Raw genomic sequence first — 114,279 nt, 5'->3', positions numbered from 1 at the left:
GCAGACCAACGTCACGAACTCGACCGACACGAGCGAAGAGATCGAGCAGACGTTCACTGTGAACTCGTACGATCCAACGACGGATATGCTTTCTGTGACGGTCGACTTGGAGAGCGCGTCGCCGGGATTCGGGCCGGCGCAAGTCACGAACTTCTTGGTTCAAGCAGGTACGAACGTGCTCATCGATCCCGCGTTCGGACCGATCCCCGGGCCATATACGCAGACGGACGAAAACGGACAAGAAGTCCTGCAGTTTGCCTTCAACAATCTGAGCGCCGCCGACGTGGGTCAGAGTGCGACCGTCGTCAGCCTCGCGCCGCAAACGAAAGCGCCCGGCAGCAACCTCTACGTCAACGACGGCTCCGCCGAAGGATCGACCATCGCCGTCGACATCCCGGCGGTCACCGCGAACAACCTCGGCGTCGGCAACATCGTGGTGGGTTCGGACACGATGAATACCGCGGCGGAATATCGCATCGACTACGGCATTCAATATCTCGGCAACATTCGGGCGCGCGTCGGTGCGCAGAACGTCTCGTTGCAAGAAGCGGCGGTCAACGCCAACACGGCGTCCGTCAACTATCAGGCCTCGGAGAGTGCGATCCGAGACCTCAACGTCGCGCAAGCGACGACGGCGTTCACCAAGGATCAAATCCAGGTTCAAATCCAGCAGCGGATCATCGCCGGTGTGGAAACGATGGCGCAGAGCTTCGCCACCCTCGTCTCCGACGCAATCGTCGTCTAGCGTACGGATTTTACCGAAACTTTACGGCGCCCAGCCGGTGTGTCGGGCGTCACCCGGCAATCTTCCTCCAGCCGCCTTGGAGGGAGACGATAGCTCATGGATGCTAGGAAGTTCGCGTTGCCGCTCGCGCTGCTGCTGCTCGCCGGTTGTGCCGGCGGAGGCGGGATCGCCCCCTCGCCGGGAACGGCGAACCAAACGGGGCCGAGCAGTCCCGGCGAGTCGTCGGCCGCGCGCCACATCCTGGCGAAGCTGAACACGTCGACCCGGCACACGCAGAGCAGCGGGACCAGTTCGTCCTATGACGACGGCGGCTGGAGCGAGCTGCAGTTGCCGCCGATCCAGTCGTGCGGGAACGGCGCCGTCTCGAACGACTGCGCCAACTGGCAGTTCACCGGCGTCCAGCGCCGCGGCTCGAGCCCGGTCACCGCGTCGGTGCCCGAGCTGAACTTCTGCAGCGACCCGACCGACTATCCGCAGGCCACCTTCGGCGATCCGGCCGGCGCGATCGAGCCGCTCGGCTCGTCGACGTTCACGCTGGCCTACGTCGGCACGCAGGCGGCCCCCATCCTCACCGCCGTCACCCGGCCGTCCGTGGCCGGCGTGAGCGGCTCGTTCTCGGGGACGGCGACCAGCGCGTCGATCACGGTCACCTCCGAGCTCACGACCACCGCGGGCCGCGGCTGGATCGTCTTCTTCACCTGGAACTGGCCGGCCGACGTGCTGGCGATCCCGTACCAGGTCAACGAGATCCAGCTGGCCGCGGCCTCCTCGCCGATCGGCCTGTCCGCCGGTGGAAGCGCCCCGCTCGACGCCTACGACTGCTTGGGCCGCCCGCTGACCGCGCTCATGCTCGGCGCCGGGGTGACGTTCGGTACCCCGCCGGCGCACGGCTTCGGCCTCCCCGACTTGCTGGCCAGCTCGAAGACCGGCTCCCTGACGGCCACGGTCTCGGCCACGGACAAGAGCCCGTCCGCGGTGATCCTGGTCGTCGACGACCGCTTCGGCACCGCGCTGACCACCGTCGGGCCGCCGACGGGCAGCCCGACACCGGCACCCAGTCCGACCCCGGTCGCGACGCCGACCCCGTCACCGACGCCGACCGCGCGCTGAGCGCCGGGGGGCCGTCGAGAACCAGAAAGGCCACCCGTCGGGGTGGCCTTTCTCGTTCAGACGTTGTTGGCGGTGATGTGCCGCTCGGGCGGGGCCGCGATCGGCGCGATCAGCTCGTCACCCTCGGGATCGTAGTGCGAGCCGTCGTCGGTGTTGAGCACCTTGAAGACGACGAACCCGTGAACCCCGGCCCGCTTGCCGTCGGCGCTCAGCCCGCCCCCGTCGTAGACGACCAGGTGCCGGCGGTTGTCGTCCCCGAGCGCCAGCGCGTAGCGCAGCCGCGGCCGCAGGGCCGGGTGGGCCGCCAGGAACTTGTCGAGGTCGGCCTGCTGGGTGGCGTCGAGCGGGATCGCCCCCTTCTTGCCGGGGATCGGGACGGGCGCGTTCGGCGGTCCGACCGCCGGTTGGGGCGTGCCCGCCGGCGGCACGCCGACGGGGGTCGCCGCCGCGCCGGGCGTCGCGCCCGCGGCTGCCGTCGAGCCGCCGGCCGGGGTCGGGGTGCTGGTCGCGGACGGCTTGGGGGTCGAGCAGGCGCACAGGAGCGCGGCCAGGGACAGTCCCGTCACGAGCCGGATCGAAGGGGTCATCTTCCTAGGGTTTCGGCCGCTGCGGTCCGCGGCTTCACGCCCCTCGCTTCGGCTTGACGGCGGGGTTACGATGGACACGGTAGAGGCGGCGGCCGACGGGAGCGAGACCCGGCGGCTTTTTTGATGGTAAGGGGGAGACGACGTGGCATCGACGACGCAGACGCGCTTCCAGGAAGGCTTCGTCTCCGAACTGGTCGGTCGCCCCGCGGTCGTCGAGCGCCCGGACGGTACCCGCCAGCAGGTCGGCCGGGTCGCGGATTTCGTCGTCCAGCACCCCGACGACACGTTCCCCAAGGTCGACGCCATCGCGATCAAGACCCGGGCCGGGATGCGCCTGGCGCCGGTGGGCTCGGTCGCCGCGATCGAGCCCGACCGCACCGTCGTCCTCACCGCGGCGCCCACCGAGCCCGCACCGCCCGACGACCAGGCCCTCTACCTGGTCGAGGACCTGTTCGACAAGCAGATCGTCGACGTCGACGGCCGCAAGGTCGTGCGCATCAACGACCTCGAGCTGGCGCGCACCGCCGACGCGATCCGCGTCGTCGCCGCCGACATCGGCGTGGCCGGCCTGCTGCGGCGTTTGGGCGGCCAGCGCATCGCCGCGCGCCTGATGGACCGCATCCCGCGTTCGCTGATCGCGTGGGACAACGTGGCGCCGCTGCACGACCTCAACCCCGAGCAGGTGCGGCTCTCGGTCAGCCAGAGCCGGCTGGGCCGCATCCAGCCCGCCGACCTGGCCGAGATCATCAGCGAGCTCTCCGCCCGCGACGCCGCGCGCGTCGTCGGCTCGCTCGACGACGAGCACGCGGCCGACGCGCTCGAGCACCTCGACCCCGACGTGCAGCGCGCGGTCATCGACGACTTGGGGACCGAGCGCGCCGCCGACATCATCGAGGAGATGGACTCCGACGACGCCGCCGACTTGCTCGGCGAGCTCCCGGAGGACAAGCAGAACGCGCTGCTCGCCGAGATGGAGCCGGAGACGGCCGAGGAGCTGCGCGAGCTGGCCAAGTTCGCCGAAGACACCGCCGGCGGGCTGATGACGACCGACTACGTGTGGATCTATCCGCACCGCACGGTCGACGCGACGATCGCGAAGATCCGCGAGATCGGTCCCGAGACCGAGTTCGTCTACTACCTGTACGTGACCGATCAGGCGCGCACGCTGCTGGGCGCGCTCAGCTTGCGCACGCTGCTGCTCTCCAAGCCCGACGATCCGATCCACGCCGTCATGGAAGCCGACCTGGTGAGCGTCTCGACCGACACGCCGGCCGAGGACGTCGCCAGCACCATCGCGCGCTACGACCTCCTGGCGGTGCCGGTCGTTTCCACCGATGGCAAGCTGCTGGGGATCGTCACCGTCGACGACGCGATCGACGCGATCATCCCCGAACGCCTCAAACGCAAGCTGCCACGGTTCACCCGTCATCACCGTCCCGCGCAAAAGGCCGGCTGAGTAGTGAAGCGCCCGTCCCTGTGGCGCTCGCTGCTGATGTTCTTCTCGATCATCGGCCCGGGCATCATCACGGCCAACGCCGACAACGACGTCGGCGGCATCCAGACCTACTCGATCGCCGGCGCGCAGTTCGGTTACTCGATGCTGTGGCTGCTGATCCCGGTCACCATCGCACTGATCGTGACGCAGGAGATGTGCGCGCGGATGGGCGCCGTGACCGGCAAAGGGCTGGCCGATCTGATCCGCGAGAACTTCGGCGTGAAGGTGACGGCGATCGTGCTGCTGCTGTTCGTCTTCGGCGACCTGGGCAACACCGCCGCCGAGTTCGCCGGCATCGCCTACGCCTCGCCGGTCTTCCAGCAGTACCTGCCGTTCTTGACCAAGTTCGTGCTGGTTCCGCTGGCGGCGATCTTGGTCTTCACGCTCGTCACCCGCGGCAACTACCGGGTGGTCGAGAAGATCTTCTTCGCCTTCTGTTTCGTCTACCTGGCCTACGTCGTCAGCGGTTTCCTCGTCCATCCGCCGTGGGGCGAGATCTTGCACCAGACCTTCGTCCCGCACTTCAAGCCCACGCAAGCCTACGTGCTGACCGCGATCGGCGTGATCGGCACGACCATCTCGCCCTGGATGCAGTTCTACATCCAGTCGGCGGTGGTCGAGAAGGGCGTGCGGATCAAGGAGTACCCGTACTCGCGGGTCGACGTCATCACCGGCGCGATCGTGACCGACGTCATCGCCTACTTCATCATCGTCGCGACCGGAGCGACGATCTTCGTCCACAACCTGCATCTGGGACCGCATCAGGCCGCGCTCTCGGTCAACACGGCCGGCGACGTCGCGACCGCGCTGCAGCCGCTGGCCGGCAAGTACGCCTCGCTGCTGTTCGCGTTGGGGCTGCTCAACGCGGCGATCTTCACCGCTTCGATCTTGCCGCTCTCGACGGCGTACTACGTCTGCGAAGCGTTCGGCTTCGAGTCGGGGGTCGAGAACTCGTTCAGCCAGGCGCCGATCTTCTACTCGCTCTACGCCAGCCTGATCGTCATCGGCGCCGCCATCGTGCTGGTCGCGCCCGACGTGCTGCAGAACGCGATCATCTTCTACTCACAGGTGCTCAACGGCGCGTTGCTGCCGATCGTGCTGGTGCTGATGCTGCTGTTGATCAACCGGCCCCGGCTGATGGGGACCTACGTCAACAACTGGGCCTTCAACGCGATCGCGTGGGCGACGGTCGCCGTCGTCGGCGCGCTGACCGTCGTCTCCACCGTCCAGACCATCCTCAGCCCGTCGAGCCCGTCCGGCTAACGGCGGACCGCAGCGAAGCGAGGACCGCGACGGGTTCGCGTCAGCGAACCCACGCGTGCTGCACGGCGCTGTGGCCGACCGCGAACGCGACCAGCAGCAGCACCGACGAGAGGATCGCGGTCGCGAGGACGATGGGGCGGCCGGCGGCGCGGCGGGCCATCGCGTTGGCGACCATGTAGCCGATGAAGCCGAGGATCGCCAGCGCGTAGTGCAGCGAGGGAGCGCGCAGCCCTTGCACGACCAGCACGATCCCGATCAGGACCTGCAGCGTGACGATGTAGAGCGCGATGCGCCGGTCGGAGGTGCGCCAGATCCCGGCGATCGCGGCCAGGGCCACCACCGCGCCGACCCACAAGTGGAACGTCAACAAGCTCACGCGAACGTCTCCATGGGACGCACTTCGTGCCGGCGTCACAAAGCGCCCTGCGTGTCTCCTCTCGACACACGTCCAAAGGAGCGCAAGCGGTTTGCTCTAAGAGCCCACGACTCGTGGACGACAAGGCCATCGCCCCGCGGTCCCCGCGTCGGGACCGCACCGAACCGCTCTTGGCCTACGCCGAGTCGCTCGCCCGGATCGCAGCCGGCGGCGGCGGAGCGCAGGCGCTCGCGGCGCACCTCGCGACGACGGTCGAGGCCGCCGTGCTGGTCGAGGATGCCCAATGGCGCCATCTCGCCGTAGCCGGGACCGCCAATCGGGCCATCCCGACCTCCGTGCGCGACCTGGTTCCCAAAGACGTCGACGGCACCGAGCCGGTCGCTCTGACGGCGCCGGCCGACGCCCGCGCCCGCGCCTATCCGATCCGCGCCGGCGAAGCGCGGCTCGGCTGGCTGAGCGTCTTCCCGGCCGGCCCGCGCGAAACCGAGGACGCGCCGGGGATGATCCGCCTGACCGCCGCCCAGATCGCCGTCGAGCTGGCGCGCGAGTCGGCCGGCGGACGGGGGCGGCGCCGCGGCTTCTGGGATCGGCTCTTGGCGCGGGCCTACGAGGACCCGCTCGAAGCGCGCGAGGACGCGCAGGCGCGCGGCATCGCGCTGGCGCCCGGCTACGTCGCCGTGGCGGTCGAAGGCGAGGGGCTCGACGAGTCGGTCGCGGCGCAGAAGAACGCCGAGCTGCGGCGGGTGTGCCTGGACGTCCTGGGCACCCGGACCGGCGAAGTGGTCGTCATCGAGCGCGGCCCCGGCTTCTTCTTCCTCGTCCCGGCGCCGCTCGAGATCGACGCCTCCAACGCGCGCACGGCGGCGACGCTGATCCCGCGCGGCATCGCGCGCGCCGGCATCGAGGTCAAGATCGTCGGCGGCGTCGGCCGCCACGCCGAGATGGTACAGGTCGCACGCAGCGTCGACGAGGCGCGCGAAGCGATGACGATCGCGCGGCGGATGTTCGGCGGCGGCCGGGTCATGCCGTACGACGACCTGGGCGTGTACCCGCTCCTGCATCGCAACGGCGCGACTCGCGAAGACTGGCGCGCGTTCTCGACGCGCATCCTCGAGCCGCTGCGCGCCTACGACGACAAGCACCAGACCGAGCTCGTGAAGACGCTCAAGCTCTTCTTCGACGTCGGCCAAAACATCAAGGAGGCCGCCGCGCGACTCAACGTGCACCGACACACCGTCTTCTATCGCCTGCGCCAGATCGGTGAGATCGGCCGACTCGACCTCGACTCGCCGCACGACCAGCTCACGGTGCGCGCGGCGCTCGCCGTCGACGCGCTGGACGGCTGATGCTCACGACCGTGAAAGACGCGAACGCCGCTCGCCGCTCCGTCCTCGCGACCGCCAAGGAACGCGGCGTGCGTTGGGTGCGCCTGGCCTTCGTCGACATCCTCGGCATCCAGAAGAGCGTTTCGATCCCGGTCTCCGAGCTGGAGCACGCCTTCGACGGCAAGGTCACCTTCGACGGCGGCTCGATCGACGGGTTCGTACGCGGCGAAGAGATCGACATGGTCTTGCGGCCCGATGCCGCGACCTTCACGATCCTGCCGTGGAGCGAGGACGGCCAAGCCGAAGCGCGCATCCTGTGCGACATCCAGATGCCGGACGGCACGCCCTTCGAGGGCTGCCCGCGCACGACGCTCAAGCGCGTGCTCGAAGACGCGGGCGACGTCGTTCAGAAGCTGCAGACCGCGCTCGAGGTCGAGTTCTACCTGTTCCAGCAAGAACCGGACGGGACGCCGACGACGCGCACGACCGACGTCGGTTCGTACTTCGACTTCTCCGCCAGCGACCGCGGCCAAGAAGCGCGTTTGGCGATGAGCGTCGCGCTCGAAGCGATGGGCATCCCGATCTCGAGCGCGCATCACGAGCACGGCGCGGGTCAGCACGAGCTCGACCTCGCCGCCGCCGGCGTCCTGTCGATCGCCGACCGCCTCGTCACGGTGCGCAACGTCGCGCGGCGCATCGCGCAGCAGTTCGGGCTGCACGCCACCTTCATGCCCAAGCCGCTCGAGAGCTCGGCCGGCAGCGGGCTGCACGTCTATTTCGCGACGGGCGACGTCGACGACGTCGCCCGTCTGCACGCCATCGCGGGCCTGCTCGAGCACGCGCCGGGCTTCACCGCGATCTGCAATCCGACCGTCAACTCGTACAAGCGGCTCGTCGCGGCCTGGGACGCGCCCGTCTATACGGTCTGGTCGCAGCGCAGCGCGAACGCGCTCGTGCGCGTGCCGCCGGCCTTCGGTGACGAACCGCCGCTGATCGAAGTACGCAGCCCCGACGCGTCCTGCAATCCGTATCTCGCGCTGGCCGTGTTGGTCGAATCGCTGGCCGACGGCATCCGCTCGCGCAGCCTGCCCGGCGACCCGTTCACCGGCTCGACCTACGATCTGTCGGACCGCTTTCGCGCCGATCACGGGATCACGCAGCTGCCGAAGTCGCTGCGCCAGGCCATCGCCGCGCTCGACGCCGACCTGGTCGTACGGGGCGCGCTCGGCGATCACATCTACCATGCCTTCCGCGACGCGAAGCTGGCCGAGTACGAGCGGTACCGCCGTGCGGTGCACCCGTGGGAGCGCGAAGAATACTTGCGCACGTTCTGAAAAGGTAAAGCGCGGGTCAAAAAGCGGCCGTTCGCTGACGAAACGGCATCCGAACGGCTGCCTGACCCGTTAGGGTCGATGTAGTCCAGCGCACGGGGTGGTGGCGCGGAATTCGCTCGCCCTGCCTCGTGAGGAACGGATGTCTCCGACTGAACCCCAGGCCTTGATGGCCCTGCGCCGCCGTGCGTCGCAGGTTTTCGTCGTGTTGCTGTGGCTGCACGTCCCGGTCGTCGCGGCGATCGCGGCCTTCAACGCGCACCCGGTCGCGCCGCCGACCGCGCTCGCCGCCGCGCTGGCGCTGATCGGAACGCTCGGCGTTCGCCTTTCTCCGAACGGCCTAGCCGGGCGGTTGACCGTCGCCTGGGCGCTGGTCGGGATGCCCATGCTGTTCGTCCACGCCGGCGCGGGGGATCTGCAAATCGACTTCCACATGTACTTCTTCGCGGTCTTCGCGATGCTGGTCGCGTACGTCGATTGGCGCCCGATCGCGCTCGCGGCGACGTTGACCGCGCTGCATCACCTGATCCTCGACTTCGTCGCACCCCTTTCCGTGTTCCCCGATCAGAGCGGCTTCGGGGGTTTGCCGCGCGTGCTGCTCCACGCCGTCATCGTGGTCGTCGAGTGCGGTATCCTCATCTGGATGACGGTGCGCATCCGCGCGCTGTTCATCGCCGCCGATCAGGAGAACGCGCGCGCGAACGCGGCGCTGGCCGAGAGTCGGCGTCTGCGCGACGCGCTCGCGGGCGAGGCCGACCTGAAGACGCTCGCGCTGACCGACGCCCAGCGCGCGCTCGACGACGCGCAGCTCGCCGCCGAAGCGACCTCGCGCGAGGAAGCGCGCCGCCTCGCGGCCGAGCGCACCGCCGCCGGGACCCGCACGAAAATCGTGCGCGACGTGGTCGACCGCATCGAGCGCAGCGTGCGCACCGTCGTCGAGGACGTCACGCGCGCCTCGCAGGCGATGCTGGCCTCGGCGCGCGATGCCGAACGGCTCGCCGAGCAGACGCGCGACGAGGTCGCGCAGGTGGCCACGATCACCGAGCGCTCGGGGCTCATGATCGGCGAGGTCGCCGGTGCCACCGACCAGCTCTCGCACGCCAGCAGCGAGATTCGCGACCGCATGCAGCGGGCGCTGACCGTCGCCCAGCGTGCCAGTCGCGAGAGCCAGCGCGGCGGCGAGGTCGCGCGCTCGCTGCGCGACGCGACCGAACAGATCGACGCCGTGACGACCTTGATCGAGAACGTCGCCGATCAGACGCGCCTGTTGGCGCTCAACGCCGCGATCGAAGCGGCTCGTGCCGGCGAGAGCGGGCGCGGCTTCGCCGTCGTCGCCGAGGAGGTCCGCAAGCTCGCCGAGGCGACCTCGAGCGCGACCTCCGAGATCGCCGACGTGGTCGGCTCGATGCGGCGCGCGTCGGGCGACGTCGCGTCCTCGCTCGAGGAGATCCGGGGTTCGGTGGGCGACCTGACCTCGGCCGCCTCCGATGTCGCCGCCGCCGTCGATCAGCAGTCCGCCGCGACTCGCACGATCGCCGAGACCGTGCGCGGCGTCGCCGAAGGGACGGAGGTCGTCCGCGGTGCGATCGCTCGCGTCCGCGAGGCGAGCGCGCGGGTCGGCGAGACGGCGGCGGCGGTGCTCAGCGGCGCCGACGAGGTCGTCGAGCGCAACGCCGAGCTGCGCGAGAACGTCGGCGACGTGACGCGCGAGCTGCTCGCCTCGCACGACGTGCAGCTGGCGCTCGCGTCCTGATGCCGCCCGGCGTGCGGGTCGCGACCGCGCTGCTGGTCGCGGGCGTGCTCTACCTCACCGTGCGCCACGGCCTGGGGCCGGCCCTCGAGACCGGGGCACACTGGTGCGGTCTCGCGGCCCGCGAGACCGCCGGCGCGGCGCGTGCGCACGCGCTGCACGTGGCGCTGTTCGGTCTGCCGCTGCTGCCGCTGGCGGCGCTGTTCTGGTACGAGCGGCGCCTCGCGCCGCGAGGCGTCTAGCCGGCCGAGGCCGCCGCGTCGCGCAGCAACTGCCATGCCAGCGCGACGTCCTCGCGGGTGGTGCGCTCGTTGCCGATCGCGACCCGCAGCACGAGCCCGCCGCGCAGCCGGGTCGAGCTCAAGAACGCCTCGCCGGTCGCGTTGACCGCATCGAGAATCGCTTGATTGTGGGCGTCGAGCGGCTCGCCGTCGGCGATCCCGGCCGGCGCGTGGCGGAAGCACACGACCGAGAGCGGGTGCGGCGCGACGACCTCCCAATCCGGCTCCGCGTCGACCCAGCCGGCCAGCTCCTGCGCCAGCGCGATGTGACCGCGCAGCTTGGCCTGCATCCCGTGCACGCCGTAGCCACGCAGCGCGAACCACAGCTTGAGGGCACGAAAGCGCCGCCCCAGCTGCAGTCCGTAGTCCATGTAGTTGTGGACGTCCGATTCGAACGTCACCAGCACGTCGGAGGCCAAGCTGAACGTACGGCGCAGCAGCTCGGGGTCGCGCACGTAGAGCACGCTCAGGTCGACCGGGACGAACAGCCACTTGTGGGGGTTGACGACGATCGAGTCGGCCTCGTGCGCCGGATCGAGCAGCCAGCGAAACTCGGGCAGGATCGCGGCCGGACCGCCGTAGGCCGCGTCGACGTGCAGCCAGACACCGCGCTCGCGCGTCACCGCGCGGATCGCGGCGATCGGATCGGTCGAGGTGGTCGAGGTGGTGCCGACCGTCGCGGCGACGCACATCGGCCGCAGCCCGCGCGCGAGGTCGTCGTCGAGCGCCTGCGCGAGCGATTCGGGCCGCATCGCGAAGCGCTCGTCGACCGGGATCTTCACCACGTTCTCGCGCCCGACGCCCAGCGCGATCGCGCCCTTCTCGACGTGCGAGTGCGTGTGCTCGGTGAGGTAGACGCGCAGCGGCGGGAGGTCGTCGCGCCCGGCCATCCCCCGCGTACGGATGTCGAGGTCGAGCGACTCGCGCGCCGCGGCCAGCGCGGTGAACCCGCCGATCGAGGCCGTGTCGTAGATGATGCCGTGAAAGCCGTCCGGCAGGCCCAGCATCCGGCGCAGCCATGCCAGCGTGACGTCTTCCAGCTCGGTCGCGGCCGGCGAGGTGCGCCATAGCATCGCGTTGACGTCGAGCGCCGCCGCCAGCGCCTCGGCCAGCACCGTGATCGGCGCCGCGCTGATGGCGAAGTAGGCGAAGAACCGGGGATGGTTCCAGTGCGTGATGCCGGGGACGATCAGCCGCTCGAAGTCGGCGAAGATCGCCTCGAACGACTCGCCCTCCGCGGGCGCGTGGTCGGGCAGCGCGCGCACCAGATCGCCGGGCTGCGCCCGCGAGAGCACCGGATAGCGGCGCGTCTCGCGCAGGTAGGCGTCGATCCAATCCGCCACGCGATCGAAGGACGCGCGGAAGTCATCTCTTGACACGATCGGAACCCTCTGCTACGGTTTCCGGCACAGCATACTGGGTGGGACGTCTTTCGAGTGAAGGTGTCTCGATGCAACATTCTCGGATATCGCGCCGTGGCTTTGTCGGTGTCGCAGTCCCCTTTGCCTTGGCCGGATGCGCCGGGGCGGCCGGGGTGACGACCCTCTCGCATTTGGCCGGGGCGAAGCGCCAGCCGGCCGTCCTCTGCGAGTCGTGTACGACCAACGGCGGAGGATATAAGTACAACTACACGCTCGCGCCGTCGACCGGCGGCACGAGCCAGGTGGCGTACAACGACATCTCACAGATGCTGGGGAGCGCGACGTCGGGCGGTTCCCCGGTCTTCAACAACACGACCGACATCGCGGTCTCGAGCGCGAACGCGGCGACGTACAGCTACGCCCTCACGTCCATGGCGACGGGTCGAACCTACTCGACCGGTTTCACGCGACCCGGCACGCTGCCCTCGAACGGCACGGTTCAGTTCACCGACACCAACGGGTTCGTCCACACGCTCACGATCGCCGCGAGCTCGTCGACCAGCGTGACGAACGCGTTCATCGACGTCAACGGGACGGCGTGGACGGTGAACGTCGACACCGCCGACGGGGTGAACTTCTCGTGCACGGCGACGGCCGCCGGGAGCGCGCCCGCCACCACGACGTTTGCGCTTCCCGCGACGCTGACGGCCGCGCGGGGGATTCACCGGCACCCCGGCCTGTTGGCCTACGCCCCGACGGTCGGGAGCGACGTCGAAAACCCGATCTGGAACGGCGAGCGCGTCGCGATCAAAGTGTGCTGCTACTGCATGCAGGTCGCGGCCGACATGGCCGCGCTGATCTCGGCGATGATCGCCACCGCCGGGGGTATCGCCGCGATCTTCGGCGCGGTGCCGGTGGCAGCCGTTCTCGGGCTCATCGCGTGCGTCTTCGCGATCATCGCAGCGGCGCTCGCTCTGGTGAAGGACTTACTCTGTTCATGAGGCGAGGCCTCATCGTGCGCGTCATTCCGATCGGCTTCCTGTGCGCGGGCGTGCTCATGACCGTCGCGGCGGTGCGGGAGCACTCGCCGACGTGGGGCGGTTTCGCGGCGACGGACTTCGGCTTTGCCGCGCTCTACTTCGGCCTCTCCCGCCACCTGTCGAACGGCGCGCGCTGAGGCCCCTCGGCGGGCGAGGCGCGCCGCTCCGGGGCGCCGAAGCGGTCCCGCCGAGGAGAGTCGATGAAGTACCGTACGCTGCCCCAATCCGACGTGACCGTGAGTGAGGTCGGCTTCGGCCTGTGGACCACCTCGACCGGCTGGTGGGGCGAGAAGTCGGACGTCGAGGCGGTCGCGCTGATGCGCGAAGCATACGAGCTCGGCGTCACGACGTTCGACGCCGCCGATACCTACGGCAACGGCCGCAGCGAGGAGCAGCTGGCCGCCGCCTTCTCGGACCGGCGCGACAAGGTGGTGTACGCGACGAAGTTCGGGTACGACTGGGAGCATCACGCCGGCGAGCGCAAGGGCCAGAACGAGATCGAGCAAGACTTCTCGCCCGCCTTCGTGCGCAAGGCGCTCGAAGGTTCGCTGCGGCGCCTGCAGACCGACTACATCGACGTCTGGCAGATGCACAACGCGCGCCTGGAGCAGGTGCGCGACGGTGAGCTGCAAGCGCTGCTCGAAGACTTCCGCCGCGAGGGGAAGATTCGCAGCTGGGGCGTCGCGCTCGGTCCCGCCATCGGCTGGCTGTGGGAAGGCATCGAAGCGGCGCAGCGCAACGTGCCGATGGTCCAGATGATCTGGAACCTGCTCGAGCCGTACCCCGGCAACGAGATGGTCGCGGCGGCCGACGAGCTCCACGCCGACACGACCTACTTCATCCGCGTGCCGCACTCGTCGGGGATGCTCGAAGGCAAGTACACCAAGGACACCGTCTTCCCGCCGACCGATCATCGCAGCCATCGTCCGCGCTCGTGGCTGATCAACGGTATCCAGAAAGTCGAGACGCTGCGCTTCCTCGAGGAGCCCGGCCGCACGCTCGGTCAAGCCGCGATCCAGTGGCTGTTGGCCGAACCGCGCGTGATGACCGTGCTGCCGAACATCTACGATAGCGAGCAGCTGCGCGAGTTCGCAGCGGCGCCCGACACGCCGCGCCTGAGCGCCGCCGAGCTGGCGCGTATCGCCGAGCTCGCGAAGAGCAACTTCGGCGTCGGCCCGGAACAGAACCGCTACAAAGGCACGATGTCGCCGCCGCCCGACGCGGCGCTCCCGGCGCACGCGTGAGCGAGCGCGAGACGATCCGCACACCCGACGCACCGGCCGCGATCGGGCCCTACGCGCAAGCCGTCGCGGCCGGGCCGTACGTCTTCTGCTCTGGCCAGATCGCGCTCGACCCGGCGACCGGTTCGCTCGTCGAGGGCAACGCGGCGACGCAGACGCACCAGATCAACCGCAACATCGACGCCGTGCTGCGAGCGGCTGGACTCGGCTTCGCCGACGTCGTCAAGACGACGATCTTCCTGGTCGCGATGGACGACTTCGCGGCCGTCAACGCGGTCTACGCGCAGCCGTACGGCGAGGGTCCGTATCCGGCCCGCTCGACGGTCGCCGTCGCCGCCCTTCCGCGCGGCGCCAAAGTCGAGATCGAAGTCGTCGCGCTGCGCCGCTCGTCCTAGCGGCCCCAACCCAAGATGCGGTCGACCACGGTCGTCACGGTGGTGTAGAAGCCGCGGTGCTGCGGCGTCGTCGCCAGCGACGGGTCGGCAGTCGCGCTGAAGTTGTAGCCGACGCCGAAGCGCGTTTGGTTGCCGAGCCGCAGGCCGGCCTCGAGCGCGAACGCGTTCGAGGTCGCGCCGTCGATGCCGAGCACGTTCGCGCGGCGGATCTCGGCGCCGACGTCGTAACGATCGCCGAGCGTCTGATCGACGCGCAGGCCGAGCAGCGAGCTGTGCGCTTCGTAGAACTGGTCGCCGTCGAGCTTGTAGGCGTAGCGCGCGGTGACCTCGGTGCGCCGGCGCAGGCGGACGACCTGCTCGAGCGAGAGCACCGCACCTTCGTCGTTGCCGTCGTAGGTGCCGGTACCGGTCTGGCGCTCGTACTGGAAGAGCGTCACGCCGTCGTCGCTCTGCGCGGGGCGCCAGGCCAAGCCGACCTTGTCGTCGGACTCGCCGTTGCCGTCCGAGCGCGCGTCGGTCAGCGCGGCGAACACGGAAAGGTCCTGCGTCAGCGCGCCGGCCGCGCCGAGCGTATCGGAGAAGCCGGCGCCGTTGCCGGTGCGCAGCTGCGAGGAACCGCTCACGCGCAGGCGGTTGCTGGGATCGGCGTAGCTGAGCGAGAGGCCGTACACGTCGAACCCGCCGCTCGACGAGTCGTAGCCGCTGGCGGTGCCGTCCTGGATGAAGGCGTTGCCCTTGACGCGGCCCAGGTTGAGCTTCTCCTGCACACCCAGCGCGGTGTAGATGCTGCTGCCGTTGGCGGTGTGATCGACACCCCACGAGTCGTCGACGGTCGTCATCGGCCCCAAGCGGTTCTCGACGCCGACTTCGAACGAGCGCGTCCCGCCGGTGCCGGAGGTGAGCGCCTGCGTCGCGTCGGCGAAGCTTTCGACCGGCGCGGCGCTCCAGCGCTCGCGCGCGTAGACGCGGCCGATCTTGCCGATGTCGTAGGTCAGCTGCGCGTCGGTCTGCGTCGGCTGCACGGAGTTCTCGCCGCCGATCGTCTGCAGACGGTCGACGCTCAGCGTCGCCGCGTTGGTCACCCGCCAGTCGACGCCGGCCTGCACCTGCGTCGACTCCTGCGCCGGCAGATTGGTCACGTCGTACGGGCTGGGCGTTCCGCTCGGCGCGGGGGTCGGCACCGCCAGCTGCGTGCCGACCGCGGAGCTGGTCGAGACGCGGCGGTCGACCGAGGCGGTCACCGTGACCCGCTTGCCGAGCTGGCGGCGCGCGCGCAGCTGCGCTTCGGTCTGCGTCGTCGAGGCCGCCCCGTTGATGCCGACGTTGGCCTGATGGTCGAGGTCGAGGTCGATCTCGCCCTGGCCGCCGGCGAACTTGTGGCCGTAGCTGACCGCTTCGTTGATGAGGCCGGGCGTGGAGAGCCCGCCGAACGGATCGTCGTAGCCCGCCCCGGTCTGATCGAACAGCAACGAGAGGTGGTCGTTGCCGACGCTGCGCGTGAGCGCGGCATGCAGCGCGCCGCCGCCGTCGCCGGCTTGCGTCTGATCGGCGGAGGTCGCCAGCAGCGAGCCGGCGCTGGTGGCGTGCACGATCGACCACGAGCCGCCCGGGATCGTCCCGCTGAGCGACTGCGAGGCCAGCGTGACGTTGCCGGCACCGGTCGTGTCGTTGACGTAGCCCAAGCCGAGCTTGACGGCCTTGCCGAGCGCGACTTCGGCGTGGCCGCCGACCGTCTTGGCCGCACCGCTGGGGTCGTCGTACTCGTACGTCAGCACGACTTCTTGCGGGTTGAAGTTCTGGTCGAACGGGAGCGGGATGTTGATGAAGCGCAGCTGCCCGGTCGAGTACTCGATCGTGTAGTCGACGCCGTTGGTGAGCGGCGTCTGCGTCAGCACGGCGCCGGTGCGGCGATCGATCGCCGCCAAGTAGGCGACGTCCGAGCCGACGACGATCTGCGGGTAGAGCATCACGCCGCTGGCGAGGCCCGTCGGCGCGAACACGCGCCGGTCGTAGCCGACGTCGTTGCGCGCCGCGAACACGGTCGCACGCGCGTTCGCGCCGGCGACGTCGAGCTTGGCGCCGTCGACCAGCTGGTTGAACGCACCCAGGTTGGTCGGGTCGGTCGTCGTCGAGGCCTGGAACTCGCCCCACTCGGCGCTGGTGCGGCCGCTGTCGTAGCGGAAAAAGAGATGGTCGCGCGAGAGCGCGTCGTCGCGCAGGGAGCTGGTGTCGCCGGTGATCGCGTACGGACGATCGCTCGGATCGACGCTCGCCGCACCACTGTAGTCCGTCGTGCGCTGCAGCACGTTGGCGGTGTCGTAGGCGAAGGTCAACACGCCGCTGCCGACCGAGCCGGTGCCGAAGACCGCGATGCGGCCGCGGCGGGAGTTGGTGCCGTCGGCGACGTCGTCGGGGCTGTCCGGGATGCCCGGCACCGCGCCGGCGCCGGCGGTGACCAGGCCGTTGACGAACGGCTTGCGCGGATTGGGCGCGAGGAAGACGCGCGTCTCGCAGGTCGCATCGCCGCTCGACGCCTGCAGCACGATGTCGCCCGGGATCATCCCCGGCAGCAGGTGCACGATCGCCGAACCGTCGGGGCCGAGCGCGACGCCGATCGTCTGCCGCGTGTTCGCCGCGCCGGCGCCCGGCGAGGGCGATGGCTGCGGCGTGGGCGTCACGGCGGGAGCGGCGGGATCGTCGGTCGCGACCGCGACCCGCGAGAGGCGCGCGTCACCGGAGACGAGCGTGAGCTGCACGAGCTCGCCCGACGCCGCATGGTGCCCCCAGGCGTCACGCGCTTGGATGCGCAGGTCGTCGACGCTGCTCCCGTCGGCGCGCAGCGGACCGCTGGCCGCGATCGCGATCGCGACCGGGCGTCCGGGACCGTAGATGCGGTGCGTGCTCGTCGTCCCGCGCAGACCGTTCGCGCCCAGCGGCGTGAGCTGCACGTCGTTCGCGCCGGCGCGCAGCACGACGCCGTAGTAGGTGTAGATCGTCTGGCCGGTCTTGGTGTCGACGGTGCGTTTGCCGATGCGCGAGAACGGGATGACCTCGCCGCCGACCTTCAGCTCGACGCCGGCCCCGCGCACGGTCTGCACCGCGATCGCGGCGGCGGTGCTGCCGGCGACGCCGTCGTCGACCGGATCGTTCAGCGCCGCGGTCAGACCGTCGGTCGCGGTGAAGGTCAGATGGGTGAGGTCGCCGCCGCGCGGACCCTTGGTCGGATCGTCAGGCGCGTCGGACGGATCGGGCGAGGGGCTCGCGGCGGGCGCCCCCGGCGGCACCGGCGAGGCGAGCGCGGGGATCGTCGTCGTGTCCGCCAGCGCAGCCGGAATGCGCGCACCATCGTCGACCTGAATCGTCGAGAGGACGAATCCGGTGGCGAGAAACGCGATCGCGGTGCGGCGGAAGCGACGACGCAGGTTCATGCGGCCGGTTCCAGAGCGAACTCGACGTCCTGCATCAAGCCGGCGTCGTAGAGGCCGTGCAGCAGGCGCTGCAGGCTGCGGGTGCTGTCGTAGCGACGGTCGCCGTAGGGCTTCACGCTCGCCGGCAGCGTCGTCTCGTCGACGCGCAGCACGTGCTGTCCCGGACGGACCGCCGGGAACGTGAAGCGGCCGTACGGATCGGTGGTGACCGATTCGCCGTCCTCGAGGTAGACGCGCACGCCGGCGACGCCCTTGTCGCCGGTGCGGAAGCGGCCGGTTTTCGCGACGTCGGCGAAGACGCGGCCGGTGATGACGATGCGGTTGCCCAGCGCGCCGGCGACGATGCGGGTGTCGGCGCTCGCGCTGCCCGTCACGTGCGCGCCGCTCGCGGCCAGCGCGTCGACGTCGACCAGGTTCACCAGCGTCGTGCCCTCGGAGGCGTACGGGAGCACGACGCACGCGTAGGTGATCGTGTGCGTGCCGCTCACGCCGGCCAGCGTCCAGGTCAGGATGCGGCCGTCGCGGAGCGGTTCGATCGGTTGACCGTCGACGCGCGCGGTCCCGGGCGCGTAGACGATGCCGGCCGGCAAGGTGTCGACGACGCGCGTCGTGCCGAAGCTGGCGCCCGAGTTGCCGACTTGCACGGTGTAGAGCAGACGATCGCCGCCCGAGGCGACGTCACGGTCGACGGTCTTGCTGACCGTCAACGGGTGCGGAGCGAACATGGGGAGGTTTCCTAGGAGGCCGAACACGTCGGAGAGTGAGACGGAGTTGGCGACCAGCGTGAAGCCGCCGGGCGAGGCCAACTGCATGCCGTCGAGATCGCGCAGCGTCGCGTCGTAGAGCAGCCCGGTGGCGTCCGGGCTGATCGTGACCGCGATGCGGCGCGCGGTGTAGTTGGGAGCCGCGATGTCGAGCTCGTACTGCGCGGGCTGGCCCGGCACGCCGAGCTGGCTGGTGTTGAAGACGAAGCTGTACGTGCCGTCGGCGCCGGTGGTGAACGGGTTCGCGTTGCTGTAGTTGGGCGCGAGCCCCCCGGCCGGCACGCCGACCAGCGCGTCTTGCGGTGCGCGCGTGAGCGCCGAAGAACCGGCGGTGCCGCCGGGGTTCTGCGGGAGCGCGATGACGGCGTGCGTGCTCGCGTCGCGCAGCGTGATGGTCGCGCCGGCGATCGCCGACCCGCCGCCCGCGTATCCGTCGTAGACTTTGTTGGCCAGCCCGACCAGCACGCTGGCCGGCGAGGTCGAGACCGGGCTGATGCCGTCGGCCGCCAGCGAGGCGACGTTGACGAAGCTCGATCCCGCGCTCTCGGCGTTCATGACCGTCGCTTGAAACGTCAGCGTGTCCATCGCGCCGGCGGCCAACGTCCCGACCTTGACGGTCAGCACTTGTCCGCTCAGCGACGCCGCCGCGGCGACGTTGGTGCCGTTGAGCGTCGCGGTCTGCGGCAGCGCGGTGATGCCGGCCGGAACGTCGTCGGTGAGGGCGACGTTCGTCGCCGCCGAGCCGCCGTAGTTCTTGAACGCGATCGAGTAGGTGATGGTGGCTCCCGGATTCGCCGTGGTCGAGCGGACCGAGTCGACGAGCTTGGTGACGAGCGTGTTGGGACCGGTGACGCCGCCCAGCGACGCGGCCGCTTGCGCGAGCGCCCACACCTGGCCGCTGTCGGAGACGAGTCCGTTGGCGGCGCCGGTGCTGGTCGACCGCGCGGTCAGGGCGATCGGAAAGCTCGTGCCGACCGCGACGCCCTTGGTGGTGAGACCGACTTGCACCGAGATCGACCCACCCGGCTGCAGCGTCGGCGTGGTCGTCGCGTTGAGCGTCACCGGAACGGTGCCGTTCGACTCGAGGTACGCGATCGAGGAGATCGCGCCGCCGCCCGTCGTCACCGCGGTGACCGTATAGGCGTCGGCGGCGTTCCCCGCGTTGGTGATGGTGAACGTGCGCGTGATCGGCGAACCGGCCGAGTAGCCCTCGGTGGCGGGGTTGACCGCCTTTTCCTTGGGCCCGACGACGATCGCGGAGACCGCCGCGATCGCGACTTGCACCACGTTCGATTGCACGCTGTAGGTCACGCCGGCGGGTCCGGCGGCATACTGCGCGGTCGCGGTGTTGGTGATCAGCGTGCCCGCCGGCGACGCCGCCTCGCCCGCGCGGACCGCCAGAGCGGTGCACGCGAGGGCGAGGACGATCGCGCGCACGATGCGCCCGATGACGTCGGCGGACACGATCAGATTACTTGACCTGGACCAGGAAGGTCACCGAACCGGTGGTGCCTGCGCCGAGCGAGGCGACGGTGTCGGTGAATTTGGTGGAACCGGCCGGCGTTCCGGCGGTCGGGCTGTAGACGAACGAGCCGCTGTTGGTGTCGACCGGCGCGTTGTAGAGGCCGTTGGTGTAGGTGGCCCAGTTGTTGGTGTACGCGACCTGCGTCCCGCCGGCGGCCGTTCCGTCCTCGGTGATGACCAGGCTCGACGCGCTCAACGTTTGATTGTTGGCGCCGCTGCCTTGGCCCGGGGCCACGTTGGCGTACGTCACGACGTACTTCACGCAGTCGCCGGGGCTGACGTTGGCGGCACCGGTGGTGAAGGTCGAGGCCGTCGCGCACGGCTGCGACGCCGCGTCGGCGACCGTCTTGGTCAGCTTGACGAACCCGCCCACGAAGATCTCGTCGGTGGTCAGGTTGGTGATCGAGCTGTTGTTGGTCGACGTGGCGGTGATCGCGTCACCGTAGCCGGTGAACGAGGTGAACGTCGTCGCGCTGGCCGGCGGGGTGAACACGACCTTGTAGGTCTGGGTCGCGCCGGAGGCGACGCAGACGGAGGTGATCGTGGTGCCGGCCGTCACCGCGGCGCAGCTGCCGCTGGCCGTTTGGCCGGTGCTCTGGAACGTCACGGTCCAGCCGGTCGGCAGCGCGGTCAGGCCGGTGCCCGTCGCGGCCGTCAGGTTGAACGTGTCGTCCTTGTTGCCGTTGTTCTGCAGCGAGTTGGTGAACGTCGCCGCGGCCGCGCTGGCCGGGACGGTGACGTTCGCGCCGTTGACCGCCGAGAGCAGCGAGTTGCCGTTGGTGTAGCTGAGCGCGGTGAAGTCCGTCGCGGTCGTGCCGTCCGGACCCGTCGCGCCGGGGTACGCCGTGCTCGAGCCCACGTTGTACGTGCCGTTGAGCAGCGCCGCGTTCGTCGGCGAGGCGGCCGACACCACCGACGCCGAGCCGGCCAGCGTGCCGGTCGTGTTGGCAACCGCCGGCGCGGTGTTGGTCGTCGTGGCCGTGGTGCCGTTGGTGACGCTCTGGTATGTGATCCCCGGGCCCTCGACGTAGCCGCTCTGGTCGGCGAAGATCGAGTTGGCGACGTTGGTGATCGCGCTGGCGTTGGCCGCACCGGTCGCGGTCGACCCGTTGATCGTGAAGGTCAACGTCAGCGACGCGTTGGCAGCGGGGACGTTGCCCTGGCTGGTCGTGTTGGTGTTGGCGGCGAAGGTCGTCAGCCCCGCGCCCGTCAGCGAGGTCGTCGGGACGAAGACGCCGACGTACACGGCGCCGGTCGCGGTCGTCGTCCAGGTGGTGCCGTCGACCGAGTAGATGACCGTGCCGGTCGCGCCGCTGATCGACGGCGTGCCGTTCAGGGTGAGCTGCGTGCCGTTGAACGAGGGGATCTTGTCGGTGAAGACGACGCCGCAGGCCGTGCTGTTCGTGCACGAGCTGTCGTAGGTCGCCGCGTTGCCGCCCGGCAGCGCGTTCTTGAAGACCGGCGCGAGGTTGCGCGAGCCGCCGTTCGCGAAGCGAACCGTGTAGGTGACGGTCGGCGCCGCGACGGTGCCCCCGACGACGGCGGTCTTCTGGACGTCGACGCGAGCGTCGACCGCGACCGGATCGCTGTACTGGCCGACGACCGTCGAAGACGTCTGCAGCGAGGTGCCGCTGCCGGCCGGGTAGACGATGTCCGGCGTGAGCAACGTCGTGATCGTTCCGCTCGCGCCCGAGTTCGCCGTGTACTGAACGCCGATCGTGATCGTGCCGTTGACGGCCGTCAGGAAGGGACCGCCCGAGTTGCCGGTGGCCAAATAGGTGTTGACCGCGGCGATCGTCGAGAAGGTCTGCGGCCCGCCGCCGGTATTGACGACGTACTGCGTGAAGGACGCCTGGCCGGCGGTGACGCCGTCGTTGGTGCCTTGCGTGCCGGTCAGCTGGAAGTAGCCCGAGCTGTTACCGGTGTTGGTGACCGTGTAGGTGTCGGTCATCGAGCCGCCCGGCGAGACGGTGTTCGCGCCCGGCGAGGCTTGCAGCGGGGAGATCGTCAGCGCCGGCGCGTTCTGCACCGTCGTCGTGACCGTGTTCGACTGCGAGTTGTAGGTGTTGGTGCCGTCGGAGTAGGTCGCCGTGGCGGTGTTCGAGATCGTCGTCCCGGCGGTCGTGCCGGAAGCGAGCGCTTCGACGCGCGGAGCGGCGACCGCCAGGCCGACGCCTAGCAGCGCCGTCAACAAGAAGGAGGTCCGCTTCATTTGACGCGGACCTCATAGACGTAGGCTTCGGTGCTCTGGGCGGCGAGCGCGCCGTCCTGAACGAAGCGGATCGTCGTGAAGGTCGACGGATCGGCCTTCTTCACGACCGCATTGCCTTGCGCGTCCTTGACGGTGACCGTCGGCGCGGCCGACCACGTCTTGCCGCCGTCGAGCGAGAACTCGGCGTGCGCCTTGGACGCACTCGCCGACCCCGCGACGTACGCCGTGCCGGGTTGGATCTTTTCTACCGTCAAAAGTTTGTATGCCCCGGAGTCGCCTCCGTTGCGCGCGATGATGCTCCAGCGGACGCGATCGCCCGGCCGCAGCTCGGTCTTTTCGACGGGGGTGAGCTGGGTTTTACCGTCCGTGGTGGTGGTAACGACCGAGCCGGTGAGTTTGAGCGTGACGGCCGGCTTTGCAAGCGCGATCCCGGGAAGGGAGAGCGCGAGCATCAGTGCCAGCGACGACGCCGCGAAGCTACGCAATTTGTCAACTCCTCGTAACGTGCGGAACGCCGCTGGTGCATACGTGCGCAGCGGCCGTCGCCGATCCTAACAGGCTACACGCGAGGAGGAAAGCCGATTGCGGACCTTTGGGCGAAAAGAAAACGGCGCCGTGACGCGCCGTTTACGAAATGTCCGCGCTGAGCGTCGCAACAGCGCGGGCGTAAACTTTCCGTTTTGCGCGTTACTGGGGCGGGAGGAGTCCCAACTCGGCGCGCGCCTGCTGCGCGATGTACTTTTCCGGCGAGTGCGACGCGGCGCGATATTGCTCGCGGGCCAAGCTGACCTTGCCTTGCTCGTCGTACGTCTGGCCGAGTAAGTAGTGGAGCGTGCCGTCGTCTGCGGCGACGCTGAGCCCCTTGAGGTAGGCTGCTTCCGCCAAAGCGAACAGGTGCTGGCCCGCATAATCGAAGCCGAGGTCGATGTACGCTTCGGGACGCGTCGGATCGATGGCGAGGGCCCGGTTGTAGAACACGATCGCGTCCTTCCAATCGCCGTTCTCGTCGAGCACGTAGCCGTGATCGACGAGCGCTTCGAACCCCATCGGGTTGAGCGCCAGCGCCTGGTCGATGTAGGAGGCACCCCGCGCCTGTTCGCCCTTGTGGAGGTAGGCGTCGCCCAGGTTGATGATCGCCGCGTAGTCCTTGGGGTCGCGGGCGAGGCACGCGTGGAGCTCACCGATCGCCTGGTCGTACTGGTCCGTCTCGACCAAAACGTTCGAAAGGTCGACGCGAGGTCCGCAACTGGTCGGCCGCAGGTTGACCACCTTGCGGTAGGCCAGCAGCGCCAGCTCGTTCTGGTGGAGGTACTCGTAGACGTGCCCGATCAGCGAGATCTTGTCGGCGTCGAGCGGGTTCTTGTCGATCGCCTCCTGGATCTCGGCGATCCACTGATCGATGTCCCCGAGCCGCTGGTGCTGGCGCACCAGGCCGGCATAGCCTTCGGCCAGCGGCAGGCTGCGCTCGAACTCGAGGGTCGCCTCCGGGACCCGGTCCTCGGCGGCGTACAGCGCGCCCAGCCGGTTGTGCGTCTCGCGGTCGGTGGGGTCGACCTTGACGACGGCCTTCCAGGCCGCCTCGGCCTTGCCGAAGTCGGGGACCCGGAAGTAGACGTCGCCCAGCAGCCGGCCGGCGGCGATATCGGTCGGGTGCTGCGCCACGTACGGCTGCAGCAGCGCCAGCGCGCCGGCGCCGTCGCCGGACGCCAGCTTGGCGCGCGCGGCGTCGACGAGGCCCGCGCCGTCGGCCACCGGCGCCGTGGCGGGTGGCGCGGGCCGGGCCGGGGCGGCCGTGGCGGCGACGAAGACGATCAGGGCGACGAACGCGCGCAGGAGACGCATGGGCGACCCCTCCTCCAGGACGGGCGTAGTGCATAGTATATCACGGTCCTGCGACCTTTCTCGCGGAGTGCCGGCCCGCCGCGGCGCCGAAGTCTGGGGGCGCTATGGCCACTACCACGCAGACGAACGGTACGGTCGGAACGACGCGCGTCGAGAGCGACTCGATGGGCAAGATCGACGTGCCGAACGACAAGTACTACGGCGCGCAATCGGCGCGCTCGCTCATCCACTTCGACATCGGGGACGCGCAAACGCCGCGCGACGTGATGCCGCGCGAGGTCATCCGCGCGATGGGCACCCTCAAGAAGGCCGCCGCGCTGGTCAACCACGACCTCGGCAAGCTCGACGCCGAGAAGACGGACCTGATCGTGCGCGCCGCCGACGAGGTGATCTCGGGCAAGCTGGCCGAGCACTTTCCGCTGCGCGTTTGGCAGACCGGCTCCGGCACCCAAACGAACATGAACGTCAACGAGGTCATCTCGAATCGCGCGATCGAGATGGCGGGCGGCGAGATGGGCTCGAAAAAGCCGATCCACCCCAACGACCACGTCAACATGTCACAGTCGTCGAACGACACCTTCCCGACCGCGATGCACATGGCCGCGGCGCAGGCGATCATCGACATGCTGCCGGCCGTCAAGGCGCTGCGCAACGCGCTCGACGCCAAGGCCAAGCAGTGGAAGGACATCGTCAAGGTCGGCCGCACGCACCTGCAGGATGCGACGCCGCTGACGCTGGGCCAAGAGTTCTCCGGCTACGTCGCGCAGCTCGATCGCGCCATCGTCGACATCGAGTTCGCGCTCGACCGGCTCTACGATCTGGCCATCGGCGGCACCGCCGTCGGCACCGGTCTCAACGCGCACCCCGAGTTCGCGGACCGCGCCGCCAAGAAGATCTCCGAGCTGACCGGCCTGCCGTTCCGCTCGCATCCGAACAAGTTCGCCGCGCTCGCTTCGCACGACGAGTTCGTGTTCGCCTCGGGCGCGCTCAAGCAGCTCGGCGCGGCGCTGATGAAGATCGCCAACGACATCCGCTGGCTGGCCTCGGGTCCGCGCGCCGGCATCGGCGAGCTGATCCTGCCGGAGAACGAACCGGGCAGCTCGATCATGCCGGGCAAGGTCAACCCGACGCAGTCCGAAGCGATGACGATGGTCGTCGTGCAGGTGTACGGCAACGACCTGGCCATCTCGTTCGGCGCCTCGCAGGGCAACTTCGAGCTGAACGTGTTCAACCCGGTCATGATCTACAACTTCCTGCACTCGTGCCGGCTGCTCAAGGACGCGTGCACGATGTTCCGCGAGCACGCCGTCGAGGGGCTGCAGGCCAACGAAACCGCGATCGCCGGATACCTGGGGCAGTCGCTGATGACCGTGACGGCGCTGGCGCCGCACATCGGGTACGACAAGGCGGCCGAGATCGCCAAGAAGGCGCACCACGACGGCACGACCTTAAAGGAAGCTGCGCTGAGCCTGGGATACATCAGCGGCGCCGACTTCGACAAGTTCGTCGTACCGGCCAATATGACACATCCGTGAGAACGGCTGGTTCTCGAGCGGAGAACAGAGAAGGCGCTGCGATGACCTCGCAGCGCCTTCTCCTCTTCTGCCTGCTGGCCGGCCTGACGGCCGCTCCCGCGCTGGCGCAGACGGCGACGCCCGACGCATCGCCCGCGACCGCGCCCGGTCCGGTCGCGACGATCGACCCGGCGCAGACGGCCCGCGCGCGCGCCGAGTTCGACGCCTGGCGCACCGGCACGATCGACCGCTCGCACTACGACGCGCAGCTCAACGCGAAGATCAGCGATGCGGATATCTCCGACATGGGCGGACACCTGCGCACCGTCGGCACCATCGCCTCGTTCACGCAGCTGCAGCGCGGCACGCAGAACGGTTCGAACTACTTCGTCTACAAGATCGTCGGCAGCGTACCGCCGCCGATCGCGATGGTGATCTCGTTCGATACCGCCGGCAAAGTCGACGGCATCTCGTTCCAGCCGCTCGTCACGCAACCGTCGCCGACGCCGGCGCCGTAGCGCCGTAGAGCCAGTCGAGCTCGTTGTAGTCCCGCGGTGAGCGATCGACCAGGTGCGCGTCGCGCGCCGGTTGATCGTCCGGATGGACGTGCCAGAACGCGCCCCACGCGCGCGCCGTCGTCTGTACGCGCGCCGTGCGCGCGACCCGCACCTGCTCGTAGGCGTGCAGTGCGCCCTCGACGGTGCGGTTGTCGCTGAGCGCATCCGCCAGCGCGACGGCGTCCTCGAGCGCCTGGCACGCACCCTGCGCGAGGTATTGCAGCATCGGATGCGCCGCGTCGCCGAGCAGCGTCACCCGGCCGCGGCTCCAGTGGTCGATCGGGAGCCGGTCGTACATCGGCCAGCGGCGGTTGCGGCGGATCTTCGTCAACGCCGCGCGCACCGGCGCCGTGGTGCCGCCGAAGGCCCGCTCCAACTCCTCGGCGGTCCCCCAGTCGTCGGTTCCGGGCCGGTAGCGATGGCTGCGAAAGACGGCGACTTGGTTGTAGAGCTCCCCGCGGCGGACCGGATACTGCACCAGATGCTTGTCGGGCCCCGTCCAGAACACGACGTTGTCGAGCCCGGCGTGGGTCGACATCTCGCCGATCGGAATCGCGCCGCGGTAGGCGACGTATTCGGAACAGATCGGCGCGCCGTCGTCGACGACGAACGAACGCACCGTCGACCACAGCCCGTCGGCGCCGACCAGCAGCTCGCCGCGCGCGGTCGTGCCGTCCGCGCAGCGCACCCGGACCAGCTCGTCGTCGGCGTCGACTTCGACCAGCTCCTTGCCGGTCTCCAAGGTGATGCGCTCGTGCGCGCGTGCGGCGCTGAGCAGCTCGGCCAGCAGATCCGTGCGGTGCATGACGACGTACGGGTAGCCGTAGCGCTCGACGAACGGCTGGCCGAGGTCGAGCTCGCACAGGCGCGTCCCCGCCAGCGCGTCCATCCAGACCAGGTGTTGCGGGAAGACCGCGTGCCGCGCCAACGCGTCGAGGATGCCCAACCGCTCGAGCGCGCGCGACGCGTTGGGGGCCAACTGCAAGCCGGCTCCGATCTCGCCGAACTCGGCCGCCTTCTCCAGCACCCGCACGGTGCGGCCGCGCTGCGCGACCGCCAGCGCGACGGCCAATCCGCCGATGCCGCCGCCCACCACCAGGACGGACGGCTCGCTCACGTGAGCTTGGCCTCGTCGGCGGCGTGGCCGGCGACGACGCGGCGTAACAAGCGGACCAGGCGGGTGCGGTCGGCCGCCGGCAGCGGTGCGAGGAAGTCGGCTTCGACGCGGTCGACGATCGGATCGGCGCGCTCGATCAGCCGCGTGCCGGCCGGCGTGATGCGCAAGCGCTTGGCGCGGCGATCGCGCGGGCTGGCCTCGCGCCAGATCAGCTGCTTCGCCTCGAGCCGTTCCAGGACCGAGCCCAGCGTCGACTTGTCGAACACGATCAGCCGCGAGAGGCGCGTGGCGTCGATCTCGGGGTGCGCGCGGATCGCCGTCAGCGCGGCGTACTGCATCGGCGTGAGATCGGATGTGCTCAGCGCCTCGGCGAACAATCCGCCGACGATCTGGTGGCAGCGCCGGATCAAGTGCCCCGGCAGTCCGTACAGGCGCGCCATCGACGGCTCGTCAGAACGGCCTCGCGAAGGATCGGAGTCGATCGCCGGGAGTCTGGCTGCCACCTGTTTGGCAGTATACGGATTGTTTCACCCGCACACAAGTGGGGCTGGAACGCGTTAGTCCAAGCGCCGCACGTAGTGGCGGTGCCCCGGGCCGTAGCCGCGGCGCTCGTAAAAGCGCTGCGCGGCACGGTTCTCCTCGACGACGTTGAGCGAGATGAAGCGCGAACCGCGCTCGCGCGCCCAGGCTTCGACGGCCGCCATCAGCGCGGCGCCGACGCCCGCTCCGCTGCGCGCGACCGCGATCTCCGAGACGTGCACGTACGGCTCGGCCGTGAAGAAGTCGCGCTCGGTGATCGCGTACAAGAAGCCGGCCCGCGTGCCGTCCGCTTCCTGCGCGATCAGAAACAGCTCGCCTTCGCGCGGGGCGACCAGCGCGCGCCGCATGACGCGCGCGGTCCCCACGATCACCTCGTCCGGCGTGTGCCCGTCGGCCGCGCCGTGCTCGACGAACCGCGGAACGAGCTCGACGACGAAGGTCTCGTCGTCGGGCCGCGCCGGGCGAATCGTCACTTCACGTGCGGCAGGACGTTCGACGGGGTGTACGGGAGGACGCCCAGGGCGAACGTCGCCACCGCGCAGACGGCGACCGCGATCCACGGCAGCGGGTTCGTCGAACGCTCGTCGCGCACGTGCGCCGCGTCGATGTTCGCGAACATCGCCCGCACGATCTTGAAGTAGACGTAGGCGGAGATCGCGGTGCCGATGATCAGCACGCCGGCCAGCCACGCGTAACCGGCGCCGACCGTCGCGGCCAAGATCAGGATCTTGCCGGTGAAGCCGATGGTCGGCGGCAAGCCGGCCAGACCGATCAGGAAGAACGTCATCGCCGCGGCCAGCCACGGGCGCCGCCCGGCCAGACCCGCGAAGCGGCCCAAGCCGACGACCGCGTCGCCGTCGCGCGACATCAGCGCGACGACCGCGAACGCGCCCAGGTTCATGAACGTGTAGCCGGCCAAGTACAGGAGCGCGTAGCGCAGCCCCAGCACGGTCGTCCCCGCGAAGGCGGTGACGATGTAGCCGACTTGCGCGATCCCCGAGTACGCCAGCAGGCGCTTCATGTCGGTCTGCGCCAGCGCGGCGAGGTTACCGATCAGCATCGAGAGCGCGGCCAGCACCCACAGCGGCAGCAGCAGCGTCTGCGCGTCGGCTTGCGGCAGCGCCGCGTAGGCGAAGCGCGCCAGCACCGCCAGCGTGCCCGCCTTGGTGGCGACCGACATGAACGCGGTCACCGGCAGCGGCGCACCCTCGTAGACGTCGGGCGTCCACGAATGGAACGGCACCAGGCTCAGCTTGAACGCGACGCCGACCAGGAACAAGCCGGCGCCGAGCGCGAGCAGCGGCGAGGGCGTCGCGGCCGCCAGGCCGGCGAACGAGACGGTTCCGCTCGCGCCGAACAGCAGCGCCGAGCCGTACAGCAAGAAACCCGACGCCATCGAGGAGAGCAAGAGGTACTTGAGGGCCGACTCGCGCGCCGTCGCGCGCGCCGAGATCGCGCACAGGCAGTACAGCGCGAGCGAGAGCAGCTCGAGACCCAAGAAGACGGTCAACAAGCTCGCCGCGCCGGCCATCAGCATCGCGCCGCTGGCGCTCCACAGCAGCAGCGCCGTGGTGCCGGCGACCTGATCGGTGCGCCCGATGCCCAGCGAGAGCAACAGCGTGCCGATCGTCGCGATGACGACGATCTCGCTGAAGACGATCGAGAAGCCGCCCTGCACGAACGCGCCGTCGAACGCGACCACGTCGTGCGGGTACTGCGCGGCCAGCAGCCAGCCCGCGCCGAGCAGCGCGAGGATCGCGATGGCGACGGAGACGGCGCGGCGGCCGGCACCCTCCCCGCGCAGGAACAGGTCGACGATCAGGATCAGCAGCGGCGCGCAGGCGACGACGATCGTCGGCAGCAGCGCGGTGTAGTCGCCGGCACTCGGCAGATTAACGAGCACGGGACGCCTCCACGGCCGGCGCCAGGCCGACCTGCGCGCCGGCGGCCGCCGGCGTCACCGTCAGCGCGCTCGGATTGACGCCCAGCCACACGAACGCGGCGACCAGCGGTGCGAGCGCCAGTCCTTCGCGCCAGCTCAGATCGCGCCGCACCGGCAGGTCGGGAATCTCGGGTCCGTTCATGATCCCTTGGTAGAGGCGCAGCATGTACGCCGAAGCGAGGATGATCGGCAGCAGCGCGACGATCGCCGGCCACACCAGGCCGCTCTTGAAGACGCCGGTCAGGATCAGGATCTCGCCGGCGAAACCGGCCAGGCCCGGCAAGCCCAGCGCGGCGAGGGCCGCCAGCACCAGCGCGCCGGCCAAGCGCGGATTGCGCGCGCCCAGGCCGCCCAGGCGGGTGACGTCGCGCGTCTCCTCGCGCTGCTCGACGGCGCCCAGCGTGATGAACAGCGCGGCGCTGAACAGGCCGTGCGCGACGATGTAGACCAGCGCGCCGGTAGAGGCCAGCGGCGAGCCGCTGAACACGGCGATCAGGATCAGTCCGAGGTGCGAGAGCGAGCTGTACGCGACGACGCGCTTCGCGTCGTTCGCCGCCAGCGCGGCCAGCGCGCCGTACAACAGCGAGGCCAACCCGAGCGCGATCATCAGCCCGCGCGCGTCGACCATCTGCGCCTGCAGCAGCGGCACCCCGATCACCAAGAACCCGTAGAGCCCGGCTTTCGATTGCACCGCCGAGACGACGGCGGCCATCACCGGCGGCAGCTCGGCGTACGTCTCCGGCATCCAGGTGTGGAACGGGAAGACCGGCGTCTTGATGAGGAACGCCAACGCGAACCCGGCGAAGATCCACGCGCCCCAGGTCGCACCGATGACCGGCGCCGGCGCGTGACCGATGACATCGGTGCTGCCGGCGACGACGCCGTAGGCGGCCGTCGCGAGCAGCAGCGCCAAGCCGCCGGCCAAGTTGTAGACGAGATACTTCCACGCGGCCCGCGCGTGCGACGCGTGATCGATCAGCACCAGGAAGACCGGCAACAGCATCAGGTCCCAGAACAGCGCGAACAGCAGCAGGTCCTTGGTGAGGAAGACGCCGTTCATCGCACCTTGCAGCACCAGCAGCTGCGCCGCCAAGGCGCGTGCGCGCGGGCTGGCCGGGATCGCCAGCGCCGCGCTGAAGGTCACCACCGCCAGCAGGGCCACGATCCAGACCGAGACGGGGCCGAAGCCGAGGTGGAACGCCGCGCTGAACGGGCGCGCCAACCAGTGCACCGAGACGTCGGGGACGCCGCCGGCGTAGCCGGCCAGCGCGGCGAAGAACGCGAGCGCGGCGACCAGGGCCGGGATCGCGCGCAGCGCACCCGTCGCCGTGCGCGGCAGCGCGTAGAGCGCGAAGCCGACGACGATCGGCACCAAGACCAGGGCGGTCAAGATCATCGGGCGACTCCGCTCAGCGTGTAGTAGGCGACGAAGCACACGACGCCGAGCGCGATCGTCAGCGCGTACACGCGCACCAGACCCGTCTCGAAGCTGCGGAACAGGTGGCCGAGCCACTGCGCCGAGATCGCCGCCTCGCGCACGCCGGCGTCGATGACGCGCGGGTCGACGAAGCGCACGAACCAGCTGCCCAGCGCGCGCGCCGGCCGCACCAGCAGCCAATCGTACGCGGCGTCGAAATAGTAGGCGTTGACGAGCAGCGCCGGGGCGTGGATCGCTTCGTTGCGCAAGCGCGGGACCGCGTTCGCGAGCGCCTCCCCGCGCCAGTAGCGCTGCGCGGCGACGGCGAAGCCGGCGATCACGACCAGCAGCACCAGCAGCGTCGAGACGGTCTCGCCGAACGGCGCGCTGGTGACCGGCCCGTTCGTCGTCCCGAAGAAGTCGCCGAAGAAGCGCGCCCAGGGGCTGCTCTCACCGCCCAGCCCGAGCCAGCCGATGAGGATCGAGAACGGGATCAGGATCGCGACCGGCAGCGACATCAGCCAGGCCGGCGCGTGGCCGTGGCCGGCCGGCTCGTGCTCCTCGGCGTGGCCGACGGCCGGCGCGGTGCCGGCCAGCTCCGGATGCCGAATCCCCAGATCCGACGGATCGACCTCGCCGCGATAGCTGCCCAAGAACGTCACGAACAAGAGGCGGAACATGTAGTACGCGGTGATCCCGGCGGTCAGCACGCCGATCGCGTACAGCCACGGGTGCCCCTTCTGCAGCGTCGTGTAGAGCACCAGATCCTTCGAGAAGAATCCGCTCAAGCCGGGGACGCCGCAGATGGCGAGCACGCCGACCAGCATCGCCCAGAAGGCGAACGGGAGCCGCGTGCGCAGCCCGCCCATCCGGCGCACGTCCTGCTCGTCGTGCAGCGCGTGGATGACGATGCCGGACGTGAGGAACAGCTGCGCCTTGAAGAACGCGTGGGTGAGGAAGTGCAGCACGCCACCCTCGAACGCGCCCACGCCCACGCCCATGATCATGTAGCCGATCTGCGACATGGTCGAGTAGGCCAGGATGCGTTTGATGTCCCACTGCACGCAGCCCAGGATCGCGCCGAGGATCGCGGTCAGGGCGCCGATCACGCCGACCAGCGCGCGCGCGTCGGGCGAAGCGTTCCACAGCGGGGCGAACCGCGCCACCAGGTAGACGCCGGCGGTGACCATAGTGGCGGCGTGGATCAGCGCCGAGACCGGGGTCGGGCCTTCCATCGCGTCCGGCAGCCAGGTGTGCAGCGGCACTTGCGCCGACTTGGCGGCGCAGCCGATGAACAGCCCCAGACAGACCAGGAACAGATCGGGCCCGCTGAACGCGGTGGGGAACTTGGTGAAGACGTCGGCGAAGCCGATCGCGCCGATGCGCGCGATGATGACGAAGATCGCGAACATGATGCCGACGTCGCCGACGACGTTCATGACGAACGCCTTGCGCGCGGCCGCGACCGCGGTCGGTCGTTCGAACCAGAACCCGATCAGGAAGTACGAGGCGAGGCCGACCAGCCCCCAACCGACCAGCAACCCGACCACGTTGTCGCTGAGCACCAGCGTGAGCATCGCGAACACGAAGAAGTTCATGTAGGCGAAGAAGCGCGCGAAGGCGCGGTCGCCGCTCATGTACCCGATCGAGTAGAGGTGGATCAGGAAGCCGACGCCGGTGATGATCAGCGTCCACACCAGCGAAAGCTTGTCCAGTTGCAAGCCGAAGGTCCACCCCGGCAGCCACGAGACGAGCGTGACGTGTGCGCCGCCGGCGCCGGTCGCGGCGCCCCAGCTGGCGGCGGTCGCGAGGAACGAGAGGCCGACCAGGGCGGTGCACTTCGGTCCCGTCCAGCCGCGCAGCTGCGGCCCGAAGGCCCAGGCCAGCACCGCGCCCAGCAGCGGCAGCAGCCAAATGACGAGCAGGAGCATGATCGGCGGCTAGCCCTTCAGGACCGCGACGTCGTCGACGTCCACGTGCGGCGTTTTGCGGAAGGTCACGGCCACGATGGCTAGGCCGATGGCGGCCTCGGCGGCGGCGACCGTGATCACCAGGAAAGCGAAGATGTGGCCGACGTTGTCGATCCACGCGCGCGCGTAGGCGACCAGCGCCAGGTTCGCGGCGTTGAACAGCAGCTCGATCGACATCAGCATGATCAGCGGGTTGCGCCGCACGATCACGCCGATCACGCCGATGCTGAACAGGACGGCCGAGAGGCCGACGTAGTACTCGGGTGCGACCGTCATCGCGCGGCGGACTCCTTGACGATCGCCTCGCGCTCGCCCGGACGCTTGCGGCGGCGGCGGGTGATCACGCCGGCCGGCCCCGCGTCGCCGGCGATCAGCACGACGCCGATCACGGCCACCAGCAGGATGAACGCGGTCGCCTCGAACGGCAACAGGTTGTCGTTGAAGAGCGCGACCCCGAAGTTCGCCACGCTGCCGAAGACGTCGGCGTCGCCGGTCGCGCCCGGTTGTCCAGGCGCGACGGTGACCGGCGAACGCACGATCGTGGCGACGACGCCGGCCACGATCAGCGCGCCGAAGACGATCGCCGGGACCAAGACGCCCTTGGCGCGGTCGGGCCCGATGTCGAACGGCGCGACGCCGCTCGAGAGCAGCGCGATGACGAACACGAACAAGATCAGGATCGCGCCGCTGTAGACGACGATCTGGATGACGGCCAAGAACTCGGCCTGCAGCGTGAGATAGGTGATCGCGAGCGCGACGAAGTTCACCAGCAGCCCGACGACCGAGTGCACCGGCCTGCGCGCGGTGATCGTGAAGAGGGCGCTGGCGACCATGACGATCGCGAGGATCGCGAACGCGATCATCCGGCCAGCCCTCGGCGCTGGTCGCGCAGGATGTGACCGCGGTTGGTCGCCTCGTAGCCGGTCGCGATGTCGACCGTGTCCTTGGCGCGGTACACGCCGCCCAAATCGGCGGGAATGCCGTTGGGGCGCTCGTCGGGCGGCGTGCCGACGCCGGCCTCCGGCGGCACCAGCAGCCGGTCCTTGGCGTAGACGAACGCGCCGCGGCGGTAGTCGGCCATCTCGAAGCGCGGGGTGAGCACGATGGCGTCGGTCGGGCACGCCTCTTCGCACAGCCCGCAGAAGATGCAGCGCAGCTCGTCGATCTCGTAGCGCGCCGCGTAGCGTTCGCCCGGCGAACGGCGGTCGGCCGGCGCGTTCTCGGCGCCCATGACGGTGATGGCGTTGGCCGGGCAGGCGATCGCGCACAGCTCGCAGCCGATGCAGCGTTCCTTGCCGTCGGCGTAGCGGCGCAGCTCGTGCAGGCCGTGGAAGCGCGGCGCGTGCTGCTTCTTCACCGACGGGTACTCGATCGTCGGCCGCTTCTTGAACAGGTAGCTGAACGTCGTCGAGAAGCCGCGCGCCAGGGCGCCGACGTTGAACAGATTCTTACGCATGCGAAGGCCACACGGCGACGATCGCCGCCGTCACGACGAGGTTGAGCGTCGCCACCGGCAGCAGCACTTTCCAGCCGAAATCCATCAGGCGGTCGTAGCGGAAGCGCGGCAGCGTCGAGCGCAACCAGATGTAGAAGAACAAGAACAACCCGGCTTTGATGATGAACCACAGCAGGCCCCACAAGCCGAACGAGGGGATGCCGAACGGCGCGTTCCAACCGCCCAGGAAGAGCAGCGTCGCCAGGCACGAGACGGTGATCATGTTCAGGTACTCGGCGATGAAGAACAGCCCGAACCGCAGCCCGGAGTACTCGGTGTGGAAGCCGCCCACCAGCTCGGTCTCGGCCTCGACCAGGTCGAACGGGGCGCGGTTCGTCTCGGCGACGGCGGTGATCACGTAGATGCAGAAGCCGACGATCTGCGGCACGATGAACCACAGCCGGTGCTGCGCGTCGACGATCGTGTCCAGGGCGGTCGAGCCGGCCAGGATCAGCACGCCGATCACCGACATCGTCATCGAGAGCTCGTAGGAGATCATCTGGGCGGTCGAGCGCACCGCGCCCAGCAGCGGGAACTTCGAGCCCGAGGACCAGCCGGCCAGCGAGATGCCGTAGACGCCGACCGAGGTCAGCGCGAAGATGAACAGCACGCCCGCGTTGACGTTGCCGACCGACCACGGCGTTCCGTCGCCGCCGGCCGAGAACGGGATGATGGCGAACGTCCCCATCGCGCAGATCAGCGAGATGAACGGCGCGATGCGGTAGATCAGCGGGTCGGCCGTCTCCGGCGTGAGGTCTTCCTTGAAGATCATCTTGACCGCGTCGGCGGCCGGCTGCAGCATCCCCCACGGTCCGACGCGATTGGGGCCCGGACGCATCTGCATCCAACCCATGATCTTGCGCTCGAACAGCATCGAGTACGCGAACGTCGTGATCACGACCGCCAACACGACGACCGCCTTGATCAAAACGATCAGCCAAAACGGCACGGAATTCATGCCAGCACCGCCGGCTTCAGGAGGCGGACCGACGGGTTGACCCCGAGCGTGTTGAGCGGGGCGGCGGGGAGGCCGTCGAGCAGCGCGACCGCGTCGCGCGGGACGCTCGGGTCGACCACGACGGTCAGATCGGCCAGCGACGCGTCGCTGCCGGAACTCACCGTGACGCTCTCGCCGTCGGCGAGAGCCCAGGCACGCGCCGTCTCCGGGTGGATGCGCACCCGCGGCCGCAGCCGCAGCGCACCCAAGCGCGGATCGTTGGCCAGCGTACCGCCGCCGGTGAAGCTGGCGCTCTCGGCGATGACGCGCAGCCGGCCGTTCTCGGCCGGGCGCGCGGCGCCGGCGTCGCCGGGTTGCGCGGCCGCGGGCGATTGCGACGGCGCGCGGCGCACCAGATCGCGCACCGTCTCGTCGAGCCGGTCGGGCGCGGAGAGCGGGACGTTCAGGCGCGCGGCCAGCTCGACGACGACGTCGCCGTCGGCGAGCACGCCGGCCGGCGCGCGAACCGCGCCGGCGACCGGCAGCACGTCGCCGGCCAGATCGGTCGTCGTGCCGGACTTCTCGAACGCGCTGCACACCGGCAGCACCAGGTTCGCGCGCTGCGCGGTCTCGGTCATGAACAGCTCGGTGACGACGACGAACGGCGCCGCGTCCAACGCCGCTTCGGCCAGCGCGCGGTCGGGGAAGCGCAGCATCGGGTCCGCTCCGAGGAACGCCAACAGCGCCAGCTTGCCGTCGCGCGCCGCTTCGAGCATCCCGCGCGTGTCGAGGCCGCCGCTGCCCGGGCGCAAGCCGAGCGCATCGGCGCCGCGCCCGTTCGGCGTCTCGGGAAGGACGAGGAAGTGCGTCGTCGCGCCGGGGAGCGCGCGCAGGACCGCGGTCAGCGGCCCATCGGCCTCGCGTCGCACGCCGTCGGAGATCACGACGACCGTTCCCGGCGCATCTCCCAGCGCGGCCCGCAGCTCATCGGCCGTCGTCGCGCGCGTCTCGGGGACGAAGCTGTTCGCCGGATAGTCGCCGGCCGAGATCAGCCGCGCGCCGTTGCGCGCGACGGCCTTGCGCACGCGCAGGTCGAGCACCGGCGCGAGCTGTGAAGGCGGCCGGCCGATGGTGACGATCGTCTGCGCTCGCTCGACGTCGACGTGGGTGACGCTCTGCGCCGACCGCACGACCGACTGCGCGCCGACGCGGGCGTCGAGGTTCTGCGTCCCCAAGCCGCGGAACAGCTCCGCCGCCAGCAGGATCTCTTCGTTGAGCAGCCGGCCGCCGCCGATCACGCCGATGCTCGCGCCGGCCTTCTTCAACTCGCCCGCCAAGAGGTCGAGCGCGTCGGCCCAGTCGAGCTGGGCGAAGCTCCCGTCGGGCTGGCGCAGCAGCGGCGTGGTGATCCGGCGCTCGTCGTCGACGAAGCCGATGTTGTAGCGCCCGCGGTCGCACAGCCAACTGTCCGAAATGGCGTCGTCCTCGGGGACGCTCATCGTGCGCAGCAACGTGTTGTTGCGCTCGTCGACGTACATCTGGCAGCCGACGCTGCACTGCGCGCAGGTCGTCGTCGTGCGGTGGTTGTCCCACGGCCGCGAGCGGAAGCGGTACGTCTTCGAGGTCAGCGCGCCGACCGGGCACAGCTCGGTGACGTTGCCGGTGAAGTCGGAGACGTACGGCTTGCCGGTCGCCGTCGCGATGATCGTGTGCGCGCCCCGGTCGTCGGTGCGCAGCGAGCTCTCCTGCGTGATGATCTGGTCGAAGCGCACGCAGCGCTGGCAGACGATGCAGCGCTCTTCGTCGAGCACGATCGTCGGGCCGAGATCGACCGCCTTGGGCTTGGGCAGCTTCGACTCGACCATTCGCGAGGCGCCTTGGCCGTAAGCCATCGAGTAGTCTTGCAGATCGCACTCGCCGCCCTTGTCGCAGATCGGGCAGTCCAGCGGGTGGTTCAACAGGAAGAACTCGAGGATCGCACGCCGGCCGTCGTCGACCTTGGGGTTGGTCGTGTGCACGACCATGCCGTCGGTGACCGGCGTGTTGCACGCGATCTGCAGCTTGGGCATCCCTTCGATCTCGACCAAGCAGATGCGGCACAGCCCAGCCGGGCCGAGCTTCTCGTGGTAGCAGTAGACCGGGATGTCGCGGTGGATCGTCTTGGCGGCCTCGACCAGCAGCGTCCCCTTGGGGACCTGCACGGCGACGCCGTCGATGGTGACGGTGACCAGGTCGGTCGGCACGGCGGTCGCGGACACTATACGGCGACTCTCTCTTCGGGCGAGCGCACGTAGGCGCGGAACTGGTGCTCGTAGCGTTTGATGACCGAGGCCAGGAACGGTTCGATCGAGTCGCCCAGCGCGCACAGATTGAGGCCGGTCAGCTGGTGCGCGGCGCTGACGATCACGTCGACGTCCGACTCGACGCCGCCGCCGGCCAGCAGCCGTTCCAGCGTGCGCTGGATCCAGTTCCCGCCTTCGCGGCACGGCGTGCACTGCCCGCACGACTCGTGCGCGTAGAAGCGGATCAGCGAGTACGCGGCGATCACGAAGTCGGTGGTGTCGTCGAAGACGACCATCGCGCCCGACCCGAGCATCGAGCCGGCTTTGGCCATCGTGTCGAAGTCGTACGCCAGGTCGAGGTGCTCTTCGAACAGGCACGCCGACGAACCGCCGCCGGGCTGCACGCCCATGAACGTGCGGCCGGGGCGCAAGCCGCCCGCGCACTCCCAGATCAGCTGGCGCAGCGTCGTGCCGAGCGGCACCTCGTAGTTGCCGGGCTTGACGACGTGACCGGAGATCGAGACGACCTTGTAGCCCGGCGAACGCTCCGGTCCGACCTTGGCGAACCACTCGGCGCCGTTCTTCATGATGTACGGCAGGTAGGCCAGCGTCTCGACGTTGTTGACGACGGTCGGCTCGCCGTAGAGTCCCTTGACCGCCGGGAACGGCGGCTTGAGGCGCGGCTCGCCGCGCCGTCCTTCGAGCGAGTTGAGCAGCCCCGTCTCCTCGCCGCAGATGTACGCGCCGGCGCCGCGGTGGATGGTGAACTCGAGCCGTTTGCCGCTGCCGCAGACGTTCTCGCCGATGAAGCCGGCCGCGCGCGCCTGCGCGACGGCGTCGCGCATGATCTGGTAGCCGCGCTTGAACTCGCCGCGGATGTAGATGTAGGCGTGCTCGCAGCCGATCGCGTACGCGCCGATCAGGATCCCCTCGATGATCTGGTGCGGGGTCTCCTCGAGCAGCATGTGGTCCTTGAACGTGCCGGGCTCCGCCTCGTCGCAGTTGCAGACCATGTAGCGCGGCCGCCCGTTGTTCGGCAAGAACGACCACTTGCGGCCGGTCGGGAAGCCCGCGCCGCCGCGGCCACGCAAGTTCGATCCGCTGCACAGATCGGCGACGGCCTTCGGTTCCATCGCCATCGCCCGCGTCAACTGCTCGTAACCACCCTGCTGACGATACACGTCGATGTCGCGCAGGTTGAGCTGCCCAATCCCCTTGGTGAGAACAGCAGTAACGAGGTCGCTCATGGCTAGTGGTGTCCGTCCTCGGCGAGTTCGGGGCGCAGCGTCGTTTCGTGGACGAGGCGTTCCTTCGACCGCTCTTCGTACTGCGGCTTGCCGACGATCAGGTCGAACATCGTGATGCCGCTGGGGTCGCCGATGCCGCCGGCGTTGTTGGGATCGCTCACGCCGCGCGCGCCGGGCGCCTTGAGCCCGGTGTCCTGCGCGACTTTCCAGGTGCGCCCGGGCTTGACGGTCTGCGCCAGCGGCTGGATCGCGTGCGTTCCCGCGCGCAGGTCGGCCAGCAGCTGGTCGACCTTCTCCTTCGTCAGGTCGTAGACGAACTCGAGGTTGACCTGCGCGCACGGCGCGCGGTCGCAGGCCGCCAGACACTCGACTTCCTCGTACGAGAAGACGCCGTCGTCGGTCGTCTCCAAGTGCGCCACGCCGATCTTCGCGCGGCAATGGTCGAGAATCTCTTGCGCGCCGTTGAGCAGGCACGAGAGGTTGCGGCAGACCTGCACCATGTACTTGCCGACCGGGCGCCGGAAGAACAGCGTGTAGAACGAGAGCGTCGACTCGACGGTGGCCAGCGTCTCCTCGAGCGTGTGCGCGATGACGGCCACCGCGTTGGCGGAGACGTAGCCCTCGTGCTCCTGGAACAAGTGGGCCATCGGCAGCAGCGCCGAGCGCTTCTGCTCGTACTGGGCGAGGGTCGCGTCGATCTCCGGCCGCAAGCGCGCGTACAGCTCGTCGAACGGATGACCGGGACGCAGCAGGTGCGGCGACCAGTCGGCGACGGCGTCTGAACCCGGATGCACGCCGATGGCGGCGTCTGCCTGCGTACTCACCGACCCTGTCCTTCGAGATGCGATACGTGTGCTGCGGCGCGCGACATTGACTTGACGGCCTTCGTATGAAAAAGCCGCGGGGCCTTCGGACGATGCGTCAAAGCGGGGCGCCGCCGGAAGGCGAAGCAAGCGAGCTGTGCGAAGCGGCGCCGCGGAGGGTTGCCATGCGCCTGTTCACGATCTCCGCGCTGGCCGGCGCCGCGTTGCTGCTGGCCCACCCCGTCGCCGCGCAAGTGCCGACGCCCGCGCCGGCCGGCGGCACGCCCGACCGCATGCCGTTCGCGATCCCCTACGGTCCGTCGATCACCGCCGCGCGCGCGGCGCGCGTCGTCGACGCGGTGCTCGCCGAAGCGGCGAAGCATCCGTCCTGGGCGTTCGCGATCAGCGTCGTCGACCCGCACGGCGAGCTGGTCTACTTCTACCGGATGGACGACGTCCAGTACGCCTCGATCGCGATCTCGCAAGGCAAAGCGCGCACCGCCGCGCGCTTCCGGCGCGAGAGCCGCGTCTTCTACAACGCCGAGGAGAGCGGGCACCCGTACGTGTCCACGCTCGATCCGGGTCTGGTCGCCTCGCCCGGCGGCTTCCCGCTGGTCGAGAACGGACACATCATCGGCGCCGTCGGCTGCAGCGGCGGCACGGGCGATCAGGACGCGACGGTCTGCAAGGCCGGCGCCGAGAGCATACGGTGACACGTGGCGCGGCGATCGGTTAGCGATCGACCTCGCCGAAGACCGGATCGAGCGAACCGATCATGACGACCATGTCGGCGATCAGCTCGCCCAGCGCGATCTTCTTGAGGACCTGCAGGTTGTACATCGACGGCGGCCGCGTGCGCACGCGCCACGGCCGGTTGTCGCCGTTCGAGACGACGTAGTAGCCGAGCTCGCCGCGCGGGCCCTCGACGGCCTGGTAGACGTCGCCGGCCGGCACGCGGAACGATTCGGAGACGAGCTTGAAATGATGGATCAGCGCCTCCATCGAGAGCGCGATCGTCTCTTTCGGCGGCGGCGCGAACTTGGTGTCGGTCATCTGCCAGTTGCCGGGCGTGTCGAGCTCCTTGCGCACCTGGCGGATGATCCGCATCGCTTCGTCCATCTCGTCCAGCCGGACCAGGAAGCGCGCGTAGGCGTCGCCTTCGGTGCGGGTCGGGACGTCGAACTCGTAGCGGTCGTAACCGCTGTACGGGAACGCCTTGCGCACGTCGTACGCGATCCCGGCCGCGCGCAGGATCGGCCCGGTCATCCCCCACGCGACGGCGTCCTCGGCCTCGAGGATGCCGACGTCGATCATGCGGTCTTGCAGGATCGGGTTCTTCTGCAGCAGGCCGCGCAGGTCGCGCATGCGCGGCTCGTACATCGCGATGACGCCGTCGAGCTTGTCGAGGAATCCCTTGGGCAGGTCTTGCGCGAGGCCGCCCACGCGCAGGTAGTTGGGGTGCATGCGCGCGCCGCCCGAGGCCTCGAACAGATCCAGGATGCGCTCGCGCAGGTCGAAGGCGTAGAAGAAACCGGTCAGCGCGCCCAGGTCGATGCCGCCGGTGCCCAGCCACACGCAGTGCGAGGCGATGCGCGAGAGCTCGGAGAGCAGCACGCGGATCTGCTGCGCGCGCTCGGGGATCTGTCCGTCGATGCCCAGCAGCTTCTCGACCGCCAGGTAGTAGCAGAGGGCGTTGGTCAGCGGCGAGAGGTAGTCCATCCGCTCGATGACGGTGGACGCCTGCGACCAGAACAGGTTCTCGGCGCTCTTCTCGATGCCGGTGTGCAGGTAGCCGATCTCGGGCGAGGCCTTGGTGACGATCTCGCCTTCGATCTCGGTGATGACTTGCAGCACGCCGTGCGTCGAGGGGTGCTGCGGGCCCATCGAGAGGACCATGCGTCCATCGGTGCTCTCGACGACGTCGACGGCGTAGCCGGCGGTTGACGGCGCGATCGTGCTCACGCGTTGTCCTTCGTGTTCAGGTTGACGGGGCGTTCGGCCAATTCTTTCGCGCTGGCGTCGCCGGCGGTCACGCTGGCGCCGGGGTGCACGCCGGTCTGGGCCGTTCGACCCGCTTCGGCGGCCGTCTTCACTTCGCGGCTGCGCGCTTCGAGCAGCTGCTTCTGCAGGGCGGCGGCGGCGCGGCCGGAAGCGGGCGTGCCGGCGGCGACGTTCGACTTGAGCGCGAACGAAGGCCGCGGCGTGCGTTCGCTGGCCGGGCCGCGCAGCGGGTAGTCCTTGCGCAGCGGGTAGCCTTCCCAGTCGTCGGGCATCTGGATGCGGCGCATGTCGGGGTGATCTTGGAAGCGGATCCCGAACAAGTCGAAGACTTCGCGCTCGGCCCAGTCGGCGGCCGGCCACAGCGCGACCGCGGTCGGGACTTCCTGATCCACGTCCACGCCGCACAGCACGCGTACGCGCGCCGGCGCGCCGACGTCGCCGATGCTGGACTCGCGCGTCGGCAGCGCGAGCAGATGGTAGACGACGTCGAAGCGCGGCTCACGCTCGAGGTAGTCGACGCCGCCGATGTCGGTCAGCTGGGAGAAGCCTTGCGCCTTGAGCTCCCGCAGCGTCGCGATCAGCGCGTCGGGCGTGACGCGCAGGATGCGCGCGTCGGCGATGGTCGGCCGGACCGCGGTCGGATCGACGGCCGTCGAGCCGGGCGGTGGGGTCTGCGAGCTGGGCATCGGTTACGCTCGCGCCAGGATGCCGCCGCGGCCACCTTGCTTGATCTGCTGTTGGATCAAGTTGACCGCGTAGAGCAGGCCGTCGGGCGTGGGCGGGCAGCCGGGGACGTAGACGTCGACCGGGATGACGGTGTCGACGCCTTGGATGATCGCGTAGTTGTCGAAGACGCCGCCGCTCGAGGCGCAGGCGCCCATCGAGATCACCCACTTGGGGTCGGCCATCTGGTCGTAGAGACGCTTCACGATCGGGCCCATCTTCTTGGAAACCCGGCCGGAGACGATCATCAGGTCGGCCTGGCGCGGCGAGGCCCGGAAGACTTCCGAGCCCAAGCGCGCGATGTCGTACTCGGGCGCGGTCGCGGTCATCATCTCGATCGCGCAGCAGGCCAAGCCCATGGTGAGCGGCCAGACGCTGGAGGATTGCGCCCAGCGAGCGACCGAGTCGACGGTGGTGAGAAGAAAATCTCCGCCGCTACCTAGCGCCATTGGAAACCGCCTCGCTTCCAGACGTAGGCGTACCCGATGGCCAGGACGATCACGAAGCTCACCATCTCGGCCAACCCGAACACCCGCAGCGCGTGCATCTGCACCGCCCACGGATAGAACGAGGCCGCCTCGACGTCGAAGACGACGAACAGCATGGCGATGACGTAGAATCGAACAGGGAAGCGGCCGGAGACGTCGGACGTCGGCTCGACGCCGCACTCGTACGCTTCGGACTTCACCGGGTTCGGTTTGCGGCGGCCGAGCAGGCCGGGCAGGAGACAGAACGCCAGGGCGGCGAGGAACGCCAGCGCCAGGTAGATCGCGACGGGTCCATACCCGATTCCAGAGGGAGACACGACCTGACCATATACACGAAGTTCACGCGCGTCGCCTCCGTCCTCGGTCTCGGAGCCGCGGTCGTCTTGTTGGGCGCGAAAGGGTGTGACAACCCCAACGGCCAGGGTGTCACCGACACCGGCACGGTGGTCGGTCGCATCGTCGAAGCAAACGACCCGACCTTGCCCGTCCCGGCGGCGCAGGTCACCATCGGCTTGCGCACGATCCGCATCTCGCCGGCCGACAAAGGCGGGTTCCGCCTGCTCGACGTGCCGACCGGCACACAGACGATCGAGATCAGCTCGCCCGGCTATCAGTCCTACTCGGCACAAGTCGTCGTACACAAGGACCAGGTCAGTGACGTGGGTCCGATCGGACTCGCGTCGGTGACCGGCGTTCCGCACTGACCGCGCTCGACGTCCTGGCGGGACTCGCCGGCCTCGCGATCGTCGTGATCTCGGTCGGCGACCTGTTCCTGTCGGTCATCGTGCCGCGCGCCATCGGCGGTCGCTACCGTCCGAGCACGCGCATCTCGCGCCTGGGCTGGCGGACGTGGCGCGCGGTCGCGCTGCGCATCAACGACCCCGAACGGCGTGAGGACGTGCTCGGAATGTTCGCGCCCGCACTGCTGGTCTCGCTGCTGGTCGTGTGGGTCGCGCTCGAGATCCTCGGCTTCGGCCTGGTGTTCTGGGCGTTGCGCGCGCAGATCCATCCCCATCCCGATCTCCCCAGCGCGATCTACTACGCGGGCACCTCGCTGCTGACGATCGGCTACGGCGACTTCGCCCCGATGATGATTCCGACGCGCCTCTTCTCGCTGATCGCCGGCGCCGCGGGGCTGGGCACGTTCGCGATCGTGACGACCTTCCTGTTCCAAACCTTCGCGGCGTTCCAGCGCCGCGAGTCGTTCATCGTCTCGATCTCCGAGCGCACGGGAGCGCCGCCCAGCGGCCTCGAGTTCGTGCTGCGCCACGTCAAGCTCGGGCTGCTCGACGACGTCTCGCCGATCTTGCGCGAGGCGCAGCACTGGATCGCCGAAGTCCTCGAGACGCACCTGGCGTACCCGTCGCTGACGTACTTTCGTTCCAGTCACGACGACGAGTCCTGGATCGGCACGCTGGGCGCGATCCTCGACGCCTCGACGCTGCTCATCACCACGCTCGACATCGACAACTACGGTCAAGCCGTCATCACGCTGCGGCTGGGCACGCACCTGGTGCGCGACTTCACCGGCTTCTTCCGCCTCGATACGACGCAGGCCGTCGGCGTCGAGCCGCCCGAGTTCGAAGCCGCCTACAACGAGCTCCGCGAGGCGGGCGCGCCGCTGCAGCCGCTGGAAAAAGCGTGGCCGGCCTTCGCCGAGCGCCGCGCCACGTACGCGCCGCAGCTCGACACGCTGGCCCGCTGGTGGCGCATCCCGCCCGCGCGCTGGATCGGCGACCGCTCGCGCCCGCGCCTGCACATCAACGTCGGCATCACACACTAGCCGCGGCGCGCCGGGCGCGGGTGACGATCGGCCACGCCGCGAGCGCGCCGGCGAAGAAGATCGCGGCGCTGAAGACGATCGCGCCGGCGAGACCGGACGCGTCGGCGATGACGCCGCCCACCGGCGCGCCCAGAGTCTGGCCGACCGCGAACGAGGTCGTGATGACGCTCAGCGCGCGCACGTATTCGTTCGCGCCGGCGTAGCGGCGCGTCAGCGCCGAGGTCTGCGCCGGTCCGCCGACGGAGCTGCTGCCGACGAGCACGGCGCTGACGATCGCGCCGACCAGTCCGCCCCATACCAGCGAGAGCGCGCCGACGCCGCCCAGCGCCATGCACAGCGCGAGGGTCGCACCGCGCCGCGAACGGTCGAGCGCGCGGCCCCACAGATCGGACCCGACCGCGGACGCGCAGCCCAGCAGCACCCACGCGATCGCCAGCGCGAGGGCGCTCGCCAGCAGCGCGTGCGCGTAGGCCGGCGCATAGGTGAAATAGCTGGCGAAGGCGAGCCCGAAGAGCGTGTACTGCGCGGCCAGGATCACCAGCGCGACGCGATCGCTGCGCGTGCTGGCGGCCGTCGCTTGCGTGACCGTTCGCTCCGGCAGCGCGCGGTGCAAGCCGACGATCCCGATCGCGGCGACGACGGCCATCGCGACCCAGATGACGCGCCAGCCGCCGGCGTGCGCCGCCGCGATCGGCAGCACCGCCCCCGAGAGCGCGATCCCGACGCCCCCTCCGCCCCACAAGATCCCCGACGCGCGGCCACGCAGCGCGGGCGGCACGACCGAGAGCGCGAGCCCGATCGTCAGCATGGTCGCGACGCCTTGCGCCAGCCCGTTGACGAAGCGCGCCGCCGCGAGGCTGCGCAGCTCCGGCGCCAGACCCGACGCCGCCAGCGTGAGCGCGATGAAGACGAGCGCGACGGTGTTGACGCGCCGGCGCTGCCAGGCCGGCGGAACGAACATCATCGCGATCAGCGCGACCAGGTAGCCGGCGAAGTTCGCCGCCGCGACCAGACCGTAGAGCGAGTACGTCCCCGGAAAGTCGTGCTTGACGAACGGGAGCAACAGCCCGAACGAGACGCGCGAGAACCCCACCAGCCCGACGAACGTCCAGGCCGACCACCACACCGCGCTGGGCAGGCCGAGCGGCCCCGATCTCCTCATGGTCGTCTTGGACCCGTCGATCCGCGAGGAGGCTGCGGTCGCTCAGAGATACTGCATGCCGTTCAGCTGCACCAAACACTTGCGGCGCGCGTCGAGGACGTAGAGCGAACCGCGGTAGCTGCGGACCGCCCCGCCCAGCCGGCGCACGATCGAGACCGCGACCAAACCCTTGAGCGCGTAGACCTCGTCGTCCGTCGAGAAGTATAACACGCCCGGCGCGGCGGCGATCGAGCGCACGCGCACGGCGGACGGGAGCCGAATGACGACTTGCAGGTGCGCGTCGTGCCATCGGTAGATGGCGTGCATGGTCGCGAAGTAGAGCGACCCCGCGACGTCGGTGACCGCGGTGACCGGTTCGTCGACCTCGACCAGGCTGCGGACGGTACCGTCGGCGCTGATCTCGACGACGCGGTGCGCGAACGTCCCGTCGAGTGCCGCCGAGCCGTACAGGTAGACGCGCCGCCGGTCGACGGAGCCGGCGATGCGGCTGATCGGCGCACCGGCCGGGAACGGCAGCAGCGACTGCACCGCGCCGCCGCGATAGCCGGACAGGCTCGACGCGGTCAACAGCAGCAGCGCGTCGCTGCCGTCGACCGCCACGCCGCGCAGCCCCGCGACGTGCGCGAGCGGGACCGCCAGGACGGCGCGCTCGGTCGGCACCAGCGCGAACACGGTGCCGGCGTCGGCAAAGACGACGCGCCCGCCGCCGTCGATGTCGAAGTCGTCGGACGGCGCGGTGCCCAGCCGGTCGAAGTCGGCCGGCGTGAGGATGCGGCGCAGCGTGATCTGGCCGGGCCGTCCGGCGAGCGAGAACGCGACGTTCGCCACGCCGCCATCGGGCGGCGGCGGGTGCGGCGTTCGCGCGCTGTGCCACCACGCGAACGACAGCACGGTCACGCCGACGGCGAGCCAGGGCCAGAGCGCCCACCGCGCGCTCACAGGCCTCTTCCGTCGAACACACGTCCCGCGATCGTCGGATGGCTGCTGAGCTGGATCAACACCCCGCAGGTGGGGCTGCTCGCGCAGGTGGGGGAATGCCGCTCGCTCGACGCGCCCCACCGATCTCCGAGGACGCGGCTCTGCTGGACCGGCGTCGAGGAGGTCGTGCCCGGCGCGGCGGTTTCCGTGACCGCGGGCGTCGACGCCGCGGCCGCCGTCGCGACCGGCGCGGCGGCGACGGCGACCGGTGCGGCGACGGCGAGCGGTGCCCCCGCGGCGACCGGCGCGACTTGCACGACTTGAACCGACGGCGCGTTGCGCACCACCTCGGGCGCGTAGACGACGGAATGGATCGGGGCGCTTTCCCACGGTGCCCTCTCGTACGCGACGACCGACGAGTCGACGCACGCGCCGTGCAGGTACTGGTGCAGCTCGACCGGCGTCCCGTCGCGGTTGAACACCCATGAGACGGCGTACTTGGTGATCTTGTCCTCGAGCAGCTCGGCCACGAACTTCTGCGCGGCGTCGAGCCCGTCGAACTCGCGCCAGGCATGGCGCGAGAGCGCGTCCTTCACGCTGCGCGCGGCCTTGAGATCTTCCGGCAGGATCTCTTCCGGGTTGACGTACTTCTCGCCCGGGATGAACGGGAGCGCGAGCCCGACCAGATTCTCGGCCACCCCTTGCGCGAGCATCGTGCGCTCGTGCATGACGATCTCGGGAGACGAGGTGACCGCGGCGCGCATGAACTGCCACGTCTCGCCCTTGGGCAGCGCGGCATTCTCTTGGACCAAGTGGGCGCGAATCGCGTCACGATACTGCGCGCGGTAGCGTTCGTACTCCGGCGAGCCTTTCGGGTAGCGCCGCTCCGCCGCGAAGAAGCGCTGCAGGTCGGCGCTCTCCTTGCGCATGACGAGCAGGTGCGCGGTGAGATCGTCGCTCGCCGCGTCGACGCCGTACGCGGCCGTCTCGCGAGCGACGTCGGCCATATTGTAGATCAGCGTGAGCTCGTCGACGCCCGGCAGCTCCGAGATCGTCCCGATCCCGGTCATCGCCAGCGTTTCCGCGACGTCGCCGACTCGCAGCGCCGGTCGCGTCGCCTCGGACGCGGATGCGCTCGCCTCGGTGCTGTCGCTGGGCGCGCCGGTGCACGGCGGGTAGTTCGGGAAGTCGCCGGTGTCGTAGCCGAGGGTCGGCGGCTCGGGCACGGTCGTCGGCGGGGCCAGCGGGACGCTCTGGCCGCCCGGCGTCGGAGCGGTCGTCGGCGCCGGCGTTTGGTCGAGATTGCTTTCGTCGTCGTCCGCGCGGTGCTGCAGGTCGTCGACGCTCCGGGCCGCGGCCGCCGGGTCCTGCGCGGCCTGCGCCTCGACCGCGCGCGCCGAGCTCTGCAAGCTCTGCACCTCGCGCTGCAACGGTGCGGCGGCCGGCAACGCCGGCGTACTCTGGATCTTCAGCTCCAGGTTGTTGATCTGCAGGTCGAGGCGCTCGATACGCACCGGGAGCGGCTCCGGCTCGGGGCCGACCGCCAGCGCCGCCGTGGCCAAGGCCGCGCCGATGCCGCAAACCAAGACACAGCATCGCACCATACCCACACCGCCTCTCGGCGCGACCGGTACCGTCGTGACCGGAGTATAGCAGGTTATGCGGTGCGCCGCGTCAGCGGCGGCGGGCCTCGACGACGCGCGGGTGGGCGGCGAGGAAGCGCGTCGCCTCGTCGATCGGCGTGGCGAAGCCGATCGCGCGCTCTTCCTCGAAGCGCGACTCGGCGATGCCGATGACGACGCCGTTGGACTCGTCGAAGACGGGGCCGCCGCTCTCGCCGGGGATGATCGGAACGTCGAGCTCGAGCGAGCCCTTGCGCACGCTGGCGACGCGGCCGGTGTAGAGCGAGACGGTGCGGCCGAGCTTCTCGTCCTCGAACGCATCCGGGATCGGGTAGCCCAGCACGCCGATCGGCGTGCCGGGTTCGACGCTCGTGCTCGCGCCGAGCGCGGCCACCGGCCGGTTCCGAATCGGGACGTCGACGATAGCGAGGTCCTCGTCCTCGCCGGTGGTCGCGACGACCTTGGCGTGCGCGCGCGGGCCGTCGCCGACGATCGCGACCAGATCGCGCGCGTCGGCGACGACGTGCGCGTCGGTCAGGATGCGCGAACCCCACGCGCCGCTCTCGACCACGACGCCGCTGCCGTAGGCCTCGTCCCACTGGCCCTTGCGTTTCGGGTCGTCGGCCGGGATCTTCATGGTGAACAGCACGACGGCGGGGTGCAGCTTCTCGTAGAGCTGGACGAAGCGATCCTTCGACGCGACGGCGGGCGGCGCGGAGGTCGCCGTGCCCGCGCCGCTCGTCGCGGCGTGCGCGCACGCGGTCCCGGCGAGGGCGCAGAGCGCGAGCGCGGTCAGCCGCGCGGCGCGACGCGCGCTCATGACAGCCGCTCCGCGATCGCGGCGCGCAAGGCCTCGATCCCCTCGCCGCTGGCGGCGCTGACCTCGATCGCATCGGCCGGCAACGCGGCCCGCGCCGCCGCGTCGAGCCGGTCGACCTTGTTGAAGACGTCGATCACCGGTTTCTCGTCGAGACCGAGCTCGCGCAAGATCGACTCGACCGAGGCCTTCTGTCGCGGCCAGTCGGGGTTCGCGGCGTCGTGCACGTGCAGCAGCAGGTCGGCCGCGTCGAGCTCTTCGAGGGTGGCGCGGAAGGCGTTGACCAGCTCGTGCGGCAGCGCGGTGATGAAGCCGACCGTGTCGGCCAGCCGCACGTTGACGCCCGGCGCGATGTAGGCGCGCCGCAGCGTCGGGTCGAGCGTCGCGAACGGCTGGTCGGCGACGAAGGCGCGGTCGCGCTCGGCGCTTCCCGCCAAGCGGTTGAGCAGCGAGGACTTCCCGACGTTGGTGTAGCCGACCAGCGCCACGAACGGATCGCCGCCGCGCCCGCTGCGCCGCGTCTCGCGTTGGCGCCGCACGTCGTCGAGCTGACGCTCGAGCAGCGTCACCCGCTGCGCGATCCGGCGACGGTCGGTCTCGAGCTTCGTTTCGCCGGGGCCGCGCGTGCCGACGCCGCCGCCCAGCCGCGAGAGCGCGGCGCCGGCGCCGATCAAGTTCGACTGGCGATAGCGCAGCTGCGCCAGCTCGACCTGCAGCTGCCCTTCGCGCGAACGCGCGTGCTGGGCGAAGATGTCCAGGATCAGCATCGTGCGGTCGACGATCGGCAACGGCACCACCTTCTCGAGGTTGGTGCGCTGGCGCGGCCGCAGGTCGTTGAAGACGAACAGCACGTCTGCTTTCAGCTCCTCGGCGCGCTCGGCGATCTCGCGGGCCTTGCCGCTGCCGACCAGCGTCGCCGGATCGACGTGCGGCAGCTTCTGCACGACCTCGCCGACGATCTGCGCGCCGGCCGCGTCGGCGAGCGCCTCGAACTCGGCCAGCTCCGGCGCCAGCGGACGCTGCGGGTCCTGCAGGTCGACCGCGACCACCAGCGCGCGCTGAGCCTGCGGCCCGGTCGGATAGAGCCGCCGGTGCTCGTCGCGCATGTCGGTCACGTCGGCACCGCGCGCAGCGTCGCGATCAGCCACGCCAAGCCCTCGTTGTAGCGCGGCCCGGGCCGTTCGAGCAGCGCCGCGTCGGCGAGCGTGTAGACGTGCCCGTCGCGCACCGCGCGCAAGTCGCTCCACGGCGCTCGGCCGCGCACGCTCGCGAAACCGACCGCGCCGTCGACGATCAGCGCGTCGGGCTGCGCGACGACCAGCGCTTCGTCGCTGTAGGGCGCGTAGGCCGCGTGCAGGTCGGCGGCGTTGCGCCCGCCGGCCATCGCGATCAGCGTCGCGATGTAGGACCCGCTCCCGACGGTGAAGGTCGGATCGACGCCGAGCACCATGAACACGCGCGGAGCGTGCGCGCGACGCGGCACACTCCGCACCAGGGACACGGTTCGGGCGCGCAGCGCGGCGATCACGCGAGCGGCGCGGGCCGGTTCGGCGACCAGCGCGCCCAGGGCGTGCAGGTCGGCGAAGATGCTGGCGTAGTCGTCGTCGGGCAGCAGCACCACGCGCACGCCGGCGCGCTGCACGTCGGCGACCATGGCGCGCTGCGCCGCGATCCCGACGACCAGGTCGGGGTGCAGCGCCAACAGCCGTTCGGCGGCGACCGACGAGAACGACGCGACGACCGGGATGCGCCGGGCCGCCGGCGGGAAGTCGCTGTAGGCGGACACGCCGACGACACGGTCGAGCACGCCCAGCGCGCCCAGGTCTTCGGTCAGCGAGGGAGCGAGCGAGACGATGCGCTGTGCGCCCGCCACGGCAGGCGCCGGCCGCGCGCCGGCCAGAACGGTCGACACGAGCAACAGCACGGCGGCGAGAACGCGCGAGGGCACCCTTCGGTCTTCGGCAGTTACGGTGCGTCCACCGGCCTGCCGATCGCGCGCAGGTCGACGGCGAAGCCGGCCACGACCAATTCGACCCGTTCGGCCCGTTGGGCCAGCGCGCGCACCAGCCGACCTTGAGCGTCACGAAACAGGCGGCCGAGCCGCGTTGCCGGGACGATACCCCACCCGGTCTCTTCGGCCACGACGATGACGTCGGCCCGCGCGTGCGCCGCCGCGTCGACGAGCGCGGCGCCGCGCGCGTCGAGCGTGGCCAACGCGGCGACCGCATCGGCCTCGGCCCCGGCGCCCAGCGCCAGCAGCTCGGAGGACAGCCACGTGCCGAGCGCATCGACGAGGATGCACGTCTGCGCATCGCTGCCGCGCAGCAGCTCGATCAGCGCGGGCGCGCCGGGCGTCGCGGTTTCGACCAGCGTCCAGTCCGCCGGCCGTTCACGGCGATGGCGCGCGACGCGGTCGACCATCTCGGCGTCGGCCGGATCGACCGCGGCCGTGGCGGCGACGACGACGCGCTTGCCGCTCGCGCGCGCCAGCGCGAGCGCACGCGCGGTCTTTCCCGAGCGAACCGGTCCCAGCACGAGCGTCGTCATCCGGCGCGCGCTTCGGCGTCGCGAAGAGGTCTCCGTCCTCGGCGTGCGAAGCTCACGCCGTTCGCGTGCGCGGGAAGCCGGTGAGAATCCGGCACGGTCGCGCCACTGTCAGCGGGGAGCCCGCACGCGCCACGGCCGAGAGGCTGGAAGGCGCGTGCACGATGGGTGACGAGCCGCGAAGTCAGGATACCGACGCGCGGGCCACTGTACTCCACCTCGCGATAAGGTCGGTGTCTTGTCTCCATCCGTTCGCGCCGGCGTCAGCGCCGCGCTCCTGGGCGCCGCGTGCGCTCTCGCTCCCGCCGCGCCCGCCCGGGCCGCGGCCCCGTCTCCCGTACCGTCGGCCTCGCCGACCCCACCGCCGTCGATCGGCGCCGTCGTCACCAGCGACCGGCGTCCGGAGTCGCTCGCGACGACGACGCGTCCGACGTTCGTCGTCGACCGCGCGACGATCGACGCGTTCGGCGACCGCACCGTCGGCGACGCGCTGGGTAACGTGCCCGGCGTCGACCTCTTCTCGTACGGGCCGTTCGGCGCGCAGGTCAACTATGGCATCCGCGGCACGACCTCCGAGCAGACGCTGATCCTGCAAGACGGCATTCCGATCATCGCCGGCACCAGCGGCAGCGTCGACGTCGGCTCGCTCTCGACGATCGGGATCTCGCGCATCGAGGTGGTCGAGAGCGGCGCCTCGACGCTGTACGGCACCAGCGCGACCGGCGGCGTCGTCAACGTGATCAGCGACGCCCAGCCGCAGTCCTATTTCCGTCTCGCGGACGGCAGCTTGGGTGACCGCGACCTCGCCGCCGCGTTCGGCACCGGCGGCTTGCTGGTCTCGTTCGAGCGCCACGTCGCCGACAACGTCTACGACTACCCGGCCTTCGCGTACGCCGGCGGCAACGCGACGCCGGCCGGAACGCGCACCAACGCCGACGCGCAGCAGAGCGCGGTGCGGCTCTCGTACCTCGCGCAGCTCGGCGCCGGCTGGACGGCGCGGCTGACGGCCGACGACACGGCGACGAACATCGGCGTTCCGGGCTCGCTCAGCTTCCTCTCGCCCGATGCGCGTCAGGGCTTGCAACGCGAGGACGGCCAGCTCGACATCGCGCACACCGCCGGCCCGAGCACGCTGAGCCTCTCGCTGAGCGGAAGCACGCAGCTGCTCGACTACGACTACGGCCTGGGCCAGGGCGCGCAAGACACCGACGACGCGCGCACGCAAGCCTCGCTGCGCTATACCACGAGCGGCGCGCGCACCGACCTGGTGGCCGGGCTCGACGTCGCGCGCGAGAGCGCGGTGCTGACCTTCCCCGGCGAACCCATCGAAGCGCCCGAGCCGGCCGTCGGGGCGAGCGCCGCGCAAGCCGCCGCCTACGCGCAAGTGGGCTACGACGCCACCGGCGCGCTGCGACTGGTGGCGGGGCTGCGCGCCGAGCACGACGCTCCCAACGGCAGCGTCGCGGCGCCGTCGTTCGGCGCGAAGCTGGCACTGGGCGCCGCGCGGCTGAGCGCCAACGTCGGCGAGGCGTACCGCGTTCCGACGCTCGACGAGCTGTACTATCCCGGCTACGCCAACCCGTCGCTGCTGCCGGAGAAGCTGACCGACTACGACGCCACGCTGGCGTTCCCGGCGTTGGCGAACCTGAGCCTGGGCTACTTCGGACGCGACGGCTCGAACCTGATCGTCGACAATCCGACGACCTTCGTTCCCTTCAACGCCTCGCGCGCGTCCGTCAACGGGCTGCAGCTGAACGCGGCGACGCCCGCGTTCGGCCACCTGCGGCTGACGGCGGGCGTCACCGACGTCTACCGCGCGCTCGACACGAGCACCGGCTTGCGCCTGCCGAACACGCCGCCGATCATCGCGACGGTGGGGCTCGAGCGTCCGTTCGACGGCGGAGCGCTGGCCTACGGGGCGCGCGTGCGGGTCGTCGGCCAGACCGCGGACGTGCCGAATTACAACGCGACGAACGCGGCGCCGTACGCCGACCCGTTCGACGCCTATACCAGCGCCGACGCGTACGTGCGCTACCGGCTGGCGCGCACGGCCGTCCTGACCGCGCGCGTCCGCGACCTCGCCAATGCGCGCTACGCGCCGATCTTCGGCTACCCGGCCCCGGGGCGGACGTTCGAGCTGGAGCTGGCGACCCGCTAGCGATGCCCGGCGCCCGGCGAAACTCGCCGGGCGCCGCCGCGTATCAACCGGAGAGCATGGCCGATCGCCCACGTACCTTCACGACCGAGCACGCCGCGAGAAGCACGCTGCGCTACCATCACCACGGGATCGCGTTCGCGACGATCGTCCTCGAAGGCGCTTACACCGAGGTGCGCGACGGCGTGCCGCGCGTCTGTCCGGCGGGCACGGTCGTCCTGCACGATCCGCACGAAGAGCACGCCGACTACTTCACCCGCGCGACGCGCTGTCTCAACGTCGAGTTCGACGAGGTCGCGCTGCGTCGCGCGCGCGCGCTCCGCGAGCCGCACGGTGCGGCGGCGCTGCCGGGGTGGCTGCGGCACACGCTCGACGCGTTCGAGTGGGCCGGGCCGGCGCCGCTGCGCGATGCGGCGCGGATGGCCGGGCTCCACCAAACGCACTTCTGCCGCGAGTTCCGGCGTGTGCTCGGCACGACGCCCGGCGCGTTCCGCCGCCGGGCGCGGCTGGACCGCGCCTCGGCCTTGCTGGTAGCCTCGGACGCCTCGCTGGCCGGCATCGCGCAGGCCTGCGGGTTCAGCGACCAGAGCCACCTGACGCGCACCTTTGCCGGCACGCTCGGCTTGGCGCCGGCGGCGTACCGCCGGGCGTTCGCGCGCTAAAGATCTTCTAGATCGACCACCGCGCGGGCGGCTAGAGTGAGCGCATGGCCCTCGCTCCGCCGCCGCTCCCCGCTTGCGCCGCCGTCACGCTCGCCCACGTGCGCGCGGCGAGCGGCGACCATTGGAACGCGATCGCGCAACTGACCGCGCGCGGCCGCGCGACGGTGTCCGGCCTGCACGGCACGGCCCGCTTCGACGACGACCTGCGCGACGGACGGACGGCTCGCCGCTTCTCGATCGCGGTCATGGGCCCGTCGGCCGAGATCGACGACGGCCGGCACTGGTGGTCGCAGGACGTTTCGGGCGGCGTCCACGCCTACGACGCCTGGTTCCCGCGCCGACGCGCGATCACCATGGAATATCTGACCCGGCGCGCCTATCTCGATCCGCAGCCGGCGGCGCGCATCACCTGCGCGGGCACGCGGATCGAGGACGGCCGCGCGGTGACGGTCCTGCGGATCGTGCCGCCGGGCGGCACGCCCGCCGAGCTGGCCGTCGACGCGCGTACGTTCTTACCCGCCAGCGTTTCGGAACGGCTGCCCACGACGACCGCGGTGACGCGCTACAACGACTATCGCACCGTCGGCGACGTCGTCCTGCCGTTCACCATCGCGGCGGGGACGCTGCACGAGCCCGAGGACGGCTACGTCTTCGACGTGAGCCGCTACACCGTGCGGCCGAGCGTGCACGCGTCCGATTTCACGCGCCCCCGTCCGACGGGCGCGCCGGTGATGCTCGGCGGCGCGCGGACGGCCTCGGTGCCGATGGTGCTCGACGGCGCGGTGATGATGGTGTGGGCGTCGATCGACGGCCACCCGCCGATGCTCTTCATCCTCGACACCGGCGGCCACGCGATCCTCACCACGCAGACGGCGACGGCCCTCGGGCTGCGGCCGGCCGGCGCCGGCGTGACCGGCGGTTCGGGCGCCGGGACGATCGCGGTGCAGTACGCACGCGTGCGCTCGATCCGCCTGGGCGCGGCCGAGCTGCGCGATCAGCCGATGCTCGTCATCCCCTATCCGCCCGCGTTCTCCGACCGCGGCCGCGGGAGAGCGCCGATCGCCGGCATCCTCGGCCTGGAGGTCTTCGAACGGTTCGCGACGCGCCTCGACTTCCACGCACGCCGGGTGACGCTCACCCCGCTCGACGCGTTCGCGCACCGCGGATCCGGCAGCGCCGTTCCGATCAGGTTCCAGGAGGACATGCCGTTGACCGAAGCGTCCGCCGACGGACACCGCGGGCTGTTCGGCGTCGACACGGGCAACGGCGGCGTGCTGCTCTTGTTCGGCGACTTCTTACGTCGCACGGGAATGTTCGCGCGCTATCCGGCCGGGCGGGTGGTGATCGGGCACGGCACCGGCGGCGAGAACACGGCGCGCATCGAGCGCTTGCGCCGCTTCGCGCTCGGCGGCCGCACCATCGACGGCATGCCGTGCGCGTTCACCGACATGAAGAGCGGCGCGCTCTCGTCCTGGACGGAGGCGGGAAACCTGGGCGTGTTCGTGCTCTCGTACTTCACGCCGACGTTCGACTACGCGAACGGAACGCTCTACCTCGACCCCGGCAGCGCGCCGATCGGGCTGCGCCGGCGCTAGACGTCGGCCGGCGCCGCAGGGGACGAGTGCGAGCGGCAGAAGCGGACCAGCGTGGGACGGACGCCGCTGCTGGTGATGTGCGCGTTGCTCGTCGCCCTACCGGCCGTTCAGGCGCAAGCGGCAGCAGGCGACAAGGAGCTGGCGCGCGTGCGCGGGACGGTCGAATATCAGCTTGCGGACGAGCCGTTCCGGCCGATCGCCGGGAGTCTCGTCGTCCCGGACGACGCGCTCGCGGTGACGCTGGCCGACTCCCGAGCGCTGCTGCGGCTGCCGGACTCCTCGACCGTCGACATCGGCGCGCGGGCACGGGTCCGCGTCGGCGCCTTCAACGCGCTCGCGAGTGAGAAGCCGACGACGTTGACGGTCGAGCTGGGCGCGATCCATTTCACGATCCGGCACCCCGCCGGCGCGCACGCGAACTACGTGTTCGTGACGCCGACGGCGCAGGTCGCGGTGCGCGGCACCGAAGGCTACTTGGTCGCCGGACCGCGCGGGACCGACTTCTACTGCGCCGACTGCACCGCCGGCGACGTCACCGTGCAGGTCGGGCCGACGGCGTACACGCTCACGACCGGCCAGCAGATCATCGTCGTCGGGAGCGACGCCGCGACGGCCAATGTGACCGTCGTCAAGGCGCCCTGCGTGAACCCGGCCGCGATCGCGATCAGCGCCGGCAAGCTCGGCCGCAACGTGCCGCCGGAGCGGCAAGTCGACACGACCGACTCGCTGAGCGCCGATCCGCTGCTCGCACCGGCGCCGTCACCGCGGCCGTGACGTTCACCAGGCGCGCGACCAGGGCGGCCCGGGATGTGCATCGTCGCGCAAGCGCGCGTCGATCCCGGCCCGCGCTTCGACGACGCGGGCCGCGATCCACAGCACGTCGCTGAGCCGGTTGAGGTATTCGAGCACCGTCGGCTGCACGGCGCCGCCGCCGGTCACGTAGCGAACCGTCGCGCGTTCGGCGCGGCGTGCCATCGCGCGGGCGACGTCGAGCGCGGCCGAGCCGCGGTACTCGCCCGGAATCGACCAGTCGCGCAACACGTTCGGCTCCGCTTCCCAGCGCGCCACGAGCGCGTCCAGCCGCGCCACCATCGCCTTGGTGATCTCCGGGATCGGCTTCTTCGCGTCGGGCTTGGTCGAGATGGCGGAACCGACCGCGAACAGCTCGCGTTGGATCGTGCGCAGCGCCGCCGTCACCTCGGCATCCTCGCACAGCGTGCGCGCGAGACCGATCATCGTGTTCACTTCGTCGATGGCGCCGTACGCTTCGACCCGCGCCTCGGCTTTCGACACGCGGCCACCGCCACCGAGGCTGGTTTCGCCGGCGTCGCCGCGCCGGGTCGAGATCGAGGCCTGCGTGCGCCGTCCGCGCGGGCCGGGTGTCTCGCTCATGCTGGATGCCTCCGGTCGGTCGCGCGCTCGAGCGCGGCGACGAGCTGCGCGTTCTCGAACCCCGCGCGCACCGCGACGCGGAGGTAGGCCGACTCGAGTGCCGGCTCGCCGGGGAACGCGCGCACGACGATCCCCTCCTCGCGTACCAACCGCGCCCGCAGCGCGATCGCGTCGGACGCGACCGCCGAGACGTCGAGCAGCAGAAAATTCGCCGCGGACGGGAGCACGCGCACGCCGACCCGCGTGAGCGCCGCGACCAGCGGCTCGCGCGCGGCGGCGTTCTCGCGCCGCGTCCGGTGCGCGTACGCTTCGTCGGCCAGCGCGGCCCGCGCCGCGGCCTGCTCGACGCTGCCGGTCGGCCACGACGGGAACGCATCGCGCAGCCGTGGCGCGAGCGCCGGCGACGCCGACGCGTACCCGATGCGCAGGCCGGGAATCGCGTAGAACTTGGTGAGCGAGCGCAGCACGACCACCGGCAGCTCCGGGTCGAGCTCGCCCACGATCGACTCGCCCGGCACGTAGTCGACGAACGCCTCGTCGACGATCGCCGCGCAGCCCTGCTGCGCCAGCTCGGCGACCAGCGCCAGCATCGCCGGCCGCGGCAGCAGCGCGCCCGACGGGTTGTGCGGGTTCGCCAGCACGCACAGATCGGCGCCCGACTCGTGCACCGCGACCAGCAGCCGCACCAGGTCGAGCGCGAAGTCGTCCGCCGCGCGCAGCTCGACCGGGACGATCGCGATGCCGGCGGCGCCCAGCGCGCGCGCGTATTCGCTGAACGCCGGCACCGGCAAGACGCAGCGCCGCGCGCCGAGCGCGCGCACCGCGGCGTCGAGCAGCGCGGCGCCGCCGTTTCCGACCACGACCCGGTCGGCCGCCACGCCGAGCGCGCGCGCCGCCACCTCGACCAGCGCGGCGGCGCGCGGATCGGGATAGCGCGAAAGGCGGCGCGGATCGGCCAGCACCGCGCGCAGCACGTCGAGCACGCCCGCCGGCGGACCCAGCGGGTTCACGTTCGCGCTGAAGTCGAGCAGCGCGGCGGGATCGCGCCCGAACTCGCGCGCGACGGCGGTCAGATCGCCACCGTGATACGCGCTCATCGCGCGCTCGCCAGCGTCAGCGCGACGACCGCCGCCGTCGCACGGCGCACCAGACGCCGGCCGCGCGCGAGATCGCCGAGTCGCGGCGGCGCGAAGGTGGGTCCGAGCACGGCACGGTCGGCACGAACGCCGTCGTACCACGCCCGTCCCCCCAGCCGGACCGCGAGCGCGCCGGCCAGCGCGGCTTCCGGCCAACCGCCGTTCGGGCTGGCGTGCGCCGGCGCGTCGCACAGCGCGGTCGCGACCGCACGGCGGCGCGCGACGCGTCCGCGCGCGGCGAGCGCGACGGCCAACGCGGCGATCCGCGCCGGCACCGCGTTGGCGAGATCGTCGGCCCGCGCCGCGACGCGGCCGAACCAGGTGTAGGGCGGCTCGCGGTGGCCGATCATCGAGTCGAGCGTGCTGATCGCCTTGAAGGCCAACGCGCCGCCGAGGCCGCCGACCCGCAGCCAGAACAGCGGCGCGACGACGCCGTCGCAGAAGCTCTCGGCCAAGCTCTCGAGCGCCGCCGCCACGACGCCGCTCGCGTCGAGGTCGTCGACGTCGCGGCCGACGATGGCGGCCAGCGCGCACCGGGCGGCGTCCAGGTCGGCCCGTTCGAGCGCGTGCTGCACCGCCGCGACCGCGTCATCGAGGCTGCGCATGGCCAGCGTCGAGGCGCCGAGCACCACCGCGAGGGTGCGCGAACGCCGCTCCACCAACCGGCCGGCGAGCGCCGCCGTCCCGGCCAGCGCGATCGTCAGCAGCGCACCTTGGGCCAACGCGCGCGCCGGCGATGCCGCCCGCGCGCGGCGGCGGTCGGCGAAGGCGATCGCGGCGCCGAAGGCGCGCACCGGATGCGGCCAGCCGGGCGGGTCGCCCAGCGCGAGGTCGAGCGCGCACGCCACGGCCAGATCGCGCCGCCTCACACGCGCGTCCCGACGCCGGCGATGCGCGCCAGCAGCGGGACGTCGAGCGCCTCCCGGACGATGGACGCCAGCCGATCGTAGCGCGTCTCGCGCTGCTCCCGCCATGGCACCAGCGTACGCGGCGGCGCGAGCCCGGCCTGCGCGCGCAACGCGCGCAGCGCGGCGTGGCGGAACGCGTCGTCGTCGAACAGCCCGTGCACGTAGGTGCCGGCGACCACGCCCGCCAGCGCGCCGTCTTCGTGCTCGCCGTCCGCGCCGTCGCGGTGCAGCAGCGCGAACGGCGCACCGCCCGCGCGACGCGAGACGCCGACGTGGATCTCGTAGCCGGTGAACGCAGGGACGTCGACCGGCTGACCGAACAGCACGCCGGCCGCCATGCGCCCGTGCACGCGCACGGTTGTCTTGCGCGCCGCCAGGGTCGTCGTCAGCGGCAGCAAGCCCAGCCCGTCGGCGGAGCCGCCGCGCTCGACGCCGTGCGGATCGTCGAGCCGGTCCCCGAGCATCTGCATCCCGCCGCAGATGCCGATCGCGGCGCGCCCGCGCGCGACGTGCGCGCGCAGCGCCTCGCCGAACCCGCGCGCACGCAGCCACGCCAGATCGCGCGCCGTCTCCTTGCTGCCCGGCAGCACGACGAGATCGGCGCCGTCGAGCTCGCCGGGCGTCGCGACGCGGCGCACGACGACCGACGGTTCGGCGGCCAACGCGTCGACGTCGGTCGCGTTGGCGAAGAACGGCAGATCCAGCACGGCGATCCGCAAGCGGCGCGCCGGTCCGTCCTCGGCGGGCCAGCGTGGCGGCGTCGGCGGCACCACATAGCCGTCTTCCTCGTCGATGCCGAGCGCGTCGATCCACGGCACGACCCCGGCGCACGGGATGCCGAGGCGCTCTTCCATCGCGGTCAGCCCCGGCCGCAGCAAATCGAGATCTCCCCGGAATTTCGTCAGCGCGAAGGCGCGGATGCGCGCGCGCTCGGCCGGCTCGAGCAGCCCGAGCGTTCCGGCCAGCGCCGCGAACGCGCCGCCCCGATCGACGTCGGCCACCAGCAGGCACGGCACGTCGGCGGCTTGCGCCATTCGCATGTTCGCGACGTCGCGGTCCTTGAGGTTGATCTCGGCCGGCGAGCCCGCACCTTCGAGCACGATCAGCTCGCACCGCGCGGCCAGCCGTTCGTACGCGGCCACCACGCGCGGGAACAGCTCCGCGGTGCGGCGGCGATGGTAGTCCCACGCGTCGACGTCGTCCCAGATCGCGCCTTCGAGCACGACTTGCGAGCGCCGCTCGCCGGTCGGCTTGAGCAGGATCGGATTCATCTCGACCTCGGCCGGGCGCCGCGCCGCCTCCGCCTGCACCGCTTGCGCGCGACCGATCTCGCGGCCGTCCGGGGTCACCGCCGCGTTGAGCGACATGTTCTGCGCCTTGAACGGCGCGACGTCGACGCCGTCGTCGGCGAAGATGCGGCACAGCGCGGCCACCGTCACCGACTTGCCGACGTTCGACGCGGTGCCGAGCACCATCAGTCCGCGTGCGCGCGACGCGCTCACGTGCCCGCTCGCGCGCGCCGCGCCGGGGCCGCCACCAGCGTGCCGTCGCCGGTGCGCAGCACGGTGATCTCGGCGCCGTACGCGCGCGAGAGCAGTTCGTCGCGAAACACGTCGGCGACCGGACCGTCGGCGAGCACGGTGCCTTCGCCGATCAGCACGACGCGGTCGACGGCCGCACCGGCCAAGTTGAGGTCGTGCAGCACGACCGCGATCGCGGCGCCGTCGGCGGCGAGCCCGTGCAGCACGTCGAGCGTCGCGTAGGCGCCGGCCAGATCGAGGTGACTGGTCGGCTCGTCGAGCAGCAGCGTGGGCGCACCTTGCGCGAGCGCGGTCGCGATCCACACGCGCTGCCGCTCGCCGCTCGAGAGCGTCGCGATCGCACGCTCCGCGAACGCGACCAGGTCGACGCGCGCGAGGGCCTGCTCGACGATCGCCTCGTCGCGCTCGTCGCCGCTCCAGCGCCACCACGGCCGGTGCGCCAAGCGCCCCAGCGCGACGGCCTCGCGCACGGCGACGTCGTCGTCGGCGTGCTCTTCCGCCGCCACCAGGGCGACGCTGCGCGCGCGCGCCGCCGGACCCAGCGACCCGACCGGCCGGCCGTCGACCGCGACCGAGCCCGCTTGCGGCGCCAGCGCGCCGGCCAGCGCGCGCAGCAGCGTCGACTTGCCCGACCCGTTCGGCCCGACGATCGCGACCAGCTCCCCCGGCCGCAACGTCAGCGCGACGTCGCGCAGCACGACGCGATCGCGGTAGCCCAGCTGCAGCCCGCGCGCCTCGATCATGCCGTCCGCCGCCGGACGAAGCCGAGATAGAGGAACGCCGGCACGCCGACGACCGAGAGCAGCACGCCGATCGGGAGCTCTTGGTGCTGTGCGGCGGTGCGCGCGATGACGTCGGCGACGAGCACGACGATCGCGCCGGCCGGGATGCTGGCCGGCAGCGCCCAGCGCGTGTCCGAGCCGCACAGCCGGCGCACGACGTGCGGCACGATCAAGCCGACGTAGCCGACGATGCCGCTGACGCTGACCGCTGCCGCGACCAGCAACGAGGATGCGATCAGCACCAGCCAGCGCGTGCGGTCGAGATCGACGCCGAGCGCACGCGCGCGCACGTCGCCCAAGCGCAGCGCGTTGAGCGCCGGCACCGCGACGACCGCGAGCGCCAGACCGAGCGCCGCGTAGACCGCGGCCCAGCCCAGCTCGTGCCAGCCGTGGCCGGCCAGCGAGCCGCCCAGCCAGCTGATGATCTGGAGCGACGCCGTCGAGCTGGCCCACGCGATGATGACCAGCGTCGTCAAGCCCGCGAACAACGAGGAGACGGCGATGCCGGCCAAGATCAGCCGTTCCGGCGAGACGCCGCGCCCGCTGCGCGCCAACGCCGCGACGCCGAGCGTCGTCCCCAGCGCGGCGGCGAACGCGAACCCCGCGAAGAGCGGCTCGGGCGCGCCGAGCACGATCGCGATCGCGATCGTGAAGGCGGCGCCGGCGCTGCCGCCGGTCAAGTACGGATCGACCAGCCCGTTGCGCAGCATCCCTTGCAGCATCGTGCCGCTGACGGCCAGCGCACCGCCCACCAGCACCGCGATCAGCACGCGTGGAAAGCGCAGCGCCCACACGATCGTCGTGACGACGTCGCCCGCGTGCGGGTGGACGAGCGCGCCCCACACGTCGCCCGGCGCCAGCGCGACCGATCCGACCGCGATGCCGACCACCGCGCAGACGGCCAGCACGACGCACAGCGCGAGCAGGTTGGCCGTGCGACGAGCGTTCACCGCCACCGTGCGACACCCGCCACGAGATCGTCGAGCACGTCCGCGACACGCGGTCCCGGTCGCAACAGGTCGTCCTGCGGGATGCGCACGATCCGGCCGGCACGCACGGCGTCCAAGTGCGCCCACGGCTCGCCGACCAGCGGCGGGCCCGGCACCGGCAGGACGACGACGTCGGGCTGCGCGGCGACGAGCTGCTCGGCCGCGTACGTCAGCCACGGGCGGTGCACGTCGTGCGCGACGTTGTCGAGGTTCGCCAAGCCGAGCAGGTCGTCGACGTACGAGCCGCCGCCGGCCGTGCCCATCGAGCCCAGCGAGACGAAGACGCGCAGGCGCCGGCCGCGCGCCGCACGGGCGTGCGCCGCGCCGAGCCGCGCGCGAATCGCCGCGACCAGCCGCGCCGCGGCGACGCGGTGACCGGTGAGCGCGCCGAGCGTCCGGATCGCGCGCAGGTCGTCGCCGAGGTCGTCGAGCGGCAGCGCGACGGTGCGCAGACCGGCGCGCCGCACGTCGGCCAGCTGCGCCGCTTCGTACGGCACGCCGACGACCAGCCCCGGACGATGGGTCAGCACCGCCTCGGCATCGACGTCGCGCATGCCGCCGACGTGCGGCAGGCGCCGTGCCGCGGCCGGACGGTTCGAGAACACGTCGGTCGCGACGACCTGCGGCCCGGCACCGATCGCGAACAGATCTTCGGTCAGCGCGGGGGCGAGAGAGACGATGCGCAGGCTGGCCGCCGCCAGCAGCACGGGGACGAGGAGCAACGGACACCTACCCTGACGCGAGGCAGCGAGCCACGAACGAAACGCGAGCTCGCCCCGGTGTCCTGACTTGCGGATCGGCGCTTCGACGCCGGCGCCTTCCCGGTCACGCGGACCAGTGGCGGATCGGCAGCTCCCCGCTGACAGTGGCGCGACCGTCCCGGAATTGCACCGGGTTCCCGTCGCGAGCTGGCCGTCGAGGTTCGCCGCCCGGCACGGCGCTCCTCGACGGTCAATTCGCGCGAAGCCCCTAGAACTTGATGAGGACTTGCCCCGCCACGCTCTGCAGGTTGTTGGTCAGCAGTCCGCCGGGCGTCAGCCAGACGCCTTGGTTGGAGACGTCCGCGCGTCCCTCGAGCCGGAAGGTCAGCATCGACGCGCCCGGCGGCGTGTAGGAGAGCGTCACGGTGGTCTCCTTCCACTGCTGGTCGTAGCCGGTGCGATAGCCCTCCGCGTCGTTGAACGTCTCCGCGCGCAGCGCGGCCGAGAACGACGAGGTGAACGCGTACTCGGCGTACCCCGCGACGCCGTTCCAGGTGGCCAGGCCCGTGATCGGCACGCCGCCGCCGCTGGTCACCGGCAAGCCGGCGCCGTCGAGGATCGGGGCGTTGCCCTGCGAGCCGGTGTCGAAGTTCCCTTGCAGCGTGAGCTTGGGCGTCACGTGATACGTCGCCACGACGTCGATCAGCTGGCGCGACCCGGTGGGCTCGGCGGCATCGGTCGTCCAGGCGCTGTCGCTGACCCGTTCGGTGCCGAAGTAGCCGTTCACCGAGCCGGAGATCACCGCTCCGTTGTAAGCCGCCGACACCTCGGCGGTCGGACTCCCCAAACCGTTGCCCTTGAGGTTGTCCCAACCGTTGTTGGCACCGACGATGAACGTGAAGAGCGACGAGGGCGCGAAGGTGAGCCGCACCCCGGTGTGCGTGAACGGGACCGCGTAGCCGAACAAGATCGAGCGCGAGATGTTGACGTCGTTCGGATCCTCGATGACCTCGGCCCCGGCGAGCGTCTCGAACTTGCCGACCTGCAGCGTGAACAGTCCGCTCGTCGCGTCGACGTAGAGCTGCGTGACGTCGAACGAGTTGTTCGGCAACGTCGGGTACGAGGCGATGACGTTGGCGTTGCTGCCGGCGGTGACCTCGAGCTTGCCGCCGATCGGGCCGTTGCGCGTCACGGTGTAGTTCATGGCGTTGAGCATCAGCTCGTCGCTCTGCGTGTCGAAGACGCGCGAGAGGCCGCCGTTCGCGAAGTCGAACGCGGTGTGTGGGCCGCTGACGTTGCCAGTCGATGGTGAGTTGTACGACGCCGCGACGAAGCCCGCACCTTGCCACGTCGGCGTCGGCGTCGGCGACGGAGTGGGAACCGGACTGGCGCTGGCAGCCGGGGCCGCCGCGGCTGGACTGGGCGACGGGGCGGCCTGCTGCGCGATCGCAGGGATCGCCATCAGCGTGCACGCGGCGAGAAACGCCGCAGCCAGGATTTTCAAAACCCCTCCTCTACATTTGGATAAGCAGATAGACCACGGGAATGTGCCGCGGTCTATTCGCCGATTCTACGGTCCGCCGACCCCGCTGCCATTGGAGATTTGCTGTACGCTTGGCGTGCGCGGCACGACGTGTGGATGCAACCCTTTTGCAACTGGCCGGACGCCCGGCCCCCAGATAGAATCGGAGGCCTCGTATGCTGGACAAATGGCGAAACGCATCCCGTCGAATGGGCCGAACGGAGCGCCCCTGATGGGACGTTTTGACTTTCCTCCAGCCCACGAGCCGCGCGAGAAGCCGGCGGCCAAGAAACCCAAAGAGATCGTCGACTTCATCAAAGAGCACGGCATCAAGATGGTCGACATCAAATTCATCGACGTCCCGGGGATGTGGCAGCACACCACCGTGCCGGCCGAACAGATGGACGAGGCCGCGTTCGAGGCCGGCATCGGGTTCGACGGTTCGTCGATCCGCGGCTTCCAGGCGATCCACGAGTCGGACATGATCCTCAAGCCGGACGTCTCCACCGCCTGCGTCGACACGTTCCGCTCGGTCCCGACGCTCTCGGTGATCTGCGACGTCTACGATCCGGTCGCGAAGGGGCTCTACGCGAAGGACCCGCGCAACATCGCGCGCCGCGCCGAAGCGTATCTCAAGGAAACGGGGATCGCGGACGTGGCCTACTTCGGCCCGGAGGCGGAGTTCTTCATCCTCGACAACGTCGTGTACGAGAACAGCGGCAACCGTTCGGGCTACGAGATCGACTCGGTCGAGGGCCATTGGAACAGCGCCAACACCGACGGCCAGAACCTCGGCTACACGATCCGGCCGAAGGAAGGCTACTATCCGGTTTCACCGTCGGATACGCTGACCGACGTGCGCAGCGAGATGGCGCTGGTCCTCAAGGACTGGGGCATCGACGTCGAGATGCAGCATCACGAGGTCGGTACCGCCGGCCAGGCCGAGATCGACTTCCGATTCGGCGACCTGCTCACGACCGCCGACAACGTCATGGCGTTCAAGTACGTGGTCAAGAACGTCGCGCGCTCGCACGGCAAGACGGTCACCTTCATGCCCAAGCCACTCTTCGGCGACAACGGCTCGGGCATGCACGTCCACCAGTCGCTCTGGAAGGGCGGCAAGCCGCTGTTCTACGATGCGGCCGGTTACGCCGAGTGCAGCGAGCTGATGCTGTTCTACATCGGCGGCCTGCTCACGCACATCGACTCGCTGCTCGCGTTCTGTGCGCCGACGACCAACTCGTACAAGCGGCTGGTTCCGCACTACGAGGCGCCGGTGAACGTCGCGTTCTCGGCTCGCAACCGCTCCGCCGCCGTGCGCATCCCGATGTTCTTCCAGGGCAACCCGAAGGCCAAGCGTCTCGAGTTCCGTCCGCCCGATCCGAGCTCGAACCCGTACCTGGCCTTCTCGGCGCTGCTGTGCGCCGGCATCGACGGCATCAAGAAGAAGATCGACCCGACCAAGGCCGGCTTCGGACCGCTCGACACCAACATCTACGACCTCGACCCCGAGGCGGCCAAGGGGATCCGCAGCGTGCCGGGCTCGCTGCGCGAGTCGCTCGACGCGCTCAAGAACGACCACGAGTACCTGACGACGGGCGGCGTGTTCACCGAGGAGTTCATCCAGGAATGGATCGACTACAAGGTCGAGCGCGAGCTCAAGCCGGTCGAGATCCGGCCCCACCCCTACGAGTTCTTCCTCTACTACGACGTCTAGTGGCTTCGGCGCTCTCGACGAGCGCCGAACCCTTCGCGTTCGCGGCCGGCGGCCGCGAGCCGCTACGCGGGGCCCGGTCTGCGACCGGGTCCCGTTTGTTTTCCGGGGTGGCCAAGTGCAACAAAGCGGGGGTTGCGACCGTTTGTGAATGTACCACCGTGAAGAAGCTCGTCCGTCCGCTCCTCGCCGGTGCCGGGGTCACCGGTGCGGTCGCCGCCGCCAACCGCGCGCTCAGCAACGCACCGCTCCCGACGAACGCCCTGGGCGGGACGCGCGTCCCGTGGACGTGGCGCGGCCACGAGATCTTCGCCACCCAGGCCGGCGAGGGTCCGCCCGTCGTGCTCGTGCACGGCATCTATGCCGGCGCGTCCTCGTTCGAGTTCCACCGCCTGTTCGGGCTGCTCGCTCGGCACCATCGCGTCGTCGCCTTCGACCTGCTCGGTTGCGGCTTGTCGGACAAACCGCGCCTGCGCTACGACACCGAGCTGTTCGTCGACCAGATCGCCGAGGCGTTGGTGCGGTTCGGGGACGGACCGGTCTGCGTCGTCGCCTCGTCACTGGGTGCGGCGTTCGCGATCCGCGCCGCCGTTCGCGACCCGGATCGGATCGAACGGCTCGCCGTCATCTGTCCCGCCGGCCTCGCCGGCATGCTCGATCGCCCGGCCACCACGCCCGGTACCACGCTGACGACCCTCATCCGCACGCCGATCCTCGGCGAGGCGATGTTCAACGTGCTGGCCTCGAAGGCGTCGCTGCGCTGGTTCTTGCAGCACCGCGTGTACGCCGATCCGGCCAGCGTGACCGATCAGATCGTCGACCACTACTACGCCGTCACGCACCAGCCCGGCGCGCGTTACGTCCCCGCCGCGTTCGTCGGCGGCCGGCTCGACTGTCAGATCGCGCGCGACTTGCCGTTCCTGAGCACGCCGCTGCTGGTGCTGTGGGGCGAGCGCGCGAGCGTGCTCGCGCCCCGCTCGAACGCCGACGAGTTCCTCCGACTGACCCGCAACGCGCGCCTGGTCACCTTCGCGAACTCGGGCCTGCTCCCGCACGAAGAAGAGCCCGAGCTCGTCGACGAGGCGCTGGCGGCATTTCTCGCCGTCCCGCACGCCGCCGCCTGACGCTCCCCGTACCTCACCGGTGCCTTCTCATGGGGGCGGGGCGTTGCCGTTTTGCCAGTGCGTGTCGTATTGGAGCGCGGCGTCGGGGTCGGGCGGCGTTGCGTTCGCGCACGAGCCGGTGCCGTCGACGCATTGGTACCGCACGTGGATCAGCGTGCCGCCGGCCGGCCACGGACTCGGCGAGGGGAGCGGCGCGCCGCTGACGGTGTCGCCGCCGAGATCGCCTTCGTGCACCGGCGGCGTGACCGGATCGTCGTCGGTCGGCGCGTCGGCACGACCGTCGGCGTGCCCGACGACCGCGCTGTACGGCGGCTCCGCGAACAGCCGCAGCGTGACGTCCTCTTCGCGCTCGGCGAACACCGCGCCGCCGTTCGCGTCGAGCACCTCGACGTCGACGCGCACCGAGAGGCGCGACTCTTGCACGAAGCCCGAGCACTGCAGCCACGCGATCGCGTCCGGGCCGGACGACGCGCTCCCCGCCGACGCGCCGCAGGCGGGCGCGGCCAGCGTCGTCGGCGTGACCGTCGCGCTGACGGTGAACGGTACGTCGCTGCCCGCGGGCGGCGCGACCGTCGTCTGCCACGGGTTCGGCAACGACGCCAGCGCGCTCGCGTAGCCCGCGAGCGAGGGCGGCGCGCCGGTGAAGGGCTGTGCCGGCGAGAGCGGAGCGCTGGCGTTCGCGATCGCCGTTTGCAGCGCGTTCTGGTAGCCGGCGAGGGTGTCGTGCAGCGCGCTCTCGATCGCGTGGTCGGCGGCCGCGTGCAAGCTGGCGCGCGCGAACGCCGCAGCGCCGTCGAGCAGCACGCCGGCCAGCAGCGTGAGCGCGATCGCGAACCACAGCGCGACCCCCAGCATCACATGCGCGCCGGCGTCGCGACGGCGCGCGTGAGCGTCTGGCCCGGCGGATAGACCGACGGCGGCAGCGTCTCGCCGAGCGTGAGCGTCTGCGCGTCGCCCGCCGGAATGCTTCCGTCCCCGGCGAGCGCGCACGGATCGCGCGGATAGGTGACGACGACGGTGAAGCGCTGCGTCGTCGCGTCGTACGTCGCGGCGATCGGCAGCCTGAGCACGAGCGGAGCGCTCGTCCCGCACGTCGCCGGAGCCTGCAGCTCGCCGCCGGCGACGAGGTCGGTCTGGCCCGGGATCAGTCCCCACGAGCGGTCGGCCAACAGCGTCGTCCCGTCGGCGCTCGGCGAGGACGCGTAGGCGACGGCGGCGCGCGCTCGCGCCAGCGCGTTCTCACCGGCCATCAACGCGAGATCGCGCACGGTCCCCGGCGTCGCCTCGCGCGCGACGGCGGCGAACGCGCCGGCGCTCGCGGCTCCGGCCGCGACCAGCACGCCGACGCACACCAGCACCTCGAGCAGCGTGAAGCCCCGCTCAGCCGTTCGTGTAGAAGCCACCGCTGCTCCCTTGCGCCTGCACGGCGGCGCAGCGCGCTTGATCGGCGTCGACCGCCGTCAGCTCGCCGGCGGCCAGATACGGCCCGAAGTCGTTCAGCCACGCCGCCGGCGCTTCCGCGACGACGTTCCACGGCGCGAAGCTGCCGGCCCACGTTCCCGCCGGAGTCGGCAGGTTCGGCGGGTCGCTGACGTAGTTGCGCGTCGCGTCCCAGTTGGTGGCGGGATCGCTCTGCACGAACGTGTCGGTCCCGCCGTCCGACGCGCGCGTGCCGCTGTAGGTGAAGACGAAATCGCCGGCGATGAACCACCCGCCCGGGAACGTCAGCGAGCCGTCGGCGCTGGTCGTCGCGTCGTTCCACACGACGTACTCGCTCCACGCCGTCTGCCAGCTCATCGCGCAGGCGGTTAACGTCTTGGCGCCGCCGGCATCGTGGCCGACGTCACAGCGCGCGCTGCACGTGTATTGCAACACCTCGGTGAACCCGTTCGGGAACGCGCCGGCGACCAGGTCGAGCACGCGCGATGCGTCACCCGTGTCGAGCCGCAGCTCGAGCACCGTGTTGCCGCCCGCGACCGGGTTGCCGTTCGCGTCGAGCACGCCGACCGGGATCGGTGCGGTCGCCGGCACGCTCGCCGCGACGAAGCCCGAGTCCGGCGTGCGAAGGTACGCGTCGGCGTGCGCGGCGAGCAGGTTCGGCGCGACGGCGGTGACGGTGGGCGCGCTTTGCAGGCCATGCAGCACGATCGCGCCGCTCAGGCTCGGATCGCACGCCGCGATCGGCGCGGCGGCCGCCAGCCGTTCGAGCGCGTCGGGGGGCACCGCATCGTCCGACGCGTGGTGCGGAAACGCGCGATAGCTCCAAAAGCGTGGGCCGCCGGCGTCGGCGGTGTAGAAGTCGAGCTGCACGCAGCCGTCGTAGGCGGCGCTCGCCGCCGGCGCGCTCGACCAGATCGCCGTCGCGCTGCGGGCCTCGGCGCGCAGCGTCCCGCTCAACCGCTCCAGCCCGGCGTAGGCGAGATGGCGCGCCGCCAGATGGCTCGCGCCGCTGCTGAGCTGCCGCAGCGTCTCGAACGCGCCCAGCGCGACGGTCACGAACAACGCCGCCGCCAGCAGGACCTCGATCAGCGAGAACCCGGCCTCCCCGCGCACATCGCGAGGAGTGCCCGCGTCCGGACGGCGCTATGCGCGCACGAGGTTGGGCGGCGTCTTCCCGCTGACGGCGGCGATCGCGTTCTCGGCGGCGATCAGCGCCATCTTCGTGCGCGTGCCGACCGTCGCCGAGGCGATGTGCGGCGCGAGCACGACGTTCTCGAGCGTCAGCAGCTCGGGGTGCACCTCGGGCTCGCGCTCGAAGACGTCGAGTCCGGCGCCGGCGATCTCGCCCGCGCGCAGCGCTTTCGCGAGCGCCGCCTCGTCGACGACCGGTCCGCGCGAGGTGTTGACCAGGTACGCGGTGCGCTTCATCTTCCGCAGCTCGAGCTCGCCGATGTACTGACGCGTCGTCGGGAGCAGCGGCACGTGCAGCGAGACGTAGTCGCTGTGCTCGAGCAGTGTGTCCTTGTCGACGCGCCGCGCGCCCAGCTCGGCTTCGAGCGCCTCCGGCGCGGGCTGTTCGTCCTGGTAGACGATCTGCATCCCGAACCCGCGGCCACGGCGGGCGACCGCCTGACCGATGCGGCCGAAGCCCGCGATGCCCAGGGTCGCCCCGTTCAGATCGCCGCCCAAGAAGCCCATCATCAGCCAGCCTTTGAAGCGCCCCGCGCGCACGTAGCGATCGGCCTCGGCGACGCGCCGCGCCGTCGCCAGCAGCAGCGTGAAGGCGAAGTCCGCCGTCGCGTCGGTCAGCACGCCGGGGGTGTTCGTCACCGCCACCCCGTGGCGCGCGGCCGCGGCCAGGTCGATGTTGTCGTAGCCGACCGCGACGTTGGCGACGATTTTCAGTTTCGGGCTGCGTGCCAGCAAGGCTTCGTCGACGCGGTCGGTCAGGAGCGCGACCAGGGCATCGGCTTCCGCCGCGCGTGCGGCCAACTCGTCCGGGGTATACGGACGGTCGTCCCGGTTCTCGTCGACGTCGAAGTACGAACGCAAGAGGGCGATCCCGTCATCGGGGATGCGGCGCGTCACGACAACCCGAGGTTTCACGCTTTTCTCCTCCGAAAGCCGAGCAACCATGCAGACCGCATTCGACGCGTCGATCTTCAAGAGCTACGACGTCCGCGGAATCGTTGGAACCCAACTGACGCCGGACGTCGCGTATCTGATCGGGCGCGCGTTCGTCCAAGCCCTGGGCCGGACGAACATCTGCATCGGACGCGATATGCGTCCTTCGGGGGAGCCGCTCCTGGAGGCCCTCACGCGCGGCGCCGTCGAGGGCGGCGCGAACGTCACGCACATCGGCCTGATCTCGACCGACGCCCTCTACTTCGCGGTCGGCCACTACGGCTTCGACGGCGGCGTGATGATCACGGCCTCGCACAACCCGGCCGAGTACAACGGCCTCAAGTTCTGCCGCGAGCAGGCGCAGGCGATCTCGCTGGACACCGGCCTGGGCGAGGTGCGCGACCTCGCGCTTTCCGGCAAGTTCACCGCGCCGGCGAAGCAAGGCACCGTCGGCGAGCGCGAGGTCCTCGACGACTTCGGCAAGCACTGCGTCTCGTTCATCCGCGACACGACCAAGATCAAGCCGTACACGATCGCGATCGACGCCGGCAACGGCATGGCCGGCCTGACGGTCCCCTACGTCTTCAAGTACCTGCCGCAGGTGACGGTCATCCCGCTCTTCTTCGAGCTCGACGGCACCTTCCCGAACCATCCGGCCAGCCCGATCGAGGACGAGAACAAGCTCGACCTGCGCAAGGCGGTGTTGGCGCACCACTGCGACCTAGGGGCCGCGTTCGACGGCGACGCGGACCGCATGTTCCTGGTCGACGAGCGGGGCGGCTTCCCGGACGGCAGCATCGTCACCGCCGCGGTCGGCGTCGCGACGCTCAAGAAGTATCCCGGCTCGCGGATCCTCTACAACCTGATCTGCTCGCGCAGCGTCCCCGAGGCGATCCTCGCGCACGGCGGCATCCCGGTGCGCTCCCAGGTCGGCCACTCGCTGATCAAGCCGCTCATGCGCGCGGAGAACATCCCGTTCGGCGGCGAGCACAGCGGCCATTTCTACTTCCGCGAGAACTGGTTCGCCGACTCGGGGATGATCGCGCTCATGCAGTGCCTGGACCTGTTCAGCGAAGAAGGCGAGACGGTCACTCAGGCGATCGCGCCGTACAACACCCGTTTCCGGTCGGGCGAGATCAACTCGACGGTCACCGACGCCGACGCCAAGATGCAGCACGTCCAGGACTACTACAAGGACGCCCAGATCGACCACCTCGACGGGGTGACGGTCCAGTATCCCCATTGGTGGCTGAACGTGCGCAAGTCGAACACCGAGCCGCTCCTGCGCCTCAACGTCGAGGGCGATACGAGAGAACTCATGGAACAGCACCGCGACGAGGCGCTAAAATTGATTCGTGGCTAAAGGTGTGAATGGCTGACCCGCTAGAGCGCTATCGTGCGGCGCGGGACGACGTCGCCGGAGCGCTCGACGAGCTGCGCGCGCTGCTGACCAGCGCGGCGCGCTGGCACGACGCCGACGACGACGCGGCGGCGCTCGAACGGACCGCGGTCCGGCTGCGCGACGGGCGCTTCGTCCTCGCCGTCGTCGGCGAGTTCTCCAGCGGGAAGTCCTTCCTGCTCAACGCGCTGTTGGGCAAGGTCGAGTTCGAGGAGCGCTCCGGCGGGCGCCGCATCGTCGGCCTGCTGGCGACCGACATCAATCCCTCGACGGCGACGATCACCGAGCTCTCGTACGCGGCCGAGGAGAGCGCGACGGCCGTCTACCCCAACGGCCGCGAGGAGCGCGTCCCGCTCGGCCGGCTGGCGCGCTTCGTCGCCGTCGGCGAAGAGGGGAAGCTGCACGACGCGACCGACGCCGACGACTCGAGCGCGCCCGCGCTGGTGCGGGTGGGCGTCGATTCGCCGTTTCTGCAGGTCGGTTTCGTGGTCGCCGACACGCCGGGCCTGGCTTCGATCAACCCCGCCCACCGGCGCGCGACGCTTTCGTATCTGCCGGGCGCCGACGCCGTCCTCTACCTGATCGACACGCAGCAGCCGTTCACCGAAGGCGACGCGTCGTTCTTGGGCATCATCCGCCGCTACATCGAGTCGGTCTTCATCGTGCAGACGAAGATCGATCTGTGGCGCATGCGCGAAGGCGATCGCGAAGCGTGGCAATCGGCCGCGCAGCGCATCGTCGCGCAGGCGGCGTTGCACGCGCCGGGCACGCCGGTCTTCCCGCTCTCCGCGCGCGAGTACGCCGAAGGGCTGCTGACCGGCGACGAGCATCTGCTGGCGCAGAGCCGCTTCCGCGAGTTCTTCGGCGCGCTCGACGCCTCGCTGGTCGCCACCACCGGGCGCTCGCGGTTACGGCGGGCGGCCGCCGAGGCACGCCGCGTCGCCACCCGCGCCGCCGACGCGCTGACCTTCGACGCCGAAGCGCTCGAGACGGACGCGCACACGCTGCGCACGCGCCGCGGCACGGTCGTCCCCGCGCTCGATGCGTTCGACGCGGCCGCCGCGGACGCGCGGACGGCGCTCGAGCAGACCGGGACCTCGGTCGCCGACGCGCTGCGCGGGCACGGCGAACAGATGCGCGCCGGGCTCGTGCGCACCTTGCTGCGCGCGTTCGACACCGCCGACGTCGCACGGCTGCGCGATCGCGCCAAGCTGCACATCCTGGTCGACGACGTGTTGGCCAGCGCGATCGGGCGCTTCGCCGGCGACGCCGCCGAGCTGGTCGCGAAGCGGCTGCGCGACCAGACGCGCGCGGCCTCGGGCGCCGTCGTCGCCGCGGCCCGCGCGGCCGACGCGAACGGCACGTTGGCGCCGCTGCTCGACGGGATCGCGGCCGAACGGCTGCCGGTGACCGAAGACGCGGCGCGTGCGTTCGGCGCCGATCCGGCCAGCGGCGCCTGGAGCACCGACCTCGAGACCGGCCTGCGCTCGTCGATCGTGCTGGGCGCGCTCGGCGGTCCCGCCGTCGGCCTGGTGGACGCCATCGCGCGCCGCTTCGCCGCCGCGCCGCCCGGCACGTACATGAAGCGCGAGCTGGTCGCGGATCTCGACGCCGACATCTACCCCGCCTTCGACGCCGAGCTGGCCGCCTACGTCGAGGGGATCGCGACGCGCGTCGCGGCGGTCGGCGCGGGGCTGGGCGCACGGCTGGGCCTGCTCGCGCCGCGGGTGCGCGAAGAGGCGCTGGCACCGCTCGATCGCGCGCTGGCCGCGCACGCCGGCGGCACCGATCGTGCCGCGGCGGCGAGCGCGGCGCGCGAACGGGCCGGCGCGGCGCGCGCGCTGGCGACCCGCATCGAGACCCGCACCGAAGCGTTCGCGCGCGAGAGCCGCGTCGACCGTGCCGAGCGCGCCGACCCGTCCATTCCGCTCGATCCCGACGCCGGACGCGAGCGCCTCGTGCCGGCCGAGACCGCCCGCTTCGATCCGGCGACCTACGAGCACGGCTTACGCCCCGAGCGCTGGCGCGTCGCGGTGCTCGGCGCGTTCAAGCGCGGCAAGTCGAGCCTCATCAACGCCTTCGCCGGCGAACGCGTGCTGCCCGACGAAGGCAGCGAGGTCGAGATGCGCTTCCCCGTCCACGTGCGCTACGGTCCCGAGCATCGCGTCTACGCGCTCGGCGACGACGCCGGCTGGAATCCGATCTCCGTCGGCGACGCGCTCGACGCGGCGACGCGCACGCCGCTGCTGATCGAGACGCCGTGGTCGCTGCCGCCGCAGCTGGTGCTGGTGCACGTGCCGGCGTTCGACTCGGGCAATCCGCTGGCGGGCGAGATCGTGCGCGCCGCCGCGTCGGCGGCGAGCGAGATCGTGGCGCTCTTCTCGCGGCAGCTCTCCGACCGCGAGCTCGAGCTCTACGGCCGCGTCAACGAGCTCGGCAAGCCGATGACGTTCGTGCACACCATGGCCGACCACGAAGACGCCGCCGAACGCCGCAACGTCGTCATGTTGGCCGATCGCTACCTGCGCGAGCGGGCCATCGTACCGCAGCGCGTCTTCACCGTCTCGACCCAAGAGTATCGCGAAGCGCGGGCCGCGGGCCGCGCGCCGGCCGGGTGGAACGAGCTGGTGGCGCTGCGCGAGACGCTGCAGGCGCACGCCGAGGAGCACATGGCGCGCCTGGCGCGCGCCGAGCGCGAACGGGCGGAACGCGAACGGCTCGCCGCCGCCGCGGTTCCCAGCGAATTGCCAGCCGACCGATCGTCGTTCCTGGGACGCCTCTTCGGACGACGGTAGGCAGGGGTGCCGCTGCGGCCGTTCCCGAATCCGGCCGGACGTGCCCGATACGTACATCTTTGGCCCCTCCCGGCTCGCACTGGGGGACGGCACACTGGTTCACGGACGGCTCGCCATCGAACGCGGGCGCATCGCCCGCATCCTGCCGGAAGACGGCCCGACGGATCTCCGCCCGCCTGACGGCGCGATCGTCGCACCGGGCCTGATCGACGTCCACACCAACGGCGCCGACGAACTGCTCTTCAATCGCGATCAGGGCAATGCGGTCGAGGTCGCATCGCGCGCCTACGCGCGCCACGGCGCGACCGGCTTCGTGGCCGGCGTCATGACCGCGCCGTGGGAGTCGATGATGCACGCCGCGGCCGAGGTCGCGGAGGCGGCGAACCAGCTCTTCGAGGCAGGCGAGCCGATCGGCGCGCGCTGTCTGGGCATCCATTTCGAAGGCCCGTTCCTCAATCCGAAATTCCGTCGCGTCCATCGCGGCGAGTGGGTGCAGCCAGCCTCGCTCGAGCGCGCCCAAGAGATGATCGAGGCCTGCAAAGGCGCGCTGGTCATGGTGACGATGGCGCCGGAAGCGGAAGGCGTCGACGACGTCGCGCGCTTCTTCTTCGATCAGGGCATCGTCTGCTCGGCGGGCCACACCTCGGCGAAGTACCGCGAAGGCGTGCTCGCGATCGGCATCGGCTTTCGCACCATCACGCACGCGTTCAACGCGATGCCGCCGCTCGACCACCGCGACCCCTCGATCCTGGCGGCCTTCATCCAAGAGACGCGCACGACGGTGCAGCTGATCTGCGACGGCTATCACGTCTCGCCGCCGATGGTCGACCTGCTGTACCGCACGCTGCACGACCGGCTGGTGCTGGCGACGGACAACATGCCGCCGGCCGGCAGCGGCTATCGCATCGAAGGCGGGGTCGTGCGCGCCGAAGACGGCACCATCGCCGGCAGCGCGCTGCTGATCGATCAGGCGGTCCGCAACCTGATGGCCTATGCCGACATCCCGTTCGAAGTCGCCGTGATGTCGGCGACGCGCAGCCCCGCGCAGCTGCTCAACCTCGACCGCGAGCTGGGCACGATCGAGCCCAACAAGCGCGCCGACCTGTCGGTCTGGAGCGACGACTACCAAGTGATCGCGACGATCGTCGGCGGCATCCCCGTCTACGGCGGCGCTCACTTGTACCGGCCGTCGCGGGCGAGCGCATAGCGACGCGTTGCACGCCGTCGCGCTGACGGTCGCGGCGGTCGCGCTGCTGGGCGTGCTCGTCCGCCCGTGGCACACCTACCCGGCGTGGTGGGCGGCCGGCGGCGCGCTGGCACTCGTGCTGGTGCGCGCGCTCACGCCGGCGCAAGCCGGAGCCGCCGTCGCGCGCGGGCTGGACGTCTATCTGTTTCTGATCGGGATGATGGCGCTGGCCGAGTTCGCGCGCGTCGAAGGCGTCTTCGGCTGGATCGCCGCGGCCGCGGTCCACGCGGCGCACGGCTCGCACGCGCGGCTGTTCGCCCTGGTCTACGCGACCGGCGTGATGACGACGGCGTTCCTCTCCAACGACGCGACGATCGTCGTGTTGACGCCCGCCGTGGTGGTGGCGCTGGCCGACACCGACGCGTCGCCGCTGCCGTACGCGTTCGCGTGCGCGCTGGTCGCCAACGCCGCCAGCACGCTGCTGCCGATCGCGAACCCCTCCAACCTGCTCTTCTTCGCCCAGCGGATGCCGCCGCTGACGACCTGGTTCGCCTCGTTCGGCTGGGCCTCGCTGGCGGCGATCGTCGCGACCTACCTGGTGCTGATCGTGCTCTTCCGCCGCGAGCTGAGCGCGCCGCTGCACGTCGTGCGCCGCGACGCGGCGCGGCCGCGGACGATCGCGCTGGCGATGCTGGTGCTGGCCGCGGCGGCGCTGGTCGCGACGGCCTCGCGCGCGGGGGCGCTGGGCCCCGTCACGTTCGCGCTCGGCGCGATCGCGGCGCTGATCGCGTCGACGCGGCGGCGCGACGCGCCGCTGCACATCGCGCGCGGCATCGCCTGGCCGATCGTGGTGCTGACGGCGGGACTGTTCGTGATCGTGCAAGCGCTCGACCTCGCCGGCGTCGCGACGCTGCCGCAGGCGGTGTTCGCCTGGGCCGCGCACCTCGCGCCGCCGTTGGCGCGCCTGGCGATCGCCGGCGCGGCCGCCGGCGCATCCAACGTGGTCAACAACCTGCCGGTCGGGCTCGAAGTCGGCCGCTTCGTCGCGCACGCGCATCCGCCGACACCGCTGGCGTCCGCGGCGCTGCTGGGCGTCAACGTCGGCCCCAACTTCAGCATCAACGGCTCGCTGGCGACCGTCCTGTGGCTGGCGATCATGCAACGCGCGAACATCGACGTTTCAGCGCTGCGCTTCGCCGCCGTCGGCGCGCTCGCGACCCCGCTCGCGCTCGGTACCGCCGCGCTGCTCGCGCGCTAACCGTAGCGCTTGAACCGATACCAGGTGTCGCGCAGGTCGGCGCGCAGGCCGCGGCAGAGGATGATCGGGCGGTCGTTCTCGTACGGCATCGCGTACGGTGCGCCGAAGGTGCCCACGACGCTGCTCTGCGCGCAGAACGCCGCCCACATGGCAGGCTCGCCGTTGACGTGCAAGATCACGCTGCCGTCGTGGTCGCGCGGTCCCCACAGCCAGTACTGATCGTTGCCGCTGATCGCCGGCGGCAAGCCGTCCTTCGCGCCGTAGACGTCGATGGCGGCCGCCTCGCCGTAGTCGACGGCCAGGATCGCGACGCGCGCACGATCGGCCGGGGGCAGCGCCTCGTAGGCCGCGGCGACGGACTGCTCGAGGCTGCGCCAGCCCATCTCGTCGGAGAAAACCTGTGTGAGCGGCGCGCCGACCGCGGCGCGCTCGTCGGGGACGGGCCGCAGGCGCGTCGCGTCGAGGTAGCGCGCCAGCACCGGCGGCGGCAGGATCGGCAGCACGACCGGTGCGAGCAACACGGAGAAGGCGCCGGCCAGCACCAGCCAACCGATGCGCAGCGGACGCGCGAGGCCCGCGCACGCCAGGCCGCCGACGACGAACGCGGTCGGGTAGAGGCCGGCGAAATAGTAGTCCTTGCCGTGCGTGACGACCAGCAGCACGACGGCCACCACGAATCCGATCGCCAGGAAGCGCAGCCGCGCGAGGTCGGCGCGCACGAACGGCGCGATCACGCCCGCCAGCCACAGCGGCGCGAGCGCGACGTTGGCGGCGAACAGCTGCACGACGATCGACCCGATCGCGCCAGGCCGCACCGGATCGCGGACGATGTGATTTTGCACGACGGCCAGGAACGGCCAGCCGTGCACGGTCTGCCAGACGACGTTCGGCGCGGCGAGCACCACCGCGATGCCGACGCCGAGCCACAGCGCACCGCTGCGGAACACTCGCCGCTCGGGCGTGCACAGCAGCCCGATCGCCAGGCCGATCAGCCAGATGACGATCCCGTACTTGGCCTCGAACGCCAGGCCGGCGACGACCCCGGCCCACGGCAGTGCCCGACGGTCGCCGGCGAGCAGCGCGCGGGTGAGCAGCCAGGCGACGAGCGTCCACGCCAGCGGCTCGAAGCTCGAGGTCGTCAGCGTCGTCGAGACGCCGACCAGCAGCGGACAGATCGCCACCGCGACGGTCGCCAGCGTCACCGCCACCGGCGAGCCGCCCAGGTCGCGCACGAACCGGTAGGTCACCCCGATCAGCGCGACCGCCGCGAGAACGGCCGGCAGCCGCAGCAGCCAGACGTCGTCGCCGAACAGCTGCGTCGCGGCCGCCAGCAGCGGGACCAGCGGGGGCTGATCGACGTAGCCGAAGGCCGGGTGGCGCCCGCAGACGATAAAGTACAGCTCGTTGCGGAAGGCGTCGTAGCGGCCGGCGACGGCCAGGTGCACGATCGCGACTACCCCCGCCACCACCAAGGCGACCAGCACGCCCCGGTCGACCCCACGTCCCTGTCGCTGCCCTTGCATGTCCGCCTCAAAATAGTACGCACTACGTAGTATTGTCAAGGCGGATGTTCAGAGCCGGTGCGGGCCTCGCGTCGAAAAATGGTGAACCCCGCGTACGATGGAGCGGAGTCCCGAGATCCTCGCCGAGGCCCGGGCCTTGCGTGCGACGGTCGCGTTGTTCCAGCGCAGCCTGCGCGCCGGGCGCGGCTTCGACGAGCCGAGCCCCGAGCAGATGAGCGTTCTGGGGGTGCTGCAGCGCGAGGGGCCGCTGACGGCTGGTGAGCTGGGCGAGCGCGAGCGGCTCTTGCCGCAGTCGCTGACGCGGATGCTGGCCCGGCTCGAAGACCGCGGCCTGATCACCCGCCGCCGGGACGACGAGGACCGGCGCCGCCGGCTGATCGCGATCACGCTGCTCGGGCGACAGCACCTGGTGGCGGAAGCACTGCGGCGCGAGGCCCGGCTGGCCGGCGCCATGGCGCACGCGCTCTCGCCGGCCGAGCGCGACGTGCTGCGCATCGCGCGCGACTTGCTCGAGCGGCTGGCGCGCTACGAGGGAGGAAACCCCGGCTGACGGGCGGAGTGCGGAGCATGACTTCGCTCGGCATCACCGTGACCGATCGCGACGGCGTCCGGCACGTCGTCCTCGACCGCCCCGACAAGAAGAACGCGCTGACCGTCGCGATGTACGCGGCGCTGGCCGACGCGGTCGAATCGGCCGCGGCCGACGACGTCGGTGCGGTGCTGATCGGCGCGAACGGCGGCACGTTCTGCGCCGGCAACGACCTGCGCGACTTCCTCGAGCGCGCGGCGTTCGCCGACTCGCCCGCGATGCGCTTCCTGCACGCGCTGGCGAGCACCGACGTCCCGCTGGTCGTCGCGGTGCGCGGCGCGGCGGTCGGGATCGACACCACGATGCTGCTGCACGCCGACCTCGTCTATGCCGCGCCCTCGGCCAGCCTGCGGCTGCCGTTCGTCGACCTGGGCATCGTCCCCGAAGCGGGCTCGACGGTGTTGCTGCCGCGTCTGCTCGGCTACGCGCGCACCGGCGCCGCGCTGTTCCTGGGCGAGCCGATCGACGCGACGCACGCCGAACGCGACGGACTGATCACCAAGGTCGTCGCCGACGAGGAGCTCGACGCCGCGGCGCTCGCCGCCGCTCGCGCGGTCGCCGCCAAACCGCGCGGCGCCGTCCGCGCGACCAAACGGCTGTTGCACCACGATCGCGCGCAGATCGTCGAGGCGATCGATCGCGAAGGCAAAGCCTTCGGTGAACGGCTGCAGTCCCCGGAAGCGCGCGCGATCATGGCGGCGTTCTTCGAGCGCGGCGCGCGCGCGTGAGCCTCGCCGGCAAGACGCTGTTCGTCAGCGGCGCCAGCCGCGGGATCGGCCTCGCGATCGCGCTGCGCGCGGCGCGCGACGGCGCCAACGTGATCGTCGCGGCGAAGACGACCGAGCCGCACCCCAAGCTGCCGGGGACGATCTTCAGCGCCGCGGCGGAGATCGAAGCGGCCGGCGGCCACGCGCTCCCGGTCGCCTGCGACGTGCGTTCGGACGAGCAGATCGCGCAGGCGGTGCAGGCCGGCGTCGAGCGCTTCGGCGGGATCGACGTGGTCGTCAACAACGCCAGCGCGATTCGTCTGGGCGGCCTCGCACAGGTCGACGCGAAGGCGTTCGACCTGATGACCGCGATCGGTCCGCGCGCGACGTATCTGGTCACCCGGGCCGCGTTGCCGCACCTGGAGGCGGCGGCGGACGCGGGACGTTCGCCGCACATCCTCACCCTCTCGCCGCCGATCGCGCTGGACTCGAAGTGGGTCGGCCAAGCGCCGGCCTACACCTTCAAGAAATACGGCATGACGCTGCTGACGCTCGCCTTCGCGGCGGAGTTCCGCCAACGCGGGATCGCGGCCAACGCGCTCTGGCCGCGCACCACCATCGCGACCGCCGCGGTGCAGAACCTGTTGGGCGGCGAGGCGATGATGCGCGCTTCGCGCACGCCGGAGATCGTCGCCGACGCGGCCTATGCAATCCTCAACCGCGACGCGCGCGGCTGCACCGGCAACGCCTTCATCGACGAGGACGTGCTGCGCGCCGAGGGCGCGCCGAACTTCGACGCCTACGCCGTCTCGCCGGGCGGCCCGCTGGCCGACGACATCTTCGTCGACTGATCCGTATGCTCGTCGAGCCACCCGAGCACGTCGGCGACGACCTGCTCGCGGTTGGTCTCGTTGAGCATCTCGTGCCGCCCTTGCGGGTAGAGCATCTCGCTGACGTCGCGCATACCCACGTGCCGGTAGCGTTCCGTCAGCTCGGTGACGCCGGCGCCGTTGCGGCCGACCGGATCGCGGTCGCCGGCGAAAAGCAGGACCGGCAGATCGGTCGGGAGCTCGCGCTCGTTCTCGCGCTTCCACCCCTCACGCTCACCGGCCAGCATGTCGGTGAAGAAGCGGTTCGAGACCGGGAAGCCGCACCACGGATCGTCGACGTACTTCTGCACCTCGGCTTCGTCGCGGCTGAGCCACTCGAAGCCGGTGCGGCCCGGTGCGAACGGTTTGTTGAAGCCGGCGAAGATCTGCTTCGCCAACGGCGAGGGCTTGCGCGCGTTCCCACCGACCGAGAGAACGCGTGAGGCGACGATGCCCGCGTCGATCCCCGGCGCCGAGCCCGACGTGCCCGAGAGGATGAGCCCCGCCAGCTCGGGACCGTGGAGCTGCGCGAAGCGCTGCGCGAGAAACGAGCCCATGCTGTGCCCGAACAGCACGATGCCGGTCGCCGGATACTGCGCGCGCGCGAGCTCGACGACCGTGGCGAGGTCGCGGAGCATTCCGTTCCAACCGTCGGGACCGGCCCAGCCCAGGTGCTCGTCGCCGCCGGCGGTGCGGCCGTGGCCGCGTAAGTCGGGCGCGAACACGGCGTACCCGCGCGCCGCGAGCGCTTCGGCGAAGCGTTCGTAGCGCGCGGAGTGCTCGGCGAGCCCGTGCACGATCACCACGATCGCCCGGCACGGACTCGCCGGTACCCAACGCCGCACGTACACCTCGACGCCGCCGTCGTTACGGAAAGTGAGAGTCGACTCGGCCATGCTCGGCGCATTCGGCGCCCATGAGCCGCTCGACCTGGACGCCGAGCGCACCGGCGAGCGCCTCGAGCTGCAACAGCCCCAGGTTCTGCCGGCCCGCCTCGACGTTGGCGACCGAGGCGCGGCTGAGTCCCGCGCGTTCCGCCACCGCGCGCTGCGTGAGGCCGCGTCCCGAACGCACCGCGCGCACGCGCGCTCCGACTCGCTGCAGAACGTCCGGTTCACCCATGGCGCACCGGCCGTTCCACTACGTCGACCGAGTAGAGGAACAGGTACTTCCACCACTCGTCCGGGAGCGTGTGACGACGCACGACGATCCACGGGATCGAACGGGGCTCGCGCGGGATCCGTCGCAGCGGCATGCGTGCCTCGTCCGGCGTGCGATCGCCCTTGCGACCGTTGCAGGCCAGGCAGCACGTCACCAGGTTGTCCCACGCCGAGCGTCCGCCACGGCTCTTCGGCACGACGTGGTCGACGCTGGCCGACCCGGCACCGCAGCGCACGCCACAGTACCCGCACCGGTAGTCGTCGCGCAGCAGCACGTTCATTTTCGTGAGCGCGAGCCGCCGACGGCGCCGCGCCACCGAGAAGAGCAGTCGCACGATCGACGGCAACGGAAACGCGACGGTCGGCGATCGCAGCTCGTCCTCTCCGGCGAAGACGACCTCGGCCTTCCGTGTGAATACCAGTCGGACCGCGCGCCGGACGCCGATGACGGCCAGCGGCTCGTAGGTGAAGTTCAGCAAGAGCACGTCGCTCATGATGGGTCGCCTCCTTTCCTCGAGGTCGTGATTAGGGGTGTACATGGCCTGCGCGGTCGGATTCGAACCGACGATCTCGTCCGCCCGAGGGACGCGGGATGACCAAGCTTCCCCACGCGCAGAAGATGGTGATATGGCTGCTCAGGTTAGGCTCGAACGCACCGTCGTTGCGACATGCGAAGAGGGGACCGGCGGCTGCCGATCCCCTCTTTCGTGTGTACGAAAAGACTGCGGGGCAGCAGCTACGATAGGATCTCCGGCGACGCGACGTCGTTCTGATTCCGGCCGGTGAGCAGGGCGTGCTTCAACACAGGCTGCACGCCGCAGTCTGGGTTCGTCGGCCGAATCGATGCCGTCGGTTGCCACATAGTGCGTTGATCCTAAATGCTGCTCGCCTCGGCTGTCAAGCCCGCGAGCGCGTTTATCGCAGAAAACCCGCGCGATTCTGCTTGACAACGATGCGGTGCTCGCCTACGCTCGTTCAGCTTTCAGCACGCTTTACAGGAAAGGAGGTTCTGTCATGCAGGTCATCGAGACCGCCGGTCGTCCGGTCTACGCGTGGGTCGACGGCGTCGAATTCGAGCGCCAAGCGCGCGAACAGGTCGCGAACGTCGCGGCGCTGCCGTTCGTGCACGATCACGTCGCCGTGATGCCCGACGTCCATTTCGGACGCGGCGCCACGGTCGGCAGCGTCGTGCCCACGCTCGGTGCGATCGTGCCGGCCGCGGTCGGCGTCGACATCGGCTGCGGCATGATCGCACAGCAGCTCACGCTCCGCGCACAGGACCTCCCCGACGATCTGCGCCGCGTGCGTAACGCGCTCGAGCGCCAGATCCCGGTCGGTCAGGGTGCGCACCGCGAGGTGCCGGCCGAAATCGACCAGGTTTGGGAGACGCAGCTCGCGGAGGGCTACGCGCGTGTCATGGCGCGTGCGCCGCGGGTCTCGGTACGCACGGCTCGTCAGCAGCTCGGTACACTCGGCTCGGGAAACCACTATGTAGAATTGTGCATCGATGAGCACGGTCATGTGTGGTTGACGCTGCACTCGGGTTCGCGCGGCGCGGGCAACCGCATCGGTATGGTCTACATCGAGACGGCCCAGCGTGAGCTGGACGGTCTGGGCGTGACGCTGGCCGATCGCGATCTCGCGTACCTGAGCGAGCACACGGCGAGCTTCGACGGTTACGTCGAGGCGGTCGGGTGGGCGCAGGAGTACGCGCGGCTCAACCGCGAGCTCATGCTCTCGCGTGCGATCGCGGCGCTCTCGCATCGCAACGTCGGTCTGCCGGCGTTCGAGCGCGGCGCAACCGTCGTGAACTGTCACCACAACTACGTCGCCCGCGAACGGCACTTCGGTGCCGACGTGTTCGTGACGCGCAAGGGTGCGGTTCGCGCCGGGCTCGGCGAGCTCGGCTTCATCCCGGGCTCGATGGGTGCGCGCTCGTTCGTGGTTCGTGGGCGCGGTAACCCGGCCTCGTTCGAGTCGTGCTCGCACGGCGCGGGCCGCCGTCTCAGCCGCAGCGAGGCGCGCCGTCGCCTCACGCTCGGCGATCTACGACGCGAGACCGACGGGATCGAGTGCCGCAAAGACGCGGGCGTCCTCGACGAGGCGCCGTCCGCGTACAAAGACATCGACGCCGTGATGGCGGCGCAGCGCGACCTCGTCGAGATCGTGCACACGCTCCGTCAGGTGGTCTGCGTCAAAGGTTGACGCTCCGCCGTGGGCCTGCGGGCCCACGGCACCTCGCGGGCCGACAGCGTGCGGTTATTTTGGGATCCCACTGGACCTTGGTGTCTTCTGGTTCGAATCCAGGACGGCGCATCTTCGGGTGCGCCGCCAGTGGGGGCCGCGCGCCCACCTTGCCTGCGAGGCCGATTCGTGACGGTGCCGGCGATGGGCCGGAGTTTCGAGGTTATCTCTCAATCGAAGGTCGCGGGTCCGAATCCCGCCCGGCGTGCATACGCCGGTAGCTCAGCGGTAGAGCATCGCGGGCGCACGCCCGATCTCGGAACAACACTCGTCCATCGACCTGCATCGTTCCCGACCGCTGATACCGGCTCTTCTTCATCACGCACTTTTCGGAGGATACGTCCATGCAGTCCCTGGCGCGGGTTTTCCGCGCGCGCGTCTTCGGAACGCCGCAGTCGCAGGCCCAGCCCAACCGTTCGCAGGTCGCCAACAGCGCCGGCGGATACGTCTACGCGCTCGATCGCTGGTCGCGTTTGGACCGCTTTCTGATCCTCGGATCGGAAGGCGGGACGTACTACGCGAGCGAGTGGGCGCTCACCAAGGAGAACGCGGCCAACCTGATCGCGGCGATCGGCGAGGACGGCCAGCGCGTCGTCGCGCGCGTCGTCACGATCTCGGAGAGCGGGCGGGCACCGAAGGTGGACGCGGCGATCTTCGCGCTCGCGGCGTGCGCGGGTCTGGGTGACGAGGCGACGCGACGCTACGCGCTCGGGGAGGGGTTGCGACGGGTCTGCCGCACGGGTTCGCACCTGTTGCAGTTCTGCTCGTACGTCGAACAGTTCCGCGGGTGGGGACGCGGGCTGCGCCGCGCGCTCCACGACTGGTACGCGAACAAGCCGGTCGGGCAGCTGGCGTATCAGGCGCTCAAGTACCAGAACCGGCACGGGTTCACGCACCGTGACGTCTTCCGGCTGGCGCACCCGTTGGCGGGTGATGCGGAACGGGCGGCGCTCTACGCGTGGATCGTGGCGGGGACGGTGCCGAGCGAGGAGTTTCGCGAGCTGGCGCTCTTGCGGGCGCACGCGCAGGCCAAGGCGTTCGCGGACGCCGACGCGCTGGCGTGCGCGGAGCTGGTGCGGGGAAGCGGGCTGCCGCGCGAGGCGTTGCCGAGCGAGTGGCTCCGCGAGCCCCTCGTCTGGGACGCGTTGCTGCCGACGTTGCCGATGACGGCGCTGCTGCGCAACCTCGCGACCCTCACCCGCGTCGGGCTGTTGACGCCGAAGGCGCCGGAGACGGCGCAGGTGGCGCAGCGGCTGACCGAAGCGAGCGCGCTGCGCACGACGCGCGTTCACCCGATCGCGATCCTGGCGGCGCTCGAGACCTATCGGTCGGGGAAGAGCGTGCGCGGGTCGACGACCTGGACTCCGGTCAAGTCGATCGTCGACGCGCTGGAGACGGCGTTCGCGCTGTCCTTCGCGCACGTCGAGCCGAGCGGTGCCCGCATGCTGGTCGCGCTCGACGTGTCGGGATCGATGGGGAGCGGTGAGATCGCCGGTATTCCGGGGATCACCCCGCGGGTCGCCGCGGCGGCGATGGCGGTGACGCACGTGCGCACGGAAGCGCGCGTGCACGTCATGGCCTTCTCGGAGAAGTTCGTCCCGTTTCCGATCCGTCGTGACGAGCCGATCCGGTCGGTCGTGGCGCGCACGAACGCGCTCCCGTTCATGGCGACGGACTGCGCGCTGCCGATGCTCTACGCGCTCGAAAAGCGCTTGGAGATCGACCTGTTCGTCATCTACACCGACAACGAGACCTGGTTCGGGAACGTCCACCCCGACGAGGCGCTGCGGCGCTACCGGGAACGGACGGGGATCCGCGCCAAGCTCGCGGTCGTCGGAATGACCGCGACCGGGTTCACCATCGCCGACCCCGACGACGCCGGGATGCTCGACGTCGTCGGATTCGACGCCGCGGCGCCGGCCCTGATCGCCGGCTTCGCGCGCGGCGAGTGATTCCAGGACGCTCCTGACACCACGATGGCAGGAGCGTCTTGGTAGCATCGGGGCGTTCACTCCGCTTCGCACGAGGAGACCTCCGATGCCCGAGACCACGACCCGCGCGGCGACGACCGCGATCACCTGGTTCGAGATCCCGACGGCCGATCTGGACCGCGCCGTCCGCTTCTACTCGACCATCCTCGAGACGCCGATGAGCGTCGCCGACTTCCAGGGCGAGCCGATCGCCGTGTTTCCCTACGAGCAGCCCGGCGTGGGCGGCTGCCTGGTGGCCGACGCGCACCCCAGCCCGCACGGCACGCTGGTGTTCCTCAACGTCGACGGGCGGCTCGATCGCACGCTCGAGCTCGTCGAGGCGGCCGGGGGCCGCATCGTCGCCCCGAAGACCTCGCTGGGGCCGATCGGCTACGTCGCGCACATCGCCGACTCCGAAGGGAACCGGGTGGGTTTGCACGCGGTCTCTTGAGGCATGCGCCGCGCCGATCGCCTGTTCACGATCGTCCTGCTCCTTCGGGGCGGTCGGCGCGTCACGGCCCGCCAGCTCGCCGAGCGCCTCGAGTGCTCGGAGCGCACGATCTACCGCGACGTCGACGAGCTCACGCTGTGCGGCGTCCCGATCGACGGTGAACCCGGCCGCGGCTACGCGCTGCCGCAGCACTTCGAGATCCCGCCGCTGATGTTCGAACGCCACGAGATCGAGGCGCTCGTCGTCGGCGCGCGGCTGGTCGAGGCGTGGTGCGGTCCGAGCCTGGCCGCATCGGCGCGCTCGGCGCTGGCGCGCATCCGCGGCGTCGTGCCGACCGAGCTGCTCGACCACGTCGATCAAGCCCGCGTCTTCGCGCCGCGCTTCGGCCGGCGCGCGACGACCGAGCACTTCGACCTGCTGCATCAGGCCATCGGCGAACATCGCCGGCTCGCGATCGACTACGCCGGCGAGGACGGCACGCCGAGCTCACGGACGATCCGGCCGCTCGGACTCTACTTCTGGGGCAAGGTCTGGACGCTGGCCGCGTGGTGCGAGCTGCGCACGGACTTCCGCAGCTTTCGCATCGACCGCGTCGCGTCGGCGCGGCTGGGCGAGCCGTTCACCGACGAGCCCGACAAGACGCTCGAGGTGTTCTTGGCGCGCATCCGCGCACGCGAGGCGGCGCGCTCGCAGGACGCGCCGTGACGCCGCCGCGCACGGTCATCGGATTCAAGGTCCATACGGGCTGGACGACCGCCGTCGCGGTGACGATCGACGCCGGCCGCCTCGACCTGTCGGCACGCCGGCGCGCCACGCTGGTGCCCGACGACGAGTCCGTCCCGCGCTTCGTCTATCACGCGGCCGCCGAGCTCGACGCCGCGGCGGCCGCCGCACTCGTCGAGCGCGCGGCATCGGCCGTCGCGGCACGCGCGGATGCGCTCCTCGCGGAGTTGCTCGCGTCGATCGCCGAGCGCGGAGCCGCGGTGCACGCGGCCGGCGTTCTCACCAGCGGACGGCGGCACGATCCGGTTCCGGACCTCGCCGCGATCGTGCGCGCGCATCCGCTGATCCACGCCGCCGAAGGCCGGCTCTTCCAGCATGCGATCGTCGCCGCATGCGCGCGCCAGGACGTGCGCGTGCTGACCGTGCGCGAGCGCGAGGTGTGGGCGGCGGCCGCGGACGCGACCGGCGAACCCATCGACGCGCTGCGCGACCGGATCGACGGCCTGCGTGCGAGCGCGGGCGCGCCGTGGGGCGCCGACCACAAGACCGCCACGGCAGCCGCGCTTGCCGCGAGCGGCCTCCCGGTGGCGGTCAGCCGACGGGCGGGTAGCGCCCGATCGCGCGCTGGAAGCTGACGGCCACGACGCCGAAGGCGGCGGCCATCAGCGCGACCAGCGCGGCGTTGAGCGTGTACTCGTCGGCCGCGCTCTCGCCGTGCATGGCGAACCGCACCGCGAAGCGAAGCGCGATCGCGACGACCCACACGACGATCGTCTTCCAGGAGCCTTGCGCGCGCACGGCCGGATAGACGGCGCGCGGCGCGGGCTGGAAGGTCGTGAAGTACACGACGAACGCGCCGACGACGAGTCCGACCAGGACGCCGACGACCAGCTCGACGGTCAGCGTGAGCGGGTGCGGGTTCGGCGCCTGGAGCGCGCCGTAGCACAGCGCGATCGTAAACAGCGCCAGGATACCGGGCCGACCCCACAGACCGCGCGCCCGTACGACGCGGTCCTTCAGCTCGCGCACCGAGAAGCGGTACACGACCAGCACGACGATCACCAGCGTGATGAGCGTGCTCTGCGCTCCGGCGCTCCCGTTCATGCTTCTCCTCCAAGATACGCGGCGCGCACCGCGTCGCTGGCTTGCAATTCCGCCGAGGTGCCCGACTGCGCGATTCGGCCGACCTCGAGGACGTACCCGCGCCGCGCGACGGCCAGCGCCTGGCGCGCGTTCTGCTCGATCAGCAGGATCGTCGTCCCGGCCGCGTTCAGCTCGCGAATCACGCCGAAGATCGTCTGCACGAGCATCGGCGCGAGCCCCAGCGAGGGTTCGTCGAGCAGCAGCACGCGCGGCCGCGACATCAGCGCACGCGCCATCGCCAGCTGCTGCTGCTCGCCGCCCGACATGGTGCCGGCCTTCTGGTCGTAGCGCTCGCGCAGACGCGGAAAGACGGTCAACGCGCGTTCGGTGTCGGCCGCGATCTCGGCTTTCGAGCGGCGCGTGTAGGCGCCCAGCTCGAGGTTCTCGCGCACCGTCATGCGCGGGAAGACGCGCCGCCCCTCGGGCGATTGGCTGATCCCGGCGCGCACGATCTCGCTCGGCGAGAGGCGCGCCAGGTCGCGGCCGGCGAACACGATTCGGCCGGAGGTCGGGCGCAGCAGGCCGCTGATCGCGCGCAGCGTCGTCGTCTTGCCCGCGCCGTTGGCGCCGATCAGCGTGACGATCTCGCCCTCGTCGACCGTCAGCGAGACGTCGCGCAACGCCGTGACGCGGCCGTAGCGCGCGACCAGGTGCTCGACCTCCAACAGCGCCACTAGGCCGGCGCTCCCAGATACGCCTCGATCACGCGCGGGTCGGCACGCACCGCGGCCGGCGTCCCTTCGGCGATCTTCTCGCCGTGATCGAGGACCGTGATGCGCTCGCTCAGCTCCATCACCAGACCCATGTCGTGCTCGATCAGGAAGACGGTGACGCCGCGCTCGCGGATGCGCCGGATCAGCGCGACCAGCTCGCGCTTCTCGGTCGGGTTCAACCCGGCCGCCGGCTCGTCGAGCAGCAGCAGCTTGGGCTCCGAGGCCAGCGCGCGCGCGATCTCGAGCCGCCGCTGCAACCCGTAGGCGAGGTTGCGCGCCGTCGTCTCGGCGTCGCGCTCGAGACCGACGAAGCGCAGCAGCTCGAGCGCCCGCTCGTGCGCCGTCTTCTCCTCGGCACGCTCGCGCGGCGTGTGGAGCAAGTCGTCGAGCAACGTCGCGCGCAAGCGCGCGTGCTGGCCCGCCAGGACGTTGTCGATCACCGACATGAACGCGAACAGGCGGATGTTCTGGAACGTGCGAGCAACGCCGCGGGCGGCGATGTCGCTGGTCTTGCGCCCGGCGATCGCGGCGCCGTCGAAGGTGATGCGGCCGGCGCTCGGCGCGTAGATCCCGGTGATCAGGTTGAACACCGTCGACTTGCCGGCGCCGTTGGGTCCGATCATCGCGACGATCGAACCGGCCTCGACGCTGAAGCTCAGGTCGCCGACGGCGACCAGCCCGCCGAAGCGCTGGGTGACCCCGTGGAGCTCGAGCAGCGGCATCTAGTGCGGAGCCTCCGCGTACAGCTCTTGCTCCGCGGCGGCGGCGTCCGCGTCGTCGTCGGCCGCGTGCAGCTCGGCCTTGCGCTGACGGCTCGGCAACAGCCCCTCGGGCCGGAACAGCATCATCAGCACGAGGATGACGCCGTAGATGAGAAAGCGCGACGCGCTCAAGTCGACGTGCAGCCAGCTCGCGCTCTGCGGCAACAGGAAGCGGTCGAGGAACGAGATGACCAGCGACCCGACGATCACGCCCGGAATGTTGCCCATCCCGCCCAGCACCAGCATCGAGAGCAGTCCGACGCTGACGTTGAACTGGAACTGATCGGGCGAGACCAGCTGCAGCTTCGCCGCGTACGCGCAGCCGGCCAGGCCGCTGAACGACGCGCCCAGGGCGAAGGCGGCCAGCTTGGTCTTGGTCGTGTTGATCCCCATGTGCGCGGCCGCCAGCTCGTCCTCGCGGATCGCCATCCAGGCGCGGCCCAGGCGGCTGGCGCGCAAATTGTTGGCGAACCAGACCGCCGCCGCGATCAGCACCAGGATCATCAGGTAGTACGGCAGCGCGTTCAGACCGAAACGGTACCCGAAGAGCACCGGCTGATCGAGCGGACTGATCCCGTTCGGGCCGCCCGTCCACTGCGAGAGGTTCAGGAACGTCTGCGGGACGATCTCGCCGAAGCCCAGCGTCACGATCGCGAGATAGTCGCCGCGCAGCCGCAGCGTCGGCGCGCCGAGCAAGATGCCGAACACCGCCGCGATACCGGACGCGAGGAACAGCAGCAGCCAGAACGGCAGGTGGATGCCGAACTGCGGCGAGGCCAGCATCGCGAACGCGTACGAGCCGATCGCGAAGAAGGCCGCGTAGCCCAGATCCAGCAGGCCGGCGAAGCCGACGACGATGTTGAGCCCCAGCGCCAGCAGCACGAACGCGCCGGCATCGGCCAGGAAGTTCGTGAAGGCCCCGTTGCGCACGAGAAACGGCAGCACGATCGCGGCCGCGAACGCCAACAGGACGTTGCGCAGCTGGGGCTTCACGTCAGACCTTGGTGGGGAGCGACTCGCCGAGCAAGCCGGACGGACGGAAGATCAGCACCAGCACGAGCACCGAGAACACGACCACGTTCGACCACTGATCGCTGATGAATTGGGTCGTCAGCGCTTCGATCAGCCCGATCAGGAAGCCGCCCAGCATCGCGCCGGCCAGGTTGCCGATCCCGCCCAGCACGGCGGCGGTGAACGCCTTCAGTCCGGCGGCGAAGCCGTTGAAGAACCAGGTCGAGCCGTAGTAGACCCCCGAGACGAAGCCGGCCGCGCCGGCCAGCGCCGAGCCGATCAGGAACGTCAGCGCGATGGTCGTGTTGATGTCGATCCCCATCAGCTGCGCGGCGTCGCGGTCCTGCGCGGTGGCGCGCATCGCTTTGCCCAGCCGCGTGTTGTAGACGAAGGCCTGCAGACCGATCATCATGACCACCGCCAGCACGATGACCAGGATCTGCTTCATCTGGATCGCGACCAAGCCGGTGGTGAAGGTCGGATTCGGCACGACGTCCGGGAACGGGATCGGCGAGGGCCCGTGCCAGTATTGCATGAGGTTCTCGAGGATGAACGACATCCCGATCGCGGTGATCAGCGGCGCCAAGCGCGGGGCGTTGCGCAGCCGCCGGTAGGCCAGCCGCTCGATCAGCACGCCCACGATCCCGCACAGCAGCATCGCGCCGACGATGGTGACCAGCACGACGCCGATCAAGGCCGGCCCCGTCACGACGCCGGTGACGCCCAGCAGCCCGAGGATCATCAGCGAGAAGAACGTGCCGAGCGTGTAGACGTCGCCGTGCGCGAAGTTGATCAGCTCGATGATCCCGTAGACCATCGTGTAGCCGAGCGCGATCAGCGCGTAGATGCCGCCCAGCGAGAGCCCGTTGACCAGCTGCTGGAGGAAGGTCTCCACCGGCGGTTCAGTCGAGCACGAGCTGCGCGCGGGTGATCGGTTTGCCGCCCACGACCTGCTTGAGGGTCAGGATCGGCGCGGTCGTGTCGCCGTTCGCGTCGAAGCTGATCGTCCCGATCGCCGAGGGGAAGTCTTTGGTCGCGGCGACGTTGGCCAGCACGGCGGCGCGCGTCGGCATCGCGCCGTTGTCGGCCTTGATCGCGGCCGCGATCGCCGCGATCTCGATCTGTGCGGCGGTGTACGCGTTCGCCGAGTAGGCGCCGATGTCGGCCTTGAACCGCTTGCGATATGCCGCGACGAACTGCGCCGCGGTCTGCAGCTTCGCGGCGTCGGGCGCCGCCAGGCTATAGTACGTGTGATCCGCCATCGGGCCGGCGACCTTGAAGAACTCCGAGGTGCCGATGCCGTCGCCGCCCATGAACGGCACGCTCTGCATGCCGACGTCGGCCATCTGGCGGCGCAGCAGCGCGCCGCCCGTCGAGACGTCGCCGCCGTAGAAGATCGCGTCGGGATGGGTGGCGTGGGCCTTGGTGAGCAGCGCTTTGAAGTCTTGCTGGTTGGCGGTGATGTGGTCGTGCCCCAGCACCTTTCCGCCCAGTTGACCGAACGAGGGATCGAAGACGTCGGCGAGGCCCTTGCCGTACGTCTCGTTGTCGTCGATCACGTACACGTTCTTCCAGCCGAGCTGGCGCGCGAACTTGGCCAGCGCCAGGCCTTGCCGGCTGTCGCGCGTGCAGACGCGGAAGTACGCGATCGTGTCGGGGTGCGAGGAGCGCAGCGCCTTGGCGGCGTCGCCGATCGTCAACCCGTCGTTGGTGTTGGCCGGCGAGATCTGCGCCAGACCGGCGTCGTTGGTGATCGGAATCTGCGCCTTGGCGACGTTCGAGTTGTACGGCCCGACCATGGCCAGAACGGACGGGTCGGCGGCGAACGTCTTCGCGTTCTGCGCGCCCGCGGCCGGATCGTGCTTCCCTTGCACCGTGTCGTCGAGCACTTCGGCTTCGAGCTTGTACTTGCCGCCGGCGAAGCCGGCCGCGTTCGCCTGCTCGACGGCGAGGATCGCGCCGTTGGCCGACGGGACGCCGACGGCCGCGTCGGCGCCGTTCATCGGAAAGTCGATGCCGATCTTGATGACGTTCCCCGCCGGGCTCGCTGCGGTGGAACCCGAGGAGCCCGAGGGCGAGCCCGAACAGGCCGTCAGGGCGAACGCCAGACCGGTGACCAGCACGGCGCGAGGGGAAGAAGACCAACGCATGCGCGACTCCTAGGGCATATACCGGGAGCGAGTTGGACCCAAGTACGCCCGGCCGGACCGACCGCCCTGCGGTCGTTCGTCAGGACGGCGGCAGGGTGATCTGGTCGACGGTGTGGGGCGTCGAGCCGACGATCCGAACCAGGCTCAGCACCGGCGCCGTCGTGTCGCCGTTGCGATCGAAGCCGACGACGCCGATCGGTGTCTGCAGGTCGTGCGTCGCCGCGACCTCGTGCAGCACCTCGGCGCGGGTCGGGAGCGCGCCGTTGCCGGCGTCGATCGCCGCGGCGATCGCGGCGATCGCGACCTGCGCCGACGCGTACGCGTTGGCGCTGTACGGGCCGACGTTCTCGCCGAAACGCTTGCGGTAGGCGGCGACGAACGCGCGCGCCGAGGGCAGCTTGGTCGCGTCCGGAGCGGCGACGGCGTAGTAGGTGTCGTTCGCCATCGATCCGGCGACGTCGATGAACGAATGGTCGCTGATCCCGTCACCGCCCAGCATCGGCACGCCGGCGAGCCCCGCGTCCGCCATCTGCCGGCGCAGCAAGCCGCCGCCGGTCGAGGTCGTGCCGCCGAAGAACACCGCTTGCGGCCCCAGTGCCTTCGCCTTGGTGAGCAGCGCGTGGAAGTCTTGCTGGTTGGCCAGAATGTGGTCGCGCCCGACGATCTGCACGCCCAGCCGGCGGGCCTGCGCGACGAACACGTCGGCAAGGTCCTTGCCGTACGTCTCGTCGTCGTCGACGACGTAGATCTTCTTCCAGCCCTGCTTGTGCGCGAAGGCGGCCAGCGCCGCGCCTTGACGGCTGTCGCGCGTACAGACGCGGAAGAACGCGTTCGTGTCCGGATGCGCCTCGCGCAGCGCCGCGGCGTCGGGACCGACGGTGAGGCCGTCGCTGACCGTCGAGGGCGCGATCTGCGCCAAGCCGGCGTCGTTGGTGAGCGGGATCTCCGACTTGGCGACGTTCGAGTTGAACGGTCCGACCATCGCCAGCACGCTGGCGTCGGCGATGAACGTCTTGACGTTCTGCGCGCCGGCGGCGGGATCGTGCTTCCCTTGCACCGCGTCGTCGAGCAGCACCGGTTTGAGGACGTACTTGCCGTGCGCGAAGCCGTGCGCGTCGGCCTGCTCGATCGCCAGCACCGCGCCGTTCGCCGTCGGGCGGCCGTCGGAAGCGTCCGCGCCGCTCAGCGGCAGGTCGATCCCGATCGCGATCGTGCCGGCCGCCCCGGGGCTGGCCGCGGCGTTCGCGCCCGAGGATGCCGCGCCGCCGTTCGAGGAGCATGCCGCGAGGGCGACCAGCAACGCGGCCGCGGAGGCGCGGCCGACGAAAGAGACCATGGCGTTTGCCTACGCCCGGCCGCCACGGCGACCCTCCGAAAAAGGAACCTCTTTGGGGCCGATTTCTCCAGGCTTTTACCAGCTTGCCTTGCAATGCTACCGGCATGTCGCGTTGGCTACGAGGTTCGCTCTTTGCCCTGCTCGCGGCAGCGGTGCCGCTTTCCGCGCTCGCGCAAGGCGAGGTGCGGATCGAGCAGCACGACGGCTCGAACACGCTCTACCCGGGCGTGCGGATCGGGGTCGCCGCCGACACGGTCACCTTCACCTTGCCGAATTCGCAGCATGCGATCGTGGTGACGGGGAAGGACTGTCACCGCGAAAACGGCGTGCGCGTCTGTGACGGCGCCGAGGTTTGGTTCGACCGCTACGGCGTGAACGAAGAGCTGCGGCTCACGAAAGCCTTCGTCTTCATCAACGACACGCACCGCGAGCTGCCCATCAAAGGCTCGCGGGTCGAGCTGAGCCCGAACACGCTGCTCGTCGAGATCCTGACCAAACGGGGCACGTACATCACCGGTCGCGGCTGGGTCGACTCGTCCGGTGGAAAGTAGCGAGGACGCGATGCACGCGACCATCGGCACGACCCTCCGGTGCGCCGGCGCGCTGGCGCTGACGCTCACCCTCCTCGGTACCGCGGCGGCACCGCCGCGGCCCGGCGGCGGTGGTGGCGGCGGGGCACCGCGATCCGCGCCGTCCGCGCCGCGCTCGTACGCGCCGCCGGCGCGCTCGTACGCACCGCCGGCACGGTCGTACACGCCGCCGCAGCCCGTGCAGCGCGCGGCGCCGCAGCCGGGCTTCGACCTGCACGGCGACACGTCGAACAGCGGGCGGATCGTCGTGCCGCAGTACCAGCCCGCGCAGACCGCGCCGCAGGCGCAACGCGGTTATCAGCCGATCGCGCGCCGTCCGCCGCCCAACCTGCACCGCGTGATCGTGCACAACCCGCACAACCATCCCAACTGGGGCTGGCACGGCGGCACGCCGTGGGTCCCGGTCCTGACGTTCTGGGGCGGCGACTTCTGGGGCGACATCGCGCCCGGCGACATCGGCGCGCAGTATCCGCTCACGTTCGTGCCGATCGCACCCGGCAGTCCGGGCGCGGAGCTGCTGCAGGACTATCAGCTCACGCAAACCGACTGCAACACCGACGCGCCGCTGGTCGTCATCGACGGTCCCGACGGCAGCGTCATCTGCGCGATCCCCAACGCCGTCGTCGGACCCGGAACGTACACCGTCGATCCGTCGACGCTCACGCTCGAATCCATCTAGCAGTTCCGCTCGAGCGTAGCGCTCACGATTCTTTCATCGGGCTGTAAAGCGATTGCCAGCCCGCAATGCAAGACTGGCGTTGGAAGATCTTCGTTCCGAAAGCGAGGGACTGCAATGCGAACGATGCTCCGAACAGCCACGCATCTCACCAGCGCATTCGCGCTGGCGCTCTGCCTGATGGGCGTGAGCGGACCACACGGCGGTGGTGACGACTCGCGCCCGGCGCCGCCGGCACCCGTCGAGCGCGCGGAGCCTGCGGCGCCGGTCGAACACACCGCTCCCGCCTCGCCGGCCACGGCGGCGGACCGCGGACCCGGTCCGATTATCCGACGCGACGTGCCCGTGGGACCGGTCACCGCACCGCCGCCGGCGGCGCAGCCGCAGCACCACCACGATCGTGACGATCACGCCGGGACGAATGCGTCGGTGAGCAGCAACGACACGCTGGACAACGTCGACGCCGCCCTCCGTACCGTCGGGATCGCCGCGCATCTGTTCTTGACGACCTATCGTCTGGACGAGACCGCCTGCATCGCCGGCGCGCCGCTCGTCGTCATCGACCAGCCCGACGGGACCGTGACCTGCGCCGTGCCCAACGCCTTCGTGCGGGCCGGCACCTATACGGTCGACGTGCGCTCCTCGACCCTTCTGCCGCTGTAGGGGTCGCGCCGGCGCCCCGTCGCGATCAGGTGGTGCATGAAGCCGCCGTCGTGGTGCGCCTCGACGGCGGCGAACGCCGGCTCGACGACGGCCAGGAAGTCCTCCAGCGGCGGACTCGTCATCCGATGACGACCGCCGCTGTCGTCGTAGAGCCACTCGGAGAAGTCGTCGCTGCACGGCGTCACGCCGAATCCGGTCCGCTGCGCGTAGAGCGAGCGATTGAACTCGGCCAGATCGCGCCCGACCAAGACCTCGACGTACAGGGCGCCGCCGGGCGCGATCCAGTCGAGCGCGGTGCGCAGCAAGGCCAGGATGTGCCCGCGGTCGCGCAGGTAGCAGTAGCCGGCCCAGAAGTTCGTGACCAGATCGAAGCTGCCGGTCGGAAAGGCCGCCCGCGTCATGTCGTCCTGCACGAAGCGCGCACCCGGCGCGTTGGCGCGTGCGCGGGCGAGTTGCGCGGCGCTCTGGTCGAGCCCCGTCATCTCCGCGCGTCCGGCGAACGCCGAGAAGTGCCATCCCTGACCACAGGCGAGGTCGAGCCAGCGCGGCCGCGCGGCGGGCAGCGCCGCGACGATCCGCTCCAGGTTCGCCACGTTCAGCGCGTGCTTGCGCGCCCACGGCGTCAGGTAAAGCGACGGGTAGGCGTCCGCATACGCGTCGCGATAGATCGTCACCGGCTCGTCGTACATCGCATGCCTCATGCGCCGACCGGTTCCGCCGCGATGTCGCCCGGCTCGTAGAGATAGCGGCCCAGGTCGCCGCGGACCGGTTCCGCGCCGGCGACCTTGTTCTGGATGCAGCACCAGTGAAAACGCGCGCGATCGTCCGGCAGCGGGCGCTCGCAGTGGACGGCCGCACCCCAGCGCACGAAGACTTCCGCGCAGGCCTCGAGCGGGAGACGGTGCTGAGCGTAGTTGCCGTAGAAGTGGACGAACAGATCGCCCGGCCGATAGAAGCGCGGGTGGTTCTGCAACCCGTCAACGTAGCCGATGCGGCGCAGGTCAGCCGGCTCGCGTTGCAGCAGCGCCGTCATCGCTTCTTGTTCGCCGATTCCGTCCCACAGCTCACCGTGCGAGACGAACTGCGTCTGCTCGTAGGCGCGCGCGAGGAACGCCCGCGACCAGGGCGAGGAGCGAATCAGGAAGACGCCGGTGTTGATCGGCATCCGCGCGAGCCCGGTGGCGAGCGGGACGCCGAGGAACCGAAAATACGCTTCGTGCGACTGGACGATCAGGTCGTACGCCGGATCGCACAGCGGCTCGAGACGCCGCTCCGGCGCGAAGATGAGCGCATCGCTGTCGGCCCACAGCACCCACGGGTACGACTCGAGCGCGGCCAGCAGGGCGGGCAGCTTGGCCCAGCACGCCGGGCGATCCGGTGCGACCGGCACCGTCTCGATGAAGTCGTAACCGTGGCGCGCGCAATACCGACGCCGGTTCTCGATCGCGAGACGGCCGAGGACTTCGTACTTGAAGGTCGGGTTGTGCGCCGGCACGTCGTTGAACGTGATGACGGCCGGCGCGACACGGCGTGCCATCAGCCGCCTCGCAGCCGTCGCGCGGCGCGCAGGACGCCGCCCGGCATCGCCATCAGGGCGAAGGCCGGAACGGTCCAGCGCGTGTACAACGCCCCACGGTAGAGCAGCGCCAGCGTCCCGGGCGCGGCACCGTAGCGCGCGTAGAGCTCCAGTGCCTCGGGCGCATCGACCGCGACGCGGCGGATCCAGCCGGCCGAGAGCGCCGCCACGAGCGCCGAGAGCGTACGGCACTTCGCACAGGTCGCGCGGTAGAGCAGCATCGGTCGCATCTCATTCCTTCAGATAGACGTTCAGGCGCGCGCGCCGCTGCCGGTCGACGCCGAACCCGAGGAAAGCCGGCTCGGCCCAGCCGTCGCGCAGTGCGGCCTCGATCCCGGGCGATTCCAGCCCGTGATCGGCGGCAAGCCGTTCGGCAGTCGCGTTCCACTGCGCCGGTGCGTACGGTAAGCAATGCGCGCACACGTCGACCTTCGCGTCGGCACTCGTGCCGTCGCGCAGCGCGTAGCTGGTGCTGAACACGAGCCCCGAGCTGAGAATGCTGTGCCGTCCGACGACGCGCTCCAGCACGTCGCGGAACGCGTCCTCGCGCAAGAGCGCGATGCCCAGCGACGCGAGGACGACGGGCCGTTCCAGCCGCCAATAGATCTTCAACCGCGCACGATCGTCGCCCGCGGTCTCGTAGCCGACGCTGACCGGTTGCGCGCAGCCGCGCAGCGCGTCGATCGCGTCCTCGGCCTCCTCCGGCGCGGGGAGCAGCGCCTGCACGCAGGTGCGAACGCGTTCCCAATCCGCGCACGCACCGTCCCAGCGTGCCTTGACGTAGACGGCACGCTCGGTACCGCGCACGCCGCTGGCCAACCAGAGCACGCCGCGCAGCGCCTCGACGCGGTCGGTGATCGACGCCGGCAGGAGCGCCGTCACCGTGCGCGCGGCCAACACGCCGCTCGGCGTCGAGCCGAACAGCGCGATCGAGGCGGCACGTCCGGCCGCGACCCGCGCGCGGATCGTCGGCGCGGACGCGCCGGGGTCGCCGATGAGCCGGACCGCACGACCGCGCGCGTGCGCGGTGACGCAGACCTGCAACGGCGTGCCGTCGTTGTTGAGCGTCGAGCGGATCACGCCACGCTCGCCGGAACGTGGACCGAGCACCGCGGCTCGCGCGGCGACGACAGCCGCCGTATCCGCGCCGCTGAGGTCGGCAGCGGCGCGCACCAGCGAGCGCAGGTGGTGGCCGCGTTCCGGCAGCGTCGTCATTGCTGCTGCACGATGCTGGTCTGGCCCGCGAAGCCTTTCGCGCCGGGCAGACCGGATTTGCCTGCCTTGCCGGGATTCCCACCCTGTGCCTCGGCGCCGTTGTCGCCGGCGTCGCCACCGGCGCCGCCCGCGCCGGGATTACCGCCGGCACCGGCTTGCCCGCCGGAGCCGATCGTCGAGTTCAGTTGGAACTGGCCGCCGGCTTCGATGGTGGTGTAGAGCGCGACGATGTCGGGGCCGTTGCCGCCGGCGCCGCCGTTCCCGCCATTGCCGCCGTTGCCTCCGTCGCCGCCGTTCCCACCGGCAGCACCGTTCGTGCAACCGCTGCCGCTGCCGCCGTTGCCGCCGGCGCCGCCGCTGCCGCCGTTGCCACCGTTGCCCCCGTTGCCGCCGACACCGCCTTGCGCGATGCATTGCACGCTCCCGATCAGCTGACCGATCTGGAATTGCAGCGGGCTGGGCGGCGGCGCGTCGCCACCGTTGGAGCCGTCGGAACCGTCGGTGCCGTGGCCGCCCGGGCCCGCGGCGGTCGGTTGATCGGTGCTGTCCCAGTGACAGACGGCCGCGTTGCCCGTCGACCCGCTGAAGCCGTTGCCGCCGTTCGTACCGTTGGGGCCGTTCAGGCCCGAGGCGACCGTATACACAAATGACATGTCATGCTCCCCTTACGCGACCTGCAAGATCACGGAGTCGACTTTGAGCGCGCCCTGAGCAGCTTTCACTTTGGCGCCCTTTTCGAGCACGATCTTCCAAGCCGAGAGGACGTTCTGTCCGGGGCCCATCGTCAGCGTGCTGTTCGCGCCGACCGTGATCGTGTAGAACGGCCAGAAGATGATCTGGAAGTTCTTGAAGTACTTTTCGATCGCCGACTGATACGCCGAGACCGAGCTCGACTCGCCGAATAGGTACGCGGCGGCCGCGGTGCGGATGGCCGCGGTGGCCTCGGCGGTGAGCGCGCTCGCGGCCACCTTCGGCATCACGACCTTGGCGCGGTCGAGCTTTCCGGCGCTGTACAACGTGTCCGGTAAGCCGATCCACGACTTCAACTCCGACAGACTCGTCGTCGTCAGCGTCTGGGGTTTGACGGCGCTCTTCGAGTCGCTGACCGAGAGCGTCATCTCGGAATTCGCGGGCACGACCAGGTCGGCTTGAGCGACCGCGGTCGGTGCCACGCGATAGACGGCAAGTCGCTTCTCGAAATTCGCTCGATCAGCCGCCGGCAAATTGGCAAGGGTCGTCGCCATACGTGTTCCTCTCAATCGATAGCGTGCGAAATCCAGCTACCGGCGAGAAGGTACGCTCGCGCTCTTACTGACTACTTACGGCGCCCGCGCAAACGCGCGTGCACCGGATCACACCGTTGCGAGCTCGCGTGTCGCGGCAGCGTTGAAGTACGCCGCGCGCGGATGATGGATGACGATCGCCGCGGTCGACTGCTCGGGCGTGATCTGATACGCCGACGTCAACGACGCGCCGATCGCGCGTTCGACGTCGAGCAAGCGCCATACCAGCTCGTGCTGGCTCAGATCCGGGCAGGCGCCGTAACCCCACGAGTAGCGCTTGCCGCGCTCCGGCGCGAGTCCCAGCTCCGCACGGATGCGCCGGTGCGTGCGCTCAGCCAACGCCTCGGCCGCCTGCACCGAGAACCCGTGCAGGAAGTACGACTCGCTGTAGTCGCCGCGCTGCTGCGCGGCCTCGACGCGCCGTGAAGGCTCCTCGCCGACGGTGACGACCTGCAGCGCGATGACGTCGCCGGCGCCGCCGTTCACCGGTTCGCGCACGTAGTCGGCCAGACACAAGTGCTCGCCGCCGGCCTGACGCGCGAAGGTGAAGCGCGCGATCTCGCGGGCGGGGTCGCGCGGATCGTACACGATGACGTCGTCGCCGCTGCCGGCGGCCGGGAAGTACCCGTACACGACGCGCGGATCGAGCAGCGGCTCCCGTTCGGCGAGTGCCTGATACCGCGCCAGGCGCGGCGCGAACTCCTCGCCCACCAACCGGTCCCACGCTTCACCCTTGGTGCTGGCGCCGCCCCACGAGAGCCGGTACAGCGACTTGAGGTCGTAGCACGGCCACAGCTCGCGCACGTCGACGTGCGGCAGCGTGCGCGCACCGAGGAACGGCGCGTGCGGTACGTCGGCGACGCCGACCTCGGCGCGTGCGGTGCGTCCCTCGGGACGCGGCGCCGCGATCGCGCCCTGATCTTTCGCGCGCAAGGCCTGCGCCTCGCTGCGAACCTGCTCGACCAGCGCTTCGCGCGCTTCGGGCGCGGTCAGCGCGTCGAGGATCTCGAGCCCTTCGAAGGCGTCCTTGGCGTAGAACACGCCGGGGTCGAAGAACGCGTCGGCCGCGAACGCGGTGCGCCGCCCGAAATCGCGGTTGATCGCGGCGCCGCCGATCACGACCGGATACGAGAGCCCCCGCGAGATCTGCTCTTTGACCAGCGTCGGCATCTGCTTGGAGGTCGAGACCAGCAGCGCCGAGAGGCCGATCGCGTCGGCGTCGACTTCCTGCGCGCGCTCGAGGATCGTTCCGACCGGAACCTGCTTGCCCAGATCGTGGACGGTGTAGCCGTTGTTCGAGAGGATCGTCCCGACCAAGTTCTTGCCGATGTCGTGCACGTCGCCGAAGACCGTCGCCAGCACGATCACGCCTTTGCTGACGCCTTCCTTGCGCTCGAGGAACTGCTCGAGGTGCGCGACGGCCTTCTTCATCACCTCGGCCGACTGCAATACGAAGGGTAGGATCAGCTCGCCGGCGCCGAACTTGTCGCCGACCTCTTTCATCGCGGGCAGCAGGACGTTGTTGAGCACGTCGACCGGGTCGCGATCGCGCAGCGCCTCGTCGACCTTCGCCTCGATGCCGTCCTTGCGGCGGCGCAGGATCGCCTGGTGGATGCGTACCTCGACCGGGGCGTCGGCATCTTCGTCGACGGCGGCCGCGCCGTCGCTGCTGACGGTGACCGACTCGAAGTGCTCGATGACGCGCTGCAGCGCGTCGGGCCGGCGGTTGAACACCAGGTCGTCGCAGAGCTCGCGCTCGGTCGCGTCGAGCTCCGCGTACGGCTTCACGTCCTTCGGGTTGACGATCGCCATGTCGAGCCCGGCCTCGACGCAGTGGTGCAGGAACACCGAGTTGAGCGCGTGACGCGCGGCGGGCTTGAGGCCGAAGCTGACGTTCGAGACGCCCAGCGAGGTCAATACGCCCGGCAGCGCGGCCTTGATCGCACGAATCCCCTCGATCGTCTCGACGGCCGAGTCCAGGTACTCGGCGTCGCCGGTCGCGAGCGTGAAGGTCAGGTCGTCGAAGATCAGCGCGCCGGCCGGAATCTCGTACTCGCCGACGACGATGTCGTGGATGCGCTGCGCGACCTCGAGCTTGCGGGCCGCGGTCTTGGCCATCCCGGTCTCGTCGATCGTGAGCGCGACGACGGCGGCACCGGCTTCCTTCACCAGCGGCAGCACCGAGTCGACCTTGTCGCGGCCGTTCTCCAGATGGACCGAGTTGACGACGGGCCGGCCGGCGTAGATCTTCAGGGCGGCCTCGAGCACCTTCGGCTCGGTCGAGTCGATGACGAGCGGCGCTTCGACCGATTGCGCCAAACGCTTGACGATGGTCGCCATCTGCGCGTCTTCGTCGGTGCGCTCGGTGAGCGCGGTGCAGATGTCGAGCAGGTGCGCGCCGCCCTCGACCTGCTCGCGGGCGACCAGCGTGATCTCGTCGTAGTCCTCGGCCAGCAGCAGACGCTTGATCTTGCGCGAGCCCTGCGCGTTGACGCGCTCGCCGATCAGCAGCACCGTCCCTTCCTGCCGCAGTGCGACCGCCGTCATCGCCGACGCGGCCAGCTGCAACGGCTTGGGCTCCGGCCGGCGCGGCACGTGACCGCCGGCCTCGAGCGCGTCCAGGCCGGCGCGGAACGCCGCGATGTGCGCCGGCGTGGTGCCGCAGCAGCCGCCGATCGCGTTGACGCCCAGCTCGCGCACGAACGCGATCAGCTCGCGCGACATCTCGGGCGGCGTCTCGGGATAGATCGTCTCGCCCTTGGGGCCCATGCGCGGCAAACCCGCGTTCGGCACGACGCTCACGAAGCAGCGCGAGCTCTCGACCAGGTAGCGGATGGGGTCGCGCATGTGCGCCGGCCCGGTCGAGCAGTTGAGCCCGATGACGTCGATCGGCAGGGCATCGAGCGTCGCGGTGATTGCGCGGATGTCGGTGCCGAGCAACATGCGGCCCTCGGTGATCAACGTCGGCTGCGCCTGAATCGGAACGCGCCGCATTCCGCGACCGAACTCACGCGTGATCCCGGCGATGGCGGCCTTGAGCTCGAGCAGATCTTGCATCGTCTCGAGCAAGAGCAGGTCGGCGCCCCCTTCGACCAGTCCACGAGCTTGCTCGCCGTAGATGCCGGCGAGTTGTTCGAAGGTGACTTTCGAGAGCGTCGGATCCGAGGACGAAATGAGCATTCCGGTCGGACCCATCGCGCCGGCCACGAAGCGCGGGCGATCGGGGGTCGCAATCGCGTCACACGCCTCGCGCGCGAGTTCCGCCGAGCGGCGATTGATCTCGTGCGTTTTGTCGCCGAGCCCGAATTCGTCGAGTTTGAGCCGCGAGGCGGTGAACGAGTCCGTCTCGACCACGTCTGCGCCGGCCTCGAGATAGGCGGTATGGATCGCGCGTATCGCGTCCGGGCGCGTCAGTACGAGCGCCTCGTAGCAGCCCAAATACCGGTCGCCGCCAAAATCCTTGGCGGACAGTTCAAGCGCCATGAGCTGTGTGCCCATGGCGCCGTCGTAAATCAATACCCGCTCTTGCAGCAGGCGCAGATAGTCACGCAATTTTAGTGCTTACGTACTCGCTTGTTCGACGGCGAAGTCAGAGACTGCGCGGATCGCTCCGACGGCATGCCCTGCCCGATTATACACGATCGGCTCGATGAAGGCGGCTAGGGCGGTCGCATGGGCGGCCGGACTACCTAGAGCGCGCAACATCGCCAACACCGCCGGTCCGCGCGCACGGGGGGTTCCGTCGAGGACTTTGAGCGCCGTGCCGATGCCCTGGGGGATCAGCGTCAGGCCATGGACGCCCTCGGCACCCGATTTACACGCGAGCGCTCCTGCACCGGCGCTCATCACCCGCGTGTCGAACTGTCCCGTCCCGGAAACGTATTCGGGATGCGACACCATCGCGTCGCGTACGACGAGCAACGCTTGCGCGTCTCGCGGCGAAAGTTCGGTCAGCGATCCAAAGCGCGCAAAGGCCATCGCCGCTCTCCGCAGTCCGGTAGCGTAGACCGGAATCCCGCAGCCGTCGATGCCAAGCGGCCACGTTGCCGGGTCGTCGTCGGAAAGACGCGCACAAAATGCCAGGATATGCCGCTGCGCCGGATTGTCCACGTCCATGTACGTCGCCACATCGCCGCCCAAGGCGCGACAGAGCGCGAGAATACCGGCGTGCTTGCCCGAACAGTTATTGTCGATCGCGGTCGGCGCTTTACCGTGACGGAGCATGTCATGTGCAGCCGCTTCGTCGTACGGCAAATGCGCGCCGCATTGCAAGGCCGATTCGTCGAGCCCAATCTTTTGCAAGAGCGAACGCACCGCCGCGATGTGAAACGGCTCGCCGACGTGCGAGGCGCTCATGACGGCAATCTCGCGCATATCGAGATCGAACGCCTCGCGGACGCCGGCCTCGATTGCCGCCGCAGCGATGAACGGCTTGGCGGTTGAACGCAGAAAGACCGGCGATTCGATATCGCCGGCCTGTAGGATCACGTCACCGCGCGCGGTTGCCGCGCAGGCGGCGACGTGGTGGACGGACTCTACCAGGTCGCCGCGCGTGACCTCAACGTGCATCAAATAACGAGCGCGGGTTCGACCACCACCGCTTCTTGATCGGCGAACACCGGATTGCTCAGGTAGCGCTCGCCGGTGTCGCAGCCGATCGTGACGATCGTTTTGCCGGCCGACTCGGGACGCGCCGCGACTTGTAGCGCCGCCCACACGTTCGCACCGGCAGAGATGCCGACAAGCATGCCTTCCTCGCGTGCGAGGCGTCGTGCGGTGGCGATCGCATCCGCATCGGTCACCCGGATCACCTCGTCGTATACGTGAGTGTCGAGCACTTTGGGAATGAATCCGGTGCCGGTGCCTTGGATTTTGTGCGGCCCGGGGGCACCCCCCGTAAGCACCGGCGAAGCATCCGGTTCGCCGGCAATGACTTTGACGCCGGCCTTGCGTTGCTTGAGTACTTCGCCGACGCCGGTGATCGTGCCGCCGGTGCCGACCATTGCGATGAAGATATCGACGGCGCCGTCGGTGTCGCGCCAAATTTCTTCGGCGGTCGTGCGGCGATGAATCTCGGGGTTGGCCGGATTCTCGAATTGCTGCGGCATGAAATATTTGTTCGGCTCAGCCGTATAAATCTCCAACGCCTTCGCAATCGCACCCTTCATGCCGTCAGCACCCGGCGTCAGAATGACCTGCGCGCCATACGCTTTCAACAGACTGCGCCGCTCGATCGTCATCGTGTCGGGCATCACCAGAATGCACTGATATCCCTTAGCAGCCGCCACGAAGGCGAGGGCGATCCCGGTGTTGCCGCTGGTCGGCTCCAGGATCTTCATCCCGGGAAGCAGGCGCCCGTCACGCTCGGCCGCCTCGATCATCGAGACGCCGATGCGGTCCTTGACGGATCCGGCGGGATTGAACGACTCCATTTTAACCAGCACCGTGCCGCCGAGCCCCTTGTTGAGCCGCGGGATCTTGACGAGGGGCGTATTGCCGAACGTGTCGGCCAGGTTCTCATAGATGCGTGCCATAGTTTCTTCTTTAACCCCATCCCATCGGCATACTGTTGCGCGGCTGGAGTGAATCCCGCCACGCCGAACGAATGTTCGGGAGGTGTTCTCTCGCTCTCAGAAGTCCCTCTACGTCGAAGCGCTCGACCTGTGGATCGACAGCCTGCGCTCGCAGCAGCGCTGCTACGTATCGCACGGCCATAGCGATCATGCGCGCGAACACCGGACGCTGGTCGCGACTCCCAACACCGCACGCATTTGCCGCGCCCGGTTTGCGCGGCACGCGGCGGTCGCATTTGAAGAGCATGCCTTTAACGAGCCCTGGGAAGAGCGTGATTATCGGCTGAGCCTCTTCTCGGCCGGCCACATCCTCGGCAGCGCGCAACTGATGATCGAGGGCGAAAGCGGACGCTTCGTCTATACCGGCGACTTCAAGTTGCGCACCTCGCTGACGGTCGAACCCCCGGAAGTCAAACGCTGCGATGTCGTCTTGATGGAGTGCACCTACGGGCGACCGCAGTATGTTTTCCCGCCGCACGACGAGGTCGCGGCGCAGATGATCGCTTTCGCGCGCGAGACACTCGACGGCGACGCGGTACCGGTGTTCTTCGCCTATTCGCTCGGCAAGGCACAAGAGGCGATGGCGATTCTCGGCGGTGCCGGGTTGCCGCTAACGGTGCACGACGCGGTCTATACCTTGGCACAGGTCTACGCTGCGTGTGAGGTGCCGCTGCCTCCGTACACGCGCTACGACGCAGCGACCTTCGATAGGCGCAGCGTGCTGATTTGGCCGCCCGGTGGAAAGGCGTTACCCAAGGCGCTGCGCAAGACACCGGTACGCACGGCCGTGCTGACCGGCTGGTCGCTCGATCGCGGCGCGCTCCTCCGTTATGGAACGGAGCGCGGCTTCGCGCTCTCCGATCACGCCGATTATCCCGCGCTGTTGCAATACGTCGAACGGGCGCAACCGCGCAAAGTGCTCCTCAACCACGGTTGCCGCGATTTCGTCTACCGGCTGCGTGCACTCGGCGTCGACGCCGAGTATATGGAGGACCATGCGCAACTCTCGCTTTTTTAGCCTTCTTCTGGCCCTCGGATTCGCCGCGCAAATCGCGCCTGCGCCGGCGCAGACATCGTCGACGGCACCGACGCTCGACGATGCGATCGCCGCGATTCGCGCCTACGCTCCGCAAGCGCTGAAGGATCAGGGCGCGCCGGGGATGTCGGTCGCGATTACCGACCGCACCCACACGCTGGCGATCATTACCGTAGGCATGGCGGACGTTGCGAGCAAAACGCCGGTCGGCCCTGACACGCGTTTTCCGATTGGTTCGATTTCGAAATCGATGACGACGGTTGCGCTGCTGCAGTTGCACGACAAAGGCCTCATCGATCTGAACGCGCGGGTGCAGCAGTATTTACCGTCGTGGTCGATCCACTCGAAGGGTGCGCCGATTCTGGTTCACCAGCTCCTCTCGCACACCGCAGGCGTGCCCGACGACTACACCTTCCAGCAATACGGCTTCGCGATCGCGGCGCTGCGCAACGCGCACACGCTCTTTCCGCCCGGCACCGCGTGGTCATATTCGAATGACGGCTTCGGCACCGTCGGAGCGATCGTGGCTGCGGTCTCGCGCGACAGCTGGCAAACCAACATCGAAAATCACGTCTTTGCGCCGCTCGGCATGAGCGATAGCTTTGCGGTATTCAACGATCGCACGCTCTCGGCTCCCACCGCGACCGGCTATCAATTCCGCGATGCCGACTACGTCGCCGCACCGCCGCATCCCGTGCTGATACCGTCGCCCTTCACCGACTTCGTCGATCCGGCGGGCTCCGTGATCTCGACGCCCGGGGATATGGCAGCATACATCCGCTTCTATTTGAACGGTGGGAAGGCCGCAAACGGCGCGCAGCTGCTCAAACCCGCGACCTTCGCGGCAATGACCAGCGCCGACCATTTCAACGATGGCGCGCCTGACGTAGCGAAGCATGTGGAATTAGCGGAGTGGCCCGCGTTTTATCACGAATACGGCTACGGCCTCTCCGTTTTCCACACCGGCGGGGATCATCTCGTCGGTCACACCGGCGGCGTCTCGGGATACACCGCCTGCTTTCAAGCCAATCTCACCCGCGGTTTCGGTGCGATCGGCCTATCGAATCTGGTCGAAGCGCCGCTGCACCCATGCGCGATCGTGAAGTATGCGATGGCGGTGCTGCGCGCACAGAGTCTGGGACAGCCGTTGCCGCCGCCGCCCTCCGGACCGCCGATCGCTCCGCCGAAAATCGCCGCGAGCGACTACGTGGGCACCTATCGCAGCGCGAGCGGTACCGGCGTCGTCGTCGCTAACGATAACGGCACGCTCGCGCTGCACGACGGCGCGAAGAGTTATCAACTCGTCGCCGCGGATCGGGACATTTTTTGGACCGACGATCCGCGCTTTACGATCTTCTACGTCGCATTCGAGCGCAATAAGGCCAAGGCCGTCGACGGCTTCACCAACGGGAGCGCGTTCTACGTCAACGGCAAGCACGCCGGTCCTACCACGTTCGCGCATCCCGCCGCGTGGGATCGACTCGTCGGCCGCTACGAAAACTCGATCTTCGGCTCGCCGGTCGTCATTCGCGTCGTCATCGTCAAGGGCAAACTGACCACGGACGGCCTCAATCCCCTGCGCACAAACGCCAACGGAACCTATACCCTTGGCGATTCCACGGTGCGCTTCGACACGCTCTTCGAGGGCAAGATGCAGCGGCTGTGGCTGGACGGCGCGGATCTGTACCGCATCGAACTACCGTAACGGTTCGAAATCGCTGAGCGAAATCTCGGCCGACATGCTCGCCGGTCCGCGCTCGCTTTCCGCGTGCATACTGAAATGCGCGCCGGTCATGAGGTAGTACGGCCCCGTCGTCGCAAAACGTAGTTCAGCAGAGCCTTGCGCCGCGACCGCGCCGCTGCCTTCCACCGATTCCTGATAGTCGAGCGCACAGAAGAGTCCGGTTCGCTGGTTGATGACCGTCGCGACGAGCGGATGCGAATCAGCATCGCGTACCGCAATGACCTGCTGCCGCCAGCCGGGCTCGCCGTTGGGACAGGCCTCGTCTTGCTCGTGCACGACGCGGTAGATCGCAGCCGGCGCAGCGGCGACGACGACGATCGTGGGCAACCGCACGTCGACCGCCGCCGACGACGGCGCGGGCGAGCGTGCGGCATGCACGAGCATGCTGCGATGCTCCATCCAGCCAAACGCCGACCCCCAGGTTGGGTTCAAGATCGGCGACGGCGCGCTTGTCGACGTCAAGCTGAGGTCGGCTTCGTACGAGGCGTCTGTACGTAGGCCGGCGCCCGGAAAGAACACGACTTTCATGGCGGTAGCGCTTACCGTGCCGCCGGTAGTAGCAATCCGTACCTGATAATGCAGCGCCGGCGGAACCGGTAGTGCGTTCATACGCGCGATTGCCGATTTAAAGTGCGCAGCTGCCGTGCTGAGGTCCTCGCCGTTCGACTGCGCGCGCGCATTCGTAGCGGCTGAGACGACCAGGAGCGCAATGACCGCTAGTCGATACCGATGTCCCAAAGCAGCCCGAGATCTTTCTTGGCGAACGTCTTGAACGCGATCAGCGTCTCGGTGTTCTCGATCCCTTCGAGCGCCGCGACGTGCTCGGTTACCAGATCGTTGAGATCGTCGTGCGCTCGCACGCGAGCCACCGCGACGATGTCGAATGGACCGGCTACCGAGTAGACCTCGGCAATGCCGTCGATCGCGAGCAGATCGTCGGCAATCGACCGGAGGTGCGTGCGGGAGACGTTCATCAGGATGAAGGCCGTTACCATGGAAAAGAGCTTCCATGATCGCCTTCGCCCGCACCTGCGCCGCCGTTGCCGCCTCGAGCGGAAAGCTCGAGAAAGTCGCCATCCTCGCGGCGTATCTACGCGGCCGCGACGATGTCGATCTGGCGCCCGCAACGCGCTTTTTCACCGGCAACCCATTTGGCGCACGCGAGCAGAAGCAGCTCTCGATCGGCGGTCGTACGATCGTCGAAGCGGCGGAGCACGTCTGGGGCGTCACCGCCGCCCAACTGCGTGCGGGTTATCGCGAACACGGTGACCTCGGTGACGCGCTCGGTCCGCTTGCGCGCGAATCCGTCGATCTCGCGCTCTTTCACGACGAACGGCTAACGCCGTCCTCGCTGGCCGCGATCTTCGAAGAGATCGCCGCCGCGTCCGGACGCGCGGCGGGAAAGCGGCGGCTTCACTTGTGCGAGCGCATCTTGGCCGCGTGTGGCGACCCGCTCGAAGCCACGTACGTGATCAAGATCATGACCGGCGATCTGCGGATCGGCTTGCGCGAGGGATTGGTGCTCGACGCGATCGCCGCCGCATTCGACGAGACGCAGGAGCGAATCCGGCGCGCGGCCATGGTGAGCGGCGACGTGGGCGCCGTCGCGGCTGCGGCCCGGCTCGGCAGGCTCGATGACCTTCGCATGCGGCTCGGGTCGCCAATCGGCTTCATGCTCGCCTCGGCGATGGCGTACGGTGAGCACTATACGGATTTGGCGGGTCACGCCTGGTTCGCTGAGGACAAGTACGACGGCATTCGAGCCCAGGCGCACGTTGACGGCGCGCACGTCACGCTCTTCTCCCGCACCCTCAACGACGTGACGCGCTCCTATCCGGAGATCGCGGCGGCACTTCGGGATCAGCCGCGGCGCATGATGCTCGACGGCGAGATCATCGCCTCGCGTGACGGCAAAGTGCTGCCGTTTCGCACGCTGCAGGCGCGGCTGCAGCGCAAGGAGATCGATGCGCGGCTGCTGGCAGAAGTGCCGTTGCAGTACGTGGTCTTCGACGCGATGACGATCGGCGATGCACTCCTCCTCGACCGGCCGTTGCACGAACGGCGCTCGCGGTTGGCGGAAGCGCTCGTGCCGAACGCGCATCTGCTTCTCGCGCCCTTCGAACGCTTCGAACTCGAGGTAAGCGCCGAGGAGATCAACGCGCGCTTCGAGGCTGCGCGCCTTCGCGGTCACGAGGGTGCGGTGTTCAAGCGTGCGGACTCGCCCTACGTGCCGGGCCGGCGCGGTAAGTGGTGGCTCAAGCTCAAGCGCGAGCTGGCGACGCTCGACGTGGTGGTGGTAGGCGTGGAGTGGGGCCACGGTAAGCGCGCCAAAGTGCTTTCCGATTACACCTTCGCGGTGCGCGGGAGCAACGACGAACTGCTCACGATCGGCAAAGCCTATTCCGGGTTGACGGATGCCGAGATCGCCACGCTCACGCCGTGGTTTCTCGAGCATCGCGTCGACGGACCGGGGTACGGGCGTGCCTTCGCGGTCGAACCTCGTATCGTGCTGGAGGTCGCGTTCGACATCGTCCAAAGGAGCGCGCTGCACCAGAGCGGCTACGCGCTGCGTTTTCCACGTATCGTGCGGATTCGTGACGACAAACCCGTCGACGAGATCGACACGCTGGCCAACGTCGACGCGGTCTACGAAGCGATGCTGGAGCGCGAGAGGGGTGGTTAGCGCCGGTTGCGCTGCTCGCGAATGCGGCGGGCAAGCTCCTCGGGTGAAGGACCGCTCGGCGTTAGCCGCTGCCCGGTGAGCGTTCGATGCACGTGCGCGCCGCCGACCACGGCGATCAATGCGATCGCGAATCCGGCGTACCAAAGCCGTCCGGGAACGGGAAAACCCGAGACGCTCGCCAGAATGACCGCGGCCAACGACGTCAGCGTCTCCCAGCGGCGCACTATGTGTTCTTGAAGCGCGCGACGCGTTTTTCGGTGTAGGCGCCGATGCCCTCTTTCGCGTCGTCGCTCTTGAAGAGCTGAGCCTGCAGCTCGCGCTCGAGGGCGAGCGCGTCCTGCAACGGAAGCTCCCAGCCCGTCTGCACGCTGCGTTTGATGAATCCCACGGCCATCGGCGCTTTGTTCGGGGTGCAGAACTGCCGCGCATAATCGAGGATCTGCGCCCGAAACTCGTCGGCCGAGCCTTCATAGATATCGCTGACGATGCCCCAATCCAATGCCTGTTCGTAGCTGAAGGTCTTGCCCAGCGTCATCAACTCGATGGCGCGCGCTTTGCCGACGAGTCGCGCTAGGCGCTGGGTACCGCCGGTTCCGGGCAGGACGCCGAGTGAAACCTCCGGCAAGCCGATCTTGCCTGCGTCCTTGCGCGCGATGCGGATGTCGGCCGCCATCGCGATTTCCATGCCCCCGCCGACGCAGTGCCCGTTGAGCGCGGCGACGATGAGCTTGGGCGTCTGTTCCAGGCGATTGAGCGTTTCGTTAGCGTGTAAGCAGAAATTGTATTTGAACTGCGGACTGACTGCGCCGAGCATCGCTACATTCGCGCCGGCCGAAAAGAACTTCTCGCCCTTACCGGTCACGACGATGACTTCGATCGCATCGTCGAACCGCGCATCGAGTATTGCGTCGTCGAGCTGTCGCATCATCTCGTGGGTGTAGGTATTCGCCGGCGGGTCATCCATCTCGATGAACCCAACATGGCCGTCCTTCCAGGCGTTGACGACGCGTTTACCGTCGAAGACGCGCGCTTCGCGTCCGAACGCGGTGATCTCAGCCTTACCGTTCGTAGTCGTCATACGTTCTTGCCTTTCGGGGCGATCCAGTCCGGACGCTTGAAGAATTCCTTGAGGGCGATTTCATCCGCCTCGTTCGGCAGCACGGTGGGCGCATACGTCTCCCATTCGGCCGCCGTCAGTTCGCGACCGTCGGCAGCGTAGTGTTTGCCTGCGAACGCGCCGATCCGACGATTGAAGCGCATGTCCGGCACGTAGAACGCCGTCTTGCTCGCGTTGACCTCGTTGACGCGATCCACGGTCGCTTGCACCTCCGCATAGAATTGCTCGCGCGCGCGTTCGTTGAGATGCTCCCTATCGGCCGCGTGGCTTGCCTTGTCCTCGTCGACGCGGCCCTTGATCCCCCACGCATACGCCCATTGCGCCGAACCGGAATGGTCGGTGCCGAACAAATCGAGTGAACCGGAGATCCACTTGTTGTAGTACTTCTGTTGAATCTCGAC

Annotated in this window: 110 protein-coding genes, 1 tRNA gene and 2 riboswitches (1 of these 113 only partly in view); of the genes, 41 read left to right on the top strand and 70 right to left on the bottom strand. The window is 70.0% G+C overall.

Annotated elements, in window-relative coordinates:
* A protein-coding gene (locus tag VMD91_02960) for a flagellin (GenBank protein HTW83013.1) crosses the window boundary here: on the top strand, nt 1-745 show its 3' portion. Its footprint begins 497 nt before the window's first position; only the last 745 of its 1,242 coding nucleotides appear in the window; its start codon lies beyond the left edge, outside the window; the stop codon is at nt 743-745.
* A gap of 96 nt (nt 746-841) precedes the next feature.
* On the top strand, nt 842-1,855 hold the full coding sequence (locus VMD91_02955; GenBank protein ID HTW83012.1) for a hypothetical protein: 1,014 nt from the start codon (nt 842-844) through the stop codon (nt 1,853-1,855).
* Nucleotides 1,856-1,911: 56 nt separating this feature from the next.
* On the opposite strand, the gene VMD91_02950 is transcribed toward VMD91_02955, so the two are convergent.
* Nucleotides 1,912-2,442 carry a hypothetical protein gene (locus VMD91_02950; GenBank protein ID HTW83011.1) on the bottom strand — a complete coding sequence of 177 codons (531 nt, stop codon included), beginning with the start codon at nt 2,440-2,442 and terminating at the stop codon, nt 1,912-1,914.
* Nucleotides 2,443-2,584: 142 nt separating this feature from the next.
* On the opposite strand from VMD91_02950, the gene VMD91_02945 reads away from it, so the two are divergent.
* Together VMD91_02945 and VMD91_02940 are read left to right on the top strand one after the other, a co-directional pair.
* Nucleotides 2,585-3,898 (top strand): CBS domain-containing protein, encoded by a 1,314-nt coding sequence (locus VMD91_02945; protein HTW83010.1) that lies wholly within the window; start codon nt 2,585-2,587, stop codon nt 3,896-3,898.
* A gap of 3 nt (nt 3,899-3,901) precedes the next feature.
* Nucleotides 3,902-5,200 carry an Nramp family divalent metal transporter gene (locus VMD91_02940; GenBank protein ID HTW83009.1) on the top strand — a complete coding sequence of 433 codons (1,299 nt, stop codon included), beginning with the start codon at nt 3,902-3,904 and terminating at the stop codon, nt 5,198-5,200.
* A 40-nt stretch (nt 5,201-5,240) separates the two neighbouring features.
* Here VMD91_02940 and VMD91_02935 read toward each other — a convergent pair whose 3' ends face one another.
* The gene (locus tag VMD91_02935) at nt 5,241-5,576 is read right to left on the bottom strand and encodes a hypothetical protein (GenBank protein ID HTW83008.1); all 336 of its coding nucleotides are present in this window, start codon (nt 5,574-5,576) and stop codon (nt 5,241-5,243) included.
* 113 nt (nt 5,577-5,689) lie between these two features.
* Between VMD91_02935 and VMD91_02930 the strand changes: the two genes are divergently transcribed.
* The 4 genes from VMD91_02930 to VMD91_02915 all read left to right on the top strand — a co-directional run bounded on the left by VMD91_02930 (nt 5,690) and on the right by VMD91_02915 (nt 10,224).
* Complete coding sequence (locus VMD91_02930) at nt 5,690-6,922, top strand: helix-turn-helix domain-containing protein (GenBank protein ID HTW83007.1); 1,233 nt, start codon at nt 5,690-5,692, stop codon at nt 6,920-6,922.
* Nucleotides 6,922-8,235: a glutamine synthetase family protein gene (locus tag VMD91_02925; GenBank protein ID HTW83006.1), complete on the top strand. Its 1,314-nt coding sequence runs from the start codon at nt 6,922-6,924 to the stop codon at nt 8,233-8,235. Before VMD91_02930 ends, VMD91_02925 begins: the two co-directional genes overlap by 1 nt.
* A 166-nt stretch (nt 8,236-8,401) precedes the next feature.
* A complete protein-coding gene (locus VMD91_02920; protein ID HTW83005.1) occupies nt 8,402-9,985 on the top strand; it encodes a methyl-accepting chemotaxis protein in 1,584 nt (527 codons plus the stop codon).
* On the top strand, nt 9,985-10,224 hold the full coding sequence (locus VMD91_02915; protein ID HTW83004.1) for a hypothetical protein: 240 nt from the start codon (nt 9,985-9,987) through the stop codon (nt 10,222-10,224). Before VMD91_02920 ends, VMD91_02915 begins: the two co-directional genes overlap by 1 nt.
* Here the strand turns inward: VMD91_02915 and VMD91_02910 are convergent.
* Entirely contained in the window at nt 10,221-11,642 is a 1,422-nt protein-coding gene (locus tag VMD91_02910; GenBank protein HTW83003.1) for a pyridoxal-dependent decarboxylase, read from the bottom strand. The genes VMD91_02915 and VMD91_02910 overlap by 4 nt on opposite strands.
* 155 nt (nt 11,643-11,797) lie before the next feature.
* Here VMD91_02910 and VMD91_02905 point away from each other — a divergent pair, with 155 nt between their 5' ends.
* The 4 genes from VMD91_02905 (at nt 11,798) to VMD91_02890 (ending at nt 14,300) form a co-directional block, all read left to right on the top strand.
* Entirely contained in the window at nt 11,798-12,625 is an 828-nt protein-coding gene (locus VMD91_02905; GenBank protein ID HTW83002.1) for a hypothetical protein, read from the top strand.
* On the top strand, nt 12,622-12,801 hold the full coding sequence (locus VMD91_02900; protein ID HTW83001.1) for a hypothetical protein: 180 nt from the start codon (nt 12,622-12,624) through the stop codon (nt 12,799-12,801). Before VMD91_02905 ends, VMD91_02900 begins: the two co-directional genes overlap by 4 nt.
* Nucleotides 12,802-12,864: 63 nt before the next feature.
* A complete protein-coding gene (locus VMD91_02895) occupies nt 12,865-13,908 on the top strand; it encodes an aldo/keto reductase (protein ID HTW83000.1) in 1,044 nt (347 codons plus the stop codon).
* Nucleotides 13,905-14,300 carry a RidA family protein gene (locus tag VMD91_02890; GenBank protein HTW82999.1) on the top strand — a complete coding sequence of 132 codons (396 nt, stop codon included), beginning with the start codon at nt 13,905-13,907 and terminating at the stop codon, nt 14,298-14,300. The genes VMD91_02895 and VMD91_02890 overlap by 4 nt, the downstream gene beginning before the upstream one ends.
* On the opposite strand, the gene VMD91_02885 is transcribed toward VMD91_02890, so the two are convergent.
* The 5 genes from VMD91_02885 to VMD91_02865 all read right to left on the bottom strand — a co-directional run bounded on the left by VMD91_02885 (nt 14,297) and on the right by VMD91_02865 (nt 24,070).
* The gene (locus VMD91_02885; protein ID HTW82998.1) at nt 14,297-17,728 is read right to left on the bottom strand and encodes a hypothetical protein; all 3,432 of its coding nucleotides are present in this window, start codon (nt 17,726-17,728) and stop codon (nt 14,297-14,299) included. The two genes, VMD91_02890 and VMD91_02885, sit on opposite strands and share 4 nt — an antisense overlap.
* Complete coding sequence (locus VMD91_02880; protein HTW82997.1) at nt 17,725-19,956, bottom strand: isopeptide-forming domain-containing fimbrial protein; 2,232 nt, start codon at nt 19,954-19,956, stop codon at nt 17,725-17,727. The genes VMD91_02885 and VMD91_02880 overlap by 4 nt, the downstream gene beginning before the upstream one ends.
* A 7-nt stretch (nt 19,957-19,963) precedes the next feature.
* Nucleotides 19,964-22,228: a hypothetical protein gene (locus VMD91_02875; GenBank protein HTW82996.1), complete on the bottom strand. Its 2,265-nt coding sequence runs from the start codon at nt 22,226-22,228 to the stop codon at nt 19,964-19,966.
* Nucleotides 22,225-22,713, bottom strand: coding sequence for a hypothetical protein (locus VMD91_02870; GenBank protein ID HTW82995.1), 489 nt, complete (start codon nt 22,711-22,713; stop codon nt 22,225-22,227). Before VMD91_02870 ends, VMD91_02875 begins: the two co-directional genes overlap by 4 nt.
* Before the next feature lie 202 nt (nt 22,714-22,915).
* On the bottom strand, nt 22,916-24,070 hold the full coding sequence (locus VMD91_02865; GenBank protein HTW82994.1) for a tetratricopeptide repeat protein: 1,155 nt from the start codon (nt 24,068-24,070) through the stop codon (nt 22,916-22,918).
* 104 nt (nt 24,071-24,174) lie between these two features.
* Between VMD91_02865 and fumC the strand changes: the two genes are divergently transcribed.
* Together fumC and VMD91_02855 are read left to right on the top strand one after the other, a co-directional pair.
* The gene (gene fumC / locus VMD91_02860; protein ID HTW82993.1) at nt 24,175-25,605 is read left to right on the top strand and encodes a class II fumarate hydratase; all 1,431 of its coding nucleotides are present in this window, start codon (nt 24,175-24,177) and stop codon (nt 25,603-25,605) included.
* Between the two features lie 41 nt (nt 25,606-25,646).
* On the top strand, nt 25,647-26,102 hold the full coding sequence (locus VMD91_02855) for a hypothetical protein (protein HTW82992.1): 456 nt from the start codon (nt 25,647-25,649) through the stop codon (nt 26,100-26,102).
* Here VMD91_02855 and VMD91_02850 read toward each other — a convergent pair.
* From VMD91_02850 to VMD91_02790, 13 genes are all read right to left on the bottom strand, one after another.
* On the bottom strand, nt 26,071-27,258 hold the full coding sequence (locus VMD91_02850) for an FAD-dependent monooxygenase (protein ID HTW82991.1): 1,188 nt from the start codon (nt 27,256-27,258) through the stop codon (nt 26,071-26,073). The genes VMD91_02855 and VMD91_02850 overlap by 32 nt on opposite strands.
* Nucleotides 27,255-27,698, bottom strand: coding sequence for a MarR family transcriptional regulator (locus tag VMD91_02845; GenBank protein ID HTW82990.1), 444 nt, complete (start codon nt 27,696-27,698; stop codon nt 27,255-27,257). Before VMD91_02845 ends, VMD91_02850 begins: the two co-directional genes overlap by 4 nt.
* Before the next feature lie 117 nt (nt 27,699-27,815).
* Nucleotides 27,816-28,271: a GNAT family N-acetyltransferase gene (locus VMD91_02840; protein ID HTW82989.1), complete on the bottom strand. Its 456-nt coding sequence runs from the start codon at nt 28,269-28,271 to the stop codon at nt 27,816-27,818.
* On the bottom strand, nt 28,268-29,701 hold the full coding sequence (locus tag VMD91_02835) for an NADH-quinone oxidoreductase subunit N (protein HTW82988.1): 1,434 nt from the start codon (nt 29,699-29,701) through the stop codon (nt 28,268-28,270). The genes VMD91_02840 and VMD91_02835 overlap by 4 nt, the downstream gene beginning before the upstream one ends.
* The gene (locus tag VMD91_02830) at nt 29,691-31,136 is read right to left on the bottom strand and encodes an NADH-quinone oxidoreductase subunit M (protein ID HTW82987.1); all 1,446 of its coding nucleotides are present in this window, start codon (nt 31,134-31,136) and stop codon (nt 29,691-29,693) included. The genes VMD91_02835 and VMD91_02830 overlap by 11 nt, the downstream gene beginning before the upstream one ends.
* Nucleotides 31,133-33,088, bottom strand: a complete 1,956-nt coding sequence (gene nuoL, locus VMD91_02825; GenBank protein ID HTW82986.1) for an NADH-quinone oxidoreductase subunit L — start codon at nt 33,086-33,088, stop codon at nt 31,133-31,135. The genes VMD91_02830 and nuoL overlap by 4 nt, the downstream gene beginning before the upstream one ends.
* 9 nt (nt 33,089-33,097) lie before the next feature.
* Nucleotides 33,098-33,403: an NADH-quinone oxidoreductase subunit NuoK gene (gene nuoK, locus VMD91_02820; GenBank protein HTW82985.1), complete on the bottom strand. Its 306-nt coding sequence runs from the start codon at nt 33,401-33,403 to the stop codon at nt 33,098-33,100.
* On the bottom strand, nt 33,400-33,990 hold the full coding sequence (locus tag VMD91_02815; GenBank protein ID HTW82984.1) for an NADH-quinone oxidoreductase subunit J: 591 nt from the start codon (nt 33,988-33,990) through the stop codon (nt 33,400-33,402). The genes nuoK and VMD91_02815 overlap by 4 nt, the downstream gene beginning before the upstream one ends.
* On the bottom strand, nt 33,987-34,583 hold the full coding sequence (gene nuoI, locus VMD91_02810) for an NADH-quinone oxidoreductase subunit NuoI (GenBank protein ID HTW82983.1): 597 nt from the start codon (nt 34,581-34,583) through the stop codon (nt 33,987-33,989). The genes VMD91_02815 and nuoI overlap by 4 nt, the downstream gene beginning before the upstream one ends.
* Nucleotides 34,576-35,580 carry an NADH-quinone oxidoreductase subunit NuoH gene (gene nuoH / locus VMD91_02805; GenBank protein HTW82982.1) on the bottom strand — a complete coding sequence of 335 codons (1,005 nt, stop codon included), beginning with the start codon at nt 35,578-35,580 and terminating at the stop codon, nt 34,576-34,578. The genes nuoI and nuoH overlap by 8 nt, the downstream gene beginning before the upstream one ends.
* The gene (locus VMD91_02800) at nt 35,577-37,817 is read right to left on the bottom strand and encodes a molybdopterin-dependent oxidoreductase (protein ID HTW82981.1); all 2,241 of its coding nucleotides are present in this window, start codon (nt 37,815-37,817) and stop codon (nt 35,577-35,579) included. Before VMD91_02800 ends, nuoH begins: the two co-directional genes overlap by 4 nt.
* Nucleotides 37,817-39,088, bottom strand: coding sequence for an NADH-quinone oxidoreductase subunit NuoF (nuoF, locus tag VMD91_02795; GenBank protein ID HTW82980.1), 1,272 nt, complete (start codon nt 39,086-39,088; stop codon nt 37,817-37,819). The genes VMD91_02800 and nuoF overlap by 1 nt, the downstream gene beginning before the upstream one ends.
* A 2-nt stretch (nt 39,089-39,090) precedes the next feature.
* A complete protein-coding gene (locus tag VMD91_02790; GenBank protein HTW82979.1) occupies nt 39,091-39,912 on the bottom strand; it encodes an NAD(P)H-dependent oxidoreductase subunit E in 822 nt (273 codons plus the stop codon).
* A 164-nt stretch (nt 39,913-40,076) separates the two neighbouring features.
* Here VMD91_02790 and VMD91_02785 point away from each other — a divergent pair, with 164 nt between their 5' ends.
* Nucleotides 40,077-40,604: a heme-binding protein gene (locus tag VMD91_02785; GenBank protein HTW82978.1), complete on the top strand. Its 528-nt coding sequence runs from the start codon at nt 40,077-40,079 to the stop codon at nt 40,602-40,604.
* Between the two features lie 19 nt (nt 40,605-40,623).
* Here VMD91_02785 and nuoD read toward each other — a convergent pair whose 3' ends face one another.
* The 4 genes from nuoD to VMD91_02765 are packed head-to-tail and all read right to left on the bottom strand — an operon-like array spanning nt 40,624 to nt 43,420.
* Nucleotides 40,624-41,853, bottom strand: a complete 1,230-nt coding sequence (nuoD, locus tag VMD91_02780; GenBank protein ID HTW82977.1) for an NADH dehydrogenase (quinone) subunit D — start codon at nt 41,851-41,853, stop codon at nt 40,624-40,626.
* Nucleotides 41,850-42,578, bottom strand: a complete 729-nt coding sequence (locus VMD91_02775) for an NADH-quinone oxidoreductase subunit C (protein HTW82976.1) — start codon at nt 42,576-42,578, stop codon at nt 41,850-41,852. Before VMD91_02775 ends, nuoD begins: the two co-directional genes overlap by 4 nt.
* Nucleotides 42,579-42,581: 3 nt before the next feature.
* Nucleotides 42,582-43,064 carry an NADH-quinone oxidoreductase subunit B family protein gene (locus VMD91_02770; GenBank protein HTW82975.1) on the bottom strand — a complete coding sequence of 161 codons (483 nt, stop codon included), beginning with the start codon at nt 43,062-43,064 and terminating at the stop codon, nt 42,582-42,584.
* A complete protein-coding gene (locus VMD91_02765; protein ID HTW82974.1) occupies nt 43,055-43,420 on the bottom strand; it encodes an NADH-quinone oxidoreductase subunit A in 366 nt (121 codons plus the stop codon). The genes VMD91_02770 and VMD91_02765 overlap by 10 nt, the downstream gene beginning before the upstream one ends.
* 66 nt (nt 43,421-43,486) lie before the next feature.
* On the opposite strand from VMD91_02765, the gene VMD91_02760 reads away from it, so the two are divergent.
* Together VMD91_02760 and VMD91_02755 are read left to right on the top strand one after the other, a co-directional pair.
* Nucleotides 43,487-43,807: a carboxypeptidase-like regulatory domain-containing protein gene (locus VMD91_02760; GenBank protein ID HTW82973.1), complete on the top strand. Its 321-nt coding sequence runs from the start codon at nt 43,487-43,489 to the stop codon at nt 43,805-43,807.
* 44 nt (nt 43,808-43,851) lie between these two features.
* The gene (locus tag VMD91_02755) at nt 43,852-44,886 is read left to right on the top strand and encodes a potassium channel family protein (GenBank protein HTW82972.1); all 1,035 of its coding nucleotides are present in this window, start codon (nt 43,852-43,854) and stop codon (nt 44,884-44,886) included.
* Here VMD91_02755 and VMD91_02750 read toward each other — a convergent pair.
* From VMD91_02750 to VMD91_02720, 7 genes are all read right to left on the bottom strand, one after another.
* Entirely contained in the window at nt 44,876-46,048 is a 1,173-nt protein-coding gene (locus VMD91_02750) for a YbfB/YjiJ family MFS transporter (GenBank protein ID HTW82971.1), read from the bottom strand. The genes VMD91_02755 and VMD91_02750 overlap by 11 nt on opposite strands.
* A 42-nt stretch (nt 46,049-46,090) precedes the next feature.
* Nucleotides 46,091-46,987 (bottom strand): hypothetical protein, encoded by an 897-nt coding sequence (locus VMD91_02745; GenBank protein ID HTW82970.1) that lies wholly within the window; start codon nt 46,985-46,987, stop codon nt 46,091-46,093.
* A complete protein-coding gene (locus tag VMD91_02740) occupies nt 46,984-48,528 on the bottom strand; it encodes a hypothetical protein (GenBank protein HTW82969.1) in 1,545 nt (514 codons plus the stop codon). Before VMD91_02740 ends, VMD91_02745 begins: the two co-directional genes overlap by 4 nt.
* A gap of 112 nt (nt 48,529-48,640) precedes the next feature.
* Nucleotides 48,641-49,408 (bottom strand): serine protease, encoded by a 768-nt coding sequence (locus VMD91_02735; GenBank protein HTW82968.1) that lies wholly within the window; start codon nt 49,406-49,408, stop codon nt 48,641-48,643.
* Nucleotides 49,405-50,553 carry a GTPase HflX gene (gene hflX, locus VMD91_02730; protein HTW82967.1) on the bottom strand — a complete coding sequence of 383 codons (1,149 nt, stop codon included), beginning with the start codon at nt 50,551-50,553 and terminating at the stop codon, nt 49,405-49,407. Before hflX ends, VMD91_02735 begins: the two co-directional genes overlap by 4 nt.
* On the bottom strand, nt 50,517-51,353 hold the full coding sequence (locus VMD91_02725; protein HTW82966.1) for a helical backbone metal receptor: 837 nt from the start codon (nt 51,351-51,353) through the stop codon (nt 50,517-50,519). Before VMD91_02725 ends, hflX begins: the two co-directional genes overlap by 37 nt.
* 17 nt (nt 51,354-51,370) lie before the next feature.
* The gene (locus tag VMD91_02720; protein HTW82965.1) at nt 51,371-51,952 is read right to left on the bottom strand and encodes a bifunctional adenosylcobinamide kinase/adenosylcobinamide-phosphate guanylyltransferase; all 582 of its coding nucleotides are present in this window, start codon (nt 51,950-51,952) and stop codon (nt 51,371-51,373) included.
* A 24-nt stretch (nt 51,953-51,976) separates the two neighbouring features.
* A riboswitch (cobalamin riboswitch) is annotated at nt 51,977-52,165 on the top strand.
* A 22-nt stretch (nt 52,166-52,187) separates the two neighbouring features.
* Between VMD91_02720 and VMD91_02715 the strand changes: the two genes are divergently transcribed.
* From VMD91_02715 to VMD91_02700, 4 genes are read left to right on the top strand one after another with little or no spacing between them, the layout of a single operon-like run.
* Nucleotides 52,188-54,107, top strand: coding sequence for a TonB-dependent receptor (locus tag VMD91_02715; GenBank protein HTW82964.1), 1,920 nt, complete (start codon nt 52,188-52,190; stop codon nt 54,105-54,107).
* A gap of 56 nt (nt 54,108-54,163) precedes the next feature.
* Nucleotides 54,164-54,766 carry a helix-turn-helix transcriptional regulator gene (locus VMD91_02710; protein HTW82963.1) on the top strand — a complete coding sequence of 201 codons (603 nt, stop codon included), beginning with the start codon at nt 54,164-54,166 and terminating at the stop codon, nt 54,764-54,766.
* Nucleotides 54,767-54,810: 44 nt separating this feature from the next.
* The gene (locus VMD91_02705; protein HTW82962.1) at nt 54,811-56,361 is read left to right on the top strand and encodes a pepsin/retropepsin-like aspartic protease family protein; all 1,551 of its coding nucleotides are present in this window, start codon (nt 54,811-54,813) and stop codon (nt 56,359-56,361) included.
* Nucleotides 56,362-56,412: 51 nt separating this feature from the next.
* On the top strand, nt 56,413-57,135 hold the full coding sequence (locus tag VMD91_02700) for a FecR family protein (GenBank protein ID HTW82961.1): 723 nt from the start codon (nt 56,413-56,415) through the stop codon (nt 57,133-57,135).
* 3 nt (nt 57,136-57,138) lie between these two features.
* Here the strand turns inward: VMD91_02700 and VMD91_02695 are convergent, their stop codons facing one another.
* The 8 genes from VMD91_02695 to VMD91_02660 all read right to left on the bottom strand — a co-directional run bounded on the left by VMD91_02695 (nt 57,139) and on the right by VMD91_02660 (nt 65,314).
* Nucleotides 57,139-57,753: a cob(I)yrinic acid a,c-diamide adenosyltransferase gene (locus tag VMD91_02695; GenBank protein ID HTW82960.1), complete on the bottom strand. Its 615-nt coding sequence runs from the start codon at nt 57,751-57,753 to the stop codon at nt 57,139-57,141.
* Nucleotides 57,750-58,850: an aminotransferase class I/II-fold pyridoxal phosphate-dependent enzyme gene (locus tag VMD91_02690; protein ID HTW82959.1), complete on the bottom strand. Its 1,101-nt coding sequence runs from the start codon at nt 58,848-58,850 to the stop codon at nt 57,750-57,752. The genes VMD91_02695 and VMD91_02690 overlap by 4 nt, the downstream gene beginning before the upstream one ends.
* Nucleotides 58,847-59,758, bottom strand: a complete 912-nt coding sequence (cbiB, locus tag VMD91_02685) for an adenosylcobinamide-phosphate synthase CbiB (protein ID HTW82958.1) — start codon at nt 59,756-59,758, stop codon at nt 58,847-58,849. The genes VMD91_02690 and cbiB overlap by 4 nt, the downstream gene beginning before the upstream one ends.
* Nucleotides 59,755-61,299 carry a cobyric acid synthase gene (locus tag VMD91_02680; GenBank protein HTW82957.1) on the bottom strand — a complete coding sequence of 515 codons (1,545 nt, stop codon included), beginning with the start codon at nt 61,297-61,299 and terminating at the stop codon, nt 59,755-59,757. Before VMD91_02680 ends, cbiB begins: the two co-directional genes overlap by 4 nt.
* Entirely contained in the window at nt 61,296-62,081 is a 786-nt protein-coding gene (locus tag VMD91_02675; GenBank protein ID HTW82956.1) for an ABC transporter ATP-binding protein, read from the bottom strand. The genes VMD91_02680 and VMD91_02675 overlap by 4 nt, the downstream gene beginning before the upstream one ends.
* Nucleotides 62,078-63,070: an iron ABC transporter permease gene (locus VMD91_02670; protein HTW82955.1), complete on the bottom strand. Its 993-nt coding sequence runs from the start codon at nt 63,068-63,070 to the stop codon at nt 62,078-62,080. The genes VMD91_02675 and VMD91_02670 overlap by 4 nt, the downstream gene beginning before the upstream one ends.
* Nucleotides 63,067-63,831: a helical backbone metal receptor gene (locus VMD91_02665; GenBank protein HTW82954.1), complete on the bottom strand. Its 765-nt coding sequence runs from the start codon at nt 63,829-63,831 to the stop codon at nt 63,067-63,069. The genes VMD91_02670 and VMD91_02665 overlap by 4 nt, the downstream gene beginning before the upstream one ends.
* 55 nt (nt 63,832-63,886) lie before the next feature.
* Nucleotides 63,887-64,011: riboswitch (cobalamin riboswitch) on the bottom strand.
* A 67-nt stretch (nt 64,012-64,078) separates the two neighbouring features.
* Nucleotides 64,079-65,314 carry an outer membrane beta-barrel protein gene (locus VMD91_02660; protein HTW82953.1) on the bottom strand — a complete coding sequence of 412 codons (1,236 nt, stop codon included), beginning with the start codon at nt 65,312-65,314 and terminating at the stop codon, nt 64,079-64,081.
* A 250-nt stretch (nt 65,315-65,564) separates the two neighbouring features.
* Here VMD91_02660 and glnA point away from each other — a divergent pair, with 250 nt between their 5' ends.
* Both glnA and VMD91_02650 read left to right on the top strand, forming a co-directional pair.
* Entirely contained in the window at nt 65,565-67,049 is a 1,485-nt protein-coding gene (gene glnA / locus VMD91_02655; GenBank protein HTW82952.1) for a type I glutamate--ammonia ligase, read from the top strand.
* A gap of 158 nt (nt 67,050-67,207) precedes the next feature.
* On the top strand, nt 67,208-68,170 hold the full coding sequence (locus VMD91_02650) for an alpha/beta fold hydrolase (GenBank protein HTW82951.1): 963 nt from the start codon (nt 67,208-67,210) through the stop codon (nt 68,168-68,170).
* A 27-nt stretch (nt 68,171-68,197) separates the two neighbouring features.
* Here the strand turns inward: VMD91_02650 and VMD91_02645 are convergent, their stop codons facing one another.
* Genes VMD91_02645 through VMD91_02630 form a run of 4 tightly spaced genes read right to left on the bottom strand, consistent with a single transcriptional unit; the run spans nt 68,198 to nt 71,716 of the window.
* Nucleotides 68,198-69,025, bottom strand: a complete 828-nt coding sequence (locus tag VMD91_02645; GenBank protein ID HTW82950.1) for a hypothetical protein — start codon at nt 69,023-69,025, stop codon at nt 68,198-68,200.
* Nucleotides 69,025-69,573 (bottom strand): prepilin-type N-terminal cleavage/methylation domain-containing protein, encoded by a 549-nt coding sequence (locus VMD91_02640; protein HTW82949.1) that lies wholly within the window; start codon nt 69,571-69,573, stop codon nt 69,025-69,027. Before VMD91_02640 ends, VMD91_02645 begins: the two co-directional genes overlap by 1 nt.
* On the bottom strand, nt 69,551-70,723 hold the full coding sequence (locus VMD91_02635) for a prepilin-type N-terminal cleavage/methylation domain-containing protein (protein ID HTW82948.1): 1,173 nt from the start codon (nt 70,721-70,723) through the stop codon (nt 69,551-69,553). The genes VMD91_02640 and VMD91_02635 overlap by 23 nt, the downstream gene beginning before the upstream one ends.
* Nucleotides 70,724-70,753: 30 nt before the next feature.
* The gene (locus VMD91_02630) at nt 70,754-71,716 is read right to left on the bottom strand and encodes a D-glycerate dehydrogenase (GenBank protein HTW82947.1); all 963 of its coding nucleotides are present in this window, start codon (nt 71,714-71,716) and stop codon (nt 70,754-70,756) included.
* A 28-nt stretch (nt 71,717-71,744) separates the two neighbouring features.
* Between VMD91_02630 and VMD91_02625 the strand changes: the two genes are divergently transcribed.
* From VMD91_02625 to VMD91_02610, 4 genes are read left to right on the top strand one after another with little or no spacing between them, the layout of a single operon-like run.
* Nucleotides 71,745-73,097 (top strand): hypothetical protein, encoded by a 1,353-nt coding sequence (locus tag VMD91_02625; protein ID HTW82946.1) that lies wholly within the window; start codon nt 71,745-71,747, stop codon nt 73,095-73,097.
* Between the two features lie 8 nt (nt 73,098-73,105).
* On the top strand, nt 73,106-75,928 hold the full coding sequence (locus VMD91_02620) for a dynamin family protein (protein HTW82945.1): 2,823 nt from the start codon (nt 73,106-73,108) through the stop codon (nt 75,926-75,928).
* Between the two features lie 40 nt (nt 75,929-75,968).
* Complete coding sequence (gene nagA / locus VMD91_02615) at nt 75,969-77,135, top strand: N-acetylglucosamine-6-phosphate deacetylase (GenBank protein ID HTW82944.1); 1,167 nt, start codon at nt 75,969-75,971, stop codon at nt 77,133-77,135.
* A 7-nt stretch (nt 77,136-77,142) separates the two neighbouring features.
* The gene (locus VMD91_02610; protein ID HTW82943.1) at nt 77,143-78,372 is read left to right on the top strand and encodes an SLC13 family permease; all 1,230 of its coding nucleotides are present in this window, start codon (nt 77,143-77,145) and stop codon (nt 78,370-78,372) included.
* Here VMD91_02610 and VMD91_02605 read toward each other — a convergent pair.
* The gene (locus tag VMD91_02605; protein ID HTW82942.1) at nt 78,369-79,895 is read right to left on the bottom strand and encodes a glycosyltransferase family 39 protein; all 1,527 of its coding nucleotides are present in this window, start codon (nt 79,893-79,895) and stop codon (nt 78,369-78,371) included. The genes VMD91_02610 and VMD91_02605 overlap by 4 nt on opposite strands.
* 97 nt (nt 79,896-79,992) lie before the next feature.
* Here VMD91_02605 and VMD91_02600 point away from each other — a divergent pair, with 97 nt between their 5' ends.
* From VMD91_02600 to VMD91_02590, 3 genes are read left to right on the top strand one after another with little or no spacing between them, the layout of a single operon-like run.
* A complete protein-coding gene (locus VMD91_02600) occupies nt 79,993-80,445 on the top strand; it encodes a MarR family transcriptional regulator (protein ID HTW82941.1) in 453 nt (150 codons plus the stop codon).
* Between the two features lie 17 nt (nt 80,446-80,462).
* Nucleotides 80,463-81,212, top strand: a complete 750-nt coding sequence (locus tag VMD91_02595; protein ID HTW82940.1) for an enoyl-CoA hydratase-related protein — start codon at nt 80,463-80,465, stop codon at nt 81,210-81,212.
* Nucleotides 81,209-82,042 carry an NAD(P)-dependent oxidoreductase gene (locus tag VMD91_02590; GenBank protein ID HTW82939.1) on the top strand — a complete coding sequence of 278 codons (834 nt, stop codon included), beginning with the start codon at nt 81,209-81,211 and terminating at the stop codon, nt 82,040-82,042. The genes VMD91_02595 and VMD91_02590 overlap by 4 nt, the downstream gene beginning before the upstream one ends.
* Here the strand turns inward: VMD91_02590 and VMD91_02585 are convergent.
* The 4 genes from VMD91_02585 to VMD91_02570 all read right to left on the bottom strand — a co-directional run bounded on the left by VMD91_02585 (nt 81,991) and on the right by VMD91_02570 (nt 83,836).
* A complete protein-coding gene (locus tag VMD91_02585; protein ID HTW82938.1) occupies nt 81,991-82,956 on the bottom strand; it encodes an alpha/beta hydrolase in 966 nt (321 codons plus the stop codon). The two genes, VMD91_02590 and VMD91_02585, sit on opposite strands and share 52 nt — an antisense overlap.
* A complete protein-coding gene (locus tag VMD91_02580) occupies nt 82,928-83,182 on the bottom strand; it encodes a helix-turn-helix transcriptional regulator (protein HTW82937.1) in 255 nt (84 codons plus the stop codon). Before VMD91_02580 ends, VMD91_02585 begins: the two co-directional genes overlap by 29 nt.
* Nucleotides 83,175-83,714, bottom strand: coding sequence for an HNH endonuclease (locus VMD91_02575; protein HTW82936.1), 540 nt, complete (start codon nt 83,712-83,714; stop codon nt 83,175-83,177). The genes VMD91_02580 and VMD91_02575 overlap by 8 nt, the downstream gene beginning before the upstream one ends.
* A 44-nt stretch (nt 83,715-83,758) precedes the next feature.
* A tRNA-Pro gene (locus VMD91_02570) sits at nt 83,759-83,836 on the bottom strand.
* A gap of 398 nt (nt 83,837-84,234) precedes the next feature.
* Here VMD91_02570 and VMD91_02565 point away from each other — a divergent pair.
* From VMD91_02565 to VMD91_02545, 5 genes are all read left to right on the top strand, one after another.
* On the top strand, nt 84,235-85,425 hold the full coding sequence (locus VMD91_02565; protein ID HTW82935.1) for an RtcB family protein: 1,191 nt from the start codon (nt 84,235-84,237) through the stop codon (nt 85,423-85,425).
* A gap of 383 nt (nt 85,426-85,808) precedes the next feature.
* A complete protein-coding gene (locus tag VMD91_02560; GenBank protein HTW82934.1) occupies nt 85,809-87,416 on the top strand; it encodes a TROVE domain-containing protein in 1,608 nt (535 codons plus the stop codon).
* Between the two features lie 85 nt (nt 87,417-87,501).
* Nucleotides 87,502-87,885 carry a VOC family protein gene (locus VMD91_02555; protein HTW82933.1) on the top strand — a complete coding sequence of 128 codons (384 nt, stop codon included), beginning with the start codon at nt 87,502-87,504 and terminating at the stop codon, nt 87,883-87,885.
* 3 nt (nt 87,886-87,888) lie between these two features.
* Nucleotides 87,889-88,590: a YafY family protein gene (locus tag VMD91_02550; protein ID HTW82932.1), complete on the top strand. Its 702-nt coding sequence runs from the start codon at nt 87,889-87,891 to the stop codon at nt 88,588-88,590.
* A complete protein-coding gene (locus VMD91_02545; protein HTW82931.1) occupies nt 88,587-89,243 on the top strand; it encodes a hypothetical protein in 657 nt (218 codons plus the stop codon). The genes VMD91_02550 and VMD91_02545 overlap by 4 nt, the downstream gene beginning before the upstream one ends.
* Here the strand turns inward: VMD91_02545 and VMD91_02540 are convergent.
* The 7 genes from VMD91_02540 to VMD91_02510 form a co-directional block, all read right to left on the bottom strand.
* Nucleotides 89,200-89,712: a hypothetical protein gene (locus VMD91_02540; protein ID HTW82930.1), complete on the bottom strand. Its 513-nt coding sequence runs from the start codon at nt 89,710-89,712 to the stop codon at nt 89,200-89,202. The two genes, VMD91_02545 and VMD91_02540, sit on opposite strands and share 44 nt — an antisense overlap.
* Nucleotides 89,709-90,425, bottom strand: a complete 717-nt coding sequence (locus VMD91_02535; GenBank protein ID HTW82929.1) for an ABC transporter ATP-binding protein — start codon at nt 90,423-90,425, stop codon at nt 89,709-89,711. The genes VMD91_02540 and VMD91_02535 overlap by 4 nt, the downstream gene beginning before the upstream one ends.
* Nucleotides 90,425-91,186, bottom strand: coding sequence for an ABC transporter ATP-binding protein (locus VMD91_02530; GenBank protein ID HTW82928.1), 762 nt, complete (start codon nt 91,184-91,186; stop codon nt 90,425-90,427). Before VMD91_02530 ends, VMD91_02535 begins: the two co-directional genes overlap by 1 nt.
* Nucleotides 91,187-92,218: a hypothetical protein gene (locus VMD91_02525; GenBank protein HTW82927.1), complete on the bottom strand. Its 1,032-nt coding sequence runs from the start codon at nt 92,216-92,218 to the stop codon at nt 91,187-91,189.
* 1 nt (nt 92,219) lies between these two features.
* Entirely contained in the window at nt 92,220-93,131 is a 912-nt protein-coding gene (locus VMD91_02520; GenBank protein ID HTW82926.1) for a branched-chain amino acid ABC transporter permease, read from the bottom strand.
* Between the two features lie 7 nt (nt 93,132-93,138).
* Nucleotides 93,139-94,386, bottom strand: coding sequence for a branched-chain amino acid ABC transporter substrate-binding protein (locus tag VMD91_02515; GenBank protein HTW82925.1), 1,248 nt, complete (start codon nt 94,384-94,386; stop codon nt 93,139-93,141).
* A 79-nt stretch (nt 94,387-94,465) separates the two neighbouring features.
* Complete coding sequence (locus VMD91_02510) at nt 94,466-95,722, bottom strand: branched-chain amino acid ABC transporter substrate-binding protein (protein HTW82924.1); 1,257 nt, start codon at nt 95,720-95,722, stop codon at nt 94,466-94,468.
* Nucleotides 95,723-95,874: 152 nt separating this feature from the next.
* On the opposite strand from VMD91_02510, the gene VMD91_02505 reads away from it, so the two are divergent.
* From VMD91_02505 to VMD91_02495, 3 genes are all read left to right on the top strand, one after another.
* Complete coding sequence (locus tag VMD91_02505) at nt 95,875-96,273, top strand: hypothetical protein (GenBank protein ID HTW82923.1); 399 nt, start codon at nt 95,875-95,877, stop codon at nt 96,271-96,273.
* A gap of 10 nt (nt 96,274-96,283) precedes the next feature.
* Complete coding sequence (locus VMD91_02500) at nt 96,284-96,991, top strand: hypothetical protein (GenBank protein HTW82922.1); 708 nt, start codon at nt 96,284-96,286, stop codon at nt 96,989-96,991.
* Between the two features lie 336 nt (nt 96,992-97,327).
* Nucleotides 97,328-97,651 carry a hypothetical protein gene (locus tag VMD91_02495; GenBank protein HTW82921.1) on the top strand — a complete coding sequence of 108 codons (324 nt, stop codon included), beginning with the start codon at nt 97,328-97,330 and terminating at the stop codon, nt 97,649-97,651.
* On the opposite strand, the gene VMD91_02490 is transcribed toward VMD91_02495, so the two are convergent.
* The 9 genes from VMD91_02490 to cysK form a co-directional block, all read right to left on the bottom strand.
* Nucleotides 97,609-98,352 (bottom strand): class I SAM-dependent methyltransferase, encoded by a 744-nt coding sequence (locus VMD91_02490; protein ID HTW82920.1) that lies wholly within the window; start codon nt 98,350-98,352, stop codon nt 97,609-97,611. The two genes, VMD91_02495 and VMD91_02490, sit on opposite strands and share 43 nt — an antisense overlap.
* On the bottom strand, nt 98,349-99,188 hold the full coding sequence (locus VMD91_02485; GenBank protein HTW82919.1) for a hypothetical protein: 840 nt from the start codon (nt 99,186-99,188) through the stop codon (nt 98,349-98,351). Before VMD91_02485 ends, VMD91_02490 begins: the two co-directional genes overlap by 4 nt.
* Nucleotides 99,188-99,457: a hypothetical protein gene (locus VMD91_02480; GenBank protein HTW82918.1), complete on the bottom strand. Its 270-nt coding sequence runs from the start codon at nt 99,455-99,457 to the stop codon at nt 99,188-99,190. Before VMD91_02480 ends, VMD91_02485 begins: the two co-directional genes overlap by 1 nt.
* Nucleotide 99,458: 1 nt before the next feature.
* Nucleotides 99,459-100,442 (bottom strand): hypothetical protein, encoded by a 984-nt coding sequence (locus VMD91_02475; GenBank protein HTW82917.1) that lies wholly within the window; start codon nt 100,440-100,442, stop codon nt 99,459-99,461.
* Nucleotides 100,439-101,095 (bottom strand): hypothetical protein, encoded by a 657-nt coding sequence (locus tag VMD91_02470; protein ID HTW82916.1) that lies wholly within the window; start codon nt 101,093-101,095, stop codon nt 100,439-100,441. Before VMD91_02470 ends, VMD91_02475 begins: the two co-directional genes overlap by 4 nt.
* Nucleotides 101,096-101,107: 12 nt before the next feature.
* A complete protein-coding gene (locus VMD91_02465) occupies nt 101,108-101,614 on the bottom strand; it encodes a hypothetical protein (GenBank protein HTW82915.1) in 507 nt (168 codons plus the stop codon).
* Nucleotides 101,615-101,794: 180 nt separating this feature from the next.
* Nucleotides 101,795-105,277 (bottom strand): methionine synthase, encoded by a 3,483-nt coding sequence (gene metH, locus VMD91_02460; GenBank protein ID HTW82914.1) that lies wholly within the window; start codon nt 105,275-105,277, stop codon nt 101,795-101,797.
* Between the two features lie 9 nt (nt 105,278-105,286).
* Nucleotides 105,287-106,294, bottom strand: coding sequence for an asparaginase (locus VMD91_02455; protein ID HTW82913.1), 1,008 nt, complete (start codon nt 106,292-106,294; stop codon nt 105,287-105,289).
* Nucleotides 106,294-107,259: a cysteine synthase A gene (gene cysK, locus VMD91_02450; GenBank protein ID HTW82912.1), complete on the bottom strand. Its 966-nt coding sequence runs from the start codon at nt 107,257-107,259 to the stop codon at nt 106,294-106,296. Before cysK ends, VMD91_02455 begins: the two co-directional genes overlap by 1 nt.
* Nucleotides 107,260-107,341: 82 nt before the next feature.
* Here cysK and VMD91_02445 point away from each other — a divergent pair, with 82 nt between their 5' ends.
* Together VMD91_02445 and VMD91_02440 are read left to right on the top strand one after the other, a co-directional pair.
* The gene (locus VMD91_02445; GenBank protein ID HTW82911.1) at nt 107,342-108,316 is read left to right on the top strand and encodes an MBL fold metallo-hydrolase RNA specificity domain-containing protein; all 975 of its coding nucleotides are present in this window, start codon (nt 107,342-107,344) and stop codon (nt 108,314-108,316) included.
* Nucleotides 108,294-110,039, top strand: a complete 1,746-nt coding sequence (locus tag VMD91_02440) for a serine hydrolase domain-containing protein (protein HTW82910.1) — start codon at nt 108,294-108,296, stop codon at nt 110,037-110,039. Before VMD91_02445 ends, VMD91_02440 begins: the two co-directional genes overlap by 23 nt.
* Here the strand turns inward: VMD91_02440 and VMD91_02435 are convergent.
* Entirely contained in the window at nt 110,031-110,606 is a 576-nt protein-coding gene (locus VMD91_02435; GenBank protein HTW82909.1) for a hypothetical protein, read from the bottom strand. The two genes, VMD91_02440 and VMD91_02435, sit on opposite strands and share 9 nt — an antisense overlap.
* A gap of 188 nt (nt 110,607-110,794) precedes the next feature.
* The gene (locus tag VMD91_02430) at nt 110,795-111,073 is read right to left on the bottom strand and encodes an Lrp/AsnC ligand binding domain-containing protein (protein ID HTW82908.1); all 279 of its coding nucleotides are present in this window, start codon (nt 111,071-111,073) and stop codon (nt 110,795-110,797) included.
* Nucleotides 111,074-111,087: 14 nt separating this feature from the next.
* Here VMD91_02430 and VMD91_02425 point away from each other — a divergent pair, with 14 nt between their 5' ends.
* Complete coding sequence (locus tag VMD91_02425) at nt 111,088-112,761, top strand: ATP-dependent DNA ligase (protein ID HTW82907.1); 1,674 nt, start codon at nt 111,088-111,090, stop codon at nt 112,759-112,761.
* Here the strand turns inward: VMD91_02425 and VMD91_02420 are convergent.
* The 3 genes from VMD91_02420 to VMD91_02410 form a co-directional block, all read right to left on the bottom strand.
* The gene (locus tag VMD91_02420) at nt 112,758-112,985 is read right to left on the bottom strand and encodes a hypothetical protein (GenBank protein HTW82906.1); all 228 of its coding nucleotides are present in this window, start codon (nt 112,983-112,985) and stop codon (nt 112,758-112,760) included. The genes VMD91_02425 and VMD91_02420 overlap by 4 nt on opposite strands.
* Nucleotides 112,985-113,839, bottom strand: coding sequence for an enoyl-CoA hydratase/isomerase family protein (locus VMD91_02415; GenBank protein ID HTW82905.1), 855 nt, complete (start codon nt 113,837-113,839; stop codon nt 112,985-112,987). Before VMD91_02415 ends, VMD91_02420 begins: the two co-directional genes overlap by 1 nt.
* Nucleotides 113,836-114,279: hypothetical protein (locus tag VMD91_02410; GenBank protein HTW82904.1), on the bottom strand; the 444-nt coding region annotated here is incomplete at its 5' end. The genes VMD91_02410 and VMD91_02415, both read right to left, overlap by 4 nt.

It is taken from the genome of Candidatus Sulfotelmatobacter sp. (assembly GCA_035504415.1).
In the GTDB taxonomy this organism is placed as follows: domain Bacteria; phylum Vulcanimicrobiota; class Vulcanimicrobiia; order Vulcanimicrobiales; family Vulcanimicrobiaceae; genus Vulcanimicrobium.
The sequence above is the reverse complement of the archived record's forward strand: the minus strand, read 5'-3'. Positions and strand labels throughout refer to the sequence as shown.

What these genes read in the sequence shown, in the direction of transcription:
- VMD91_02955 (HTW83012.1), top strand. Translation starts at nt 842, where the DNA reads ATGGATGCTAGGAAGTTCGCGTTGCCGCTCGCGCTGCTGCTGCTCGCC.
- VMD91_02950 (HTW83011.1), bottom strand. Translation starts at nt 2,442, where the DNA reads ATGACCCCTTCGATCCGGCTCGTGACGGGACTGTCCCTGGCCGCGCTC.
- VMD91_02925 (HTW83006.1), top strand. Translation starts at nt 6,922, where the DNA reads ATGCTCACGACCGTGAAAGACGCGAACGCCGCTCGCCGCTCCGTCCTC.
- VMD91_02920 (HTW83005.1), top strand. Translation starts at nt 8,402, where the DNA reads ATGGCCCTGCGCCGCCGTGCGTCGCAGGTTTTCGTCGTGTTGCTGTGG.
- VMD91_02915 (HTW83004.1), top strand. Translation starts at nt 9,985, where the DNA reads ATGCCGCCCGGCGTGCGGGTCGCGACCGCGCTGCTGGTCGCGGGCGTG.
- VMD91_02900 (HTW83001.1), top strand. Translation starts at nt 12,622, where the DNA reads ATGAGGCGAGGCCTCATCGTGCGCGTCATTCCGATCGGCTTCCTGTGC.
- VMD91_02895 (HTW83000.1), top strand. Translation starts at nt 12,865, where the DNA reads ATGAAGTACCGTACGCTGCCCCAATCCGACGTGACCGTGAGTGAGGTC.
- VMD91_02885 (HTW82998.1), bottom strand. Translation starts at nt 17,728, where the DNA reads ATGAACCTGCGTCGTCGCTTCCGCCGCACCGCGATCGCGTTTCTCGCC.
- VMD91_02875 (HTW82996.1), bottom strand. Translation starts at nt 22,228, where the DNA reads ATGAAGCGGACCTCCTTCTTGTTGACGGCGCTGCTAGGCGTCGGCCTG.
- VMD91_02865 (HTW82994.1), bottom strand. Translation starts at nt 24,070, where the DNA reads ATGCGTCTCCTGCGCGCGTTCGTCGCCCTGATCGTCTTCGTCGCCGCC.
- fumC (HTW82993.1), top strand. Translation starts at nt 24,175, where the DNA reads ATGGCCACTACCACGCAGACGAACGGTACGGTCGGAACGACGCGCGTC.
- VMD91_02855 (HTW82992.1), top strand. Translation starts at nt 25,647, where the DNA reads ATGACCTCGCAGCGCCTTCTCCTCTTCTGCCTGCTGGCCGGCCTGACG.
- VMD91_02845 (HTW82990.1), bottom strand. Translation starts at nt 27,698, where the DNA reads ATGGCGCGCCTGTACGGACTGCCGGGGCACTTGATCCGGCGCTGCCAC.
- VMD91_02830 (HTW82987.1), bottom strand. Translation starts at nt 31,136, where the DNA reads ATGATCTTGACCGCCCTGGTCTTGGTGCCGATCGTCGTCGGCTTCGCG.
- nuoL (HTW82986.1), bottom strand. Translation starts at nt 33,088, where the DNA reads ATGCTCCTGCTCGTCATTTGGCTGCTGCCGCTGCTGGGCGCGGTGCTG.
- nuoK (HTW82985.1), bottom strand. Translation starts at nt 33,403, where the DNA reads ATGACGGTCGCACCCGAGTACTACGTCGGCCTCTCGGCCGTCCTGTTC.
- VMD91_02815 (HTW82984.1), bottom strand. Translation starts at nt 33,990, where the DNA reads ATGATCGCGTTCGCGATCCTCGCGATCGTCATGGTCGCCAGCGCCCTC.
- nuoI (HTW82983.1), bottom strand. Translation starts at nt 34,583, where the DNA reads ATGCGTAAGAATCTGTTCAACGTCGGCGCCCTGGCGCGCGGCTTCTCG.
- nuoH (HTW82982.1), bottom strand. Translation starts at nt 35,580, where the DNA reads ATGAATTCCGTGCCGTTTTGGCTGATCGTTTTGATCAAGGCGGTCGTC.
- nuoF (HTW82980.1), bottom strand. Translation starts at nt 39,088, where the DNA reads ATGAGCGACCTCGTTACTGCTGTTCTCACCAAGGGGATTGGGCAGCTC.
- VMD91_02785 (HTW82978.1), top strand. Translation starts at nt 40,077, where the DNA reads ATGCGCCTGTTCACGATCTCCGCGCTGGCCGGCGCCGCGTTGCTGCTG.
- VMD91_02775 (HTW82976.1), bottom strand. Translation starts at nt 42,578, where the DNA reads ATGCCCAGCTCGCAGACCCCACCGCCCGGCTCGACGGCCGTCGATCCG.
- VMD91_02770 (HTW82975.1), bottom strand. Translation starts at nt 43,064, where the DNA reads ATGGCGCTAGGTAGCGGCGGAGATTTTCTTCTCACCACCGTCGACTCG.
- VMD91_02750 (HTW82971.1), bottom strand. Translation starts at nt 46,048, where the DNA reads ATGAGGAGATCGGGGCCGCTCGGCCTGCCCAGCGCGGTGTGGTGGTCG.
- VMD91_02735 (HTW82968.1), bottom strand. Translation starts at nt 49,408, where the DNA reads ATGAGCGCGCGTCGCGCCGCGCGGCTGACCGCGCTCGCGCTCTGCGCC.
- VMD91_02720 (HTW82965.1), bottom strand. Translation starts at nt 51,952, where the DNA reads ATGACGACGCTCGTGCTGGGACCGGTTCGCTCGGGAAAGACCGCGCGT.
- VMD91_02710 (HTW82963.1), top strand. Translation starts at nt 54,164, where the DNA reads ATGGCCGATCGCCCACGTACCTTCACGACCGAGCACGCCGCGAGAAGC.
- VMD91_02705 (HTW82962.1), top strand. Translation starts at nt 54,811, where the DNA reads ATGGCCCTCGCTCCGCCGCCGCTCCCCGCTTGCGCCGCCGTCACGCTC.
- VMD91_02695 (HTW82960.1), bottom strand. Translation starts at nt 57,753, where the DNA reads ATGAGCGAGACACCCGGCCCGCGCGGACGGCGCACGCAGGCCTCGATC.
- VMD91_02690 (HTW82959.1), bottom strand. Translation starts at nt 58,850, where the DNA reads ATGAGCGCGTATCACGGTGGCGATCTGACCGCCGTCGCGCGCGAGTTC.
- VMD91_02675 (HTW82956.1), bottom strand. Translation starts at nt 62,081, where the DNA reads ATGATCGAGGCGCGCGGGCTGCAGCTGGGCTACCGCGATCGCGTCGTG.
- glnA (HTW82952.1), top strand. Translation starts at nt 65,565, where the DNA reads ATGGGACGTTTTGACTTTCCTCCAGCCCACGAGCCGCGCGAGAAGCCG.
- VMD91_02645 (HTW82950.1), bottom strand. Translation starts at nt 69,025, where the DNA reads ATGCTGGGGGTCGCGCTGTGGTTCGCGATCGCGCTCACGCTGCTGGCC.
- VMD91_02625 (HTW82946.1), top strand. Translation starts at nt 71,745, where the DNA reads ATGCAGACCGCATTCGACGCGTCGATCTTCAAGAGCTACGACGTCCGC.
- VMD91_02620 (HTW82945.1), top strand. Translation starts at nt 73,106, where the DNA reads ATGGCTGACCCGCTAGAGCGCTATCGTGCGGCGCGGGACGACGTCGCC.
- VMD91_02605 (HTW82942.1), bottom strand. Translation starts at nt 79,895, where the DNA reads ATGCAAGGGCAGCGACAGGGACGTGGGGTCGACCGGGGCGTGCTGGTC.
- VMD91_02600 (HTW82941.1), top strand. Translation starts at nt 79,993, where the DNA reads ATGGAGCGGAGTCCCGAGATCCTCGCCGAGGCCCGGGCCTTGCGTGCG.
- VMD91_02595 (HTW82940.1), top strand. Translation starts at nt 80,463, where the DNA reads ATGACTTCGCTCGGCATCACCGTGACCGATCGCGACGGCGTCCGGCAC.
- VMD91_02585 (HTW82938.1), bottom strand. Translation starts at nt 82,956, where the DNA reads ATGGCCGAGTCGACTCTCACTTTCCGTAACGACGGCGGCGTCGAGGTG.
- VMD91_02580 (HTW82937.1), bottom strand. Translation starts at nt 83,182, where the DNA reads ATGGGTGAACCGGACGTTCTGCAGCGAGTCGGAGCGCGCGTGCGCGCG.
- VMD91_02575 (HTW82936.1), bottom strand. Translation starts at nt 83,714, where the DNA reads ATGAGCGACGTGCTCTTGCTGAACTTCACCTACGAGCCGCTGGCCGTC.
- VMD91_02565 (HTW82935.1), top strand. Translation starts at nt 84,235, where the DNA reads ATGCAGGTCATCGAGACCGCCGGTCGTCCGGTCTACGCGTGGGTCGAC.
- VMD91_02560 (HTW82934.1), top strand. Translation starts at nt 85,809, where the DNA reads ATGCAGTCCCTGGCGCGGGTTTTCCGCGCGCGCGTCTTCGGAACGCCG.
- VMD91_02555 (HTW82933.1), top strand. Translation starts at nt 87,502, where the DNA reads ATGCCCGAGACCACGACCCGCGCGGCGACGACCGCGATCACCTGGTTC.
- VMD91_02550 (HTW82932.1), top strand. Translation starts at nt 87,889, where the DNA reads ATGCGCCGCGCCGATCGCCTGTTCACGATCGTCCTGCTCCTTCGGGGC.
- VMD91_02540 (HTW82930.1), bottom strand. Translation starts at nt 89,712, where the DNA reads ATGAACGGGAGCGCCGGAGCGCAGAGCACGCTCATCACGCTGGTGATC.
- VMD91_02530 (HTW82928.1), bottom strand. Translation starts at nt 91,186, where the DNA reads ATGCCGCTGCTCGAGCTCCACGGGGTCACCCAGCGCTTCGGCGGGCTG.
- VMD91_02515 (HTW82925.1), bottom strand. Translation starts at nt 94,386, where the DNA reads ATGCGTTGGTCTTCTTCCCCTCGCGCCGTGCTGGTCACCGGTCTGGCG.
- VMD91_02510 (HTW82924.1), bottom strand. Translation starts at nt 95,722, where the DNA reads ATGGTCTCTTTCGTCGGCCGCGCCTCCGCGGCCGCGTTGCTGGTCGCC.
- VMD91_02500 (HTW82922.1), top strand. Translation starts at nt 96,284, where the DNA reads ATGCACGCGACCATCGGCACGACCCTCCGGTGCGCCGGCGCGCTGGCG.
- VMD91_02490 (HTW82920.1), bottom strand. Translation starts at nt 98,352, where the DNA reads ATGAGGCATGCGATGTACGACGAGCCGGTGACGATCTATCGCGACGCG.
- VMD91_02485 (HTW82919.1), bottom strand. Translation starts at nt 99,188, where the DNA reads ATGGCACGCCGTGTCGCGCCGGCCGTCATCACGTTCAACGACGTGCCG.
- VMD91_02480 (HTW82918.1), bottom strand. Translation starts at nt 99,457, where the DNA reads ATGCGACCGATGCTGCTCTACCGCGCGACCTGTGCGAAGTGCCGTACG.
- VMD91_02475 (HTW82917.1), bottom strand. Translation starts at nt 100,442, where the DNA reads ATGACGACGCTGCCGGAACGCGGCCACCACCTGCGCTCGCTGGTGCGC.
- VMD91_02470 (HTW82916.1), bottom strand. Translation starts at nt 101,095, where the DNA reads ATGTCATTTGTGTATACGGTCGCCTCGGGCCTGAACGGCCCCAACGGT.
- VMD91_02455 (HTW82913.1), bottom strand. Translation starts at nt 106,294, where the DNA reads ATGCACGTTGAGGTCACGCGCGGCGACCTGGTAGAGTCCGTCCACCAC.
- cysK (HTW82912.1), bottom strand. Translation starts at nt 107,259, where the DNA reads ATGGCACGCATCTATGAGAACCTGGCCGACACGTTCGGCAATACGCCC.
- VMD91_02440 (HTW82910.1), top strand. Translation starts at nt 108,294, where the DNA reads ATGCGCAACTCTCGCTTTTTTAGCCTTCTTCTGGCCCTCGGATTCGCC.
- VMD91_02435 (HTW82909.1), bottom strand. Translation starts at nt 110,606, where the DNA reads ATGAAAGTCGTGTTCTTTCCGGGCGCCGGCCTACGTACAGACGCCTCG.
- VMD91_02430 (HTW82908.1), bottom strand. Translation starts at nt 111,073, where the DNA reads ATGGTAACGGCCTTCATCCTGATGAACGTCTCCCGCACGCACCTCCGG.
- VMD91_02425 (HTW82907.1), top strand. Translation starts at nt 111,088, where the DNA reads ATGATCGCCTTCGCCCGCACCTGCGCCGCCGTTGCCGCCTCGAGCGGA.
- VMD91_02415 (HTW82905.1), bottom strand. Translation starts at nt 113,839, where the DNA reads ATGACGACTACGAACGGTAAGGCTGAGATCACCGCGTTCGGACGCGAA.